This is a genomic window from Paracoccus aminovorans (genome assembly GCF_900005615.1).
GTDB lineage: Bacteria > Pseudomonadota > Alphaproteobacteria > Rhodobacterales > Rhodobacteraceae > Paracoccus > Paracoccus aminovorans.
The window spans coordinates 111,330-226,672 of the sequence record NZ_LN832562.1 but is presented as its reverse complement, the minus strand read 5'-3'; the positions used below and the strand labels follow the sequence as shown (position 1 = coordinate 226,672).

The window sequence follows — 115,343 nt, the reverse complement described above, 5'->3', positions numbered from 1 at the left end:
CCACCCGGAATCCGACGACACCATGCGGGTTTCCGCCCGGATCTGGGACGCGGGCGACGTGCGCAACCTGCGCGCCATGTGCGACGAGGTGCACAAATACGGCGCCCTTGCCGGCATCGAGATGTGGTACGGCGGCGGTCACGCCCCGAACATGGAATCGCGCCAGACGCCGCGCGGCCCCAGCCAGTATGCGTCGGAATTCGAAACGCTGACCTATTGCAAGGAGATGGACGAGGACGACATCCGGCAGGTGCAGCAGTTCTATGTGGACGCCGCGCTGCGTGCCCGCGATGCGGGTTTCGACATCGTCAACGTCTATGGCGGCCACGCCTACGGCCCGATGCAGTGGCTGAGCCCCTATTTCAACAAGCGCACCGACGGCTACGGCGGCTCGGTCGAGAACCGCGCCCGTTTCTGGATCGAGACGCTGGAAAAGGTCAGGAGGGCGGTCGGCGACGATTGCGCCATCGCCTCGCGCTGCGCCATCGACACGCTCTACGGCCCCGGCGGGCTTGAGGTCGAGGTGGACGGCGTGCGGCTGATCGAGATGGCCGACGACCTGGTCGACGTCTGGGACATCAACGTCGGCGACATCGCCCAATGGGGCGAGGACGCGGCGCCGTCGCGCTTCCAGCGTCAGGGCCACGCGATCCCCTGGCAGCGCTTCGTCAAGATGCACTCGAAAAAGCCCGTGCTGGGCATCGGCCGCTTCACCGATCCCGAGAAGATGGCCGAGGTCATCCGCAACGGCGAACTGGACATCATCAGCTGCGCGCGGCCCTCGATCGCCGACCCCTTCCTGCCCGAGAAGATCGAGCAGGGCCGGCTTGACGACATCCGCACCTGCATCGGCTGCAACGTCTGCATCTCGCGCTGGGAAATCGGCGGCCCGCCGATGATCTGCACCCAGAACGCCACCGCCGGCGAGGAATACCGCCGCAGCTGGCACCCCGAGAAGTTCGAGAAGGCGAAATCCGACGATACCGTGCTGGTGGTCGGCGCCGGTCCGTCCGGCTCGGAGGCGGCGCGGGTGCTGCTGGAGCGCGGCTACGTCACCCATCTCGTGGACAGCGCCGAAAAGGTCGGCGGCCACCTGAACGACGTCGCCACCCTGCCGGGTCTGGGCGAGTGGGGCTTTCACCGCGACTATCGCGAGGTCCAGCTCAACAAGCTCGTCAAGCGGGTCAAGGGATCGCAGCTGGCGCTCGGCCAGAAGCGGCTGACGGCGGACGACGTGCTGGACTATGGCGCCGAGAAGGTCATCATCGCCACCGGTTCGTCCTGGAACACCGACGGCACCAACTGCCTCAGCCACGACCCCATTCCGGGCGTCGATGCCAGCAAGCCGAACCAGGTCACGCCCGAGCAGATCTTCCGCGGCGAGAAGCCGATCGGCAAGCGCGTCGTGATCCTGAACGCCGACACCTATTTCATGGCCCCCTCGCTTGCCGAACAGCTGGCGGCCAAGGGTCATGAGGTGACGGTGATCAGCGGCGTCGACTTCGGCCATTACATGCACTTCTCGCTGGAATACCCGAACATGCGCCGCCGCATGATCGAGCTGAACGTCAACATCATCGGCGAAGCCTGGGCATCGCGGGTCGAGGACGGGCGGATCGAGTATTACGACATCTGGGCCGAAGGCTCGCGGCGCGAATACCGCGGCCCCGGCAAGCTGCCGCGGGACGAGAACAAGAGCCATCAGTGGCTTGAGTTCGACACGCTGGTCCTGACCACCGGCCGCCATTCCGACTCGTCGCTGTTCAACGAACTCAAGGCGCGGCGCGGCGAATGGGAAGAGAAGGGCATCAAGGACGTCTATGTGATCGGCGACGCCTGGGCGCCCAAGCTGATCGCCGACGCCACATTCGACGGCCACCGCATCGCCCGCGAGATCGAGGACGCCGATCCGCAGCACCCGCTGCCCTACAAGCGCGAGGTCATCTCCTGGGGCACGGCCTATCAGCCCGGCGGCGAATACAAGCTGGAATGGCGGCTCTGAGCCAGGAACGGCGGTCGCGGCGCCAGGCGCCCGCGACCGCCTGCGTCCCGCCGCGGCAACCGATGCCGCGGCGCTGAAAGAAGACAAGAGGACTGACGGCGATGCTCACCGATCACGACCCGCAAGACATTACGCGCGTCCTGTTCCAGGACTTCCCGCTGTGGATGCTGGTGTCATTCTATATCGTCGCCATCGGGGCGATGGGGGTGTTTCTCTACGGGGTCTGGGCGCAGATCCGCAAATACCGCCGCGGCAAGCGGTCGGGGGCGTGGACGCCGTTCTGGCCGCGCATGGCCACCATGGCCCGCCAGGTCGCCGAACACACCACGATCCGGCGCCGGGCCCGAGGCGCCGGCGCCGCCCACATGTTCATCTTCTACGGCTTCGCCGTGCTCTTCATCGGGACGACCACGATCACGGTCGACCACGACATCACCGGGCCGGCGGCCGGGCTGCATTTCTGGAACGGCGCCTTCTACCTGGTCTTTTCGCTGGCGATGGACCTTGCGGGACTCTCGCTGATCGGCGGCCTGCTTTACATGATGTATCGCCGGGGCTGGATGGCGCTGCCGCGGCTCGACTACCACCGCCCCGACCGCAAGCCCGAGGACCCCGACTACGACCGCTCCTCCTACCGGCGCGAGGATTGGGCCTTTCTGTGGATCCTGGTGCTCATCGGCGTGACCGGCTTCCTGCTGGAAGCGGTGCGTCTGGTCTGGCTGCAGGACAATCCCGCGGTCTGGGGCTATCGCTGGTGGTCGCCGGTCGGGGCCCTGATCGCGCAGGCGATGGCCGGGCTGGGCGTCGGCCCGCAAGGCGCCGCCACCATCCGCATGGTGCTGTGGTGGACGCATGGGATGCTGGCGCTGACCTTCATCGCGCTGATCCCCTATACCAAGATCAAGCATATCTTCACCGCGATGGGCAGCCTGGCGGCGCGCGATCCGCAGGCCAAGCAGCGGATGCCGGCGGCCGACATGGAGGCCGAGCGCATCGGCTTCTCGGTGCTCACCGATTTCAGCGACAAGTATCTGCTGAACGTCGACGCCTGCACCAAATGCGGCCGCTGCCACGAGGCCTGCCCCGCGAACGCCTCGGGCTATCCGCTGTCGCCGCGCGATCTGGTGCTGAGCCTGCGTGAACTGGCGAACGACGCCCTGTCCGGCGCCAGGATGCCCGAAGGGCCGATCCAGGTCATCGGCGACGGCGTCAACATGATCCGGCCCGAGACGCTGTGGTCCTGCCGCAGCTGCGCCGCCTGCGTGGAAATCTGCCCCGTCGGCGTCGAGCATCTGCCGATGATCGTGCAGATGCGCCGGTCGCTGGTCGAGGCGGGCGAATTCGACACCATGCTGCAGCCGACGCTGAAGAGCCTGCAGAAGTCCGGCAACTCGCTGGGCGAGTCGAAGCGCAAGCGGCCGCGCTGGACCCAGAAGCTGGACTTCGAGATCAAGGACGCCCGCACCGAGCCTGTCGACGTGCTGTGGTATGTCGGCGACTACGCCTCGTTCGACCCGCGCTCGCAGAAGGTCACCATCACCTTCGCCCGCATCCTCAAGGCGGCCGGGATCGATTTCGGCATCCTGTTCGAGGACGAGCAGACCGCCGGCAACGACGTCCGCCGCGTGGGCGAGGAAGGCCTGTTCCAGTCCCTGGCCGAGGCCAACATCGAACTGCTGAACGATTGCACGTTCAACACCATCGTGACCACGGACCCGCATACATTCAACACCATCCGCAACGAATATCCCGAATTCGGCGGCAACTACACCATCGAACACGCCAGTTCGCTGCTGGAGCGGCTGATCCGCGAAGGCCGCATCCCGCAGCCGGCGAACCTGGACTATCGCGTCACCTATCACGACCCCTGCCACCTGGGCCGCATCAACGGCTGCACCGAGGCGCCGCGCCAGGTGCTGAACAGCCTCGGCGTCGAGCTGGTGGAACTGCGGCGCAGCCGGGACAACTCGTTCTGCTGCGGCGCGGGCGGCGGCCGCATCTGGCTGCCCGATCCGCCGGAACTCAAGAAACCGGCCGAGCTGCGCGCCGCCGAGGCGGCCGAGATCCCCGATCTGGACGTGCTGGTGGTCAACTGCCCGAAATGCCTCAACATGCTTGAGGACGGCGTGAAGGGAACCGGGAACGAAGGCAATTTCCGCGTGCTCGAACTGACCGAATTGCTGGCCGAGGCCATGGGGCTCGACAAGCAGAAGGGCACCGACGAAGGCGGCGCGGACGAGGAAACCCGCCAGTCCCCGGTCCCGGCATGACGGCAGCGGCGACCGATATGCGGGCTCCGCCGGGACAGGGCGACTTCGGAGCGCTCGTCGCCCGAGTCGGTGCCGGCGGCGACCTCTACGCGGCGCTCGGCGTCTATGCCGAAGCCGGCCCGGAAGCGCGGGCCGCGCTCGAGCCGGTGATCTTCGCCACGCCGCGGCAAAGGCTGATCGTCGCCGCGGCCGCCTATGCGCCCCCCGGCCTGCTCGACCTGCTGGCGACCGATGCCGCCGAGGCGCTGGCGCTGCGGCTGGCGAAGAACCCGGCGACGCCGGTCTCGGCGCTGCGCAAGCTGCTGGGGCAGGCGGTTGACGCGCGCCTGGCCCGCTGCCTGGCCGACCACGGCCATGCCGATGCCGCGATCCTGGGCGAACTGGCGCGGCACGAGGCGGTCGAGGTGCGGCGCGCGGTCGCCGGCAACCCCGCGGTCCCCCCCGAGGTCATCGCGCGGCTTGCGGCCGAGGACGACGGGCTGATCCAGCGCGCCATCGCGGCCGCGCCCGGCGCCGATGCGGAAACGCTGACCCGCCTGTGGGCGGCGGGCGACGCCTGGGTCCAGGCCGAGATCGCGGCGCATCCGAACTGCCCCGCCGCGCTGCGGACGGCGGCGGAACAGGCGCCCGACTCGCGGCTGCGGCGCAAGCTGGCGGGGAACCCGACCCTGGATGCCGCGGCGCTGGAGCGGCTGCTGGCCGACCCCGACGACGCAGTCCGCGCCGCCGCCGTGCGCAACCCGATCGTTTCGGGCGCCGAAATCGACCCCGAAGGCGACGCCTCGGCCCGGGTCCGCCGCGTCCTCGCCCGCCGCCAGCGGCTGGGGGCGGAGCTTATCGCGCGGCTGGCCGTCGATCCCGATCCCTGGGTGCGGCGCTGGATCGCGCGCCATCCCGATCTGCCGGCGCCGCTGCTGGCGCAGCTCGCCGCCTCGGACGACCCCGAGATCCGCCGCAGCGTCGCGCGCAACCCGGCCTGCCCGCCCGCGCTGCTGACCCGGCTCACCGCCGATGCGGCGCCCTGGGTCCAGGCGGGAGTGGCGCTGCGCGAGGATGCGCCGGCCGAAGCCATCGCCGCCCTTCTGGGCAGCGGCGACCGCGACGTGCTGGGGGCGCTCGGCCGCAATCCGCGCACGCCGGCGGCGACGCTGGACGCCATCGCCGCCCATGACGATTCCGACGTGCGCCGCGCCATCGCATTCAACCGTGCGGCGCCGCAAACGGCCATCCTCCGGCTGGCCGCCGACCCCTATCCGCTCAACCGTGCGATGATCGTCGGCCACCCCGGCCTCGACGATGCGACCGTCGCGTCGCTGACGGATGATCCAGAACCGCAAGTGCGGTTTGCCGCCGCGCGCCGACTCGCCAGACAGGTGGCTTCGCTTCTCACCCCGAAATCATGATGCAAGACTTGGAGACGATGAATGAAGATACTTGTTCCAGTAAAGCAGATCGCCAGCCTCGACGACCAGTTCGAGCTGCGCGACGACGGCCGCGACGTCGATGACGACTATTTCGAGAAGGATCTGAACGAGTTCGATCACTTCTCGGTCGAAGAGGCCCTGCTCATCAAGGAGGCCGCGGGCGACGCGGTCGAGGTCGTGGTCGCCATCGTCGGCGACGACGACGCGGACGACGCGCTGCGGACCGCGCTGGCCAAGGGTGCCGACCGCGGTATCCGGGTCTGGGACGATTCCCTGGCCGATGCGGACGGGATCGCCGTCGCCAGGGTGCTGGCGAAGCTGGTCGAGCGCGAAAAGCCCGACATGGTCTTTACCGGCGCCCAGTCGAGCGACTTCGGCTCGGCGACGACGGGCATGGCGCTGGCCGGCCTGCTGGGCTGGCCCCATGCCGCCGTGGTCAGCCATCTCGACTACAAGCCCGGTTCGGCCACGGCCGGCCTGCGGCGCGAGCTGGAAGGCGGCCTCGAAGAGGTGATGACCATCCGCTGCCCGGCGGTGCTGTCGATCCAGCTGGGCATCAACCAGCCGCGCTATGCCTCGCTGCGCGGCATCAAGCAGGCCAAGCAGAAGCCGGTGGACGAGCTGTCGCTCGACGATCTCGGCCTGGGTGATGACGACGTCCGGCCCGCGTCCAACGTCCGGCGCATGTATGTGCCCGAACGCGGCAAGGCCGAGCTGATTACCGGCACCGCCGCCGAACAGGCGGCCCGGCTGGCAGAGATCATCAAAGAAATCCGGGGGATGTGATCATGGGCGAGATTATTGTCATTGCAACGCAGCGCGACGGCGAGCTGCGGCCGAGTTCGCTGGAGGCGATCACCGCGGCGCGCGGCGTCAAGCAGGCCGGCGACAGCCTGGCGGTGGTGATCGTCGCGGCCGATCCGCAGGCGCTGGCCGGCGGGCTTTCGGTCGAGGGCGTAGACGAGGTGATCGCGGTCAAGGCGTCGGACGACTTCCAGCCCGACCTGATCGAGGCCGTGGCGGCCGAGCTCGTGGCGCAGCGCAAGCCGTCGCTGGTGCTGACCGCGCATGGCGTGGACGCCTGGTCCTTTGCGCCGACCCTCGCGGCCAGGAACGGCCTGGGCTTCGCCACCGACGTCCTGGCCCTGCGCCGCGACGGCGGCGACCTGGTCGCGACCCGCGCCGGCTATGCCGAGAAGGTCCTGATGGACATCGACTTCCCGGGCAAGGAAACCGTGCTGCTGACGGTCCGGACCAACGTGTTCGAGCCGGCCTCGGGCCAGGGCTCGGCCAAGGTCACCGACATGGCGGCGCCCGCCGCCGACATCGCCACCACGCATGAAGGCTGGAAGCCGCCGGCGGATGCGGGCGGGATCGACATTCCCGGCTCGGAATTCATCCTGTCGATCGGCCGCGGCGTCGCGGATGAATCGAACGTCGAGCAGTTCCTGGAACTGGCCGACAAGGTCGGAGCGACGCTGGGCTGCTCGCGGCCCATCGCCGACAACGGCTGGCTGCCGAAGGCGCGCCAGGTCGGCCAGTCGGGCCAGCTTGCGGCAAGCTGCCGGCTTTACGTGGCGATGGGCGTGTCCGGCTCGGTCCAGCACCAGTGGGGTATGAAACACGTCGAGAACATCGTCGCGGTGAACTCGGACCCCGAGGCGTCGATCTTCAGCATCGCCCGCTACGGCATCGTCGGCGACATGTTCGAGATCGCCTCCGAACTCGAAAACCACTTCTGACCTCCCTTGGCGGCACGGCTCCGGCCGTTGCCGCCATTTTTTTACGAAAAGGAAACGACATGACCAAGCGGGTATCGGAGCTCGAAAACGAGCATAAGAAACTCGGAGCCGGCCTGGGCGACTGGAACGACATGGATGTCGCATGGAGCTATGCGACCTCGGCCGAAAAGGAACATGACGCCGTCCGCGAGGCCGCGGGCCTGTTCGACGTCTCGGCCCTGAAAAAGATCTGGATCACCGGCGCCGACGCCGCGGCCCTGGTCGATCACGTCGCGACCCGCGACATGAGCCGCATCTACCGCGGCAAGTCGGCCTACAACCCGCTGCTGACCGACGACGGCACGATCTGCGACGACAACATCATCTTCCACATCGACGACAACAAATACCTGTATGTCCACGGCGCGGGCTCCAGCCTGCAGCGGCTGCAGGACGCCGCCAAGGGCCGCGACGTCGAGGTCCGTTTCGACGACGAGCTGCACGACCTGTCCCTGCAGGGCCAGAAGGCGCTGCCCTTCCTGCAGCGCTTCTGCCCGGCCGAGCTGGACGGCCTGGCCTATTTCCACCAGGTCGAGACCGAGCTTTTCGGCCGCAAGGTGCTCCTGTCGCGCACCGGCTATTCGGGCGAGCGCGGCTATGAGATCTTCGTCGATCGCAAGGATGTCGTGGACCTGTGGAACAACATCCTGGGCGAGGGCGAAAGCGACGGCATCATGGCCTGCTCGTTCAACTGCCTCGACAAGATCCGCATCGAGGCGGGCCTGCTGTTCTATCCCTACGACATGAGCGAAGAGTTCACGCCGTGGGAAGTCGGGCTGGGCTGGACGATCTCGCGCAAGAAGCCCGGTTTCCTGGGGCGCGATGCGCTGATGGCCAAGGAAGGCAAGGAAAAGGTCCGCATCGCCGGCGTCTCGACCGGCGCGCTGACCGAGCCGATGGAAGGCGGCGCCAAGCTTTATCGCGACGGGCAAGAGGTGGGGGTGATCAACAGCCCCGGCTATTCGCACCGCATGAAGAAATCGCTGGCGCTGGTCCATGTCGACCCGACAATCGCCGACGGGACCATCCTTCGGGTCGGCGATGCCGGCACCGGGGTCGAGGTGACCGTCGATCCCCTGCCCTTCTTCGATCCGAACAAGGCCAATACCCACGCGTAAGACGCAAACCACAACCACAGCACGGCAGCCAAGGCTCTCCCGGCGCGGGCATGCGCCGGGGAACAAAAGCGGGCAAAACCGCAAGGCCGGCTGCCGCGCCCATCCAATACGGGAGGATTGAATGGCATCTGGCGTTACACTTCAGGCTCTGAGAGAGAAGAGCCGAAACTATCAGGTCCGATGGGGCTTCATCTGGGCATTCTGGTGCGCGGTCCTGTGGGCCGCCTGGTATGTGCCCGGCTATGCGATCTATTACGAACAGCCCTTCGTCCAGCTGACGCAGGGCGGCAATGCGGACAACCTTCTTGCCGCCATGGTGGTGGCGTTTCTGAACGCGATCGCGGTTCTGGTCTTCATGTTTCTCTGGGTCGGCACGCTGGGCAAGACCGGGGAATATTTCCGCACCCTGCGTCAGCCCAAGATCTCGCTCTGGTACCTGCCCGCGGGTCTGGCGGGCGGCTGCGCGATCTTCGGCACCTATGTCGCCATGGTCTATGTCGGGCCGGGCTTCGCCGCGGTGGCCGGGCTGCTCTATCCGCTGGTCGGCGCCATGCTGGCGCGCCTGTGGTATAACGAACGCATCACCGCCCGGGCGACCGTGGGGCTGCTGGTCCTGGTCACCGGGGCGGTGCTGATCTTCCTGCCCGGCCTGATCGGCGACCTGCGCGGCGAAGGCGGCAACAGCCGCTGGATCGGCTATATCGGCGGCGCGCTGGCCTTTATCGGCTGGGGGCTCGAGGGCGCCGTCGCCGGACGGGCGCTGGACGTCAGCGATCCCGACGTCGGCCTGACTCTGCGTTTCACCGCCGAACTGCTGATCTGGGTCGTGGTCGGGGTGCCGGTGACCTGGATGCTGGCCGGCGACCAGCTTTGGATCTCGATCCAGACGGCGCTTGCGCAGCCCGGGGTGTGGCACATGCTGGTGCTGATGGGGATGACCTTCGCCTTCTGCTATGTCTCCTGGTACAAGTCGTTCCCGCTGATCGGCGTCGGCCGCGGCCAGGCCATCGCGGCGCTCTATGGTCCGCTGTCGCTGGTCTACCTGTGGATCTTCGGCGGGCTCGCGCCGGACATCTGGTTCGCCATGGGGGCCGCCGTCGCGGTGACGGGCAGCTTCATCCTGTTCACGGAAGGCCGCGGCGTGCTCGAAGTCATTCGCGCGGTGGAGAAAGGTTGAACCATGGGCAAGATCCATCTGAAGGGCCGCATCCTGCAGTTGCTGGAACGCGCCGAGTCCCTGTGGGACCACGAGATCCGGGACGTGATCCTGAGGGAATACGGGCTGAGCGGCCCCTATTGGGCCGGCACCATCCGCATGACGCTGACCGATCTGCATGCGGGCGGGTTGATCCATCACATCGAGTCGCAGATCGACCCCAGCAGCACGGCCGGGGCCGAGAAACTGTTGAACCGCTATCGTCTGAACTCCTTCGGACGCGAGAGAATGCGCCAGACCGGCCTGTTGGAGGGAACAGCATGATCGAATTCTTCGCCTGGGGCATGCCCGGCGTGATCGCCGCCACCGTCGTCTGCATCGGCCTGCCGCTGCTCGCGCTTTATCATGCGCGGACCTTCGTGACGAAGATCTGACGGCCGGCGCCGAGCGGGCGCGCGGCGCCGGCTTTGCGCCAGGTTTCACGGTTTGGCGGAGGGCCGCGCCTCGCCCCCCCCCCCGCCACGGCCGAAAGGCAGCCCCTGGGCTGCCCTGTCGGTGGGCCGGATACGGCCCGCCTGTGGTGCGGGCCGCGCTTGTTCCCTGCCGGCCGCGGTCCGTACCACGCCCTTGCAGATGCGGCGGGATTGACAAGTCGCCGTGGCCGTACAGACTGCTTGCCATCGGCGGCGCCTCGGATCGCGGCTCCGCCTTCCGGTGCGACCGGGCGGTTCCAAGGAGAAGGCCGATGTTTCGCAAATTCACCCTTTCCGTCGCCTTGGCCGCGGCCCTGGCCGCTCCGGCCGCCGAGGCCTGCACCCGCGTCGTCTACCTGGGCCCCGAGGGGCGGGTGCTGACCGGCCGCTCGATGGACTGGTCGATGCCGATGGTCAGCAACCTCTGGGTGTTCCCGCGCGGCATGACCCGCGACGGGGCGGCGGGGCCGCGCTCGCTGGAATGGACCTCGAAATACGGCAGCATGATCGTCAGCGGTTACGACATCGCCACCGTGGACGGCATGAACGAACAGGGGCTGGTCGCCAACATGCTGTGGCTGGCGGATTCGCAATATCCCCAGGACGACGGCCGGACGCCGCGGATGTCGCTGTCGCTTTGGGCGCAGTTCTTTCTCGACCGTTTCGCCACGGTCGAAGAGGCCGTGGCCTGGCTGAACGAGAACCCGCTCGACGTGGTGACCAAGGACGTGCCGGTCCAGCCCGGCAAGCTGACCACGGTGCATCTGTCGCTGTCCGACGCCACGGGCGACAGCGCCATCCTGGAATGGCTGGCAGGCAAGCTGGTCATCCACCATGGCCGCGGCTATCGGGTGATGACCAACGACCCGCCCTATGACGAACAGCTTGCCATCGCCGCCTATTGGAAGGGCGTGAACCCGCGCGAGGCGATGCCCGGCACCAGCCGCGCCGCCGACCGCTTCGTGCGCGCCGGCACCTTCGTCGACATGGTGGTGCAGTCGGACGATCCGCGCACCGCCGCCGCCGCGGTGTTCAGCGTGGTGCGCAACGCCTCGGTGCCCTATGGCGTCAGCATTCCCGACGCGCCGAACCTGTCCACGACGCGCTGGCGCGTGGTGGCGGACCACAAGGACCGGCTGTTCCATGTCGAATCCGCGATCTCGCCCAATGTATTCAGCGTGGACCTGGGAAAGCTCGACTTTGCCGAGGGCAGCGGCGTGCGCAAGCTGGATCTCGGCATGGACATGGAGCGGATCCAGTCCGGCGAAGTCTCGGCAGCCTTCGTGGCGGCGGACCCCTTCGCGTTCGAGCCGGCCGACTGATCCGCCGAACGCGCAGGACCGCGGCCTGTGCCGGCAAACGCGGCCTTGCCCACGCGGAATGCCACGAGGCAAGGCCGTGATCGGCGGGACGGGCTCTGGTTCCGTTTTGGGAACGGCCCGTGCGTTCCCGACCCTGGCGGGCAGGCGCCCTGCCCTTCAATCGATCAGACGGCGAAATCCGCGAGCGATTTCCCGGCCTCCAACGCCTCGGCGATCCATTTGGGCTTGCGGCCGCGGCCGCTCCAAGTGATCTCCGGGTTTTCCGGATGGCGGTATTTCGGCGCCGAAGCCGCAGGTTTCTGCGCCGAGGCCGCTTCTGCGAGATCGCTCAGCGAGAAGCCGTGCTGGTTCGCCGCCGCTTCCGCCGCGGCACGCGCCTCGGCTTTGCGGCGGGCCTCGAACGAGGCGATCGCCTTCTCCACGTTCTTCTGCAGCTGCTTCAGCTCGGCCAGCGGCAAGGTCTTCAGGTCGAAATCGGTCATGGACGTCCCCTGTCGTTATGCCGCAGGTCTAGTTCAGCGGATGTCGAACGGCAATTCCGTTCTCTTGGTCGGTGCTCCGCGAAGGCAGGCCATGCCGCAGCCGCCTGAGCCAGCCGAACAGCCCGGACGGGTTCCCGCCCGGCGGCGTTGCCACGCGGCAGGCACGTTCGGGCGCGCGTCTTTCCGACCCTTCGGCAAGCGCGAAGGCACAAAGCCGTCCGACATAGAACAGGCCATAGGCGGCGGCCTGACGATGCTCCGGCCGGTCGGGCACAGCGAGAGAGGCGCGCATCCGGTCTATTCCATCACGAGATGCCCGTCCGCGGGCGACCAGGACAGGTGGAACGACCGCCCCACCGCCAGCGGAAGGTGGGTCAGGTCCTCATGCGATTTCTGCACCCGGATCTCCTGCCCCTCGCCGGATTCGAAATAGATGGTCGCGGTGGCGCCGACGAATTCCTCGCCGATCATGCGCGCCTCGACCGTGTTCGGCGCGTCCTGCGGCGGCTGCAGGTGGATCTGCATCCTGGTGTCCAGCACGGTCAGGCTGGCCGCTTGGCCCACCGCCGCATGCTGGTCCGGGGGCAGGACGAAATCGCCGCTGGCGGTGGCGATGGCCGGGCGACCGTGAGGATCCCGCTTCAGCTGGCCGGGGAAGATGTTCGACGAGCCCAGGAAGTCCGCGACGAAGCGCGTGCGCGGCGTGCGATAGATTTCCTGCGGCGTGCCGATCTGCTCGATCTTGCCGCGGCTCATGATGACGACGCGGTCGGCCATCGAGAAGGCCTCGGACTGGCTGTGGGTGACATAGACGAAGGTGATGCCGGTTTCGCGTTGCAGGTTCTTGAGCACCGATTGCATCCGCACCTTCAGCGCCGCGTCCAGCGCCGACAGCGGCTCGTCCAGCAGCAGGATCTCGGGCTCGACCACCAGCGAGCGGGCAAGGGCGACGCGCTGGCGCTGGCCGCCGGACAGCTGGCTGATGTTGCGGCCGGCGAATTCGGCGATCTGCATCCGCTCCAGCCATTGCTCGGCCCGCCGCTGGCGCTCGGCCCGGCTGACGCCCCGCATCTTCAGCGCGAACTCGACATTCTCGACGACGTTCAGGAAGGGAAACAGCGCCAGGCTCTGCCAGACCATCGGCGTGTCCCGGCTCCAGGTCGGCAGGTCGTTGATCGGCTTGCCCGCCAGGCGGATCACGCCCTCGCTGGGGGCCTCCAGCCCGGCCAGCATCCGCAGCGTCGTGGTCTTGCCGCAGCCGGACGAGCCCATGATGGCCAGGAACTCGCCCTTGTGGATCTGCAGGTCCATCTTTTGCACGGCGGTATAGCTGCCGAAACGCTTGGCGACGCCCTCGAAGGAAACCAGGGGTTCTTGCATCGGATTCATTCCTTGTCGGTTGCGGGGCCGCGCCCCGACAGCAGCAGTTGCGCCAGGATCACCAGGGTCATCGAGGTGACGAAGACGAAGGTGCCGATGGCGTTGATGCGCGGGCTGACCTGGCCTTGCAGGAAGCCCAGCACCTTGACCGGCAGCGTCTCGTTCAGGCCCGAGACGAACCAGGCGATGGCGAATTCGTCGAAGGACACCGCCATGGTGACGAAAAGCGCGCCCAGGATCGCCGGCCGGGTGAAGGGGACGATGACATGGCGCATCGTCGCCCATTCCGAGGCGCCGAGGTTCCAGGCCGCCGGTTCAAGCGAGGGGTCCATCTGCGACAGCCGCAGCCTGATCACCGCCATGGCGAAGGGCGAACAGATCACCACATGGGCGATGATCACCGACAGCGCATTGCCCGACAGGTCGATGCGCGACAGATAGGCCAGCATCGCCAGCCCCATGATCACCACCGGGATGGTCGGCGGCAGCAGCGCCAGCGCCAGATAGACCTGCTTGCCGAAGAAGTGGTAGCGATAGTCGGTATAAGCCGCCCCGAACCCCAGCGCGGTCGAGATCACCCCCACCGCCAGGCCGATCCCCAGCGTGTTGCGCAAACCCTCCCAGACCAGCGGGTCCGAGGCGACGGCGCGATACCACTCGGTCGAGAAATGCCCCAGCGGGATCGACGGGAACCGGTCCGAGTTGAACGAAAAGACGAAGCTGGCCAAGATCGGCGCGAAGACGAAGAGATAGGCCAGCAGGACATAGAATTTCAGCCCGGCCTCGATCAGCGGATTGCGGTTCAATTCGTTCCGTTCGTTCATTTCGCGCGTCCCTTGTAGGCGAAGCGGACGGCCAGGAAGGCCACGACCAGTAGGGTCGCGATCATCGTCAGCGCAATCACCGCCGCCCGGGGCCATTGCTGGCCGGATTTGGTGGTGTCGGTGATCAGGATCGACAGCGTGGTCGGGTCGCCTCCGCCCAGATAGATCGGGCTGACGAAATCGCCGAAGCACAGGATGAAGCTGAACAGCGCCGCGATCACCAGCCCGACCCGGGCCGAGGGGATCACCACGGCAAAGACCGTGCGCAGCCTTCCGCAGCGCATGTTGTGCGCGGCCTCGATCAGCGTGCGGTCGATGAAGACCAGGCTGAAGAGCTGCAACAGCACCACCAGCGGAAAGCTGAGCGTCATGTAGCCCAGCATGGTCGCGCCGATGGTGTTCAAGAGCCGGAAGGGACCCAGCCCGATCCAGCCCAGCATGACGTTGATGATGCCGACATCCGACAGGAACACCTGCCAGGAATAGACCCGCACCAGATAGCTGGTGAAGAAGGGGATCACCATCAGGAACACCGCCCATCGCTGCGCCTTGGGCGACAGCTTGAAGGCGATGGCATAGGCGCAGGGGAATGCCAGCGCGCTGGTCAGGGCGGCGGCCGCGGCGGCCATCGCCAGCGTGGTGCCATAGGCCTGCCAGAACACCGGGCGGCCGAACATGGTCACCCAGTTCACGGTGTCGAAACCGGCTTCCAGCCGGAAGTTGCGGACGGTCCAGAAGCTGAGGGCGATCAGGAAGACCAGCGGGAAGACGAAGAAAAGCAGCTGCCAGATCAGCAGCGGCAGCGAGAAGGTCAGTCCGTAAAGCGAGACATGGCGGCGCATGGGCGGGCTCCGGCAGGGAACGGGCGGCGCGACCGGCCGGAACCGGCCGCGCCGGGCTCAGGTTCGGGCGCTCTTGTAGTCGGACCAGAAGTCGTTCCAGTCCTCCAGCGGCTGCTGCACCGGCAGCTGGCGATACTTGATGCGGCCCGACCGGATCAGGTCCATGACGTTGCTTTCGCCCAGGACCATGCCTTGGCGCCTGGCCTCGGCAGGGTTTTCCTGGTTCAGCACCTGCCAGCCCTTCTCGTTCGGGATCAGGCAGGGATAGGCCGCCATCTGCGCCGATTTCGCCTGCCCCTTGGCCGAGGTGATGTACTGGATCCATTTCCTGGCCAGCTCGGCCTTGCTTGATCCCTTGCCGATCGAAAAGCTTTCGGTGAACTGCAACCCGCCCTGTTCCGGGATCACCGAGCGGACCTTGGCGCCGTTCTTTTCCAGCGTGCCGGTGATCCAGTCGCCGATCCCGGCGAAGGCCAGCATCTGGCCGTTGTTTAAGGACGAGAAGGTGCCGCCGTAGTCGAAGAAGCCGCCGATTTGCGGGCGCAGGGTCATGGTCTTGTCCTTGACCGCCTTCCAGGCCGTTTCGTCGATGTCATAGGGGCTGGCATTGCCGTTCAAAAGGCTCATCTGCCCCAGGTTCGGCAGGTGCCAGTCGAAATGCCCGACCTTGCCCTTCAGCGCCGGGTCCCAGAACACGTCATAGGTCGAGGCCTGCGCCTCAGTCAGCGCATCGGTGTTGTAGGCCACGCCCAGGAAGCCGAAGCGGGTGATGACGGAATACAGCGTATTGCCGTTCCAATGGCCGGGGAAATGCTGGAATTCGGGGAAGAACTCGTCGAAGGGATAGTCGGCCGGGTCCAGCGCCTCGATATAGCCGGCCGCGTTCAGCTGCTGGACATATTCGGCATCCGACAGGATCACGTCGAAGGTGCCGGGCGGGCTTTGCGAGATCAGCCCCAGCATGTTGTCGCCGCCGGTATAGTATTTCGGCACGAACTTGACGTTGTTCTCGGCCTCGAACTCGGCGACGATGTCGGGCTCGGCATGGCCGTACCAGGCCAGCATGGTCAGTTGCGTCGGGGCCGCAAAGGCGCGGCGCGACAGCATCGGCGTGGCCAGAGCCGCCGCGCCCAGCGACAGCACCGCACGGCGCGAAAAGCCGGGACGGGCGCCCCGTTCTTCCTGTGTCATCTCATCACCCTGTCTGATTGTTCTGCTTATTGGTTATTGGCTGGTATCAGGCTAGGAGAAGGGACGGGTCATGCAAAATCGGTTCTTCCAATCGTCACATTTGCGCGCGTTATGTGCCCGGAGATTCACGCCGAAACCGCCTGGATACCCGAACCGACGCTGTCCAGATCTGCCACCAGGTCGCTGACCAGCTGCAGCCCGGCGGCCGACATGCGCGGATGCTTGTAGAACAGCCCGACTCGCAACGGCTCCAGCGCCGGAAAACCCTCGGCCTCGGTCAGGGTCCGCATCCCGGGCAGCATGGTGGCGCGGGTCAGCGCGGTGACGCAAAGCCCGTTGCCGACGGCATTCTGCAGCCCCGAGATGCCCGGCCCGGTATAGACGATGCGCCAGCGCCGCTCGATGGCGTCCAGGGCCTGGATCATGCGGGCGCGATAGTCGCAGCCCTCGGGATGGGCGCCCAGCGGCACCGGCTTGTGGGCCTCGGGCCGGAAATCCTCGGCCGCGGCCCAGATCGGCTGTTCGCTCCACATCCGCGACAGATAGGGCATCCGCGCCGTCGGCATCACCGCCACGATGATGTCCAGGTCGTCCGAGCGCAGATGCTGGTGCAATTCGCGCGACAGGTCGCAATGCACCTCCAGCTCGACCTCGGCATGGTCGCGGATATAGCGGGTCAGCGTGCCTTGCAGAAAGGCCACCGCGTAATCCGTGGGCAGGCCGATGCGCAGCACGCCGGTCTTGTCCGAGCGGTGGAAATAGCCGACCGCCTCGTCGTTGATGCGCATCATCTCGCGCGCATAGCTCAGCAGCGCCTCGCCGGCAGGGGTGGGCAGGATCGTACGCCCCTCCTGCGTCAGCAGCGGCGCGCGCACGAGCTCTTCGAGCCGGCGGATCTGCAGCGAGATCGCGGGCTGGCTGCGCCCCAGCGCGGCACCGGCGCGCGAATGCCCGCCCAGTTCGACGACGGCGATGAAGCTGCGCAACAGATCGGTGGGAAGGTTGGTGATTCCGGCCATGGATTTACCCCTGCAATCCAAGGATTGCGACTATATATTTCCTTTATATTCAACGCACAACTCTAATTCCGGCATCCCCCTTGACCAGAAAGGTGCATCATGCCGGAAAAAACCGCCTTTGCTTCGGAGCTTGCCTGGCCCGACTATCATGCCGCGGTGAAGGACGGCGCCACGCCGATCCTGATTCCCATCGGCTCGATGGAGCAGCACGGCCATCACATGCCGCTGCATGTCGACGTGCTGCTGCCGACCGAGTTCGCCCGCCGCGCCGCCTTGCAGACCGGCGGGCTGGTCGCGCCGCCCTTCACCTATGGCTACAAGTCGCATCAGAAATCGGGCGGCGGCAACCACCTGCCCGGCACCACCAGCCTGGACGGCGCCACGCTGGTCGCGGCGCTGCGCGACGTGATCAAGGAATTCGCCCGCCACGGCGCCCGGCGGATCTGTCTGGTCAACGGGCATTACGAGAACTCCTGGTTCATCATCGAGGGCATCGACCTGGCCCTGCGGGAACTGCGCTGGGACGGCATCGCCGACATGAAGATCGTGGTGCTGTCCTATTGGGATTTCGTCGGCGAGGCGGATATCGCGCGCCTCTATCCCGACGGCTTTCCCGGCTGGGACCTGGAACATGGCGGCGTGCTGGAAACCTCGCTGATGCTGGCACTCTATCCGCATTTCGTGGACCTGTCGCGGGCGGTGGATGTCGCGCCGGCCAGCTTCCCGCCCTATGACGTCTATCCGGTCAAGCCGGAATGGACGCCCGAATCGGGCACGCTGTCCTCGCCGAAACAGGCCTCGGCCGAAAAGGGCGAACTGCTGCTGGATGTCTGCACCCGCGGCATCGTCGAGGCGCTGCGCGCCGAGTTCGGCTGAACGACGCGAAACGGGCCCGTGGTCGCGGGCCCGTTCTTCCTTGCTGATCGGGGTCAATTGCGGATGACGTTGTGCTCGGGTCCGAAGGGGAAGCCGGTGATGTTCTCGGCCCCGTCCTCGGTCACGATCAGGATGTCGTGCTCGCGATAGCCGCCGGCGCCGGGGGTGCCCTCGGGCAGCATCACCATTGGCTCCATGCTGACGACCATGCCGGGCTTCAATTCGGTCTCGATGTCCTCGCGCAGTTCCACCCCTGCCTCGCGGCCGTAATAATGGCAGAGCACGCCGAAGCTGTGGCCGTAGCCGAAGCTGCGGTATTTCAGCAGGTCCCATTGCCGGTACATGTTATTCAGTTCCAGCGCGATCTCGTTGCATTTCGCGCCGGGCTTGATCAGGTCCAGCCCGCGCCGGTGCACGGCCACGTTCTTTTCCCAGATGTCCAGGCTGGCATCGTCCACATGATCGCAGAACATCGTGCGCTCCAGCGCGGTGTAATAGCCGAAGATCATCGGGAAGCAGTTCAGCGACAGGATCTCGCCCGGTTTGATCTTCTTGTTGGTGACCGGGTTGTGCGCGCCGTCGGTGTTGATGCCGGACTGGAACCAGGTCCAGGTGTCCATCAGCTCGACGAAGGGAAACGAATTCGCGATCTCGCGGATCATGGCGTTGGTCGAGGCGATGGCGACCTCATGCTCGGGCACGCCGGCCTTGACCGCCGCCGCCACCGCCGCGCCGCCGACGTCGCAGATGCGCGCGCCCTCGCGGATCAGCTTGTGCTCCTCGGCCGACTTGATCGAGCGCATCCACATCGACGGCTGGCCGACATCGACGAATTCCACCCCCGGCAGCGCCGCTTCCAGCTGGCGGCGGAAATCCAGGTTGACGTGGTCGAACTCGATCCCAAGCCGCTTGACGCCGGGGGTCAGCTGCCGCACCGCGCGATAGAAATTGTCGCGGCGCCAGTCGGTATAGGTGATGTTGTCGCCGAAGCTGCGGCGCCAGGGCTGGCCGCCGTCGATGCCGGCGCTGATCGTGGTGGCGGCGTCCTGGGTGACGACCATGCCGTATTTGCGCCCGAAATAGCAGTAGAGCCAGCCCGAATAATAATTGATGCAATGATACGAGGTGAACAGCGCCGCATCGACGCTGTTCTCGGCCATCCAGTGACGCACGTCGTCCTGGCGCCGCCGCATCTCGGCGTCCGAGAAGGGGGAATAATCCTTGTCGCCATTGTGCCATTCCATGACATGAAGCATGTCGTCGGTCATGAGATCCGTCCTCCGTCTGTCTCCTGACGGCAAGGCTATCCGGCGGCCGGTCCGGACTAAAATTTGTTTTTACAATCCCAGGATTTGGACGCCGCGCCGCGCCGAAGGACGCCTGCGGCACACGCGCTTTGCGCCCGGGCGGCGTCGCCGGCCGGGCGAAATATCGCGCTGTGGGGATGGGAAGGCCTCGGCGCGCCCCTCGGGAAAGGCGGATGCAGGTCGCGGGCCGGGGGCCCGCGGCGGCATGGCCGGCCGGGGTCGACGCCCCGGCCGGCCGGCAGGTCTCAGAAGGTCATGCGCGTGGTCAGGAAGAACGACCGTCCCGGCTCGGGATAGCCTTCGACCAGCTGGTAGTTCCGGTCGAAGATGTTGCGGATGCCGAACACCACGCTGGCCTGGTCGGTCGCCTGCCATTCGGCGTCCAGGTTGGCCAGCCCGAAGCCGCCCATGCGGCTATAGGCGATCTGGTCCGGATCCTCGGGCTGGATCGCGCTTTCCGACAGCCGGGAACTGGACACCTCGACCGAGGGTGAGATGGTCAGATTGTCCAGCGCCCGCCAGTCGAGCCGCAGATAGGCGTTGTGGCGCGGCGTGTTGGTCGGGCGGTAGTCGGCGCGGATCGGGTCGGAAATGTCGCGGTCCAGGAAGGTATAATTCGCCACCAGCCCCAGCCGGTCGCCGATGTCCCAGCTCGCCGCGATCTCGAAGCCCTTGTAGGTGCCGTCGCCGACATTGCGGCTTTGCGACAGGGCCTCGCCCTCGCCGTTCAATTCGCCGGTCGGCACCGACTGGATCATGTCCTTGACCTTGCTGTAGAACAGCGCCGTCTCGATCCGCGCCGGACCCAGGTCGCCGCCATAGCCCAGTTCGGCATTCAGCGCGCGCTCGGACTTCAGGTCGGGATTGGGCACGGCCGAGCCGAACCGCGTGCTGTAGCGGTCGAACAGCGTCGGGAAGCGGGTGCGCGAGGACAGGCTGGCGTGGAATTCGCCGCCGGCGGCCGGCTGCCAGATCGCGGCCAGCTGCCAGTTCACCGCATCGGTCGATCCGGTCGGCAGGCCGGCGTCTTCGGCGGTGCGGTCGGCCTCCAGCACCTCGGCGCGGTCGTAGCTGATCCCGGCGATCACGCTCAGGTCTTCGCGCGCTTGCCAGGTGTTTTCCAGCGCCAGCGACAGGGTTTCCTCTTCGCTCACCTCGGTCGGGTCGGCGCCGCCGCCCAAGCCCGGCCGGGCATATTGGATCGACTGGTGCTTGTCGCGGCGGTAATGCAGCGCGCCGCGCAGGGTGTTCGCCGCGCCCAGGTCGGCCCCGGCCTCGAGGCTGAGCCCCCAGGCCCGGTCCTTGTAGCGGCTGTCGAAGGCGCGGCGCTCGGTCTGGGTGGAATGGCTGGAATCGTCCCAGGCCGACAACAGGTTGTCGAAACGGTTGTAATAGGCGCGCGTCTTCAGGTAGCCCGCGCCCAGCTCGGTGTGGGAATAGAAGGCCAGGCTGTCCAGATCCCATTCAGGCCAGGTCCAGTCGCGTTGCCAGCTCTGGCCCGGACCGGGGTCGCCGGTGATGCCGCGGATCGGCTGGTCGACGTTGTAGGGCGCCTTCTTCTCGCCGGTCTGGCGGGTGTAGCTGAGGACATATTCATCCGTCGCGTTCGGCGTCCAGCCGGCCTTCAGGTTCAGGCGGCTGTCGTCGCTGTCGCTGTTGTCGCGCAGGCCCGCACCCTGCTGCGGGCGCGGTTCATAGTCCCGCGACAGATAGAAGCCGTCGCTGTCCCGCCGCATGTAGCTGCCTTGCAGCCAGTAGTCCTGCTGCCGCATGCCCAGCGACAGGAAGCCGCTGCGCGCGGTCACGTCGCCGCGGTTGCCGGCCTCGACGCCCAGCCGCGCCTCGCCCTCGAAGGGCTTGGTCGGCTGGCGGGTCACCAGGTTGATCGCGCCCCCCATGCCGCCCGGCCCGCTCAGCACCGAGACATAGCCTTTCTGCACCTGGATCTCGGCTAGGTCCGGGGTCAGGAAGCGCCCGTAATCCAGCCGGTTGTCGGCGGGCAGATAGACGCGGATGCCGTCGACCGACAGCGGCACCTGGAAGCGGTCGAAGCCGCGGACATAGATCAGCCGCTCGTTGCGGCTGCCGCCGGTATTGCCGACCTGCACCCCCGGGGCGACCCGCAGCGCATCGTCCAGCGTGGCCCTGTTGCTGCGCAGGACGTCCTCGGAGGATACGCTGGTCGTGGTCCCGCCCCGGCTTTCCTCGCTTTCCGCCGTCAGCGTGATCGTGCCCAGCACGAAGACCTGCGACGGCGCCGCCTCCTGCGCCGATACCGGCGCGGCCGCCCAGCCCAATATGGTGGCGCAGAGCAATCCCGCCTTTGTCGTCACCCGCATCATGTCCCTCCTGAATCACCTCTCTGTCCGCAGAGAGAATCGTTATGTTTTAACGAACATAATGGAACGGGGATGGAAGAACAAAGGGCAACCGCCTGAAAGCGCTTCTTTTCCGGCCGCGACGATTTGTGCCGGCCGGAACTGCCGCGGGCGCTTGCCAGCAGCTGGCGATATGTTCCAATATCTACAACGACCATGCCCGGGCACCCTGCCAAGGCCCCCGACCCGCAACCGATCGAAGAAAGACCCCGCGATGCAACCCAGTGCCGGAAACCTCTTGCCCGCCGCGGTCACGGGCGGCGCCGATGACTGATCTTTCATCCGATCCCCTGCGCCCGCATGAGCAGGCCGTGCCGCTGCCGGCCGCGTTCGATGCCCAGTTGTGGTTCATCGGCCGCATCCGCACACCCTGGACCCAGCGCGGTCAATGCCCGCGCCGCGGCGACCCCGTCGAAGGCCCGGAGTGCCGGATCGAACTGTTCGAGCCCTGGACGCCGGGCCTGACCGGGATCCAGCGGCACGACCATGTGCAGGTGCTCTACTGGATGGATCGGGCCCGGCGCGACCTGGTGCAGCAGAACCCGAACTACGGCGACCGCGCCACGGGGACCTTTGCGCTGCGCTCTCCGGTGCGGCCAAACCCGGTCGCCTCGTCGGTGGTGCGGCTTCTGGCGGTCGAGGGTCCGGTGCTGATCGTGCGCGGCCTGGATTGCCTGGACGGCACGCCGCTTGTCGACATCAAGGCAGAATTCGGAAACACGCGATGATGCACCTTACCCGCCGAACCCTAGCCGGGGTCCTTCTGGCCCTTCTCGCGGCCGCGCCCGCCCTGGCCCTGGACGGCCGCACGATCACCGATGCCACCGGACGCGAGATCCGGGTTCCGGCCGACCCCGGCCGGGTCTTTGCCGCCGGTCCTCCGGCCGCCACGCTGCTTTACGCGCTCAAGCCCGAAGCGATGCTCGGCTGGGTGCGGGCGCCGAAGCCGGCGGACCTGGCCTGGCTGCGGCCCGAGGTCGCGGCGCTTCCCGAACTGGGGCGGCTGACCGGCCGCGGCGACACCCTGAACCTGGAGGTTCTGCTTTCGGCCAAGCCCGAACTGATCGTCGATTACGGCACGGTAAACCCGACCTATATCGACCTTGCGGGCCGCATCCAGGATCAGGCCGGCGTGCCCTATGTGCTGATCGACGGCCGCTTCGCGCAGATGCCCGGCTCGATCCGGCAGATGGCGGGTGTGCTCGGGGTGCCCGAGCGCGGCGAGGTCCTGGCCGCTTATGCCGAAACCACGCTGGCGGATCTGGACGCGCTGCTGGCGCGGGTGCCGGACAGCGCGCGTCCCCGGGTCTATCTGGCCCGCGGCCCGGAAGGCGTCGAGACCGCCGGTCCCGGCTCGATCAACGCCGAGATCATCGAGCGCGTGGGGGCCAAGAACGTCGTCCGGACCGAAGGCGACGGGCTTGCCGCCGTCTCGCCCGAACAGGTCCAGGCCTGGGCGCCCGACGTGATCGTCACCGTCGATCCGGATTTCGCCGCCCGCGTCGCCAAGATGCCGGAATGGCAGGGCATCCCGGCGGTGGCGAACGGGCGCGTCTATCTGGCGCCCGCCTCGCCCTTCGGCTTCATCGACGCGCCGCCCTCGGTCAATCGCCTGGCGGGGGTGATCTGGCTTGCGCACAAGCTTTACCCCCAGGCCGCGACCGGCGATCTGCATGCCGACATCGCCGGGTTCTACGCACTGTTCTATGGCCGGCGCCCGGACGATGCCGCGCTGACGGCCCTGCTGGGTGACTGAGCGCCGGTTGAACGGCTGGCTCGCCCTGGGGCTGATCGCCGCGCTGGTGATCGGCATCGCGGTCGGCCCCTATGCGATCACGCCCGCCCAGCTGATCGCGGTGCTGTCCGGGGACCGCTCGGACCCTCAGGCGGCGACGGTCTTGTGGAACATCCGCCTGCCCCGGGTGCTGGCGACGGCCGTGATCGGGGCGGCGCTGGCAGCGGCGGGGGCGGGCTATCAGACGGTGTTCCGCAACCCGCTGGTGTCGCCGGACATCCTGGGGGTCTCGGCCGGGGCGGGCTTCGGCGCGGTGCTGGGCATCCTGCTGGGCTGGCCGGTCATGGCGATCCAGATGCTGGGATTCGGCACGGGGCTTGCCACCGTGGCCCTGGTCCTGATCCTGACCATGGCGCTGCGCGGCGCCGGCCAGGTGCTGGTCATGGTGCTGTGCGGCATCGCCGTCGGCGCGCTGGCCGGGGCCGGGATCTCGCTGGTGAAGCTGCTTGCGGATCCCGAGCAGCAATTGCCCGCCATCACCTTCTGGCTGATGGGCAGCCTCGCCGGCGTCAAGCGTCCCGACGTGGCGGCGGCGCTGCCCGCGCTGCTGGCCGGGCTGGCGCCGCTCTTGGCGCTGCGCTGGCGGATCGGGCTTCTGGCGATGGGCGACGACGAAGCCCGGTCGATGGGAATCGACGCCACCCGCCTGCGGCTGCTGGTCGTCGCCTGCGCCACGCTGATGACGGCCGCGGCAGTGGCGATGGCCGGGGTGATCGGTTGGGTCGGGCTGATGGTGCCGCATATGGCGCGGCTGCTGGCCGGACCCCGCTTCGACCGGCTGCTGCCGGCGGCGGCGCTGATCGGCGCGGGCTTCATGGTGCTGGTCGATACCGCCGCCCGCAGCATCGCGCCGACCGAGGTGCCGCTGGGCATCCTGACCGCCGTGCTGGGCGCGCCGGTGTTCGTCTGGCTGCTGGCGCGGGGGGCCAGGGCATGGAGCGAATGACGCCGCTGCTGGCGGCCACCGACCTGGCCGTCGGCCATGGCGGCAAGGCGCTGATCCGGGGCATCGACCTGCGCGTCGACCCGGGCAGCGTGCTTTGCCTGCTGGGACCGAACGGCGCCGGCAAGACCACGCTGTTCCGGACCCTGCTGGGACTGATCCCGCCGGTCCGCGGCCGGATCGTGCTGGGCGGCACGCCGCTGGCGCAGCTGTCGCTGCTCCAGATCGCCGCCCGGCTGGCCCATGTGCCGCAGGCGCTGACGACGCCCTTTGCCTTCAGCGCCCTCGACATCGTGCTGATGGGGGCGGCGGCCGGGCTCGGTCCCTTCGCCCGTCCCGGCAAGGCCGAGACCGGGCGGGCGATGGCTGCGCTGGAGCGTCTGGGCATCGCCGACCTCGCCGGCGCCGAGGTCACCCGGCTGTCCGGCGGCCAGCGCCAGCTGGTGCTGATCGCGCGGGCGCTGGCGCAGGAGGCTGCGGCGGTGGTGATGGACGAGCCCACGGCCAGCCTCGACTTCGCGAACCGCCGGCTGGTCGGCCAGGCGATCCGCGGCCTTGCCGAGGCCGGCATCGGCGTCGTGCTGTCCAGCCACGATCCCGACCACGCCGCCGCGGTCGCGGACCGGGCGCTGCTCTTGAACCGCTCGGGTCTGATCGCCTCGGGCCCCGTCGCCGAGACGATGACCGCCGCGAACCTGACCCGCCTTTACGGCATCCCCGTCCGCAGCGAGTTGGGCCAGGAAGGCCGGCTGCGGTTCTATTGACGGCGCATCGCAGGCCATGGCGCCGATCCGGCCGCTCCGGGTCGCTTCACCGGCAACACGCGTCTTTCGGCGCGGCCGCACCGGCGCGATGCGTCATCCCGGGCTGACGCCGCGCAGCCGCTCGGACCGGCGGCGCAGCAGTTCGATGGTGGCCAGCAGGCCGATCGAGACCAGCACCAGGATGGTTGCCATGGCCAGGATGGCCGGGCTGATCGCCTCGCGGATGCCGTTCCACATCTGGCGGGGGATGGTTTGCTGCTCCGGCCCCGCGATCAGCAGCACCGCCACCACCTCATCGAATGAGGTGACGAAGGCGAACAGCGCCCCCGAAACGACACCGGGCAGGATCAGCGGCATGGTCACGCGGAAGAACGTGGTCCGTGGATTGCCGCCAAGGCTGGCCGCGGCGCGGCTCAGCGACTGGTCGAATCCCGACAGGGTCGCCGTCACCGTGATGATGACGAAGGGGATCCCCAGCACCGCATGGGCCAGGATCACCCCGAGATAGGTCGAGGTCAGCCGCCAGGGCGCCTCTGCCGGTCCGCAGGTGGTGCCCAGGATGCCGCAGGGGTTCGAGAAGAAGAAGAACATCCCCGTCGCCACGATGATGATCGGCACGATCATGGGCGAGATCAGCACGGCCATGATCAACCGGCGGCAGGGCATCTCCGGCCGCGTCAGCCCCAGCGCCGCCAGCGTGCCCAGCACCGTGGACAGGATCGTCGCCCAGAAGCCGATCACGATCGAATTCCTGGCCGCCTTCACCCAGACCGAATTGTGCCACAGGTCCGCCCACCAAGCGGCGCCGGCGGCGGCCGTCCCGCTCATGCCCTTGGTCGCCAGTTCGTCGTACCAGCGCAGACTGTAGCCCTGCGGGTCGAGCGTCAGCATCTTCGAGGTGAAGGTGAAATAGGGCTCGGCGTTGAAGGACAGCGGGATCACCACCAGGATCGGCGCGATCAGAAAGACGAAGACCAGCGCGCAGATCAGCAGATAGGCATAGTGCCAGCCGCGCTCCAGCGGATCGGCATAGGTCGGCAGGGCCATGGCTGTTTTCTCCTTCTCAGCCGAGCTTCAGCTTGTCGATGCCGACGAGCCGGTCGTAGAGCCAGTAGAGCAGCAGCACGCCCGCCAGCAGCATCGCCGCCAGAGCCGCGGCCTGGCTCCAGTTGGATTTGGTCATGTGGAACTGGATCTGGTTCGAGAAAAGCTGCCCGTCGGCGCCGCCGACCAGCGCGGGGGTGATGTAATAGCCCACCGCCAGGATGAACACGAGCAGCACCCCCGCCCCGATGCCGGGCAGCGTCTGCGGCAGGTAGATGCGGCGGAAGGTGGTCCAGGAGGTGGCGCCCAGCGACCGCGCGGCCCGGGCATAGCTGGGCGGAATGACCCGCATGACCGAATAGAGCGGCAGGATCATGAAGGGCAGCAGGATATGCATCATGACGATGATCGTGCCCGTCCGGTTGTAGATCAGCGCCAGCCGCCCGCCGTCGTCGACGATCCCCAGCGCCACCAGCAGCGAATTCAGCACCCCCTGCCCCTGCAGCAGCACGATCCACGAGGTCGTGCGCACCAGAAGCGAGGTCCAGAACGGCAGCAGCACCAGGATCATCAGCAGGTTGGCCCGCGCCATCGGCAGCGTCGCCAGCAGATGCGCGACGGGAAAGGCCAGGATCAGGCACAGGCCGGTGATCACCGCCGACAGGATGAAGGTCCGGGCGAACAGCCACAGATAGACGCGGTTCGACTCGGCCACCCGCTCGACCCCGCCGTCGGCGGCGCGGCGCATGTCGAAGCCGGTCAGATAGAAATCGGCGGTCCAGGGCGAGGACGCCGAGCGCATCGCCATCCATAGCAGCGGATCGCCCCATCTGACGTCCTGGGCCAGCAGCGCCGGCCGGAAGGGCGGTTTCAACGCGTCCGCATCGCGCGCGGCGGCGGTGAACAGCGAGCGCGTGCCGGGCATCGCGTAATTGATCCGGGTCCCGGCCTCGCCCGCCAGCCGGTTCCGCTTCATCGCCGCCAGATCGGCGGCCAGCGCGGCAAAGGCCGCCTCGTCGGGCTCGGTTCCGGCCGGATTGGCCTGGAACCAGACGGAGAGATGGCCGGCGGCCTTGGAAAAACCGTCGTGATAGACCGAGCGTTGCAGCATCTGCCCGATCGGCATCAGGAAGGTGATCAGGATGAACAGCAGCAGCGGCAGCACCAGCAGGAAGGCGCGGCGGCGGGCACGCGCCTGCGCCCGCGCGATGGCCTGTTTCAGCGGCACGCCCTGGGCAGAGCGGGGCATGGCGGCAAGGTCGGCGGCAAGAATATCGGCCATAGGCATCTCGTCCGGAATGGAGGGACGGGCCGGAAAGCGGCGCTTCCCGGCCCCGCGGTTCAGCTCAGCATCAGCCAGGCGTTGAAGCGCTCGTTCAGCTCGGCATCGCGGTCGACCCAGAAATCCGACGACGATTCCAGCGCGTTGCCCATGTTCTCGGGCGAGGACGGCAGGTTCGGCCGCATGACGGTGTGGCCGTCCTTGTAGATGATGTCGAGCGCGTTCGAGGACCGCCGCGCCGGCCCGTAGGAGATATAGCCCGCCTGCCGCGCCAGACCCTCGGTCGAGGTGGCAAAGCGCACGAAATCAAGTGCCTGCTCCAGGTTCTTCGCGCCCTTTGGAATGGCATAGACGTTCAGTTCGTAGATCTGGCCGTCCCAGATGATCTCGAAGGGCTTGCCCTCGTCGATCAGGGCGTTGAAGATGCGGCCGTTATAGGCGGTGGTCATCGCCACCTCGCCATCGGCCAGCAGTTGCGGCGGCTGGGCGCCCGCCTCCCACCAGACGATATCGCGCTTGATCTTGTCGAGCCGGGCAAAGGCGCGGTCCTGGCCCTCGCGGGTGGCCAGCAGCGCATAGACCTGGTCGGCGGGCACGCCGTCGCCCAGCAGCGCCAGTTCCAGAACCGCCTTGGCGCTTTTCTTCAGCCCGCGCTTGCCCGGGAACCGGTCGGTGTCAAAGAAATCCGCGGCGGCCGAGGGTTTCTCACCGGCGAATTTCGAACTGTCGAAGGCGATGACATTGGCCCACAGATCGGTGGCGACGGCGCAATCCGTGATGCCGCCATGAAAGAAGTCCTCGGCGGCGGGCGTGCCGTCGCTGCCGGCGGGCAGGATCGCGGGGTCGATCGGCTCCAGCATGCCCTCGTCGCACAGCCGGATCGCGTCCGAGAGCTCCAGCGAGGTCACATCGACGGTGACGTCCCCGGCCTGCACCATGGCCTTGATCGGCCCGGCGGCATTGTCGGTATCGACCATCACCGTGCGGATGCCGGTCTTTTCGGCAAAGGGCTTCAGATGCGCCTCGTTCTGGGCAAAGCCGTAGGCGCCGCCCCAGGACATCACCGTGACATCGGCCTGTGCGGCGCCGGCCAAGCAGCCAAGGGCGGCGGAAAGCAGGATCTTCTTCATTGTCGGACTCCCTGTTGTTGATTGTCTTGGTTGTTGTTTTATCTTGATTTTTATCCCGGCGTCGGGGTCTTCCGGATCGACGAGGGGCATCACGTCCCGTCAAGCGCCCGCGCATCCTGCGGATGCCAGCCGATCCTCAGCCGCTGCCCTGGATCGAGCCGGGTCTGATCCAGCGTATTGCGGCACTTCACCACGAAATCGTCCTGGCCGGCGACGCGCATCCGGGTGCGCAGGATGTCGCCCATATAGATGACCTCCAGCACCTCGGCCTGCAGCGTCAGCGCCCCGGCGGGGATCTGGTCGGGCTTGAACTCGACCCGCTCGGGCCGGATCGAGATCAGCGTCCTCTGCCCCGGGACGCCGACATTGGCCGGCGTGGCCTCGATCAGCTCGCCGGTGCTCAGCCGCACGCGGGCCCGGCCGCCCTGCATCTCCTCGACGGTGCCGGGCAGCTTGTTGTTCTCGCCGATGAAGCCGGCGACGAAGCTGTTTTCCGGCCGCTCGTAAAGATCGGCGGGCGGCGCCAGCTGCTGGATGCGCCCGTCGTTGAAGACGGCGATGCGGTCCGACATGGTCAGCGCCTCGCCCTGGTCGTGGGTGACATAGACCACGGTGATGCCCAGCCGGTCGTGCAGCGCCTTGATCTCGAACTGCATATGTTCGCGTAGCTGCTTGTCGAGCGCGCCCAGCGGTTCGTCCATCAGCACCAGCTCCGGATCAAAGACCAGCGCCCGCGCCAGCGCGATGCGCTGCTGCTGGCCGCCAGACAGCTGCGCCGGCCGGCGGCTGCCGAACCGTCCCATCTGCACCATGTCCAGCGCGCGGGCCACGCGCCGCTCGCGCTCGGCCCTGGCCATGCCGCGCACCTGCAGCGGAAAGGCCAGGTTTTCCGCAATGGTCATGTGCGGAAACAGGGCGTAGTTCTGGAACACCATGCCGATGCCGCGCTTGTGCGGCGGCACGTCGTTGATGTTGCGGCCTGCCAGCAGGATCCGGCCGCTGGTCGCGGTCTCGAACCCCGCCAGCATCATCAGCGACGTCGTCTTGCCCGAGCCCGAGGGGCCGAGCATGGTCAGGAATTCGCCCCGCCCGATCGAAAGATTCAAATCCTTTACCACAAGCGTTTGACCGTCATAGCTTTTCTGCACGTGGTCAAAGACGACGTAATCGTCGTTCTCAAGCGCCGATCGCATTCGTTGCCTCCCTGATGCCCGTCTGCGCGGGTCTGTTCTCGTCGTGTCAGCCGTCGCGGCCCGCATGGTCCCGCGCCGCGTCGTCGGACAGGTCCGGCCGGCGGGCGGCGGGCAGCAGGCTTTCGGCCCAAAGCGCATGGGCCAGCAGCGCCTCGTCCGCGTCCATGGCCGCCAGAAGCTGGATGCCGACCGGCAGGCCCGTCGGGCCGGTCAGCCCCGGCAGCGTGATCGACGGCAGTCGAAGCAGGCTCCACAGCCGGCTGAAGATCGGGTCCCCGGTCGCCGCAAGGCCCAGAGGCGCCTCGCCCGGTGCGGCCGGGGCCAGCAGCAGGTCCAGCCCGCCGAACAGGTCGGCCACGCGCCGGCGCAGATCCCGCGCCCGGCCAAGGTTGCGGCGGTGCTGGTCCCGGTCGATCCCGACGCCGGCGCGCAGCATGTCGCGCAGCACCGGGCTCAGGCCATCGGGCCGGGTCAACCGCTCGGCCGCCAGGGTCTGCGCCGCCTCGTAGGCCATGATCCGGGCTTGCAGGTCTGCGCCCTCGGCAAAGGCCGCGAGGTCCAGGTCGATCACCTCGGCCCCGGTCGCGAACGCCTTTTGCGCCAGGTGCATCGCCTGCCGGGTCGCGGGCTCTGCCCGGTCCCACCACGGCGTCCGGCACAGGCCGATGCGCCGCGGCGGGCACGCCGCCCGGACCGGCGCCGCCGGCGCGGGACCCGCCAGCACGGCATGCACCGCCGCCGCGCCGGCCACGTCTCGGGCCAGCACCCCGGGGGTGTCGAACGAGGGCGCAAGACCGCCGATGCCGGTCAGGGCATAGCTGCCGTGGCTGGGCTTGAACCCGACCACGCCGCAATAGGACGCCGGCCGGGTGATCGACGCCGCGGTCTGCGATCCCAGCGCCGCATCGACGAAGCCGCAGGCCACCGCCGCCGCCGAGCCGCTGGACGAGCCTCCGGGGGTTCGGGCGCGGTCATGCGGATTGCGGGTGGGTCCGGGCGAAAAGAATGCGAATTCGGTGGTGACCGTCTTGCCCATGACCACGGCCCCGGCCGCGCGCAGCTGCGCCACCACGGCGGCATCGGCGGCCGGCTGCCGCCCGGCGTGCAGGACCGAGCCGCTGGCGGTCGGATAGGGCAGCGCGTCGATGATGTCCTTGACCCCCAGCGCCATCCCCGCCAGCGGCGCGCCGGGTGCCGCCGGCTGCGCCAGCTGCGCGCGCACCGCCTGCGGATCATGGGCGACAAAGGCGCGGATGCCGGGTTCGTGGCGCGCGATGCGCGCAAGGCAGTCCTCGATATGGCGGGCGGGCGATTGCATGCTTTGATCCATTCTATCTGCCGGTCGAAGGGTTTGGGCCGTGGCCCGGAGGGCCGCGCCTACCAGCTGCCGCTGTTCGGCAACGAGGCCCAGGGTTCCTGCGGCGGGCGCCGGTCGCCGGCTTGCAGAAGCTCGACCGAGATGCCGTCGGGCGAGCGGATGAAGGCCATGTAGCCGTCGCGGGGCGGACGGTTGATCGTCACCCCGGCGGCGGCGAGGCGGGCGCAGGTCTGGTAGATGTCCTCGACTTCGAAGGCGAGATGGCCGAAGTTGCGACCGCCGCCATAGGTCTCGGGATCCCAGTTCCAGGTCAGCTCCAGGATCGGCGCATGGTTCTGCCGGGCCGCCTCTAGATCCGCGGGCGCGGCCAGATAGACCAGGGTGAAGCGTCCCTCGGTCGAGGACCGGCGCCGCAATTCGCGCAGCCCCAGGATGCCGCACCAGAACTGCATCGCCGTCTCCAGGTCCGCGACCCGGACCATCGTGTGCAAATACCGCATTCGCTCTTCTCCTCTGCCTTCATGCCGCCGGCGCGCCGTCCCGGCCGGGCGTGAACTCCGCCGCCGAGGTCACCACGCAGCCGCCGCCCACCCGGCCGTGCCGGCCGTCCGCGTCGATCATCCCCAGCAGGATCACCGGCCCCTTGCCGCCGGCACGGACCTTGGCGGCATCGGTGGCGGCGGGGGCCGCGAACCCGTCCAGCACGCCATGCAGAAACCCGGCGGGGCGGGTCAGCACGTCGTCGGGCAGATGCGCGGCCATGGCCTCGCGCACCGGGGTCGCGGTGGCCAGCGCCTGTCCGCCCAGCCCCATCAGGTCGACGATGGCGCTGTCGCCCAGGGCCGGTAGCGGCGCGCTGTCGGCGAAGCGCGGCTCGACGTCGCCGCGCAGCCGGCTTGCCGGCACGCAATGCCAATGTTTCGGTTCGCCGGCCAGGCAGAAGCCGAAGCGCCGGCCGTTGCCGCCGGCGCGGGTGACAAGGGTCGCGCCCGGGACACCTTCGGCGGCGGCGGCGATCAGGCCGCACATCGCCATCCAGACGTTCAGCGCAAAGGCCGGAGCGTCGCGCAGAAAGTCCAGCACCGCCGCGTCGCCGGGCGCCGCCGGACGGCGCTGCAGCAGCGCCGCGACCAGCAGCTCGGATCCGGCGACGGTGCGCGAATGGCAATCGTCCTGCCGCGCCATGGCGGCGCGCAGCACCGCGAACAGCGGCAGCGGCGCCTGGGCCAGCCGCTCGGCGATCCAGGGGGCCAGCACCTGATCCAGCCAGCGCAGATGCGCCACCAGGCCTGGGTCCCGGATGCCCAGCCGGGTGCAAAGCCGCATGCCCTCGTTCAGCGGGCTATAGGCCGCCCCGCCGCCCGCCTGGTCCGAGACCTCGACGAGCATGGTCGAAGGTCCCGCAGCCCCGGCCAGCGGCACGAAGACCCGATGGTCCTGCGCCGGCTCGACCGCAACGGCGCCGGTCCGCAGCAGGTCCAGCGCCGCGGGTTCGTCCGCCGCCCAGGCCTCGCGCAGCACGACATTGACCAGCGAGTTGCACACCGCGGCCGGAATGTCGGCAAGGGGACCATGCGCCGGCCCGGCGTGCAGCACGACGCGGCGATCCAGCCCGGGCAGGCTGCCCAGCGGGCGCATGGCGCTCCACACCGGATCGACCCGGTTCATCCGGCGAAACGCCCGTTCGTTCGGTGTTGGCTGTGACATCGGATGTCCCTTGCTGTTCTGGCGGCGGGCGGCCGGAAACCCGGCCGCGGGGCGTTCATGGGGATGTCAGGCGCAGATCCAGGATTCGCTATGCGCCAGGGCCGCGGACTGGGCGCGGCGGTCGAAGAAGTCGCGCTCGACCGTGGCGCCGGGCAGTTGCCGGCCGTCGAGCGTGATGCTGGCCGAGGCCGCGGGCTGGAAGACGCTGAACATCTCGTGCCGGCCGGTCTGGCTGTCGCCGGGCGGCTGCGCCACCGCGAACATCGCCTGCAAGCCGTTCCAGCGCAGTTCGACCCGGTGACCGTCGAATTCGGCCAGTTCGGTGACGTGACGGGGATAATCCGCCTGGACCCCGAACCGCGCGCCGTCGACGATGTCCAGCGCATCCAGCGCCGCGGCCGCCGGGCGGAAGAGGCCGAACTTGCGGACGAAATCGTCCAGCAGCCAGCGCGCCAGCGGCGGGTTGTCGGTGCAGCACAGCCGCACCGGATCGGCGACGCCGGTGCCATAGGGATCCTCGATCACCAGGATCATGTGGCCGCGTCCCAGGTCCGAGCCGTTGATGCGAAAGAACAGCGCCAGCGTCGACCAGTCCCCCTGCGGATCGGTCTTCAGATAGATCGGCGGGTTGTCCCCCGTCCATTCGACCTTGCCGCTTCTGACGTAATCCATGTTCAGGCCCTTTCCATGTCGCTTTGCCGGGTTTCGGCGTGGCGCCGGCGCAGCAGCGCGAAATCCGAGACAGGGCGCCAGCCCAGCAGCCGCCGGGCCTTGGCATTGCTGAAGACCGAGGCGCGCGGATTGGCGCGGTAATGCGCCGCGTCGACCACCTTTGGCAGCCCGCCCAGCAGCGCGGCCGCCCAGTCCAGCGTCGCCGCGGGGTGGGAGCTGTCGTCGGCGCCGATATAGAAGCTTTCGCCGCCGATGCCCGGCACCTCGGCCGCCAGGCGAAAGGCCTGGGCCAGATCCTCGGCGGTGACGTAGTAGAACAGCCAGTGCCGGTCGGGCGCATCGACGAATTCCAGATACTGGCCCAGCGTCTCGGGCAGGATCACCGCCAGCGGCCGCAGGCTGACCACCTCGACGGTGCCGCGCCGGGCGAAGCTTTCCCCCATCACCTCGGCCAGCTGCTTGCTGACGCCATAGGGATAGACCGGCCGGTTCTCATGCGTCTCGTCCACGGGCAGGGTCTGCGGCTTCCAATCGGGCCGCATCTCCTGCAACCCGCAGATCGAGATCGACGAACACAGCACCACCCGGCGGACGCCGGCCTCTTCGGCGATCTGCAGCACGTGCCAGCTGCCACGGGCGTTGACGTTGATATAGGCCTCGCTGGGGCAGCCCCAGTCGTAGTCTAGCCCCGCCAGGTGAATGACCACGTCGGCGCCGGCAAAGGCCTTGCGCAGGTCGTCCATCTGCATGACGTCGGCGCGAACGTAGTCGACGCCGGCGGCCTCGGGCGCATCGGGAACGGCGGGGGCCAGATCGGCATTCACCACCTGGTGGCGGCCGGCCAGGGCTGCGACGACATGGCGCCCGACCCGGCCCGAGCCGCCGGTCACAACGATCTTCAGTCTTTCCATCTGCGGTCTTTCTATATGTCCAGTTCAAGCACATCGCCGACGGCGCGCGAGACGCAGACCATCATATGCGTTCCCTCGGCGCGTTCCTCGGCGGTCAGCACGCTGTCGCGGTGATCGGGGGTCCCGGCCAGAACCCGCAATTCGCAGGTGCCGCAGACCCCGTCGCGGCACGAGCTTTCGACCCGCAGCCCGGCCTCGCGCAGCACCTGCAGCACGCTCTTGTCGGCCGGCACCCGAAGCCGCTTGCCGCTGGCGCGGCAGACCACCTCGAAGGGCCGGTCGCTGCGCCCCGCCGGTGCCGGCTGCGCCGAGAAGCGTTCGATCCGCAACTGCCAGGGCGCGTCCTCGGCCAGGCTTTGCAGTGCGTCCAGCAGCGGCGCCGGCCCGCAGGAATAGACCGTGGTCCCGGCCCCTTCCCCGGCCAGCAAGCCGGCGAGGTCCAGAAGCCCGGCTTCGTCGTCGCAATGCAGCCGCAGCCGGTGCGCCGGCAGGGCCGCGAGCTCGGCCCGGAACGGCAGGCGGGCGCGGCTGCGCGCCGCCGCCACCAGCCGCCAGTCGCGGTCCTCGGCCATGGCCTGGCGCAGCATGGGCAGGATCGGCGTGATGCCGATGCCGCCGGCGATGAACAGGGTCCGCGCCGCCGGGGCCGCGACCGGGGCAAAGGGAAAATGGTTGCGCGGCGCCCCCACCGCGATCTCGTCCCCCACGCGCAGCCGGTCATGCACCCAGGTCGAGCCGCCACGGCCGTCCGCTTCGCGCAGGATGCCGAAGTGATACTCGGACAGGTCCGCCGGATCGCCGCATAGCGAATATTGCCGAACCAGCGGTTCGCCCGCGGCGTCGCCGCCGGGCAGCACCAGGTCGGCATGCGCCCCGGGTTGCCAGGCGGGAAAGCCGGGGGCACCGACCGGGGCCAGCACCAGCCGCAGCACCCCTTCGCCCGCCGGCTCGCGCCGCAGCACCCGGGCGGGAATATGCCCCGCGCCGCCCATCATCCGGCCGTTTGCAGCGCGGCGCGGGCGCGCGCCTCTTCGGCGGCGTATTTGCGCACCAGCCAGGTCTGCAGCCGCTTGATCACCTCTTCCTCGGGTGCCAGCGGGCCGCGGGCGGCGAAAGAGGAATTGTAGCCCTGCTGGCAGCTGCGCCAGGCATAGAGGTCCTCTTCCATCACCGGGCGCAGATCGTGCATCTCGCGCTCGTAGGTCTCGCGGAAATCCTCGCGCGCCAGGGTGGTTTCGGGATACATCCAGCTGACGGCGTAAAGCGACTTCTGCGCCCCGACCGGCAGCCACAGGAAATATTTCACCTTGTCCGGCATGGCCACGATCAGCAGGTTCGGCGCCACCGTCACATAGCTCAGCTGGGTGCGCTCCTGATCGGTCAGCCCCTCGATCGGCGGCTGCAGGATGGTCTTGGTATGGGTCGGCGCCGCGTCCCGATGCGGGCTGCACAGGTTGTAGGAGATGACTCCCTTGTCGAGGTCGTTGAACTCGACCGCCTCGTCCAGCGTCCGGCCGCGGTTCAGCTCATACATGTCCCCCCAAGAGCTGGAGTGGAGATACATGCAGTGATAGCATTCGTCGTTGAAGATCTTCCAGTTCCAGTCGAGCTCTTCCATCATCAGCGGGTCGGCGCCGCGCAGCGCGGCCATGTCGTAATTCGCCAGCTGCCCGCCCAGCTTGCCCAGCCGCTCGCCCAGCGGCGGCAGGCTTTCGTCGAAGGTGATGAAGACGAAGCCTTCCCAGATCTCGCTGCGGATGCGCGGGATGCAGATGCCGGCGATCGCCTCCTTGTCGCCGTCGCCGTCGCTCAGCCCCGGGGCCGCGATCAGCTTGCCGCCCAGGTCATAGGTCCAGGCATGCAGTGGGCAGCGCAGACGGCGCAGGTTGCCGCGGCCCTCGACCAGGATCATGCCGCGATGCTGGCAGACATTGGCCAGCACCGCCACCTCGCCGCCGCGGTCGCGCAGCACCACCAGCGGATCCTTCCCGACCCGGATCGTGTAATAGTCTCCGGCCTTGGGGATCTCGCCGACATGGCCGACGCAGAACCATTCGTGGCGCCAGACCGCGTTCATCTCGAACTCAAAAAACTCACCACTGGAAAAGACGGCGGCCGGCAGAGCCACGACTTTCCCGGCGTCCAGCGTGCTGGAATGAAGGTCTTCGAGCGGAACCGGAGAGGTAAGAAGGGGCTTGTTCATCGGGAAACCCTGCTGGCTGTGCCGCTGGCGCGACGTTTCGCTTGTCCTTTGACTATCCCGGCGGGGGCCGGGATGGGAAACATCGTTTCTTCAGCCATGGATGAGAAAATCTCACCCGAAGCCCCTTGCCAGCACGGCAGCTAAACGCGCAGGATGGGCGCGCCGACGGCCGGCACGGACGGGGCTAGGAGAGCGCGATGGCGTCGGGAAATCTTACCCATCTGAACGGGCTGCGGGTCTTTACCGTCGCGGCCACGCATCTGAACTTCGCCCTGGCCGCGAAAGAGCTGAACGTGTCGCCCTCGGCGGTCAGCCACCAGATCCGCACGCTCGAAGAGCACCTGGGGTCCCGGCTGTTCCTGCGCCAGCCCAAGCAGCTGCAGCTGACGCAAGAGGGCGAGCACCTGTATCAGCGCCTGACCGGCCCGTTCCGCGAGATCGAGACGGTGATCGGGCAGATCCGCCACCAGACCGGAACGCATCAGGTGAACCTGATCTGCCGACCGTTCTTTTCCAGCTTCTGGCTGGCGGGGCGGCTACAAGGCTTCTGGGCGACGCATCCGCGGATCTCGCTGAACCTGATCCACCAGAACTCGTTTTCGCCGCATGATTTCGAGCGCGCCGATCTTGCGGTCGTCTGGGGCAAGGCGCCGCCTGCCCATGTCACCGCCATGCCGCTGGTCGCGGCCGGGCTGTCGCCGATCCTGCACGTTTCGCTGGCCGGTCGGCTGGGGGTGCCGCACACGCCCGCGGCGCTGAAGGGCTATCCGCTGCTGCACGAGGACAGCCGGCTGGGCTGGACGGAGTGGTTCGAGCATGCCGGCGCGCCCAATGCCGAGGGCAGCCCGGCCTATCTGATCGACGACACCAACGTGCGCTATCGCAGCATGTGCAACGGCCAGGGGGTGATGCTGGGCAGCGCGGCGCTGCTGCGCCCGCAGATCGAATCGGGCGAGCTGATCCAGCCTTTCGACATCGTCCTGTCGCAATACCGCTATTGGCTGGTGCTGCCGCAGGGCCGGCGGCTGTCGTCGCGCTGCGAACAGCTGGTCGACTGGCTGCGGCACGAGGCGGCGCAATCGGCCAGGACCCCGGTCGCGGCCGGCCCGAACGGCGGATAGCCGGCCCGCCGATGCGCGCGGCCGGCGCACCCGCACGGCTGGCATTGTCCCTCGCCGCGCCGGCCGATCCTCTGGCATATGGCATCGCGATCCGCTAACCGTCGCGCATCTTCAGTGACGATGGGCGCCTGTTTCCAGATGGCTGCGAGGAACGACGAGTTCGCCGAGCTTTACGCCGCCGAGCATGAGCGGCTGGAACGGCAGATCGCGCGCCGCGTCGGATGCCGCAGCACCGCCCGCGACCTGGTGCATGACGTGTTTCTGCGCCTTTGGGAACGCGCCGTCGATTGGCGGGGCGATTCCGCGGCCTATCTGACGCGATGCGCGCGCAACGCCACCATCGACCATATCCGCGCCGAAAGAAGGCATGCCCATATCCTGGCCGGGGTCCTGCCCGAACAGCAGGCCGCCGCCGCGCCCTCGGCGGCCGAAAGGCTGGGCAGCCGCGAGCAGCTGGGCCGGGTCGAGACGGCCATCGCCGCCCTGCCGCAGCCGACGCAGGACATATTTCTGCTGAACCGCGTTCACGGCAAAAGCTTCAGCGAGATCGCGCATGCCATGGACATCTCGCGGCGTACGGTCGCGTCGCATATGGCCCGCGCCCTGGCGGCCTGCGAAAAATCGCGCGAGGCGGGGGAATGACCGGCGACCCGCACCAGAGACCCGACGACGACGCGATGCGCGAAACCGCCCGCGCCCTGTTCCTGGAGTTGGCGGACCGTCCGACCGCGCGGCGCCAAGCCCGGGCCCTGGCCTGGCGCCGCGCGGACCCGGCGCATGAGGCCGCCTGGCAGCGGGTGGCCGCAGCCTGGCAGTCCGGCGGCCAGGTCTCGGATCTGGCGCAGGCGCGCGGGCCGGCGCTCTCGGCCCATCTGGACCGGATCGGCCGGATGCACGGGCGAAGGCGGCGGCGAAGAAGGCAGGCGCTGGCCGGCGCGGTCGCGGCCTGCCTGGCCGTGGCGGCGCTTTGGGTCGAACGGCCGCATCTTCTGCAGGACATGGCCGCCGATCACGTCGCCGCCCGCGCCCGGCCGCTGTCGGTGACCCTGTATGACGGCTCGACCGTGCTGCTGGACGCCGACAGCGCCCTGGCAGAAGCCGACACCCCGACCCAGCGCCGCGTTCGCCTGTTGCGCGGCGGCGCCTATTTCGAGGTGCGGCCGGGCAGCCTGCCCTTCGTCGTCGAAACGCCCGAGGGCGAGGTCCGGGTCCTGGGCACCGGTTTCGATGTCCAGCTTCTGCAAGGCGCCGTCACCGTGACCCTGGCCCATGGCCGGGTCGAGGTCAGCGGTGCGGCCGGCTCGGCCGTGCTGGGGCCCGGCCAGACGGTGCGGCTGACGGCCGGCGGCGTCGGTCCGGTCGAACAGGCGAGCCTGGAAAGCGCGCTTGCCTGGCGGGACGGGCGCTTCGTCTTTTACGACGCCCGGCTGGCGGATGTGCTGGGCCAGATCGAACGCTATCGCCGGGGCCGGATCGTGGTCGCGACGCCCGGACTGGCGGAAGAGCGAGTCTCGGGCAGCTTCGCGCTCGCCGACCCCGATGCGGCGCTGGCATCGTTGCAGGCCAGCTTCGGCTTCCGCGTCCTGGATCTGGGCCATCTGACCATCATCGGGCCCTGAGGCACGTTTTTTCTGCACCGATGCCCCGTTCCGGTCGTGAAGGATTCGAGAGCACGCAAGGGACATCGGGTTCGAGTAGCCGCTCGTCAGAACAGGAACGAGAGGGCTATGAACTTCAGTCGAAAATCGGCCGCCGGGATCGGCCGCACCCTGCTGGTCGTCTTGCTGTGCAGCCCCGCTCCGGCGACGCTGGCGCAGGCGCAGGACCGGCGGCAGGAGCAGGTCTATCGCTTCGACATTCCGGCGCGTCCCGTCGCCGAGGCCGCGAACCGGATCGGCGCGGTGACCGGCCTGTCGGTGGTCATCCGCGAAAACCGCCGGACCGCGGTGCAGGCCAACCCGGTGCACGGCATCATGTCCGCGCAGCAGGCGCTGACGCGTTTGCTGGCGGGCACCGGGCTGAGCCATCGCATAGACGGCACCGGGACGGTGGTGATCGAACCCGCCGCCGCCCCCGCCGCTGCGGCCGAGTCCGGGGCCGTGGTGCTGGAAACCGTGACCCTGGCGACCTCGGCCCCCGGCACGACCGAGGGCACCCATTCCTACACCACCGATGTCGCCACCGGCGCGACCGGCCTGCCGCTGACGCTGAAGGAAACGCCGCAATCGGTCAGCGTGGTGACCAGCCAGCGCATGGCCGACCAGGGGTTGCAGACCACGCAACAGGTGCTGGCCTATACCACCGGCGTCAATTCCTCGACCTACGAGACCGACCGCGACAACACCTGGGCGCGCGGGCAATGGGTGTCGAGCTATATCATCGACGGCGTGCTGGTCGATGCCGGCTGGGGCTTCTTCGCCGGCACCGGGGTGCAATCCTCGACCGCGGCCTACGACCATGTCGAGGTGATCCGCGGCGCGAGCGGGCTGCTGACCGGCACCGGCGATCCGGCCGCCGCCGTGCGCATCACCCGCAAGCAAGCCGATGCCCGGGAACTGACCGGCAGCGTCGAGACCCGCTACGGCACCTGGAACCGCTTCGGCGCCACGCTGGACGTGCAGAGCCCGCTGAACGCCCAGGGCAGCCTGCGCGGTCGGCTGGTCGCCGATCTTTACAGCGGCGACTGGTTCCGCGACCGCTATCACGTCGACAAGCAGACGGTTTACGGCACGCTGGCCTGGGACGTGACGCCCGACACCATGCTGACCTTCAGCCTCGAGCACCGCAACCACGATCCCAGCGGCTCGGAATGGGCGGGGTGGCCGTCGATGTTCAGCGACGGCTCGCTGACGCATTTCCCGCGCGGCTTTTCCAGCGCGCCCTGGTGGACCAGTTGGAGCGGCAAGCAGGACCTGGCCACCGCCCGCATCGACCATGACTTCGGCAACGGCTGGACCGCCGATGCCACGCTGAGCCTGATGCGCAAGACCTATACCGCCGAGCACATGCGCTTTTACGGCCAGCCCGATCCGGTGACCGGCGAGGGGCTGCAGCCCTTTGCGCAAAAGGACAAGGTCGATGGCCGCCAGATCGCGCTGGATGCGCAGGTCGGCGGACCCCTGCGGGCCTTCGGCCGCGAGCATGCGCTGAACTTCGGTTTCCACGGCGGCCGCGAGTGGAGCCGGCAGACCATCTATACCCCCGCCGCCCAGCCGGTGATCGGCAGCGTCTTCGACTGGATCGGCGACATGGCGCGGCCGGACTGGGTGCTCGACAGCCGCGGCGGCTGGGACCTCGGCGCCACGCAATACGCGGTCTATGGCTCGGCCAGGGTCTCGCTCGCCGATCCGCTGACCGCTATCCTGGGGCTGCGCTATACCGACTGGAAATCAGACGACCGCCATTTCACCGAGCCGACGCCCTATGTCGGGCTGGTCTATGCGGTGACGCCGGACCTGTCGGTCTATGCCAGCTACACCTCGATCTTCAACCCGCAGCAGCTCAAGGACCGCAACGGCGACTATCTGGACCCCGTGCAGGGCAAGAACAAGGAGATCGGCGTCAAGGGTGCCTGGATGGACGACCGGCTGAACGCCTCGCTGTCCTGGTATCACACCTATCAGGACAATGTCGCGGAAATCGACGAGGGCCATTTCCTGCCGGGCGGCGAACAGGCCTATATCGGCCGGGACGGGGTCAGCGCCAAGGGTGTTGAATTCGAGATCTCGGGCGAGATCCGCCCCGGGCTGAACCTGTTCTTCGGCGCGGCGACGATGAAGCAGCGCAATCCCGACGGCAGCCAGGCCATGACCAGCCTGCCCACGCGCAGCGCCAAGGTCTTCGCCACCTGGAACCTGCCCGGCCGCTGGGAGAAATGGACCGTCGGCGGCGGCGCGCGCTGGCAGAACCGGACCTGGACCGATGTCTATGTCGGCGGCAACCCGATCCGGTTGGACCGTGCCGGCTATACCGTCGCCGATGCGATGGTGCGCTACGATATCGACGAGCGCTGGTCGGCGCAGCTGAACCTGAACAACGTCTTCGACAAGACTTATTTCACCGGCGCCGCGAACATCGCCACCTATGGAGAGCCGCGCAACGCCATGCTGACGCTGGTGTCCCGCTTCTGAAGCGCCTGCGGTGCCTTCGCGGAGCCAGCCTGCGGAGGCATGGCGGCGCGTCGGGCGCGGCTCGGCGGGGTGCTGCCGCAGGACGACAAGAGGTCGCTGCGGTTTCGTCGGCGACGGCCGTCGATCCCCCTCCGGCGAAGGCCGTTCGGGTCTGCGCCTGCATCTCGTGGCCCGCTGTCTGGCGGTGCTCGGCAGGCCGCCGCGGGCCGGCGAATCCCGCCCATCCTGTCGGGCAAAGCGGGTCCTCGGAAGCCGCCGCGGGCGCGCAGCCATATTGCGTATCCGCCTTAGCCGGCCGTCCTTGCATCCCATTCTCAAACCACGAAAACCCCCGCCTCGGTTCCACGAGGCGGGGGCGCTTTCCGGTTTCAACCCTTGCCGGTCAGCGGCGATAGGACAGGCCACCCCAGACGCGGCCGTTGTCGCGGTCGCGACCGCCGTTGACAGCGCCGATACAGGCGGCCGCCGCAGCGACCAGCGCGGAAGCGGCAAGAAGGAACGCGGTCAGGATACCGGTCACGCGCGCCTTCTCGGCGGCATCCGCGGCCTGCTGCTTCGCCTCTTCCAGGCGTTGCTCGGCCTCGACCTTCAACTGCTCGGCCTGGGCCTTGGCCTCTTCGACTTTCTTCTCGGCCTCTTGCCGGATGGCCTGGGCCCTGTTCACCGCCTCATCGACGCGGGCATCGACCTCCTGCTCGCTGAGCCCCGTGCGGACGGCGACCTGCTGGCGCAGATAGGCCCGGTCCTGGTCCGAGATCTCGCCGGTGCGGATCAGGTTGGCAAAGATGCCGACCATCTGGCGCTGGGTCTCGGTAGCGTTGGCCTCGGCGTCCTGCTGCAGCGTGGTCATGGGGTTCTGGCCATCGGGCCGCAAGAGCGTGTCGGTGATGTAATCCAGCGGGTTCGATTGCATTCCCGCCGGCATGGCGTCCTCCAGCGCGGGGGCCGCAGCCTGGCCGACACCTTGCACCACGCCGCCCACCGCCTGCCCGGCGCCCGAGATGACACCGCCGGCCAGCTGTCCGGCGCCCTGGGCGATCCCGCCCACGGCCGCACCTGTCGCCTGCACCGCGGTTTCGGCGGCGGCACCCGCCGCACGCAGGCCGCCGGTCACCGCGGTCGTCGCCAGAACGGCGCTGACGACGATGCCTAGGCCCCACACGGCCAGACCGTTGATGCCGTCGCGCACCGCGACCTCGTCGCTGGTTGCGGCCTCTACGGGACGGCGCATCCGGCCGGCGATATAGCCGCCCAGAAGGTTGGCCGCGACCAGGGAAACGACGGCGAAAAAGGCGGTGACGATCAGCCATCCCAGGCTGATTCCGCCATCCGTCCCCACGGAAATCGAGCCGAGCCCCAACCCCGCCGCAAATGTCGCGAACACGACCGCCACCCCCGCCGAGACGACGGTGCCGGCAAAGACGGCCGCCCAGTCGACATAGCTGCGATCCGAGCCGCGCGGAATATCCAGATCAGCCATCAGCGCAACCCCAGCAAAGACAGGACAAACAGGACAACCACGACAAGGCCAACCAAATAGATTATCGAATGCATGCTAATTTCGTCCTTCCCAGTTGGAGCGGTGTTATCGCATCACAACGTGCATCCGGGACCGCTGGTTGCATGGCCATCCCGCGGCTTAATCTTAGTTAAGCCGTTCAACGGGATTTGTCGGCTTGCGATCCGCGGGGCTTCGGCAAAGGTGTCGCGGTCGGGCGTGGTTTGGGATAGGCTGGGGCGGCAAGAAGGAGTCTTTCCGATGAACCGCATCCCGCTCGCCATCGCCTGCGCCGCCCTGGCCGGGCTGACCTCCTGCGGCACGCCGACCGAGCGCTGCGAGGCGCGCGTCTCGGCCGAACAGCGGAACGTCGCGCGGCTTCTGCAAGAGGTCGAGGCGAATATCGCCCGCGGTTATGCCTGGGAAACCAACGTGGCGGGCGACACCGGATTCCGCCTCTGTGCGGGCGGCTTCCGGGGCGGTTACGGTCGTTTGGGACTGGGCTATTCCAGCTGCTACGGCGGCCCCGAGACGGTGCGCAAGCAGGTGCCCATCGACCCCGCCGCGGAAATGCGCAAGCGCGAGGCCCTGCAAAAGCGCCTGGCCGCGCTGTCCTCGCAAGGGACATCGCAATGCATCGCGCGTGAAAGCGGAACGAGGTGAACCTGGGCGCAGGCTGCTTCAGCCCGCATGTCCGGCATTGAAGGGCACCGAGGATCGGCCCAACCGGGAGGCAGCCATTTCCCCGGCTCATCTGCGCCTTTGCGCGCGGATTCGACGCCGCGCGATGCGCTTTCAGGTCTCGTCCAGCATGACGGCTTTCTCTTGCCCAGTGTTGGAGGCCAGCCCCTTCATCATCCTGGCGAACACCCCCCCATACAAATGCTCTCGGGGTTCCTTTTCAGCAGCCTGTCGGAAATGAACCGCCACCATGACCTGACAGAAAGGCGGCCAATCGGCTGGAAAAAGCGTTTGCACAGTGTATCGCGGCGAGAAAGCCATCCTGGGTTCGGTGCCCCGAGCGACAGGCACTCCGGTCCAATTGAGCGGATTTTCAGGTTTCCAGCCCCGGCTCTACCACCGCACGGAGGTTTCAGGCGCTCAAGCTACGGCCGGCCGCGGGGCGAGCCGTGCCCGTTGAGTTGCCTGCCCCGGACCGACGGCGGAGGCTTCGCGCCTCGGCCCCATGCGAAGGCGCCGCGGTCTCAATAGGTCACGCTGACCACCACCGTATCGGAATAGGCGCCGGGCCTTGGGGTCGCCTGCGGCGGGACGCGGCCGTGGACGGTGAAGCTCTGCGCCGTGCCCGAGCCGGCCGAGGTCGTCGCCAGCCCATCGGCGAGCAGGCCCCAGCTCAGCGTCCGGCCGCTGTCGCGATACAGCTGATAGCCGATCCGGTCACCCGTCAGGTCCTGCATGTGCCGGTCGTTCACGCCGCTGCCATACAGGCCGTAGCCCAGGCCGACGTCGAAGCTGGACCCGGCCGTGCAGGTGACGCGGATCTGGCTGGTGGCATCCACCGGCCGGTCCAGCAGGCCGACGGTGCCGAAATCCAGGTCGTCCGCCTGCACCCGGCAATCGGGCACCACCTGCGCCCGCACGGTGAAGCTGAAGGTCGCCGTCCGGTCGGTGCAGAGCAGCAGGATGTTGCAGGTCCGGTAGTCCACCCGCACGTCCAGCGGGTTGCGCGAGAAGGCCGAGGCATAGTTGCCCGGGGCGACCGCATTCTGCCCGGCGGGCACCCGGGCATAGACGGGCACGTTCATGCCCGATCCGGTCAGCAGGTTCAGGATGCTGGACCCGGTCAGCCGCAGGTTCTGCCCGCCGTGGCCGCCGTAGCTGCCGCCGAAGACCACGCTGCGGGCGGCGTCCTGGTAAAGCTCGTAGCCGAGTCCGGTCGAGGTCCCGGCGCTGGTCATCCGCCGCAATCCGCCGCCGAGCCCGCCCGCCCCCTCGCCCAAATGGATGCGCATGTCGATCGAGGACAGAAGCCCCAGGAAGGCCGAGCAGCTGACGGCGATGTTGCCCACCGCGTCGGTCGGGCCGGTGCCCAGCACGTCCACCTGCCCCAGCACCACGTCGCTGGCGGTGAAGCTGCAGCTTTGCGCCCGCACCAGCCCCGCCGAGACGAGCAGGAACAGCAGCACGGCGGCGGGCAGGCGCAGCAGGCGCGCGGATCGGGTCACAGGCAGGGCACTCCTCGGATTTCGGTCAGGGTTCCGGGTTCGTCGGCATAGTCGAACCGCGCCGTGCAGGCGCGGCCGTCGGGATAGGAGACCAGGATCTCGTTGCGGTCCTTGAGATCCAGCGCGAAGACCTCGCCGTCGAAGCCGACGAGCAGCTCGTCGTCGATGCCGTTCAGCACCACCTTGCCGCCGACCTGCAGGGCCGCGCCATCGGGGCCGACCAGGGCGACCAGCGCCTCGCGCGCGCTGGCCTGAACGCCGAAATCGACCCGCGCGCCGGCGTGATGGGCGGGACGCACCGACTGTCTGGTGACCCCCACCGCCGCATCCAGCGGCAAGCCGGCCGGGTCGATCGAGACGCTGTTCGCCTCGTAGGCGCGCAGGTCGGGGACCAGGATCTTGCCCGAGCGGCCGGTGCGGCCGACGGGGCGGTTCTCGGCGCTGACCTCGACCCCGGGCGCACCGACGTCGACCACGGCGAAGGCGTCGTCGATGCGCCGCGACAGGAACACGCCGCCGCCCGCCGCGACCACCGAGCCGTCCAGCCGCAGGCCCAGGCCGCGACTGCCCTGCGAGACCCGGGCGGCAAGCTCGGCCCGGCCCAGCCGGCCCTCGCGCGCGGCACTGCCCTGCAAGGCCAAATGCTCGCCCCGGTCGGCTTGCAGGCGCCAGCTCCAGCCCGGCACGCGGTCCTTGCTACGGCCGCTGGCGGTGGCGTACTGGCGCCAGCCGGCGCGGCGGCGCTCGACCATCAGGCCGGCGTCGTGCCGCGCGCCCAGCGGGACATGCAGCTGCGCACCGATCATCCGGTCCGATTGCGTGCCGCGCTGTGCCAGGGCGGTCAGGGTCAGGCTGGCATCGCCCAGGACCTGCCGGTTGTAGGACAGGCCGATGCTGGTTTCCGTCCGCGCGTCGGCATGGCGCAGGTCGGACAGGAACAGGCTGGCGGCGCTGCCCCGGTCGGCCAGGGGCAGCGAAAAGGCCAGCTGCGCCAGATGCCGGGGAAACCCGGCCAGGTCCGGCTCGACCAGCTCGGGATCGGCGGTCAGCGCCGCGATGTCGGTGAAGCGGCCGCCGGTGCGGGTAAGCCGGCCCGAGACCTGCGCCCGCCCCAGCGCAATCTGGGTCGAGAAGTCCAGCAGGTGCCCCTCGCCCCAGTCGGCGCGGCTTCGGGCCATGCTCAGGCTGGCGGTGCCCAGATGCGCGATGCGGAAGGTGGCGCCCAGCCCCGCCATGGCCAGATCCTCGCCGCCCTCGGCATGGGCCATCAGGGTCAGCGCGTCGGTCAGACCATAGCGCAGCGTCGCCACGCCGAAGGTGCCCTCGGCATAGCGGTCGCTGTCCGAGCCGATGCCCAGCCGCGGCCGCCCCGCCGCCAGCGCGAAATCCGCCACGCCCCGGCGCAGCAGCTCGCCCGAGACCAGGAAAGGCAGGTCCATCTGCGTCTCGCGTCCGGTCACGTCGCGCACCACCACCCGCGCCATCCCCGAGCCCCCGGCCAGCGGCAGGTCGTCGATGCGGAACGGGCCGGCGGGGACGTCGGCGGCATAGGTGCGGATCGAATCGGCAAAGACCTCGACGGTCGAGGGCAAGGCGGCGCTGCCCTCGAATCCCGGCAGCGGCAGGGTGACCAAGTCGGGGCGCAGGCCGAAGTTGCGCTCGACCATCAGCCCGCCCAGCCGCACCGGCCGCGACCAGCCGGGCCCGCGCGTGGCGATGTCGCCCAGCTGCACCTGCACGGCGCGGCCGGGAAAGGAACTGCGCCAATAGGTGTCGAGCCGACGATAGCGCAGCACGTCCCTGTCGTCCTCGGCCAGGACGAAACCGTGGGTCAGCGTGCCCAGCGGCATGAACAGCCGGCTGTCGAAGCTGGCGCCCAGGCTGCGATCCGTCGCGCCGTCGGCGCCCTGCCAGCCGTCGAGCGTCACGCCATAATTCAGCACCAGCCCATAGCCGTGGTCGACCGCTGGAACCGCCTCGCCTTCCTCGGCCGCGGCAACGTTGTCCGGGGCGGCGTTCAGCACATGCGGCGCCAGCAATGCGTCGGGCACCACGAGGCGGATGGTCTGTTCGGGTTCGATCAGGCGCCACCCAAGCCCCGGGATCTGGTCCAGACGCACCTCGCCCCGCGCCGCCGCCGCATCGGGCAGCACACCGCTGTTGCGCAATTCCCCGGCATCGGCCGAAAGCGTGCCGTCGCCGAGGTCGGTGAAGCGGGTGATCAGGTTCATCGGCCGGCCGTTGACGAAGACCTCGAGATAGAGGTCCCGCCCCTCCTGCCGGCCGGCCTCCTGCTGCGCCGCCAGCGGGCCGGCCAGGGCGCCGCAGAACAGCAGCGCCAGCAGGCTGGGTATCGAGAAATGCCGCAGGCCCCGGCTACCTTGCCGGCACGCGGGCATCCAGCGCCCCGAAGTTGGTCGCCGCCTTCAGGCTGGCGCCGCCGCCCAGCCGCCCGGCGGGCGCGACCGGCCATTGCATGGTCGCCCCGCCCAGCACATAGCCCATCAGGCCGGGCCGCTTGACCGAGGCGCCGCTGGCGCCGCTGAGCCGCAGGTCGGCCAGCCGCAGGCGGGTGTCGCCGCGGTTCTGCCCGACCAGATAGGTCGCGCCGCCGGCATTGCGCAGCGACCAGGCGACCTCGGGGTTGCGGGCGCCGCGCGCGGTGAAGAAGACCGGGATGCGCAGCTCGGTCGCCAGCGCGACCGAACCGTTGCGGCGGCGGCCCTGATCGGGAACCTCGTTGATGACGACGCGATAGGCCTCCTCGCCCCTGACGGGCGATTTGGCGGTGCGGACCACGCGGATGGTCTGGGTGGCGCCGGGCGGCAGCCGGGTGGCCGGCGGGCTGATCACCACATCGCCGCTGCGGCGCAACTGCTCCTGCCCGCCGGACTGGGTCCAGCGGAAGCTGCGGGCCTGCACGGTGATGGGCTGACGCCCCTCGTTGCGCAGGGTCAGGGTGGCGGCGGCGCCGGGTGCGGGGATGTCCAGCGTGACCGGCGACACCCGCAACCCCTCGGCCACGGCCGCTCCCGGCAGGGCAAGCGCCACCGCTGCGGCCAGCAGGCCGCGACGAAACAGGTCGAACATGCTGAAGTCCCGCTCAGTAGGTGACGGTCACCGTCACGGTGTCGGTATAGGTCCCGGGCGCCGGCGTGGTCTGGGCCAGCACCCGGCCATAGACCGTGAAGGACTGCGCCGAGCCGGTGCCGGTCGAGGCAAGGGTGTCGGTGCCGACGGTGTCGCCCCAGTTCGTGGTGCGGCCGCTGTCGCGGAACAGCTGATAGCCGACCGTCGCGCCGGCCGCGGTCATCTGCCGCGTGGTGATGGTCGCGCCCGAGCCGGTGCCCTCGTCCAGGCCGATGTCATAGGGCGTCGAATTGGTGCAGGCGACCTGCAGCGTGGCCGTGGCATCGACGTCGCTGGTCAGCACGCCGGCATTGCCGAAGTCCAGCGTCTCGGTCGAGATGATCTGGCATTCCTCGGCAATGGTGATACGGACATCGAAATTGTCCGTCGCGGTCTGGGCATGGGCCGTCAAAGGCAACAAGAATGCAAACCCTGCCAGCGCGGGGCGAATTTTAGCTGTCATCATGATCGTTCTCGGGTTGGGTCGGGATATTCGGCGCGGTTATTTTGAACTTAACCGTTCAGTTTTGTTTTATCAACCAGGAGTTGTTGTCAATATGCATTTGAGAGGCGCCTTCTTTTGCCAGCCGGCAGAGCGTATCGGCGCCGGGTGACCGCGCTGATGCCTGACAAAGGCCGGCCGACGAGCGCGAAGCACTAATGCTGGACCAAAACGGCGGTCGGACCATGATACCGCCGCCGGCGGTATTGCCGATCCTCTGGACTCGTCATCGGACATCACGCTTTTGCGGCTGACATATCCATATTCACCATGAGTTGCGCAGGCGGGGCACGGAAGGCAGGCCTAAGCCCTCGGCCATCGCGGCATCATGCCCGCCGAAAAAGTCCGGCCGGCAGATCGGACTGCCGGCCGGTTCCAGGGCATTTGTTGATGCGGTTTGCCGGGATGCGCCCGCACGCTATTACTGCGGCGCCTCGACCAGGATCTTCACATGGGATTTCTCGGCCACCAGCGCCTCGAAACCCTCGGCCACGATGTCGTCCAGCGCGATGCGCTTGGTCACCAGCTGCTCGGCGTTGAAATAGCCTTGCGTCATCAACTCCATCACCGCCGGATAGACGTTGCGATAGGCGATGGTGCCCTGCAACTGCCGTTCCTTCAGCACGACGGTATTGGGATGGAAGGACGCCTCGCCCTCCCAGATCGAGACGATCAGCACCTGTCCCTCATGCCGGGTGGCGTCGATGCATTGCGGCAGCACGCGCGGCACGCCCGTCACCTCGAAGGCGACATGCACGCCGCCGGTCGCCTCGCGGATCGCGGCGACGGCATCGCCGGCCATGGGGTCGATGGCCGCGGTCGCGCCCAGGTCCAGCGCCCTTTGCCGCCGCACCTCGGAGGGCTCGACGACATGGATTTGGGCCGCGCCGGCGACGCGCAGCGCCTCGACCACCAGCAGGCCGATGGGGCCGGCGCCGAAGACCGCCGCGCTGTCGCCGGCCTTGATCTTCGACAGGCGGACGGCGTGCAGCGCCACCGCCGCCGGCTCGACCAGGGCGCCCTGCTCCATCGACAGGCCCTCGGGGATCTTGTGCACCATGCGGGCGGGCACCACCGAATAGCCCGCGAATCCCCCATGGCCACCCGACAGGCCGACGAAGCCCAGCTTGTCGCACAGGTTGTATTTGCCCTCGTGGCAGGCCGGGCAGGTGCCGCAGGCGAAGATCGGCTCGATGGCCACGCGGTCGCCGACGGCAAGGCCGGTGACGCCCTGCCCCAGTTCGGTGATGGTGCCGCAATATTCGTGGCCCATGGTGATCGGCGCCTGGTCGTGGCTCAGCGGATGGTCCTGCCCGACCGGCACGAAGATCGGCCCGGCCAGGTATTCGTGCAGGTCGCTGCCGCAGATCCCGGTCCAGGCGACCTTGACCTTGACCTCGCCCGGCCCGGCCTGGGGTTCGGGGACGTCCTCGACGCGAATGTCCCGGGCGCCGTGCCAACGTGCTGCTTTCATCTGCATTTCTCCGATTCTGGATGAAAAGGCCCGGCCGCGAGCCGGCCGGGCCAAGGGGCGTCAGGACAGGTGATGCACCTCTTGCAGGCCGTAGACGGGGGTGTCCAAGCCCTCCAGCCGCGCCTTCAGCTGCAGCGCCAGATACAGCGAATAATGCCGCGACTGGTGCAGGTTGCCGCCGTGGAACCACAAGTTCTGCGCTTGCGTCGGCTTCCACATGTTGCGCTGCTCGCCCTCCCAGGGCCCCGGGTCCTTGGTGGTGGCCGAGCCGAGGCCCCAGACCTTGCCCACCCTGTCGGCGACCTCCTGGCTGATCAGGTCGGCCGCCCAGCCGTTCATCGAGCCGAAGCCGGTGGCCAGCACCACCAGGTCCGCCGGCAGGCGGGTGCCGTCGGTCAGCACCACGGCGTCCGCCTCGAAGTGATCGACCTGGCCCGAGACCAGCTTGACCTCGCCGTCGATGATCAGCTGGCTCGCGCCCACGTCGATGTAATAGCCCGAGCCGCGGCGCAGGTATTTCATGAACAGGCCCGAGCCGTCGTCGCCCCAGTCGAGCTGGAAGCCGGCCTTTTCCAGCCCGGCATAGAATTCGGCGTCGCGTTCCCGCATCTTGTCGTAAAGCGGGATCTGGAACTCGTGCATGATCTTGTAGGGCAGCGAGGCGAAGATCATGTCGGCCTTTTCGGTCGTCACCCCGTTCGCCACCGCCTCCTCGGAATAAAGCGCGCCGAGACCAATCTCCATCAGGCTGTCCGAGCGCACGATATGAGTCGAAGAGCGCTGGACCATGGTCACGTCCGCGTCCGCCTCCCACAGCGCCGCGCAGATGTCATGGGCCGAGTTGTTCGAGCCGATGACAACGACCTTTTTCCCCGTCCATTCGTCCGGGCCCTTGTGCTGCGAGGAATGCTGGATCGTGCCCTTGAAGCTTTCCATACCCGGGAATTTCGGCATGTTCGGCTTGCCCGACATGCCGGTCGCCAGCACCAGCTGCGTCGGGCGCAGCACGACCTTTTCGCCGTCTCGGTCCACCTCGACGGTCCAGGTGCCCGAGGCCTCGTCGAAGGCGGCGCGCTCGACGGTCGAGCGGGTCCAGTAGTTCAGCTCCATGACCTTGGTATACATTTCCAGCCAGTCGCCCACCTTGTCCTTGGGCGTGAACACCGGCCAGTTGTCGGGAAACTTGATATAGGGCAGGTGGTCGTACCAGATCGGGTCGTGCAGGCACAAAGACTTGTAGCGGCTGCGCCATTGGTCGCCGGGGCGGTCGTGCTTGTCCAGTATGATGGTCGGCACGCCCAGTTGCCGTAGCCGCGCCCCCAGCGCGATGCCGCCCTGGCCGCCGCCGACGATCACCGTATAGGGCTGGGTGTCGTAGCCCAGCGAAGCCGCCTCGGTCTCGCGGCGTTCCTTCCAGGTGGTGCGGTTCTTCTTCGCGCCATGTTCGGCGCCCATCGGGCGGCGCTTGCCGCGGTTTTCCTCGAAGCCCTTCAGCTCTTGCAGGGCGGTGAGCAGGGTCCAGATCCGGTCCTCCTTCAGCCGGATCAGGCCCCAGCCGCGCCCGGCGGCGGTCTCGAAGGTGATCCAGGCGGTGATGACGCCGCCCTCCTCGGCGGGGATCTCTCCGGGCTGGAGTTGGAAATTGCCGGGGCGGGTCTGGGCCAGCTGCCGGTCCAGCATGTCGGCGACGCCGGCCGGGCCCTCGACGGTCTTCAGGTTCCAGCTGACGGCCACCAGGTCGCGCCAATAGCTGTCGGCGGCAAAAAGCCTGGCGGCGGCGTCCACGTCACTCTGTTCGAGCGCGGTATTGAGCTGGTCCAGCACCGCCTGCGTGCGGCTCGTGACGGTAGAATCGAGCATCGCGTCTCCTCCTCTGCGCGTTGTTCGAGGGGGAGTATCGCGGGCGCCTGCCCTTCCGATCCATCGCGGCATGCGCGCGGCGGCCGGAAAAACGAGTGCTGCGGTGCAGCGTGTTGCAGGCGCAACGGCGCGCAACGGCTCAGGCCGGGGGCTGCAACCCTGCATTGCGCAGCCGGCGCAGGACGGTCGAGCGGTTCACGCCCAGCCGGCGCGCGGCGCGGGCCATGTTCCAGCCGCAGGCCTCCATGACCTGCTCCAGCGTCTCGCCGGGGCCCAGCGGCTCGGCCGCGCGATCCACGGGCGGCGGCAGGTCCGGCAGGTCGATGACGCGCCCCTCGCACAGCGCGATGGCCACGTCCAGCACCTGTTCCAGCTCGCGCAGGTTGCCGGGCCAGCGGCGCCCCAGCAGCGCGGCCCGGGCCGAGGGCGACAGGCGCATGTCCTCGGGCGTGCGCCGGCGCAGGATCCGGTCCAGCAGCCAGCCGATGTCCTGGCGCTGGCGCAGCGGCGGCAGGTCCAGCACCGCGCCGGCCAGGCGGTGGAACAGCGGACGCGGCAGGTCCAGCACACCGGGCACCGCGCAGGTGGTCGAAAGCGGACGCAAGACATCGCAGCGGTCCAGCAGGGCGACCAGCGCCGGCGCGGTCTCGGCCGGCAGATCCTCGATCCGGCGCAGCAGCAGCGTCGTCGGGCCGCCGATCTCGCCGCAGGCCTGCCGCACCGCCTGGGCGGTCAGCCCGGCACAGTCCAGCGCCAGGAAGCCGCCTGCGGATCCGGCCATGTGGATCGCCCGCGCCAGCTTGGTCTTGCCGGTCCCGGTCTCGCCTGCGATCAGCAGCGGCACCGAGGTCGGCGCCAGCCTGGCCGCCTGGGCCAGCAGCCGCGTCATCGCCGGATCGCCGCCCGAGAGCCCGGCCAGCGGCCCGCCGCGCCGGTCGCCGCGCAAGGGCGCGCGCGGAGCCTGCGGCGCGATGGCATGGCCGAACAGCGCGCCGCCGTCGCGCATCTCGACGATGCGCTCCTCGGTCGGGCGGTCGCGCATCAGGTCGGGCAGATCGTCGACGGTCAGGCCCAGCACCTCGTCGATGCGGCGGCCGATCACCTCGCCCCCGTCCGGGAACAGCCGCGCCGCCCCGCGGGTATAGCCCAGCACCCGCCCCGACCCGTCCAGCCGCACCGCGGCCTCGGGATCGACGTCGAGGAATTCGGGACTGTCCGAAAGGCGCAGCACCCAGTCGCGGCGGCTTTCGGCCATCAGGTTCGCCATCTCGACCCGCCTTGCGGCATTGGTCACCAGGCTCATGGCCAGGTTCTGGCTGCGCTTCGGCGTGGGCGAGCGCAGCAGCGAGATGTCCAGAATCGCCGCCAGCCCGCCCAGGCTGTCGAAGATCGGCGCCGCCGTGCAGCTGAGCGGGGTATGGGCATTGCCGAAATGGTCGTCCTGATGGACGGTCACCGGCTGTTTCGTGACGATGCAGGCGCCGACGCCGCAGGTGCCGGCCAGATCCTCGGACCAGTTCGACCCCAGATACAGCCCCGCCGTCCGCAAGTCGTCGAGGAACAGATCGTCGCCGAAGAAGTCGACGCAGACGCCCTTGGCGTCGGTCAGCAGCAGCACATAGTTCTGCCCGGCGATCTGCCGGAACAGGCTTTGCAGGCTCGAGCGTGCCGCTCCGATCATCCGCTCCGCCTGCTTGCGATGGTCCCGCAATTCGGTCTCGGTGACGATATGGGCCGGGTCGCGGCGCATCGGGTCCATGCCGTAAAGCTCGACGCAGCGCCGCCAGGACGCCGAGACGAACCCGTCCCGCCCGGTCTGGGTGCCGCCCAGCACCCGCTCGATCTCTTCGACGTGCCGACGATCGCTCATGCCGCCTCCTTGCGCGCCAGATTATCACGGCGGCCGCGCCCTGAGAACGCCCATGGCGGATCTGGCGCTGCCCGAGGCCCTTTGGCGGTGCGCCGGCCGGGTTGCAAGGCGTGCACGCCGCTCGTGCGCGGGCATCGACCCTCGTCCCCGCGGTCAAGGGGCAGCAGGCATGCCCTTCATGGTCTTGGCGTCACCGTTCAGGCAATCATGCTCCCGCGCAGTCTCCATTTCCCGCCCGTGGCCTTTTCATGCACGCCTCCTGATCCTCGAACCGCTATGCGTTGAAGCCGCGTCCCGTGCCTTGACCGCCGCCGCTGGCCATGGAGCCGCCATGCCGCTGGCCATGCTGCGTGTCAGGCGGACCCGTCTTTCGCAACCGTGCGCCCTTCTTCCGATCTGCTTCAGCCGGCTTTCGGGCTCGGCTCCGCGACGATCCCTTTCGCCGAAACCGGTCGCTGCCTGCGGCAGAACGGCCCGCATGTCGCCAGCATCGGAGGCCCCTGCCGCGCGACGCGCAACCGGCTTCCAGCACCCTGGCCCAGGCGGGGCCGGTGTCAGTGCCGCAGCCGGCGCGTGCCGGCCCTGATGTTTTTCGAGGTTTTGACCTCCGGCCTTGCACAGGTATAGTCCGACGGCCAGCTTCGGATTCATCGAACGCGGCGGCCAGCGTCAAACGTCCATTTCAAGGCAGAGCATTCATGACATTCACAACGCAGCCCATTCCGTCCGTCGCCCGGGCGTGGCTCTGGCTTCTCGGCGCCGTCCTGCTGGCCGCAGGTCTGTTCTTCGTCGTCGGCGGCGGCAGGCTGCTGTCGCTGGGCGGCAGCTGGTATTTCGTGATCGCCGGCATCGTGCTGATGCTGTCGGCGATCCAGATCTTCCGCGCCCGCCCGGCCGGGGCCTGGCTTTACCTGGCGGCTTTCGCGGGCACCATCCTGTGGGCGCTGTTCGAGGTGGGGCTGGACTACTGGGGCCTGGTGTCGCGCCTGCTGGCGATGACCTTCGGCGCGGCTGTCGTGACCGCTTCGCTGCCGATCCTGAACCGGGCCGCCGGGCGCGCGGCACGGCCAGCGCCGCCGCTGGTCGCGGCGCTGGTGCTGCTGGCGGCAGGCGCCGCCGGCTTCGGCTCGATGTTCCGCATCCATCCCGAGGTCGCGGCCGCCGCTCCGGCCGCGCAGCCCGTGGCGGTGGCGCCGGACGCCCCCGCCGACTGGGCGCATTACGGCAACGGCACCGCCAACACCCGCTTCGCCGCGCTGGATCAGATCACCCCCGCGAACATCGACAGGCTCGAGGTCGCCTGGACCTATCGGACGGGCGACGTGCCGCTCTCGACCGGCTCGGGGGCCGAGGACCAGTCGACGCCGCTGCAGGTGGGCGACAAGCTGTTCCTCTGCACGCCCAAGAACAACGTCATCGCGCTGGATGCCGACACCGGGGCCGAGATCTGGCGCCGCGACATCAACGCCAATGTCGGCGGCGTCTGGGAACGCTGCCGGGGTCTGGCCTATTTCGACGCTGCCGCGCCGCTGGAACAGCCGACCGCGCCGGGCGCGACCCCGGTGCCCGTGGCGACCCTGCCCGAGGGCGCGGGTTGCCAGCGCCGCATCATCATGAACTCGATCGACGCGCGGCTCTTCGCCATCGACGCCGACACCGGCGCGCTGTGCGAAGGCTTCGGCAAGGGCGGCGCGGTCGACCTCAAGGAAGGCATCGGCGATGTCGCGAATATCGCCTATTACACGCTGACCTCGGCCCCGACCGTCGCCGGGACAACCGTGGTGATCGGCGGCCGCGTCGCCGACAACGTGCAGGTGGACATGCCGGGCGGCGTGATCCGGGGCTTCGACGTCATCACCGGCGCGCAGCGTTGGGCCTTCGACACCGGCTCGGCCACGCCGAATCGCGAATTGCAGCCGGGCGAGACCTATACCCGGTCCTCGGCCAACGTCTGGGCGGGCTCGACCTACGACCCGGCCTCGAACACGGTCTTCCTGCCGCTGGGCTCGCCCTCGGTCGATCTCTACGGCGCCACCCGGACCGAGGAGGACCACCGCTACGGCGCCTCGATCATGGCGCTGGACGCCACCACTGGCCGGCTGAAATGGGACTACCAAACGGTCCACAACGACCTGTGGGACTTCGACCTGCCGATGGCGCCGACGCTGATCGACTTCTCGGCCGAAGGCGGCGCGCGCGTGCCGGCGCTGGTGATCGCCACCAAGGCCGGGCAGATCTACGTGCTCGACCGCCAGACCGGCAAGCCGCTGACCGAGGTGCAGGAGATCCCCGTCAAGCCCGCGACCATCCCCGACGAGCCCTATGCGCTGACCCAGCCCCTGTCGGTCGGCATGCCGCAGATCGGCACCCGGACGCTGACCGAGGCCGACATGTGGGGCGCCACCCCCTTCGACCAGCTCATCTGCCGCATCGGCTTCAAGTCGATGCGCTACGAGGGGCTCTACACTGCGCCGGATACCGACCTGTCGCTGGCCTTCCCGGGTTCTCTGGGTGGCATGAACTGGGGCGGGGTATCGGTCGATCCGAACAACGACCTGCTGTTCGTCAACGACATGCGGCTGGGTCTGTGGGTGCAGATGGTGCCGCAACAGGCCGAAGCCGCGCTGTCCGACGGCGGCGAATCGCCCAATGTCGGCATGGGCCAGGTTCCGCTGGGCGGCACGCCCTATGCGGTGGTCAAGAACCGCTTTCTGTCGCCGCTGGGCATTCCCTGCCAGAAGCCGCCCTATGGCACGCTGACGGCGGTGGACCTGAAGACGCGAAGCGTCGCCTGGCAGGTGCCGGTCGGCACGGTTCGGGATACCGGCCCGCTGGGCATCAAGATGCGCCTGCCGATCCCGGTCGGCCTGCCCACGCTGGGCGGCACGCTGGCGACGCAGGGCGGGCTGGTGTTCATGGCCGGGACGCAGGACTATTACCTGCGGGCCTGGGACGCCGCCACCGGCCAGGAGATCTGGAAGTCCCGCCTGCCCGTCGGCAGCCAGGGCGGCCCGATGAGCTATCGCTCGCCCAAGACCGGCCGGCAATATGTCGTGATCTCGGCCGGCGGTGCGCGGCAGTCGATGGACCGGGGCGATTACGTCATCGCCTACGCCCTGCCCGAGACGAACTGAGCGTCGCCGCCCCCGTCGCGGGGCGGCCCACCGCGAGGCCCGCCATGTCCCCACCCGAAGAACCGCCCCGGCTGCCGCAGCGCCTGCGGGCCGAGGCGCTGGACCTGGTCCGGGGCGTCGCCGAGGCGCTGCGCTGGCTCGGCCGCCGCCCGACGCATGTCTGGCTGCGGCTCTTGGTGCTGCTCCTGGTCCTCGGGCTGTGGTCCTGGGGCGCAGAGGTGCTGCCGCGCGGCTTCTTCGCCTCGCCCTCCGAGACGCTGCAGGCCTTCGGCGAGATGCTGCACGACTACCGCAACGACTACGGCCGCGCGCTTGGCGATACGCTGGCGGTGTTTCTGGGCGGGCTGGCGCTGGCGGCGCTGATCGGCATCCCGGCGGGCCTGCTGCTGGGGGCGGTGCCGCTGCTGGGGCGCAGCCTGAACCCCTATCTGAACGCGCTGGCGGCGGTGCCGCTGATCGCGCTGATGCCGCTGGCGATCCTGTGGCTGGGGCTGGGGCCGGGTGCCAAGCTGGCGATGGTGGCGCTTGGCGCGGTGATGCCGATCCTGATCAACAGCTATACCGGCATGCGCGGCACCGATCCCGCGCTGGTCGAGATGGCCCGCGCCCATGGCGTCGGATCCTGGCGGCGGCTGATCCGCATCGCCCTGCCCTCGGCCCTGCATCCGGTCATGGCCGGGCTGCGGCTCGGGGCCGCGACGGGTCTGGTGACGGCGGTGATCGCCGATATCTATATGTCGATGACCGGGCTGGGCGCGCTGCTGATCTCTTACGGCAACAGCTTCCGCATGGGGCCTTACCTGGTCGTCGTGCTGACGCTGGCCGGCATCGGCATCGGCACCACCGGCCTGCTGGCGCTGGCCGAACTGCTTCTGACCCCGCGCCCGGCCCGCCGGCGCCTGTTTCCCTGAGGTCCCATGCTGCGCATCCTCGCCCTTCTCGCCCTGCTGGCCGGCGCCGCCGCGGCCGATCCCTTTCGCATTATCGTCACCGACCTGGAAACGCCGCTGGTGCCGAACGCGGTCCTGAACCTTGCCGCGCAAGAGGACTATTTCGACCGCGCCGGGGTCGAGGTCGAACTGGTCCATGTCCGCCAGACGCCCATGGCGGTCGCCGCCCTGCAGGCCGGCCAGGGCGAGATGGCGAATATCTCGGTCGAGGCGCTGCTGTCGCTGCATGCCGAGGGCGCGAACGACATCGTCGCGGTGCATTCCTCGGACAAGGCGCTGCCCTTCGTGATCGCGGCGCGCAAGGGGGTGACGCTGGGGACCATGGCCGGGACGCGCTTCGGCATCGGCCAGCCGGGCAGCCTGGACCAGACGCTGTCCGCCGCGGTGCTGGGCGCGAAAGGCGTCAGCCTGGGCGCGCTGGTGCAGGTGCCGCTGGGCCAGCCCGCCGTGCGCGGCCAGGCGCTGATGGCGGGACGGATCGACGCCACCACCCTGTCGATCGGCAGCTACCTGTCGCTGCCCGACCGCGACGGGCTGCAGCTGCTGGTCGGGGTCGAGGATTATTTCAGGGCGGCCGCCGTGGTCTCCAAGGTCAACGTGGTGGCGCGGGCGACCCTGGCCGGGCGCGCGCAGGATCTCGACCGGGTGCTGGAGGCACTGACGCTGGCCGCGCGCGACTATGCCGGCGATCCGGCGCTGTGGGTGGCGGCGATGGAACGCGCCCGCCCGGACGTCGCGCCCGCCACCCTGACCGAGCTTGCCGGCTATTACCGCGCAAGCTGGACCGTGAACGGCGGGCTGCAACGCGACGAGCTGCTGCATGCCCAGACCTGGTATTCCCACGGGATGGAGCGGAACACCCGCTGGATCGTCGATCCCGCCAAATGGATGGATTTCGCGCCGATGGACCGGGTGCTGGCGCGGATCGGGGTCTCGGACCTCGGCGATCCGGTCTCGCGCTGAAATGGCCGGACCGCTGCTACAGGTCGAGGACCTGCGCCACCGCTACGCCGGCGGCCCCGAGGTGCTGCGCGGCCTGTCCTTCGCGCTGGAAGCGGGGCGGATCTGCGTCGTGCTTGGCCCCTCGGGCTGCGGCAAGACCACGCTTCTGCGCCTGGTGGCGGGGCTGATGGCGCCCACCGCCGGGCGGGTGCTGGTGGACGGCCGACCGCCGCGCCCGGGCCGCGATACCGCGATGATCTTTCAGCAGCCGCGGCTGCTGCCCTGGCACACGGTGGCGCAGAACCTTGCCTTGGTGCTGCCGCGGCGGGGTCGTGCCGACCGCATCGCCGCGCTGTTGTCCCGCGTCGGGCTGTCCGATACCGCAGACCTCTATCCCGAGGAGCTTTCTTCGGGGATGCAGCAGCGCATCGCCCTGGTCCGCAGCCTGGCGGTCCCCGCGCCGCTACTGCTGATGGACGAACCCTTCGCCAATCTGGACGACGCCGCGCGGGCGCGGATGCAGCACGAAGTGCGCCGGGCCGTCGCGACCGAGCCGCGGCGCGGCGTCCTGTTCGTGACCCATTCGACCGCCGAGGCCGAGGCGCTCGCCGACGAGGTGATCCGCCTGGGAACGCCCCCGGCCGGATCATCGCAACAGGGCTGACGGCGGAAGAGGCCGCCGGCCCTTCCGTTGAAGCGGCCACTTCACGAGCCCTCCCCCGGATGCCTCGCCTCAATGAGACAATCGTATCTCCATGCGATTCAAAGAACCATTTGTTGCAATTCTTCGTGGGAATGCTATTTCTTCCTGAGCACGGCACCGCATTCACCAGGAACGCACCATGACCCGCATTCTTCATCGCAGCATCGGCCCCGACTTGCCCCGAGCGGTTTCGGGCCAGGGCGTTTATATCACCGACGCCGCCGGCCGGCGCTATATCGACGGCTCGGGCGGCGCCGCGGTGACCAGCATCGGCCATGGCAATGCCGAGGTGCTGGAGGCAATGCGCGCGCAGATGGATCGCATCGCCTATGCCCATACCTCGTTCTTCACCACCGATGCGGCGGAAAGCCTGGCCGACCGGCTGGTCGAGCTGGCGCCCGAGGGGCTGGACTACGTCTATCTGGTCTCGGGCGGCTCTGAGGCGGTCGAGGCGGCGCTGAAGATGGCGCGGCAGTATTGCGTCGAGATCGGCCAGCCGCAGCGCCGCCACATCATCGCCCGGCGGCAAAGCTATCACGGCAATACCATCGGCGCGCTGGCGACCGGCGGCAATGCCTGGCGGCGGGCGCAGTTCCAGCCGATCCTGCCGGAAACGCATCATGTCTCGCCCTGCTACGCCTGGCGCGACCAGCGCCCGGACGAGACCGCGCAGGATTACGCCGCGCGGCTGGCGCAGGAGCTCGAGGACAAGATCCTCGAACTCGGCGCGGACCAGGTCATCGCCTTCGTGGCCGAGCCGGTGGTCGGCGCGACCCTGGGCGCGGTGCCGGCGGTCGAGGGCTATTTCCGCCGCATCCGCGAGGTCTGCGACCGATACGGCGTGCTGCTGATCCTGGACGAGGTGATGTGCGGCATGGGCCGCACCGGCACCATCTTCGCCCATGAGCAGGAGGGGGTCGTTCCCGACATCGTCACCGTCGCCAAGGGGCTGGGCGGCGGCTACCAGCCCATCGGCGCGGTGCTGCTGTCGGCAAAGATCTACGACGCCTTCCGCGACGGCTCGGGGCTGTTCCAGCACGGCCACACCTATATCGGCCACCCGGTCGCCGCCGCCGCCGCCGGCAAGGTGGTCGAGATCATGACCCGGCCCGGCATGATGGACAACGTGCAGGCCATGGGCCTGCGCCTGCGCGAGGGCCTGAAGGCCGCGCTCGGCGAGCATCCGAACATCGGCGACATCCGGGGGCGCGGGCTGTTCTGCGGCGTCGAGCTGGTCGCCGACCGCGACAGCAAGCAGCCGCTGGATCCCGGGCTGAAAACCCACGCAAAAATCAAGCGCGAGGCGATGGCGCGCGGCCTGATGTGCTATCCGATGGGCGGCACCATCGACGGCATCCGCGGCGACCATGTCCTGCTGGCGCCGCCCTATATCATCCAGCCGGACGAGGTCGACCAGATCGTCGACCGTCTCGCCGCCGCGATCCGCGCGGCGGTCGGCTGATGCGCCTGCCCCGGATCATGCTGGCCCCGAACGGGGCGCGCCGGACCAAGGCCGACCACCCGCGCCTGCCGATGACCGTCGCCGAACTGATCGAGGAAACCCGGATGGCGGTCGCGGCCGGGGCGGACGGGCTGCATGCCCATGTCCGCGACGCCGAAGGCCGGCACAGCCTCGACGCCGGGCTCTATCGCGAATTGCTGGCCGAGACCGACCGCGCCTTTCCGGGCCTTTTCGTCCAGGTCACCACCGAGTCGGCCGGCATCTATCCGGCCGCGCGGCAGCGGGCGCTGGTTCGCGACCTGAAGCCGCGCCACGTCTCGATCGCCCTGCGCGAAATGCTTGCAGACGGCGAGACCGGGCAGACCGCCGATCTGTTCGCCTTCTGCGCGGACGAAGGGATCGACGTCCAGCATATCCTGTATGACGAGAACGACTGCCGCGACTTCCTGCGTCTGCGCGACCAGGGCGTCGTCCCTGGGGGGCCCGCGCAGGTCCTTCACGTGCTGGGCCGCTATTCCGAAGCCCAGGTCTCGGACCCTGCCGAGGTCCCGCGCCGGGCGGCGATGCTTGCGGGTCAGGCCCTGGACTGGGGCCTGTGCGCTTTCGGCCGGAACGAGACCGCATGCCTGCTGGAGACGCTTCGCCAGGGCGGCAAGGCAAGGATCGGATTCGAGAACAACCTCCAGCAGCCGGACGGAAGCATTGCCGAAAGCAATGCCGCACGGGTGCGGGACCTGGCGGCGCGCCTCTAGCAGGTTGTCGAAAACCGGCGTGCGAGGACAGGGCCTGGGGCTCCAGCCCCATTGATGGCCGTAGCAAGTCGGCACGGTTGCGGTCAGGCGTCGGCGCAAGGCGGTGTGCTAGTAGCGCGGGACAGGAATTTATCGGAACGCCGGATGCGACGCCGTATAAGCGGCGAGGTGTTCAATCCCGGTATTCGGCGGAGCCGGCTGACGTTGAAGCCGTCTGGTTCTGAAGTCCAGATTTTGCAATCTGTGTTCCTAAGGCATGAGGCCGTCAAAGGTCTTGAGCCTGGGGGCGAATTTATAGGCCGCCATGAAATCGGCAAGGCGTTTGCGCAACTGGACATGGCTGTCGTCGTGGAAGCGTTTGACAGCGGCATCCTTGATGGTGCTGGTTCATGCGCTAGACCGGGCCGGTCCATGGAGGACGACCGCCCGGTAACCACGCCGCTCGCGCCGGTTTCGTCTGCGACTGCCGCCTTGACGGCCGCGCGGTTCAGCGCATCCGCGACACGGCCGTTCTGCATCCATCTCGGCAACTGTCGCGTGATGATCGGGAAAGCCTATTGCCGACAGCCATGCGTTCAGCGTTTCGGCCACGGCCCGCGCAAGATCCTCAAGGACGGCGCTGTTGAGGGCATCGTGCGGCGATCCAGCCGAGGTGCTGATTGCCGTATTCCATCGCAGCTTTCTGCCTGTGCCGCAGCGTGGCCAAGGGCGGGCAGGACCCGCTCTGATCCCGAGCGTTGGCGGAAGAGATCGCACTGACGCCGAAAACCGATGGCGCGGGTCCGGCTATCGCGCTGCAAGGCGCCCTGGCTGGCCTCTGCCTCTGATCATCGGCTGGCCTTTGCCTCTGGCCATCGGCAGGCCGGCCGGCGCATGACCGCCAAGGAGGGGCATACAAAAGCGGCCTCGGGCGTGAACCGCGAGGCCGCCGATATGATTGGAGACTGATCATCGATTGCGACGAGGCAGTGCCAGAACGCTTACCTTTGTATCAAGGTCATTGGCGGCCGGCCGCAACCTTGGCCGCAGGAGCAATCCGGTTCGGAAAATCCATCCTCCCCGGAGAGCACCCGACTCCGACCGGCTCGCCCATCCCTTCAGCGATCCGCAGCCGCTTCCAGATCGGCTGCGTCACGGCTCGCACGCCTCGGACGCTATTTCAGCAAGGCTGCAAGGACCCTGCGGCCAGCGGGATCTCGGACTGCGCGCTGCGGCAGACCAGCCGACCCTTGGCGAAGACCGACGCAGCGACCGGCCCTCCGGCGACCAGCGTGTCGATGTCATCCGCCTGCATCACGTTGAGATTGGCGGGATTGCCCTTTTCGATCCCGTAGCCGTCCAGCCCCATCAGCCTGGCCGGAATCGCCGTGATCATGTCATAGGTGGCCGCAAGCTCATCGCCCTTCAGATGACCGGCCAGCAACGTCCAGCGCGCCATTTCCAGCATGTCGCCGCTGCCCGTCGGCACGAAGGGATCCTCGATATTGTCCGAGGCCGTGGCCAGCGGCACGCCCGCCCGCAAAAGCTGGGCCACCCGCGTCAGGCCGCGCGGCGGAAGCTGCTCCGCGTCGCGGCCCTGCAGATAAAGGTTCGCCGCCGGAAGCGTGACGAGCCCGATCTCCAGCTCCAGGATCTCTGCCATGATGCGCTGAAACTGCGCGGACGGCAGGGCGCTCAGCACCGAGGTATGGCCCAGCACCGTCCTGCCCTGCATGCCGAAACGCCGGACGCGCTCGAACACCTTGTCGAAATGCAGCCGCGTCGGGTCGAGATGCTCGTCCATGTGCAGGTCGACCGGCAGGCCGCGATCGGCCGCCGCCTGGAAGATCAGGTCGAGATAGCGGTCCGGATCCTCGGCGACGGCGGGCGTCCCGCCCACCGCATCCGCCGATGCCGCCGCGCGGTCGATATTCGCTGCCAGCCAGTCGAGGTCCTGCCCTGGATGCGGGGTCATGAAGGCGACCAGTTGCAGCGCCATGCGGTCGGCCCAATCGGCGCGCAGCTGGGCCAATGCCTCGATGCCGTTGAAGCCCGCGTCCTTGTCCACGTTGACATGACTGCGGATCGCGGTCGTGCCGTGCGCCATGCAGCGGCCGATGGTTTTCGATGCGCGGCGGAAGATATCCTCGGGCGGGGCCTGCCGCGCATAGGTGGCGAAGGCCTCGCGCGCGCCTTGCAGCGTGCCCGACGGGTTCGGGGCAAAGCGCAGGACGCCGGTCTTGTCCAGATGCTGGTGGCAATCGACGAAACCGGGCACGACCAGACTGTCGCTAGCGTCGACCAACGCGGCCTGTGCCGGCGGCACGATCCCAGGGGCGACTTCGGCGATCAGGCCCGCGGCGTCGATCAGCACGTCGGCCCGGATCAGCCTTCCGTCCGGGGCCGCGACACGGCCGCCCTGGATCAGGACATGCCGTTTTTCGGAAGATATGCGTTCGGTCTGGTTCATCTTCATTCCTCGTTATCAGGGTCATCCGGATCATGCGGCCCAGGCAGGAAGCCTGCCCGCACCCGCCGCAGGAGGCCGGGACAGGCCGGGGCGGCGCGTGCCCCGGCCCGGGTTTCAGACGCTGGGCCGCATTTTCAGTTGGCCGAGCTCTGCCTGATCCGGCTTGTGCCCGGGATCGCGCGGGGTCGGGTGATGGGCATCGTCGCAGTCCCCGCCCGTCCCGTTGAGCACCAGATTGAGCACGACCGAGACCACGCAAGCGACCACCACCGAACTGTGCAGCACCGATTGCGTCCAGGTCGGCAATTGCTCGAACAGGGTCGGCGACAGGATCGGAATGAAGGCCATGGCCAGCGTCAGCGCCACGATCAGCATGTTGTAGCGGTTGTTGGCGTAATCGACCTTGGCCAGCGACTGGATCCCGGCCGCGGCCACGATCCCGAACATCGCGATGCCCGCACCGCCAAGGGCCGGCGGCGGAACCGCTGCCAGAAGCGCGCCGAACTTGGGAAAGAAGGCGACGATGCAGAAGATCAGCCCGCACAGCGCGACCACCCAGCGGCTGCGCACGCCGCTGAGGATGACGAGCCCGACGTTCTCCATATGGGCGATAAAGGGGAAACCCGCGAAGACCCCGGCGACCGTGCTGGCAAGCCCGTTGGCACGGATGCCGTCGGCGACCTGCTCGGGCGTCACCTCGCGCTCGACGATGTCGCCGATCGAGATGAACAGGCCCATCGATTCCACCGTCTGCACCAGCATGACGATGAAGATCGTCGCAAAGGGCAGGAAGGCGAAGGTGGGCAGGCCGAATTCGAAGGGCCGCGGCGCGATCAGCCAGGGCGCCTCGCGCACCGGGGTCAGGTCGCCCATCCCGAACAGCACCGCCACCAGCGCCCCGACCGCCAGGCCGCCGAGCACGGCCAGGTTGCGCACCAGCGGTCCGCCGTAGCGGTTGAACAGCAGGATGGTGATCAGGACCAGCAAGGCGATGGCAAGATAGCCGGGATTGCCGAAGTTCTTGTTGCCGTGGCCGCCGCCGGCCCATTGATAGGCCACGGGCAACAGCTGCACGCCGATGGCGGTCACGATGCAGCCGGTGACGACCGGCGGAAAGAAGCGCCGCAACCTGCCGGCGATGGGTGCGATCAGCATGATCAGCACGCCGCCCAGCATCACCGCCCCGCAGACGCCCGCGATGCCGACGCCGGGCATGGTGCCGATGGCGATGATGGCCGAGACGCTGCTGAAGGCCACGCCGTTCATGATCGGCAGCCGCACGCCGAAGCGCCAGAAGCCGATGGTCTGCAACAGCGTGGCGACGCCCGAGCAGAAGAAGGTCGCGCTGATCAGCAGGATGGTTTCGTGCTGGCTGAAGCCAAGGGCGCCGGCGATGATCAGCGGCACGGCCACCGAACCGACATAGGACACGGCAAGGTGCTGGAGTGCCAGGGCGAGCATGGGCCGCGCCGGCAAGACTTCGTCAACCGGGTGTATTCCTCTTGTCATTTTCCCCTCCCAGAGATTTTTTGGCTTAGTCTGGTCCGACCTTCTCTGCCAGCGGCCCCCGCCCCTCCTCAGGCGGCTGCCAGGCACTCGGCCAGACGCGCCTGCAGGGCGGTGCGGTCGAGGTTCCGGCCGATGAAGATCATCTTGTTGCAACGCGTTTCGTTCGCCCACGGATGGTTCGGCCGAAACTCGATCTCGTTATGCACGCCGTGCAGGACATAGCAGTAATCGTCGTCCTTGACCGAGAAGATCCCTTTCATGCGAAAGAGATTGTCCAGGTTCTGGGCGCGCATCTCCTGGACCCAGGCCTGCATCGCCGCCGGGTTCATGTGGCCCGGCAATTCGATCCCGACCGAGCCGACCGAGGCGTCGTGGTCGTGGCTCGCATCGCCCAGCCAGGGCGCCTGGTGATGGTGGTGGTCGTGGCTGTCGTCGACCTCGGCCGCGATCTTGCGGCTCTGGTCGAAGGCGGCAAGGCCCAGGATCTTCTTCAGGTCGATCTGGGCAAAGCTGGACCGCACCTGCTCGGCGGTCTCGTTCAGGCTGGCGACGCGGGCCGAGACGGCGGCGATCTCGTCCTCGAACGCCAGATCGACCTTGTTCAGCACGATGCGGTCGGCGCAGACGATCTGGTCCACGGCCTGGTTGTCATGGGCCTCGATCTGGCTGTCGTCGAGATGGCGCAGGACATGCTTCACATCGACCAGCGCGATGACGCCGTCGAGGTTGGTCTCGTCCCGGATCGGATCGTCCAGGAAAAAGGTCTGCGCGATCGGATAGGGATCGGCCAGGCCGCTGGTCTCGATGATGATGTGGTCCAGCCGCTCGGGCCGGTCCAGAAGCTGGCGGATGACACGCAACAGGTCGTCGCGGGCCTCGGCCACGCAGCAGACGCAGCCGTTGGTCATCTCGAAGATTTCCTCGGTGCTGCCGACGACCAGCCCGCCGTCGATGCCGATCTCGCCGAACTCGTTCTCGATCACGGCGATCTTCATGCCGTGGTTCTCGCGCAGGATGTAGTTCAAGAGCGTGGTCTTGCCCGAACCCAGAAACCCGGTCAGCACAGTGACGGGGATCTTGTCCTTGATGGTCTTCTGCATGGTTCTTACCCTCCCAAGGTTTTGAAAAATCAGGGCGCCTTGACCCAGCGCCGCACGCCGGCGCAATCCAGATCGAACAGGTCGAGGACGCGGCCCAGCGTCTGGTCCACCATCGCGTCGATGCTGGCCGGCCGGGCGTAGAAGGCCGGGACCGGGGGTGCGACGATGCCCCCCATGCGCGTCACGGCCAGCATGTTTTGCAGATGGCTTTCGGTCAGCGGCGTCTCGCGCGCCAGCAGCACCAGCCGGCGGCGCTCCTTCAGCGTGACCTCGGCCGCGCGGCTGATCAGGCCCGAGGTGACGCCCTGCGCGATCTCGGCCAGGGTCTTCATCGAACAGGGCGCGACGATCATGCCCATGGTGCGGAACGAGCCGCTGGAGATCGAGGCCGCCACATCGTCCGAGCGGTAAAGCACATCCGCCCGCGCCTCGATGTCCGAAAGCTTGAACTCGGTTTCATGCACCATGGTCAGCAGCGCGGCGCGGCTGACGGTGACATGCGTCTCGACCCCAAGGTCGCGCAGCAGTTCCAGCAGGCGCAATCCGTAGACCACGCCCGAGGCGCCGCTGATCCCCACCGCCATCCGGGGGCGGCTGGGCCCACGCGGGATGGCAAAGGCGTTCACGCGCCCGCCCCCGAAAGGATGGCCGCGGCCCGCGCCCGCGCCTCGGGCGACAGCGTGGCGCGGATGCCGTGGAAATCGGGTCCGCGGGTCGCGTCCAGCGCCAGCCGCGAGGTGGTGCCGTCGGCGGTCGAGGACGGGTCCAGCGGGCTGCCGGGCAGGCCGTCGATGCTGAACATGTCGCGATGCGGCTGGAAATGCGTCGCCAAGGCCCAAAGCACCTGGCTGTCCTGCGCCACGTCCACGTCCTCGTCGACCGCGATCACGGTCTTCAGATAGGGGTCCCAGCCCAGCAGCCCCAGCATGACCTGGCGCGCCTCGCCCGGGCGGCTTTGCTTCAGCGCGACATAGGCGTGGAAATGCGTTCCCGAGGTCGGGTAATGCAGCCGCGTCACCGCCGGGAAGCGGGCCTTGATCTTCTCGAACATCTCGGCCTCGCGCGGCAGGCGAGCCAGGTTCAGGTGTTCGTCGGTCGCGCCGCCGACCACGTCGACCAACCAGGGGTCGCGCTTGCGCATTACGGTGTGGACATGGAACAGCGTGTTGGTCGAGCGGTCCGAACTGTAGCCCGAGAACTCGCCGAAGGGGCCTTCGGCCACATGCGCCTCGGGATCGAGAACGCCTTCCAGCACGAATTCGGCCGCGGCCGGCACGCCGATGCCGTGGCCGGGCGTGCGCACCACCTGCAAGGCTTCGCCCATCAGCGCGCCGGCGATGGCGCGTTCATCGACGCCGAAGGCCACGCGGGCCGAGGCGGCCATCATGAACAGCGGATGCGCGCCGATGACCATGGCGACGGGCAGCGGCCGGCCTGCCTCGCGCGCGGCCTGATACATGCGCCACAGGTGGCCGCGCGAATGCAGGCTGGTCGCCAGCGCATTGCGGGCATGGCGCATCGAGCGGTGGTAGCTGAGGTTCGCCACCCCGGTTTCCGGGTCCTCGGCGACGATGATCGCATTGGTGACATAGGGGCCCCGGTCGCTGTCGAAATGCCGGATCATGGGGATCTGTTCCAGATCGACGGCATCGCCCTCGGCCACCACCTCGGTCACCGGGCCGCTTTCGACCGGGGCGGGCGGGATCGGCGCATTGGCGCGGCGCTGGTATTCGGCATGCAGGTTTGTCAATCGGCATTCAAACGGGCCCCCTGATCGGCGTCCAAAAGTGACCCCTTTGGCGCGCGGGTGAGCAGGCCCGTGGCGGCGTAGCTTTCCAGCTGGCGCAGCCGACGCGGGCCTGCGTTTTGGAGGGTGTTCAGGCTCGGGTTTTGATGCGCCAGCTGTCGTTGCCGGTCTCGACGATGTCGCAGTGGTGGGTGAGCCGGTCGAGCAGCGCGGTGGTCATCTTTGCGTCTCCGAAGACGGTCGGCCACTCCCCGAATGCGAGGTTGGTGGTGACGATGACGGAAGTCTGCTCATAGAGCTTGCTGATCAGATGGAACAGCAGCTGGCCGCCGGACTGCGCGAATGGCAGGTATCCGAGTTCATCGAGGATGACGAAGTCGAGCCGCATCAGATGTTCTGCAAGCCGGCCTGCCCGTCCGGCACGGGCCTCGGCCTCCAGCCTGTTCACCAGATCGACGACATTGAAGAACCTGCCCCGGGCACCATTGCGGATGACCGCGCGCGCTATGGCCACAGAGATATGGGTCTTGCCGGTCCCGGTGCCGCCAACCAGCACGACATTGCGCTGTTGGCTGAGGAACTCCCCGCTGGCCAGATCTCGCACCAGGGTCTCGTTGATTGGGGTGTCATCGAAGGTGAACTCCTCGATCTCCCGGGCATAGGGCAGCTTGGCGGTGGTGATCTGGTATTTGACCGACCGCGCTTTCTTCTCGTTGATCTCGGCGGCCAGAAGATCTCCAACGATCTGGCGGGGTTCGTGCTGGCGGCGCACAGCCACCGCCATGAGTTCGTCATAAGCGGCGCGCATCCCGTAGAGCTTCAACTCGCCCATTGCAGCCATGATGTCAGCACGATCCATCAGCAGGCCCTCCGCAGCAGATCATAACGGGCGCAGTCCGCCACAGGCTCATGGGTCAACTGCAAGGCCGGAGAGGTCAGCAGAAGCGGTGGTGGTTCCGGATCTCGCCTGCGGGATAGAATATTGAGGATTACATCGGCAGAATGGACGCCTTGCGAGAGAGCTTCGGCACATGCCTTTTGAACCACAGGCATCCCTTCCGTCAGCACAGCGCCGAGGACCTTCACCATCTGGCGGTCGCCATCTGAGGAGCCCTGCAGCTTGCGGCGGATCTGTTCAAGAGCTCCGGGAAGAACCCAGTCCTTGAACGGTGCGCCGTTACGCAGCGCCCCGGGTTTGCGAAGCAGAACAGGCACATAATGCCAGGGATTGTAAACCGTTCGGTCCCGGCCGAAGTGACGCGGGTGGTCTCCGACCAGTCGGCCCTCCTGCCGGATCTCGATCCGCTCAGCATAGGCCCTGATCTCGACCTGCCGCCCGACAGCCGTTGCCGCGACGGAGTATTTGTTGTTGTCGAAGCGCACGAGACAGGTCTTTGACACCGCCGCAGGCAGTGAATGGAATCCGTCGAAGCGCCCGGCATAGGGGACAAGGTGCGGGCGCTCTTCCTGGAAGACCTGCCAGACGGTTTTGTCCGTCAGCTCCGGATGCTTGCTGGTTCTGGCCGAGGCGATGCACTTGTCCAGCAGCCAGGCATTCAGTTCCTCGTAGCTCTTGACCCTGACGCGGGGCGCGAAAAACCGCTGACGGACAGTGCCGACCTGGCTCTCCACCTGGCCTTTCTCCCAACCCGCAGCAGGGGTGCAGGCAACGGGTTCGACCAGATAATGGCTGGCCATCTGCAGGAACCGACGATTGTAGAGGCGTTCCTTGCCGGTGAAGATGGTCTCCACCGCCGTCTTCATGTTGTCGTAGATCCCGCGGGTGCAGGTGCCCTTGAAGAAGGCGAAAGCCCTGTCGTGGGCATCGAACACCATCTCCTGCGTCTCGCGCGGATAGGCCCGCACAAAGAACATCCGGCTGTGGCACAGGCGAACATGGGCCACTTTGATGGTGGTGGTCGCCCCATCGATCACCACAACCTCGTGGCTCCAGTCGAACTGATAGGCTTCACCGGGCGCAAAGCTCAGGGGCACGAAGGCGGCAGAAGCGCCTGAACTCTGAGTGCGTGCCCAGTTCGAGGCGTAGCGGCGCACCGCGTCATACCCACCTTCATAACCGAGACCGCTCAGTTCTTCGTAGATCTGTATCAGAGACTGACGTTCCCGGCTGGACCGCGCGGCGTTGACCTCCAGCAGCCGGTTGAGTTCCCCCAGCCAGGCACCCAGCTTCGGGCGCGGCTGCACCGTCCGGGTATAGGTGAACTCGGTAATCCCGGTGCGGATCACCTTCCGCACCACCTTCTTCGACAGCTTCAGGTCACGGCAGATCGTCTTGATCCCCTTGCCCTCGGTGAAATGTAGCCGCCTGATTTTTGCGATTGTCTCCACGATCAGCATCCCGTGCTCGGCCTCCGATAATCATCGAAGGCACAATGGACCCAACCCCCGGTCGGTGGGGTCCATTTTGGACGCCGATCACCCCAGAAGCGGGGTCCTTATTGCAAGCCGTTCAACAGCTCTTGTTGTTGCTGCGGCTGTCATTTGACCGGGTGGTGCGAGCGACCATCGAGGAGGTCGAACATTGAAGGAGTGAACAGACTGCCGGCGATGCTGTCAACCACCTGCCGCAGCGCATGGTTTCCTTCCAGTGCCCGGGCCCGGGGCCCGGGGCAGAGACAGTGCGAAGCGGGATCTCACCGCCGAGCAGCTTTCGCTTGACACAACCCGCTGATCGGCTGGCAGACTTCAGCGGGGCCAGCAGCTCGTTCCGGACATGAGGGAATCTCGTTCAGCAGGGATTGACGGCGTTCGGCGGATTGATGGCGACGCCGAGCGGCCGAACCATCGCCGGGGCGGCCTGAGCAGAAATGCCGCCTTGTTGCCAGCGGACTGAAGGCCGGGCGAACGTGCAACCGATTGGCATATTTTCGGCCGACAGGATAATCTACTGATCCCTCCGAAGATATACCCTGATCGGCGGAGCCATCCTGCTGTCAGCGATCCTGCTTAACACCGTCACGGGTGCTGCAAGGCGGCTGGTGCCGGCCTGAGTGCGACTCACGGCAAGGCGTTCTTGAGTTCGCGACTGTGGGCGCAGGTGCTCTTCGAAGCGGGGCTGCTCTTTCCTGGGACATCGACCGGCATGGCGCTCGTGCCCGGGCCGAACGGGTTGCTCGCCCTTGCGTATGGTGTGATTGTCGCTGCCGAAAGTCGGTGGTAACGATCAGCGGCGGTGTCTTGGGGTTTGTCGTCCTGCTAGCCCCTTTGCATGATCGGCGTCGATGCCATCGTCCAATCCTCGTAAACCGCCTTCGCGATCCTCAAACTTGTGGGCGGGGGCCGGGTCGCGGCGTTTCCCGCCCCTTGGGCTGGCGGGGACACGATCACCCTCACGGCTCCGGCAAGGACGCGGTCTCGGGCTTCCTCTCCGTCGCCACCAATCTGCGCGCCATTCTTGGAGCGCGGCAAGCCGATCCGCCCCGTTCTCGGTCTTTCGCTACGCGCTTCAGTCACGGGTTGACTTGTCGGCACCGACTCGCCGCGGAAGTCAGCGGTGTCCTAACGGCGTTTCCTTTCATCCTCGGCATCCTCGGCCACCCTCGCGACGGCAGTCAGGCGGCCACGCAGATCATGGGGGGCATGGTCGCGGGTCTATCTGCTTTTACGGTGCTCTTCCATGGGCTTTGCTGGTTGCTGACATGGGTGAACAGACCGACCGCATAGCTTTCCGCCGCCCTGCTGACTCTTTTCAGCCAGGTTCTCGCCCATCATGCAACCGCAGCCAGAAGGGGACAATGCTTCGTTGATGTTTCTGATCACCAAAGCTCAGTCGAGACGCGCCAGAACTGCCTCGACATCGTCGAGCAATTCCATCCAGGTGCCGTCTTCGGCGATGCCGTTGATCCGCATCAGGAACAGGCCCTCGACCGCCATGAAGGCAACGCGCGCGATCTGGTCCGCGGGCCGGGCGCCGCCCATCCGGGCAAAGATCCCGCGATACCATTCGCGCGTCTCGCGCAGGTTTGCGGGATTTTCGAGATAGCTGACCATCAGCCCGGCCATCTTCGCGTTCATCGCCTGCTGCGACGCCCGCATCGCCGCGATGTAGCGCCGGACAAAGCCCACCGGGTCGTCATGCTCATCGGCTTGCAGCATGGCGTCGAACTGGCTGGTCCAGCGGTCGATCAGGCTGCGCACGATCTCATCCTTCGATGCAAAGGAGTATTGAACGCCGCCCTTCGACAGGCCCGCCGCCTGCGCCAACGCACCGATGGTCAGCGCAGCGCCGCCGCCGTTGCGCACGAGATCTTCGGCCAGATCCAGCAGCCTGTCGCGCGAGATCGTCGGTTTTCTGCCCATCGCTCCTTCCATCCCTGAACCGGGGCGTTGAAAACCATACGTATGTATTTATATCGGCGTCTGCAACAGAATCCCGGGTGAACCATGTCTGTCCGTCCTTCCGATCCCAGGCGCTGGCTGGTGCTGTTGGCCGTCATGCTGGCCTTTCTGCCGGTGGTGCTGGACATGACGATCCTGCATGTGGCCGTGCCGACCTTGACCCAGGCCCTGGGCGCGACCAGCACCCAGGTCCTGTGGATCATCGACATCTATCCGCTGCTGATGGCCGGGCTTCTGGTGCCGATGGGCACGCTGGCCGACCGGGTCGGCAACCGCCGCATCCTGCTGACCGGGCTGACGATCTTCGGCATCGCCTCGGCGCTGGCGGCCTTTGCCCCCGACGCGCCCCTGCTCATCGCGTCGCGGATGCTGCTGGCGCTCGGCGGCTCGATGATCATGCCCTGCGTGCTGGGCATCATCCGCCGAACCTTCGAGGAGGAAAAGGAGCGCGGCCTGGCGCTTGGCCTGTGGGGAACGGTGGGAGCCGCAGGTGCCGCGGTCGGCCCCCTGATCGGGGGCGGGCTGCTGGGACATTTCTGGTGGGGATCGGTGTTTCTCATCAACGTTCCGGTGATGCTGATCGTCGCGCCAGCCTGCTGGTTCCTGTTGCCCCGGCACGAGAAGACCAGCCCCGGCCACTGGGCCATCGGGCAAGCCTTGCTACTGATTTTCGGCATGATCTCGGTCGTCTATGCGATCAAGGCGGGTTTCGGCGCCAAGCAGCCTCTGGCGGTGGTGCTGCTGGTCCTGGCTTTCGGCACCGCGCTGCTGGGCGCCTTCGCCCGCGCGCAGCTGCGCGCGGCGCAGCCGATGCTGGACCTGTCGCTGTTCGCGCATCCCGCGATCCTGGCCGGGATGATCATGGCCATGGTCGCCAGCGGCGCGCTGGCGGGGGTCGAGCTGACGCTGGCGCAGGAGCTGCAATACGTGCTGGACAAGACGCCGCTGCAGGCCGGGATCTTCATGATCCCGATCATGGCCGCGGCCGCAACCGGAGGGCCGGTCGCGGGCTGGCTGTCGGGCCGCTTCGGGCTGCGGCCGGTGGCCTGCCTGTCGCTGGCCGTCTCGGCGCTGGCGCTGACCTGGCTGGCCTTCAGCGACTTCCATCAGCCGGGGCTGATGGTGCCGGCGCTGCTGGCGGGCCTTGGCCTTGCGCTCAGCATCGGCCTGACCGCCTCGTCCATCGCGATCATGGGCGCGGTGGAGGCCAGCGAGGGCGGCGCGGCGGGCTCGCTTGAGGCCACCGGCTATGAGCTGGGCACTGGCTTGGGCATCACCCTGTTCGGCGTCTTCATGTCGGCGGTTTACGGGCGCCATTTCGACGGTCCTGCGGGGCTGTCGGCCGATCTGGCGGAACAGGCGGCACGCTCGATCGGGGACAGCTATCTGGTGGCCCGTCAGCTTGCGGCGGATCAGGGCGCGGCCGTGATCGCCGCAGGCAGGGCCGCGTTTTCCGCCACCCATTCGGTCCTGCTGCTGACCGCCGCGGCGCTGATCGGCGCGCTGGCCGCGCTGGTGTTCCTCTTGCTCGCCAAGGCGAAAAGCGGCGGCGCCAGCCATCATTGAGGCGCGGCGACGATCAGCCGTCGCGCAGCAGGGCGGCATAAAGCCCGCCCTGCGCCAGCAGCGCCTCGTGGCTGCCGGCCTCGACCATGCGGCCGTGCTGCATGACCACGATCAGGTCGGCATTGCGGATGGTCGACAGCCGATGCGCGATGGTGATCGTGGTCCGGCCCCGCGACATCGCCGCCAGCGCCAGGGACATCGCGCGCTCGGTCCTGGTGTCGAGCGCGCTGGTCGCCTCGTCCAGCAGCAGGATCGGCGGATCGCGCAGGATGGTGCGCGCCAGCGCCAGCCGCTGCTTTTCCCCGCCCGAAAAGCGATGGCCACCTTCGCCGACCAGCGTGTCATAGCCCGCAGGCAAGGCGGCGATGTGATCATGGATCTGCGCCACCTTCGCCGCAGCGATCAGTTCGGCCTCCGTGGCATCCGGTGGGGCAAAGCGCAGGTTTTCGGCCACCGAGGCATGCAGCAGATAAGGTTCCTGCGACACTACCTCCAGCATCTGCGACAGCGACTCGAAGCTGAGATCGCGCAGGTCCACCCCGTCAAGGTGGATCGCCCCGTCCTGCACGTCGTAAAGCCGCGCCAGCGGATAGCCCGGCGTCGTCTTGCCCGATGCGGTCGGGCCGACGATGGCGGCATGGATGCCGGGCGGAATGGTCAGGCTGACGTCATGGACCGCGGACCGGCCGCCGTCGGGATAGGCGAAACTGACATGGTCGATCTGCACCTCGCCGCGCATTTCGGCGTGGGGGATGGTGACGGGGTTGGCGGCTTCGGTGATCTCGACCGGTTCGTCCAGATATTCGAAGATGCGGGCGAACAGCGCGCGGGTCTTGCGGCTGTCGCGGCCGATCTCCAGCAACTGCTCGAAGGACCAGAGCAGCTGTTCCTGCAAGGCGATCATCGCGACCAGCGTGCCGATGCTGGCCGGGTTGTCGGTGTGCATGAGAAATCCCCCCGCCAGCAGCGTCAGCGCGGGCAGTGCCGCCAGCGCGAAACCGATCAGCGACCATTGCCATTCGCCCGCCTTGTGCAAGCGGACCTCAAGCCGCGACAGATCGTGCGAGATGCGGTCGAAGCGCCGCGTCAGATGCGGGCCGCCCCCCATGGTGCGCGCCAGGATGATGCCCCAGACCGACAGCGTTTCCCGCACCGCCGCAGACAGATCGGCGGCACGGGCGCGTTGCCGATAGGCCAGCGCTTCGCGCATCCGGGCGACACGGGCGCTGATCAGCACGGTGCCGGGGACCATCAGCAGCACGAACAGCGCCAGCCGCCAGTCGAGCAGGACGATGGCCACACCGCCGTCGCCGCCTGCGACAGCGGCACCATGTCGCCCTCGGCATTGCGCAGTTCGAGCTTCAGCACGTCCTCGACCCGCATCCGCGCCGGGGCACCCGCATGTAGCCGATGCCCAGCACTGCCAGAAGCAGCGCATAGAGGACCAGCATCCGCCCGCCGCGGCGCAGGGCCACGGTATAGCGTGCGGTCAGCGCGTCGAAGCGGCGATTGAAGCCGCCGAAGAAACCGCCGAGGCATGGCCGGCCGCTAGCTTCAGGATCGTCGCGCAAAGCGCGGGAACAGCACGTCCCCCGCGGCGACACGGGCGCCTTCGTCGACCGGCCGTTCCAGGATCAGTCCGCCGACCTGCGGGCGGATCTCGACCCGGCGAAAGGCGGCGACGCGGCCGGGGACCTCGTCCCGCAGCACCACGCGTTCCGGCACCAGGGTCGAGACGGTGACGGAAACCGGCGCGCCGGCCTCTGCTGCGCCGCCGCCGGGCCGCCTGGAGGCAGGGCCAGAGCAAGGGAAACCGCCGGCGCGGATAGCAACAGCGGATTCGAGGCGTAGCGGATCGTCATCCCGGGCTCCATCGTCGGACATCGACCAGCCTCATGCCAGTCCGTCGTCGAAGAACTGCTCAGGATATGTGGAGATTGCGGGGAGATCGCAGTGGCGGAGTCGATGGTGTCGGCTTTCTGGGAGCCGAAAAGCACCTAGGGCACGATCCCGGCCCCGGCGGCTGCAATCTGGTCTTGGCGGACAGATCTGCCGCAACCTGCCGATCTGGTGGCCGACAGAGGCTGGACGCGACCAACCCGTGAAATATGACAAGCGCCGCTACAAACGCCGCAACCGGACCGCAATCATGTTCGGCCGCGTTAAGGACTGGCGCGGGGACGCTGCCTGCTGTGACAGATTCCCCAAGGTCTTTCTCTCGCCCTTGCCGAAACCGTCTTGCTCTCGCTATGAAAAGACCGAGGCCTCACCCTGAGAAAGCCTGCTCCGCGCGTCCCTCGGGCTTCTCGACATCGCCTGCATCAGGTTTTGGCGGCGCGATCTGTAGACGCGCCCTGGGCGCCCGCAGAGGATATGGCGAAGCATTTGCGGATGTAGCGCGGCACGTGCCATTCCATCTCCATGCCGATCTCCATCACGAAGGACTGTCCCGCCTGCACGGTCCAGCGGCGGCCGTCGCTCAGGTCGATGATCTCGGCCTCGCCTTCGAGGATGTGGCAGAACTCGGTATAGCCGTCCATGCGGATGCGAAAGCGGCTGGCCCGGGCCTCCCACAGCCCGAATCTGGCGTTGGTCCGGGTATCGTCGCAGTAAAGCCAGAGGCCCTGCTCGGGATCGCCCGAGAGGGTTGCCGCGGCATTTTCCTTGGCCGCGCGCGGAATTTCCGGCGCGCCGAACAGGATCAGCCGGGGCTTGGTCGCCGCTTCGGCGGTGGGGATGCTGTCCATTCCTGTCTCCGTGATGCGGCGCCGGGCGGGCCTGCCACCCTGCCCGGCCGTTTGATGAACCCGGTCAGCCTTGCAGATAGACCACATGCGACTGTGTATAGTCGTAAAGCCCGTGCTTGCCGTCCGCCCCGCCGATGCCGGATTTCCGCGCCCCGGCGTGATAGCCCTGCATGGCCTCGAAATTCTCGCGGTTGATGTAGGTCTCGCCGAACTTCAACTCGCGGCAGGCCCGCATCGCGTTCGAGATGTCGCGGGTGTAGATCGACGAGGTCAGGCCGTATTCGCTGTCATTGGCACGCCCGATCGCCTGGTCGAGATCGTCCACGACATTGACCGGGATCACCGGGCCGAAGACCTCTTTCTGCATGATCTCGCTGTCCTGCGCGCAGCCGGTCAGCACCGTCGGCACGTAGAAGCTGCCCCGGCCCAGGTCGGCGGCCGCGCCGCCGGTGACCAGCTCGGCCCCCGCCGCGCGGGCCCGGTCCACCATGCCGGCGACCTTTTCCAGCGCGGCGCGGTTGATCAGCGGGCCGTAATCCACGTCCGGCTGCGCGCCCGGATCGCCGAAGCGGCGCGCGGACATGGCGGCGGTCAGCCGGGCGGTGAATTCGTCGGCGACCGCGCGCTCGACATAGACGCGTTCCGCGCAGTTGCAGACCTGCCCCGAGTTGATGACGCGGCTGTCGGTGATCGCCCGGGCCGCCAGGTCCAGATCGGCGTCGGCGCAGACGATAGCCGGGGCCTTGCCGCCCAGTTCCAGGTTGACCTTGGTGATGTTCCTGGCCGCCGCCGCCATGATCCGCGATCCCGTCGCGACCGAGCCGGTAAAGCTGATCAGCCCGACATCGGGATCGTCGCACAGCGCCGCGCCGGTGGTCGCGCCCCGGCCGTAGACGATATTGGCGACGCCGGCGGGCAGGTCGGCCTGCGCCAGCACCTCGGCGAACATCGCGGCGTTGTTCGGGGTTTCCTCGGACGGCTTGATGACGATGGTATTTCCGGTCAGCAGTGCCGGCGCCAGCTTGCGGGCGATCAGGAAGAACGGGAAGTTCCAGGGCAGGATGCCGCCCACGACCCCGATCGCCTGGCGGAACAGCAGGATCGTCTCGCCCGGCCGGTCCGAGGCGATGATCTCGCCCTCCAGCCGGCGCGCCCATTCCGCCATGTAATCCAGGTAGTCGGCGGTGAAGGCGACCTCGACCTGGGCCAAGGGCTGGATCTTGCCCTGTTCGGCGACGATGGCCCGGGCGATCCCGTCCGCGTTGGCGCGGATGCCCTGGGCCAGCTTGCGCAGGTAGCCGGCGCGCTCGATGGCCGGGCGGGCCTCCCAGCCCTTCTGGGCCTTGCGGGCAGCGGCGACGGCCTCGGCCACGCGGTCCGGCCCGTCGTCGGGAATGCGCGACAGCAGCTCGTCGGTGGCGGGGTTGAAGACCGGGATCTCGTCGCCCGGCCGGCTGTCGACGAACCGGCCGTCGACGAAACTCTGGTGCAGAACGGTCATGGTTTCCTCCTCATTGACGTTTTGGCGGTGCGGCGATCAGGACTTGCCCTTCCACGGCACCAGCATCCGCTCGGCCCATCGCATCAGCAGGTCGATCCCGAAGCCGATCAGACCGATCAGGATGATGCCCATGATGACGATGTCGGTGTTCTGGAACCGCGACGCGACCATGATCATCATGCCGGCGCCCTTTTCGGCCGCTACCAGTTCGGCGGCGACGACGGTGCCCCAGCACACGCCCATGGCGACGCGGGCGCCGGTAAAGATCTCGGGCAGCGAGTTCGGGATGATGACATGGCGCATGAGCTGCCATTTCCCCGCGCCCAGGCTGTAGGCGGCATGAACCTTGGTCAGGTTGATCCGCGACACGCCCGAGCGCGCGGCGATGGCCATGATCCACAGCGCGGCCAGGAACAGCAGGATGATCTTGCCGGCCTCGCCGATCCCCGCCCAGATGATGACCAGCGGGATCAGCGCCAGCGGCGGCACGGGGCGCATGAACTCGACGATGGGCTCGAACCAGCCGCGCACCCAGCCCGACAGCCCCATGGCATAGCCCAGCGGGATGCCGACCAGCGCGCCCAGGCCAAAGCCGGTCAGCACCCGCAGCATCGACCAGCCCAGATGTTCGAGCAGGGTGTAGTTGCGGAAACCGTGCTGGGCGATGTCGACCAGCCGGCTCCACACCGCTTCCGGCGACGGCAGCCAGATCGGCTCCATCTGCAGGCCGGGATAGGGGCGGATGTTCAGCGCCCCGCGCTGCGACATGGTGACCGAGCCGAAATCGGTGTCGACCTCGGCGCCCGGCGCGATGGGCTTGCCGTCGATGGCGACGATCTTGGCGCCGTCGGCGCGCTTCGCCTCGTCGTTCGCGTCGGGCTGGATCAGGGTGCTGCGCTGCGCGGGCACCACCACCACGTCGTCGCGGGCAAGGCCGGCGCTTTCGGGCGCGGCCGGCGCGGCGGGCAGCGCGTTCGCCGGGCGCACGATCACGGTGACGCGGGCATCGCCCTGGCGCCCGTCCGGCGTTTCCAGCGTATAGGTGAAGGCCGCGTCGCCGACGAAGGGCCCCGGCGCGTGCAGAAACGACGGCACCAGCTTCGAGCCGGTGAAGGCGCCCCACAGCAGGAATACGGTCAGGATCGAGAACACCGAGGCGAGGCGGTTCGCCGTGACCGCGCTTTCATCGCCGAAGGTCACCGTCTTGCGCATGCCGACGAGCTTGCGTCCGACCCCGCGCGAGACCAGCGAGGCCAGAACGAAGCAAAGCGCGAATATCGCGGCATAGATCAGGATGGCGATCATCGCGCGGCCTCCGAACGTCCCATGATTTCCTCTTCCATGTCCCAGATCATGTTGAGCAGTTCCTCGCGCCGGACGGCGAAATCGGGATGCTTCTTGACCTGGCGCAGGTCCTGGGCAACGCCCAGGTCGGCGAAGGGCAGCCGGAATTCGCGGTGGATGCGGCCGGGGCGCGGCGCCATGACGATCACCCGCTCGCCCAGCAGCAGCGCCTCCTCGACCGAATGGGTGATGAGGATGATGGTCTTGCCGGTTTCCTTCCACAGCTTCAGGACCAGGCTCTGCATCTTCTCGCGCATCAGCGCGTCCAGCGCGCCCAGCGGCTCGTCCATCAGGATCACGCCAGGGTCGTTGGCCAGGCAGCGGGCCAGCGCCACGCGCTGCTGCATCCCGCCCGAAAGCTCATAGACCGACTTGGTGTGGAAGTCGCGCAGGCCCACCACTTCAAGCAGGTGATCGACGGCGGGGCCGTATTCCGCCTCGCGCTGGCCGCGCAGCCGGGGGCCGAAGCTGACGTTGTCGCGCACGTTCATCCATTCGAACAGCGCGCCCTTCTGGAAGACCATGCCGCGCTCGGCGCCGGGGCCGGTCACGACATGGCCGTTCATCCGCACCTCGCCCGAGGTCGGGGCGAGGAAGCCGGCGACGATGTTCAGAAGCGTGGTCTTGCCGCAGCCGGAAGGGCCGAGAATGCTGACCATCTCGCCCTGCCGGATATCCAGCGATACGTTTTCGAGCGCGTTGACGGATTCTCCGCCCGGCAAGTCGAAGCGCATCGAGAGGTTCTCGACGGTCAGTCCGGTCATGGTTTCCCCGTTCGGATAAGAATGGCCTGGCATCGCGCCCCGCAGTGGCGGCGGGGCGCGACGGCGATCTTATTGCGCGCCGTTGGCGATGCGCATCGGTTCGGCGTTGACGGCGCCGTCGTAGCTGTCCATCGCGGCCCCGATGCTGCCCGCCGCCGCGAAGGTATCGGCGACGCCCTTCATGAAGGTCTGCACCCCGCCGCCCAGCCATTTCTCGGACAGCTTTTCATCGAGCGTCGGGAATTCCATCGTCGAGATCGCGGCGCGGGCCGGTTCCAAGTCCATCCCGGCTTCCTTGGCCAGCACCTCCAGCATGGCGTCCCCACCCTCGCCCGAGCGCCATTTGGCGTTCTCTTCCTCGGTGACCTTGATGAAGGCGGCAAGCAGATCGGGATATTCGGCGGCGAATTGGGACGGGGTCGAGACGACGTCGAAGACGAGGATGCCCAGGTCCTCCTTCTCCTTGCCGGTCAGCAGAACGTGGCCGTGCTCCTTCATCCGGGTCAGGCCGCCGCCATAGCCGCAGGCCATGTCCACCGCGCCCTGCGCCAGCGCGGCGGCGCCCTCGGGCGGGGCCATGTCCACGACGGCCATCGCCGAGGGGTCCACGCCGAAATGCTGCATCTGCCGCAGGAAGCCGTAATGGGCCGCGGTCCCCACCGGCACCGCCACCCGCTTGCCCGCCAGTTCCCCGGCGTTGGTCTTGTCGATCTCGAGGTTGTTCGAGACGACGCAATTGTCGTTCTCGGAATAGCTGACGGCGATGTCGATCACCTGGATCGGCTGGCCGGCCGAGGCCGCCACGACAAAGGGCGGCAGGCCCTGGCTGACGGCCAGCTGCACGTCGCCCGAAGCCAGCGCGGCGCTCATCGCGGTGCCGGTCTCGAAGCTGACCCAGTTCACCTTGGCGCCGAGCGCCTTTTCGAAACCGCCGTCGGCCTTGGCGGCCAGCATCGGCAGCGGCCATTCCAGGAAATAGGCCACGTTGATTTCCGCCGGCCCGTCGGCGGCCTGGGCAGCGGGGCCGGCCAGCGTCAGGGCAGAACCGGCAGCGAGAATCGCGATTAGTCTTGTCATCTCCTAACTCTCTCCTGTTGGCGGGCTGGCGCTGCGTCTCTGAAGGCGGACACTTTGGTGGTCGACAGCCAGTTTACTATCGTATTACGGAACATTAGTTCCTTATTAAGAGGTTATTTCCGTCGATGGCCGCCGTCAACGCTTTTCTTGCCGGTCGCCGGGGGGCTGGGTTTCGGAACGGCTTCTATCGCCCCGGAATGAGGGTTATGGGTTCCGTAATGCAATAGCGAAGGGAGGGCCCCATGAGCCGCACCGCGGAAAGCTCGATCGTGACCAAATGCGCGCAAATCATCGACCTGTTGACCAAGGCGAGGAGGCCTATGGGCTTTTCCGAGATCGTCTCCGGGACCGGCTTCGTGAAAAGCTCGTGCCACCGGCTGCTTGCCGTGCTGCAGGGGGAACGGCTGGTGGCCTATGACACCGAGAACCGCGTCTACAAATGCGGCCCGCGCTTGCAGGAATGGACGCGCGCGGTCTGGCGGCGGGCCGATTTGCAGGATGCCGCCGTCGAGCCGATGGGCCAGTTGCGCGAGCGCACCGGCATGAACGTCGCCCTGTCGATCCTCGACGAGGACGCGGTGCTTTACCTGCGCACCTCGGATCACGTGCCGGTGCGTTATGCCGCCCATCCCGGCGACCGCGCGCCGCTGCATTGCACCGCGGCGGGCAAGCTGTTCCTGACCCATATGTCCAGCGCGAACCGCCAGAAGATCCTGCTGGGCAAAGACCTTGAGCGGTTCACCGAGTTCACCCGCACCGACGCCGCCGCGCTGGAGCGCGAGTTGGAGCAGATCCGGGCCCAGGGCTATGCCAGCGCCATCAGCGAGGAATTTCTTCAGGTCATGGGCATCTCGGCCCCGATCCGCAACGAACAGGACCAAGTGATCGCGGCGCTGTCGCTCTGGACCCTGACGGTGATGGCCAAGCCCGAGGAGCTCATCGCGCTTGCGCCCGAACTGCAAGCCGCCGCCGGGCGGATCTCGGCGGGGGTGGCGCTGGGGGGCGGCGCATAATCCGATTGACGCAAAGCCATGTGATCCGCATTATAGAATGAAAGTTCCATAATGCGGTAGATACATGCCAGCCGATCCCATTGCCACCCTGTCGTCTCCGCAATCCCTGTGGAGCGATACCGCCCCGCCCTGGCCCGAAAGCGGACCGCTGGCCGAATCGCTGCAATGCGACGTGGTCGTGGTCGGGGGCGGCTTCACCGGGATGCGCGCGGCCTCGGTCCTGGCCGAGGCGGGCGCTTCGGTCGCGGTTCTGGATGCAGGCGATACCGGCTGGGGCGCCTCGGGCCGCAACGGCGGCCAGGTCAACCCGATGCTGCCCTTCAATTCGCCCGAGCGGTTGCGGGGGATGCTGGGCACCCGCTATTTCGAGCGGCTGACCCAGGCCTCGCTGAACTCGGCCGACGAGCTTTTCGCGATGATCCGCGCCTATGGGATCGACTGCGGGGCGCGGCAGAACGGCTGGCTGAAGGTCAATCACAACGAGGCCGCGCTGCGCCGCGCGGAAAGCGACGTGAAAAGCTGGAACGCCTTCGGGGCGGGCATGGAGGTGCTGCACGGCGACGAGGTCCGCGCCATGTCGGGCAGCCGGGCCTATGCCAGCGGCGTCCTGACCCCGCGCGGCGGGGCGGTGCATCCGCTGCGGCTGGCGCAGGGGCTGGCCGCCCATTGCCAGCGGCTGGGCGTGCGCATCTTCGGGCGCAGCCCGGCCCTGGCGCATCGGCGCGACGGGACGAAATGGGTCGTGACCACGTCCTCGGGCACGGTCCGGGCCGGATGGATCCTGATCGCGACCAACGGCTATACCGGCGGCTTCTACCCGGGCCTCGCGCGCAGCATCATCCCGCTGGCCCCGATCCAGATCGCCACCCGGCCGCTGGACGCCTCGGTCGTGGGCGACATCCTGCCCGGCGGCCAGACCATATCCGACACCCGCCGCGTCATCATGTTCGCCCGCCGCGAACCGGACAACCGCATGGTCTATGGCGGGCTGGGCCGGATGCGCCCGGACGGCGGCATCGACGGCTTCGACTGGCTGCGCAAGGATGCGGAACGCGTCTATCCGCAATTGCGCGGGGTGGAATGGACCTATCGCTGGGGCGGCCGCATCGCGCTGACCGAGGACCACCTGCCCCACCTTCACGAGCCGGAAAAGGGCGTGCTGATCGGCCTGGGCTACAACGGCCGCGGTGTGGCCATGTCGCATCTGATGGGCCGGGTCATGGCCGAGCGCGTGCTCGGCACCGCCCCCGAGGCGCTGACCTTTCCAACCACGGCGCTGAAGGGCTTCTCGTTGCGCCCGTTCAAGATGGCGGGTCTGAACCTGGCGCTGAAAGCGATGCGCCTGGCCGACGCGCTGGAAGTCCGGCGCAGGAACTGATCTGAACGGAGGAATTGTCATGGATCCTTGTCTTTCCGGCCGGACCGCGCTGGTCACCGGCGCTTCGGGCGCCATCGGCGCCGCCACGGCCCGGATGCTGGCCGAAGGCGGTGCGAGGGTGGCGCTGCACTACAACCGCTCGCGCGACAGCGTCGAGGCGCTGGCCGCCGAGCCGGTCTTCCAGAAAGCCGGCTGCTACCCGGTCCAGGCCGACCTGACCCGGCCCGAGGACGTCGAGACCATGTTCGACCGCATGGAGCGCGACCTCGGCCCGGCCGACGTGCTGATCTGCAACGCCGGAATGCTGGTCGAAACCCCGGTGCCGATGGCCCGGATGACGCTGGAGCAATGGAACGGCACGCTGACCGCCAACCTGACGGCCTCGTTCCTGACGCTGCGGCGGTTTTTGCAGGGGCTCGAGGTTTCGGGCGTCTCCGACCCGTCGGTGGTGCTGATCGGGTCGATGTCCGGGGTCTGGGGCCAGCCCGGCCATGCCGACTATGCCGCCGCCAAGGCCGCAATGGTGCAGGGCCTGACGCCCACGCTCAAGGACGAGATCGTGCGCATCGCCCCGCGCGGCCGCGTCAACGCCATCGCGCCGGGCTTCGTGGTCACGCCGATGATCCGGAACAAGCTGCAGGATGCCGAGGCGATGCGCCGGGTGCTTCAGACCGCCTCGCTGCGCCGGTTCGGGCAGCCCGAGGACATCGCCGCCATGGCGACCTTCCTCGCCTCGAACCGGCTCAGCGGCCATGTCACTGGAGAGGTGATCCGCATGGCCGGCGGCAAGGAGGGGCGCGTGCTTTTCGACCTGGACGAAATCGACCTGACGGTGGCGGGGTGACGGGATGCGCATGACGGGAAAGACCGTATTTCTGACCGGCGGGGCCTCGGGGCTTGGTGCAGCCACGGCGCGGCGCATGGCGCGCGAAGGCGCCAGCGTGGCGCTGGCCGACCTGGACCTGGCGGCGGCGCAGCGGGTGGCGGCGGAAATCGCCGGCGCCGGCGGCAGCGCCATCGCGCTTCAGGCCGATGTCACGCAAAGCGACAGCCTCGCCGCCGCGGTGGCCGGGACGGTGGCGCGCTTCGGCCGGCTGGACACCGTGGTCGCGGCGGCGGGCATCACCATCAACGGCGACCCGGTCTCGATGGCCGAGGCGGACTGGGACCGGCTGATGGACATCAACCTCAAGGGCGTGTTCCTGACCTGCAAGCACGCCCTGCCGGAAATCGAGCGGGCCGGCGGCGGCGCGGTGGTGCTGTTCGGCTCGATCACCAGCTTCACCGGGCGGTCGCTGAGCTGCGCCTATGCGGCATCGAAATCCGCGCTGCTGTCGTTTTCGCGCAACGTGGCACTGAAATACGCCCGGCTGCCGATCCGGGTGAATGTGCTCTGCCCCGGCCACTGCGAAACGCCCCTGGTGGCGCGGCTGTTCGAGCAAACGCCGGGGACGCGCGAGCGGCTGCTGGACCTCTATCCGATGGGTCGGTTCGCGCGCGAGGACGAGATCGCGAATGCCGCGCTGTTCCTGGCCTCGGACGAGGCTTCCTACATCACCGGCACCGAGCTGGTGATCGACGGCGGCTTTCTGGCCCAATAGCTGGTCCCGGTTCCCGCGCGCCCCTTGCGCCGGTCCGCAGGCCGGACCGGCGATCGGCCCCGATGATGCGTGTCCCGGGCCCGGCATCCATCTGCAACACCATCGCGTCCTGGGATGCCCTGAAAAAGGGCTTGCGCAAAGCAGGGTATCGAGCCTGAGGGAGGAGGTCGAAACGCCTCGGAAGCGCAAGCCGGTCCATACGACCGACGCCATCGACAGCCTGAGCCGCGGGTTCCGTCCGTCAAGACGCACGGCTCGTTCCCAGCGGACGAGGCTGCGGCCAAGCCGATCCATCTGGCGATCCGCGGCTTCGGGCAGGCTAGCCGCAACCTGCGGGAACGGTTTGCGGCCCGCGACCAGTTCGCCATGGGTGCTTGGCGCGCGCCGCGTTTTGAACGTCCGAAACCGCATGGGAGCGGCCCGATAGCCAGCATTCACTCCCTCCTGGCGGACGGTGGACCAAGCAGCCCTTTGCCGAACGCCCCCGGTCCGTATGGGCGCGTCCTTGAGCCTGCGACGGCCCACCTCGCCGCAGAACATTCCGGGCGCGCCAGCGGTCAGAAAGCTTGCACGCGTTCGGATGCCGGGCCGTCCGGTCGAGGCCTGCAGGAAAACGGCCAAGGCGGAGTCAAACCTCGGAATCCTCAGGCCTGACGAAAGGCATTTCCGCCGAACGACGCTCCGGAAAACCTGAGTGGAGCTGTCGCAGGTTAATTCGGCGCCAAGATGTTCTGTGGCCGCCTGACCGCGTTTCGACACCGCCTCGTCCCGGCGTTGTCGGGCGTCACGCTGCGCACCGCCCATGCAGAGATGCTGCTGGATCGCCGCTGGTCGCGAAGGGAATTGCTGTTGTCAAAAACGATGCGTGGCCTTCATTGCACGCGCGACGGCCCGCCGCAGGACGAACCGGATCGCCCTGCTTCTCGGCGCCCGAGTGAACCGCGGGGTTTGCATCCGGCGGCATTCCTCCCTAAGTTCCGCCCCATGACGACAAACGACCGAAACACGGCCTTGCAGGCCGATGGCGGCCCGTCGCCCTGCGCTTCGCATGACATGGCCCCCCGCCCGCCCTTCCGCGGCGCCGGAGACGCCCCGCCCCCCCTGCCCGCGCCCGCCACCTGGGCCTTCTTTCTCGACCTCGACGGCACGCTGCTCGACCTTGCCGCGCGGCCCGACGCGGTCAGCCCCGAAGGCGGGCTGGCCGGGATGCTGGTCCGGCTCGAACGCATGGTCTCGGGCGCGCTGGCGCTGGTCACCGGGCGTGCGGTCGAGTTCGTGGACGAGCTTTTCCCCGAACAGCGCTTCACCGTCGCCGGGCTGCACGGGGCCGAGCTGCGCCCGTCGCCCAGCCTGGCCGGACACTTGTTGCCGCCGCCGCCGGGCACGGGCGATGCGGCGGCGTTCCGCGCAGCGCAGGACCTGGCCCGGGACCGGGCGCTGCCACTGCCGGGGGTGCTGTTCGAGGACAAGGGCCGCGCCTTCGCGCTGCATTACCGTCAAGCCCCGGAACAGCGCGACGCCGTGGCCCGGATCATGGCCGAGGCCCTGGCTCTGGCCGGGACCGGCCATCGCCTGCGCGACGGCAAATGCGTGGTCGAACTGGGCCCGGCCGGCCAGGATAAGGGCATGATCGTCAGGAACCTTATGGGCTCTGCGCCGTTTCAGGGCCGCTACCCCGTCGCTGCGGGGGACGATCTGACCGACGAGGCGATGTTCCGGGCCGTCAACGCCTTGGGCGGGCTGTCCGTGCGCGTCGGCCCCGAAGAGGCGCTGGCCCGCAGCGCGGCCTCGACGGGAATTGAAACGCCCGGGGCCTTCCGGTCCTGGCTGAGAGGAATGACCGGATGACAGCGCAGGCACCCGCCGCGACACCGAACCTTGACCGTGGCATCATCGGCAATGCCGGCCTTGCCGCGCTGATCGACGACCAGGGCGGGCTGGACTGGATGTGCGCGCCGCGCATGGACGGCGACCCGGTCTTCTGCGGCCTTCTGGGCGCCGGCGAGGGCGAGGGCGATGGCGACGGCTGCTGGCGGTTCCGGCTGTCCGGGCAGCGCGACAGCAGCCAGAGCTACCAGCGCAACACCGCCGTGCTGGAAACCATCCTGACCGACGACGAGGGCAACCGGGCGCGGATCATCGACTTCGCCCCGCGCTTTGTCATGGCGGGCCGCATCTTTCGCGGCCATTCCGTGGTGCGCATCGTCGAGCCGCTGTCGGGGACGCCGCGGCTGACCGTGTCGTTGCGGCCGCGCTTCGACTACGGGCTGCAGCGGCCCGAGGTGACGCGCGGGACCAATCATGTCCGCTATGTGCTGGGTCCGCAGTTGATGCGGCTGACCACCGACGCGCCGGTGGAATACGTGCTGTCCGAAACGCCCTTCCTGCTGGAGCATCCGCTGGCCTTCATCCTGGGGCCCGACGAAAGCCTGTCGGACCACCCCATGGCCATCGCGCGCAGATTCCTGCGCGACACAAGGCGCTATTGGCTGGATTGGGTGCGCAGCCTGGCGCTGCCGGCCGATTTCCAGGAGGTGGTGATCCGGGCCGCGATCACGCTGAAACTGTGCTCGAACGAGGAAACCGGGGCCATCGTCGCGGCGCTGACCACCTCGATCCCGGAATACGGCGCCAGCGGCCGGACCTGGGACTATCGCTGCTGCTGGCTGCGGGATTCCTATTTCACCGTGCAGGCGCTCAACAGCCTGAACGCGACCCGGACGATGGAGAACTATCTGGTCTATGTCTCGAACCTGGCGGCGGGTTCGGAGAGCGGCTATATGCAGCCGCTGTTCGGGCTGGGGCTGGAACGCAGCCTGGACGAGCATATCGTGCCGGGCCTGCCCGGCTATCGCGGCCTCGGCCCGGTGCGGCGCGGCAACGCCGCCTGGACGCAGGTGCAGAACGACGGCTACGGCTCGGTGATCTTGGCCGCGATCCAGTGCTTCTTCGACGAGCGGCTGCCGGACATGGGCGACGAGGGACTGTTCCGCCGCCTGGAACGGCTGGGGGCCGAGGCCGAGGCCCGCTGGAACCAGCCCGATGCCGGGCTGTGGGAGTTCCGCACCCGGGCCGAGATCCATACCCATTCCGCGCTGATGTGCTGGGCGGCCTGCGACCGGCTGGCGCGCATCGCCCGCAAGCTGGGGCTGACCCCGGACGAGGCGCGCTGGCGGGCCAGCGCCGAGCGGATCCGCTCCGCGATCCTGGAGCAGGGCTGGAACCACGACCGCGGCTGCTTCGTCGCCACGTTCGGCGGCGACGAGGTCGACGCGAGCCTGCTTCTGATGGCGCAGACCGGCTTCATCGCCGCCGAGGACCCGCGTTTCCTGGCCACCGTCGCCGCTTGCGAAGCCGACCTGCGCTTCGGCAACCATCTTTACCGCTATCGCCGCCCCGACGATTTCGGCGCCCCGGAAACCGCCTTCACCGCCTGCACCTTCTGGCTGATCGACGCGCTGGTCCGCACCGGCCGCGGCGACGAGGCGCGCGGCATCTTCGACGACATCCTGTCGCGCCGCAACCACCTGGGCCTGCTCTCCGAGGGGGTGCATGTCGAAAGCGGCGAGCTGTGGGGCAATTTTCCGCAGACCTATTCCATGGTCGGGCTGATCAACACCGCCATGGCGCTGTCGCGGCGGTGGGAGGACGTGCTGTGAGCCGGCTCATCGTGGTGTCGAACCGGGTGCCCTCGCCCGACCGCCCGCCGCAGGGCGGGCTTGCGGTGGCGGTCCATGCCGCGCTGCGCGACCGCGGCGGCGTCTGGATGGGCTGGTCGGGGAATTCCTCGGGCGACCGCGAGCCCGGCCCGCTGATCCGGCGCGAAGAGGGCCCGATCACCTATGCGCTGACCGATCTCATGCAGCGCGACCTGGCGGAATACTACCAGGGCCTCGCCAACAGCGTGCTCTGGCCGCTGTGCCATTACCGCATCGATCTGACCGACTACAGCCGCCGCGACGCCGCCGGCTATTTCCGGGTCAACCGCTTCTTCGCCGAGCGTCTGGCGCCGCTGGTGCGGCCGGACGACCTGATCTGGATCCACGACTATCACATGATCCCGCTGGCGGCCGAGCTGCGGCGCATGGGGCTGAAGAACCGCATCGGCTTCTTCATGCACATCCCCTGGCCGGCACCCGACGTCTATCTGACGCTGCCGGTGGGCGAGCAGCTGCTGCACGAGATGACCGCCTACGACCTGCTGGGCTTCCAGACCGAGGCGGATGTCGAGAACTTCAGCCTGTGCCTGCGCCGCAGCGGCATCGCGCGCCCCGTCCCCGGCGGCGAGGGACTGCACGAAGCGGGCGGGCGGCGCTTCCGGCTGGGTCATTTCCCGATCAGCATCGACGCCGAGGGCTTTGCCCGCACCGCCCGCAACGCGGTGCGCAACGTCGCCATGCGCAAGTTCCGCGACTCGCTCGAAGGCCGGACCCTGATCGTGGGCGTGGACCGGCTGGACTATACCAAGGGCCTGCCGCAGCGCATGGCCGCCTATCGCCGCTTCCTCGAAGGGAACCCGGCCTGGCTGGGGCGCACCACCTATCTGCAGGTGACGCCGCAGTCCCGCGCCGGCGTCGCCGAATACGAGGCGCTGGGGCGCGAGGTCGCCGAGCTTGCCGGCAATATCAACGGCCAGCTGGGGCGTCTGGACTGGTCGCCGGTGCGCTATGTGAACCGGGCGTTTTCGCAGCAGATCCTGGCGGCGCTCTATCGCATGGCGCGGCTGGCGCTGGTCACGCCGATGCGCGACGGCATGAACCTGGTCGCCAAGGAATATGTCGCGGCGCAGGACCCCGAGGACCCGGGCGTGCTGGTGCTGTCGCGCTTTGCGGGCGCCGCCGCCGAACTGGGCGAAGGCGCGGTGCTGGTCAATCCCTATGACGAGGAGATGATCGCCAACGCCATCGCCCGCGCCGTGTCGATGCCGCTGGACGAGCGGCGCGAGATGCACGGGTTGCTGGCCGACGTCCTGCGGCGCTACGACGTGTTCGACTGGTCGGACGACTATCTGGCGCAGCTCGAACGAACGGGCGGGCCGACGGGATAGGGCCTGGCAGGCTGCCGAAAACTTGGTGCGCGACCGGACGGAGCGGGCAAGGAATCCGGAAAGCCCGCCTCAAGCCGACCGCAGCACCCGGTTTCCATCGGCTCCGGAACGGTCTGGGCGACGATGCCCCTTTCAGATCCTTGTCCCGCAGCCAGCCAAGGACCGCGCAGGAACGGCCCGGCCCGCAGCAGCCGCCACCGAGCGGCGCGGTGGCGCAGTCCTTCTTAGCGAAGGATACCGCCGGCCGGCGGCGGGGAAACGGTTTGCCGGCACGGCCCGCTTGCCGCACCGACTGGGCCAAGGCCGGGCCGCTTCGGCGCCTGTTCGCGTTTGCGCACCCATCGCCGGCGCGACGGTCAGGACGTCCCGGTCCCATCCGCCTCGATCTCTTCGGCCACGAGCTGTTGCAAGGTCCAGATATAGTCGTCGTGGATGCCGAATTCCGCCAGGCCCTGGACCGTGCGCAGCAGATATTCCGCGCCCGAACCCGCGGCCCCCGCGGCCCGTGCCAGCCGCCGGGCCTGTTCCTCGACCGTCAGTTCGGCCAGTTCGGTGCCCACCGGATCGGCGTAGAAGGTCAGCGCCGGCTCGCGGCCGCGGTCGGTCTCGATCTCGATCCAGCAGGCATTGGCCGCCAGCTCATGCGCGACCAGTTCGCGCCGCAGGATGGCGCGCAGCGATTCGGGTTCGGTGCCGGCGGCGACCTCCAGCACCACCCCCTCGCAGCGGCCGCCCGAGGCCAGCGCCAGCATCAGCCCGGGCCGCCCGGGCGAGCCGCGGAAATGTTCGAGCGAGATTGAGAAGTCGCGATGCCAGCCGATCGCCGTGGCGCGGCGTCGCGCACCGACGGCAAAGCCCGGGTTCCAGATCAGCGAGCCATAGGCGAAGACCGCGATCGGCCGCGGCCGGTCCCGCGTCAGCCGGTCGGCCAGAAGGTCCAGGTCGGGGTCCGAAAGCATGCGCCAGCGCGGATCGTGCAGCGGCCCCTCGGCCGCGGCGACCCGGGCGACATGGCCGGGGGACAGCATGATGGGACGGGAACGGGTCATCGGGCTTCCTGCAGGCGGTGGTTGCCGCCAGAGGTCCTCTCGCAGCGGCCGCGGGTCAAGCCCCAATCGGGCCGCCGCCCGCCGCCAGCCGGTCAGCCCGCCGCGGCAAAGCCCGCGCGCAGACCGTCCAGCAGGTCGCGCGGATCCTCGAGCCCGACCGACAGCCGCAGCAGCCCGTCGCCGATCCCGGCCCGCTGCCGGCCCTCGGCGCCCATGCTGACATGGGTCATGGTCGCGGGATGCGCGATCAGGCTTTCGACGCCGCCCAGCGAATCCGCCAGGGTAAAGACCCGGACCGCCTCGACGAAACGCTGCACCGCGGGCTGACCGCCGCGCAGCTCGAAGCTGAGCATGGCGCCGAACCCGCGCTGCTGGCGGGCGGCCAGCGCATGGCCGGGGTCGTCGGGCAGGCCCGGGTAATGCACCGCCGCCACCGCGGGATGGTCGTGCAGGAACTGCGCCACCCCCATGGCATTGTCCTGCTGCTGGGCGATGCGGGCAAACAGCGTGCGGACACCGCGCAGGGTCAGGAAGGCGTCGAAGGGCGAACCGACGCTGCCGGTGATGTTCGCCCATTCCGTCAGCGCAGCGGCGTCCTCGGCCCGCGCGGCGACGACGGCGCCGCCCAGCACGTCCGAGTGGCCGTTCAGGTATTTGGTGGTGGAATGCACCACGAAATCCGCCCCCAGCAGCAGGGGCTGCTGCAAGGCGGGCGACAGGAAGGTGTTGTCCACCGCGACCTTCGCCCCCGCCTCATGCGCCTGCGCCGCCAGCGCGGCGATGTCGGTCACCCGCATCAGCGGGTTGCTGGGCGTCTCGATCAGCAGCAGCGCCGGCCGCTCGGCCAGCGCCGCGGCCATGGCGGCCGCGTCGGCCGGATCGACCAGCGCCAGGCGGAAGGCGCCGCGGTCGCGCTGGGCGTTCAGCAGCCGCTGGGTGCCGCCGTAGCAGTCGTGCGGCGCCACGATCAGCCCACCGGCCGGCACCAGCGACAGCAGCAGGTCCAGCGCCGCCATGCCCGAAGAGGTCACCACCGCCCCGGCACCATGTTCCAGCCCGGCCAGGGTCTCGGCCAGAAGGTCGCGGCTGGGGTTGCCGGCGCGGGTATAGTCGTAGCCATGCGTGCGGTCGAAGCCGGCAAAGGCGTAGCTGGTGCTCAGATAGATCGGCGGCACGATGGCGCCGAAGCGGTCGCGCCCGCCGACGCCATGGGCGGCCGCGATGGTGCGGTCCTGCGGTTCGTTCTCTGCCATCGCGGCCTCCTTGCGGGTTGGGCCATGCCGCCGGATCGGGGCGCAGGCCGGGGGCGGGGTCTGCCGGCCCCGCGGATCATGCGGCTCGGACCCGGTCCGCCCGGGAGAGTCGGCTTGCAGGTTACCAGAAAGGCCGGTTTTGCCGCATCGTCAATAAGGCTGTGGCGGGCGGCGGCGATCCGGCGCAGCCCGAACGCAGGAAGCGGGCGCGGCGCCGGCCATCCCGGGGCGAGAGGGGGCCTTGTCAGATCAGAGCGTGGACAGTGCCCAAGGCTTGTTCCCAGAAGGTATCGAAGAACGCCCGGCACCTGCTTCCCATCCGCCGCCGTGACGACGGCGGGCGAACAAGGCCAAGGGTGCGGCGGCTGGCCCGCAGCTCGCGTCCGGTCGCGCCGAACCCCGCCACGAGGCGACCCGGCGGCTCCCGGACGATCTCGATGCCGGGATCGCGGATTTGTCCGCATCCGGCGCCGGCCCGGCACGCCACTTCGGCGGCGCCGTTGTAGACGATGCCGGTGCCCGCCCGGCTTTTGCCAGACTGCTCACAGATTTCGGTCGAGTTGGCGCAAGATTGCGCACCGGCCCATTTCGTCACGGGCCGCTTCCCACCTCGACATGAATCGGCCAGGATTTCATCCAGGAGCAATGCTTCTGAGCCCGTGACGCCCATCGCATCCCGAACCAGCGGCCACCAGCCTCCATCACATGGAACGCCCGTCGGTTGCTTGGCCGCAGGGCGGGAACGGCGGCCGCCACGCTGATCCGGATGCGGTGCCGGGCGTCGCGGCTGGCCGATGTGCCAAGCTGCGGGGTGGTGGGCATGGGTCGGCGGGTTTCGTCCGTCCCAAACCGGCTTATCCCGGTCGTCCCGACCGCCGCCGCGTCCGCTTCCGCCGAGGCGCGGCGAAAGCGGCCGGCCCGGACGCTGGCCCGGACCGGGATCGGTTCGTCAGTCCCGCGCGGCCGGTGCGACCAGCCCGGCGGCTTCCAGCAGGTTCTTCTGCTTCAGGATGCTCGCCGCCAGCAACCCGCGGTAGCGGGTGACGATGCGCGCCCGGTGACCCACGTCGCTGACCGAATCGAGCGCGCCGATCACCGCCGCGATCGCTTCGCTGGCCGCGCGCAGCTCGTCCAGCAGCCTGGCGTTCTCGGCCACCCGGGCCAGGTCGTCCTGCGTCACCGGCGCGATGCCCAGCGGCGACTTGGACCCGCGCGAGACATAGCCGGCCGGCAGGTCGCCCTTGAGGTTGGTGACCGCGCGGTTGCGGATCGCGTCCAGCAGCTGATCCACCGCCTGCTTGGCACCGGCGACCCGGGTCGGGTGGTCGGTGTCCGCGGCCGCATGCGGCAGCAGCTCCAGCCTGCCCTCGTGCTTGGGCAGCAGCGACAGATAGGGCTTCATCGGACCGGTCACGCCCTCGGCCGACTGGAAGATGTCGGCGTCGATGGCGGCATGGCGCACCTTGCCCGCGGTCAGCGCCTTGTCCAGCGCCGCGACATCGACCAGTTCGCCGCGGTCGTAGTTCAGCAGCACCGCGCCGTCGTTCAGCGCCGACAGCACCGCATCGTCCACCAGCCCGGCATTGGCATAGCGGCCGGTGGCGGGGTCCTGCCGGCCCAGGCCCAGATGCACCGACAGCGCATCCGCGCCGCGCGCCGCGGCGACCGGGGATTCGGCATATTCATAGCCCTCGGCCAGGATGTTGTCGCGGTGGCCCGGGCGGGCATAGACCACGACGTCCATGTGGAAGGCCTTGGCGATGCGCGCCAGCTCCCGGCCGATGTTGCCATAGCCCAGGATCGCGATCCGCTTCCCTTCCAGTTTCGAGGTCGGGTATTCGGCCAGGTTCTTGCCGGTGTCGAAATCCCCGGCGGCGGTGCGGGCGTGCAGCGCATCGACCGGCAGGTCGGGCAACACCTTGAGCATCGCCTTGGCCGCCATCTGCGCCGTGGCGCGGCTGTTGATGCCGGGCGTGTTCATCAGCGGCGCCTCGCCGCCCTCGCCGTTCGGCCCGCCCCAGGAGGCCGAGCCCATATTGCCGGTGCCGGCGCCGATGCGCACGCCGCCCATGCGGAACTTCGCATCGGCGGGGATGAAGGTCGCCGCCGCGATCACGGCGTCGTATTGGCCCTCGCCGGCCTCGGCCAGCAGTTCCTCGGCGGTGCTCAGATGCGGCTGATAGAAGAAATGCACCTTGCCGTCGTCGGCGGGCGCACCGGCCTGGATCGAGGCCTCGTGGAAGACGCCGCCCTTTTCGGCGATATAGGCGGCCAGTTCGCTGTGGTCCAGCTTGCCGTCCGCGCCGAAGCGCAGGCCGATGGCATCGGCGATCAGTACCTTGACGGTGCCCTCGCGGGTGCCTTCGGCGGCGGCTCCGGCGGTTTCGGCATATTCGACCTTGACGCCGCGCCGCTCCAGCTCTTCCTCGATCACCACGGCCTTGGCGCGCAGATAGGCGTATTTCAGGTTTTCCAGCAGCGCGGTGACGTCCTCGGGCACGCGGATGCCGCCGACCCAGGCGCGATAGTCGCCGGGCGTGCCGGGGAAGGCGTTGACATAGCGGGCCGAGTCCAGCCCCGGCTCGTGTTCGCCGTTCGGATGGGTGATGCCTTCATAGCCTAGAAGCTGCTTCGAGCGGGCAATGATGCGGGGGTGCAGGTCCGACGCCGAGATCGCGCCGTCGTTCACCTGCAGCAGCGTGACCGCCGCGCCGCGCCGGTCGGCCTCGGCCACGGCAAGGCCCAGCAGCGGGTTGCGGGCGACCCATTCGTTCACCAGTTCGCGGTTCGCGGCCGAGCGGCGGTTCAGCTCGGTCACCGAGCCGACGCGCTCTTCGGTCTTGAGCAGGCCAAAGGTGGTCTCGGCAAAGGCCAGAACGCTGTAGGTGTTGATGACGCCGCCCAGCATCCGGTCCTCGGCCGCGTCGTAGAACGGGCCCTGGTCGACGGAGCGCTTGCTGCTGAAGGGCTGGCGCGGGTCCAGCGGCGGCGCGATCTTCAGCTGGCGCGGGATCGCCCAGGAGGGGTTCTGCTGGTTGCGTTCGATCAGCGCCAGCGCCTGGGGCGTGAACGATGCGGTGAAATAGCCCGAAACGCCGCCGACCGCCTTCTGGAACGGCATGAACATGCAGCATTTCGCCATGACGGCGCGGACGGTCTCGGGCGGCCAGGGCATGGCGCCCAGCATCGAGGTGGCGTCGAAGATCGCGTGCCGGTTGTCCGGGTCGGCGTCGAGCCAGGCCAGCAGCTCGTGGATTTCCGCGTCGGTATAGGAGTTCGCACCGGTCGTCTCGTGCCCCACGCCGATGAAGACCGAAACCCCCATCTCCGCCAGTTCCCTGGCCGTGGGGATCGCGCCCTCTTTCTGCGCGAAATGGATGCGGCTTTCGTCGCCGTTCTCGGCGAAGCGGTGCATCTCGATCAGCTGCGTGGCCCAGGACTGGCGGAAGAAGCCGGCGGGGCCGGCGTCGCTGCTTTCGGGGCGCGGCGTATCGACATAGACGCGCTGGCCGGCGTCGTTGGCGTTCAAGAGGTGCTGGACGCAGACGGTATAGCCGCTGTGGCCGCCGCCCAGACCGACGGCGATGCGGTTCGACTTCGGGAACTCGAAATAGCGGTGGATCGCCCGCATCATGTCCAGAAGGATCGCGTCGGCCGGATAGCCGCGATGCATGCTGCGCGACAGCTCGCCCGTGGTGAAGCCGCCGATGTCGTTGCCCTGGTCGTCGCGCTTGCGATAGGTGCGTTCGATCCAGCGGTCGAATTCCTGGCGCCGCAGGCGGCTGTCGACCTCGTCCGTGGTGGCGTCGGTGATCGGGCCCACGCCGAAGAAAGGATTCGATGGCACCGGAGGCACGCCGCCCCGGGTTTCATCGAGCGCAGACTTGCGATGCGCAAGCAGTTCGCCATCCGTAAGCATCAGATCGTCCTTTCGTTGATTGGGCGGCGGCAGGGGCGGCCGGGCCTTGGGATTATATGGTCAGAAAAGGGGCGGCCCACAGAACGCGCGCGAAGCATTTGCATCTGTTTTGCGACATGATCTCTCCCCCGCCGAAAGCCGCCCGATCCGCGTCCGGGCGGACCGCGGGGGCCATCGGCCGCAAGACTTAGCCGCCAAGCCGCCGTGCTGTCGAGACCTGCGGCGCAGAATTGTCCAGAATGAAGGAGAACCGGGGAATTTTCCGCCCGGTGGCCCGCCGGCCGGATGGCCGCGCTGCGGGCGCCGCAAGCCCGGGGCGCGCCAGCCTGCCGGCCCGGGCCCCCGCACTTGCGGAAGCCGGCGGCAGAGACTGCCGCCGGCGATTGCGTTCGACCTGCCTCAGCTCTTGGGCTTGGCGTTCTGCGGGTCGTAGAGCGGCTTGTAGCCGATCCCCGCCACTTCGACCGGGAAGGTTTCGCCCATGTATTCGACGTTGAACTTGCGGCCTTCCTGGCAATGCGACCAGGGCAGATAGGCCAGCGCGATGTTCTTGCCGATGGTCGGGCCATAGGCGATCGAGCTGGTGTAGGAGCGGCGGCCCAGCTCGTCGACCAGGGTCTCGCCGGTCTCGGGGTCCATCACCGGCAGGATGCCGACCGGGTAACGGGCGATGCCGTTGCTGTCGACATTGTCGGTCATCACCAGCGTGCACAGCATCGCGGGCTGATGCTCGCGGGCACGGTGTTCGAGATGCTTGGCCTTGCCGCGGAAATCCGCCTCCTTGACCTTCGGGCGGGCCAGGTCGGCCTCCAGCAGGTTGTAGTGGGTCAGCAGGTCGGCGTTCTGCAGCCGCAGGCTCTTTTCCAGCCGGCGCGAGTTGGCGTAGGTCTCGACGCCCACCGCCGTCGCCCCGGTCGAGCGCAGCGCGTCCCAGACGGCCAGGCCGTCCTCATAGGCCATGTGCAGTTCCCAGCCCTGCTCGCCCACATAGGAGATGCGGAAGGCCGCGACCGACTTGCCGGCGATCTTGATCGGCCGGATGGCGGCGAAGGGGAAGTTCTCGGGCAGCAGCGCGTCCGGGTCCTCGACCACCTTCTGCAGGTTGACGCGGGCGTTCGGACCCCAGATCCCGATGGTGATGTATTTCTCGGTCACATCGGTGATGGTGACGTCCAGTCCGCGATCCTGCGCCACGCGGCGCATGTATTGGAAGTCGCGCGGGCCCGCGTCGGCGCCGTTGATCAGCCGGCAGCGGTCCTCCATGCGGATGACGGTGAAGTCGGCGCGGACATTGCCCTCGTCGTCGAGGAAGTGGGTGTAGATGCCCTTGCCGATGTTGCCGTCGCCGCCGATCTTGGCCGCGCAGAGCCATTCCAGCAGGGCGACGTGATCCGGACCCTCGATGTCGGTCATGTGGAAGTGCGACAGGTTGATGACGCCGCAATCCTCGCTCAGCTGCAGATGCTCGGCATTCGAGACGCGCCAGAAGTGGCGGTTGTCCCATTCATGTTCGCGCACCGGCACGCGGTCGGCGAATTTCTCCAGCAGGGGCTCGTTCGCGGCATAGCCATGCGCGCGTTCCCAGCCGCCCAACTCCATGAAATGGCCGCCCAGTTCGACCTCGCGCTCGTAGAAGGGCGAGCGGCGGACACCGCGGCCGCCGGCGAAGGGCTCGCGCGGGTGGACCGGGGGGTTGTAGATCTTGGAGGCCGTTTCGGTGCAGCGCTCCTCGATGAACTTCTCGGTCAGCTGGAAGTCGTTGAAGCGCGAATAGTCGATGCTGGCGTGGTCGATATGGGTGCGGCCGTCGGTCATCCAGTCGGCGATCAGCTTGCCCATGCCGGGCCCGTCCTTGACCCAGATGCCCACGGCATACCACAGGCCGCGCACCTTGCGGCTTTCGCCCATCGAGGGGCCGCCGTCGGTGGTGGTCTGCAGCAGGCCGTTGAAGGAATGGCTTTCGTTATAGCCCAGCTCGGCCAGGATCGGCGTCAGTTCCATCGCCCGTTCCAGCGGCTCGATGACCTCGTCCATCTCCAGGTCGCGCTGCGAGGGCGACAGGCGGGCGAATTCCTTTTCCAGGATGTCGCGCGGGTGGCACAGGCGCGGGTTGTGCTCTTCGTAATAGCCCCATTCGATCTGGCCGCCCTCGGTGGTCTTCGGGTCGCCCGTGTCGCGCATATAGGCCGAGTTGCCCTGGTCGCGCATCAGCGGGAAGCCGATGTCCTTGCCGGTGTTCTCGAATTCATTGTAGGGCCCGAAGAAGGTCAGCGGGTGATCGACCGGGAAGACCGGCAGGTCCTCGCCCGCCATCTCGGCGATCAGACGGCCCCAGAGGCCGGTGCAGACGACGACATGGTCGGCCATGATCTTGCCGCGGGTGGTCTCGACACCGACGATGCGGCCGTTCTCGATGATCAGCGACAGGGCCGAGGTGTTGGCATAGGCTTCCAGCTTGCCGGCGGCCACGGCCTGGTCGACCAGCTTGCCGGCGACGGTCTGCGAGCGCGGAATGACCAGGCCGGCGTCGGGGTCCCAAAGACCGCCCTGCACCAGGTCTTCCTCGATCAGGGGGAATTTCTCCTTGATCTCGGCGGTATCCATCAGGCGCGCGCGGGTGCCGAATGCCTTGCCCGAGGCGACCTTGCGCTTGATCTCGTTCATGCGGGCGTCGTCGCCGACGCGGGCGACCTCGATGCCGCCGATGCGCGCGTAATGGCCCATCTTCTCGAAGAAGTCGATCGAGTAGAGCGTGGTCCAGGTCGTCAGCAGGTCGTGGCTGGTCGCGTAGCAGAAGTCCGACGCATGCGCGGTCGAGCCGATGTCGGTCGGGATGCCGGACTTGTCGATGCCGACGATGTTGTCCCAGCCCCGCTCGACGAGGTGATGCGCGACCGAGGCCCCGACGATACCGCCAAGGCCGACGATCACCACCCTTGCCTTATCTGGAAAAGCCATTTCTGTTCCTCTTGGTGTTTTAGGATTGAGCTCGTAAGGAAAGGCACCGCCCGACCTCTCGGGCGTGGCCGGCGGGTGCTGCGGCAAGGGCTTGGGCCCTGCCGGCCGCTTTCCGGGGGCCCGCTTCGGCGGCAGCCGGGCCAGGACGGTTCATCGCCATCCGCCGCACCCGGCAGATCGCATGCTGCGCATGGAACCGCGGGACGGCATTCCGGTCGATGGCAACCGGCCCGTTCATGGTCTTGTCCCGCAGCGACGCCGAAAGCCCGGGCCTGCCCCGGGCTCGTCCTTGCCGACTGCGCGCGTGGATCCGCGCCGGAACTGCATGTGGCCCTGTCCTCCGCCCTCATCAACGCCTGCTCGTCCGGGTCGTCCGTCCCGGCGCCGCGCCTCCCATCAGCCAGCCGCGGCAGCCAAGGCGGCGGCATCGGCCGCGGCTTGTCTGCCTACGGATGAATGGACCGGCAAGACCGCACCCCGAACCGCAAGCCCTGGCAGTATTGCGATGTTTGCGCGATTTGAAAAAGGAGAATAGCGACAATCGGGATTACTGCGGCGACATTTTCGGAAAACTGCCCGCTGCGGGTCCGCGCCCCGGCCCAGGGTCCATGGCCGTAGCACCGACCCCGCACCGCGCGCCGACTTGCGTGACCCGCCGCCTGCGCGCGGATTTGGGCGCGTCGAGGCACCCTTGGCATCGACCCGGACGGATTGGGCGAAAGGTCGACCCCACCGGAAGGCGCCGCAGACCTTGAAGATCGCGCCACGCCCCCCAAGAGACACCCTGCGCGGCCCGGTCAGACGAAATGCGGCGGATGCGCAGAGCCTGCCGACCCGGGAAAGCGCGCTCTGCCTTGGCGTCCGGGCGGGATGATCACCCACTGGGCAAGACTCTCGTTGGCCGGAGCGGCCAGCTTTTGTCATCGTGGCCACCTGCAGGCGATGCGCCGAATCTCGGCGAGATTGCCGACGGCGTCGGGCGGATCGGACAGGGCCAGCCGGTTCTCCTGTCCGAGTCGATGATACCGACGGCGCCGCCAGCACGGCACCGCTTTCCAGAGCGATCATGTCGCAAAGCCGCGCCACTGGCCGCCGGCCGCGGCAAATTCACCCAATGGCCCTGAACCGGGCTTCTTCTTGCCCGTCCTTGCGTTGCGGCCAGCCCATGCCGGTTCCGGGCAAGGCGGTGCCCTGGCATACCGCAGGAAAACTCATTATATTCCCAATTTCGGCAATAAACTTGCGTCTATCGGATGGACATCAACCAGGCCCGCACCTTTCTGGAGGTGGTGCATTCCGGCAGCTTCATCGCCGCCGCCGAGCGGTTGAACATCACCCAGACGGCTGTCAGCGCGCGCATCCGCACGCTCGAGGACAGCCTGGGCCGGCGCCTGTTCATCCGCAACAAGGCCGGGGCAAGGCTGACCCCCGCGGGCGAGCGGCTGCTGCGCCACGCCACCGCCATGCTGCAATTGTGGGAACGCGCCCGCCAGCAGGTCGCCCTGCCCCCGGGCAGCAGCGCCGGCGTGCACCTGGGCGGAGAGCCGAGCCTGTGGCATCCGCTGCTGGCCGACTGGCTGGTCTGGATGCGCCGCGAATGCCCCGACGTCGCGCTGCGGGCCGAGGTGGACAACCCCGCCAACCTGCTGGCGCGGGTGCAGGAGGGATTGGTGGATGTGGCGGTGCTCTACAACCCGCCGCATATGCCGAACCTGGTGAACGAATTGCTGGTCGAGGAAAAGCTGGTGCTGGTCAGCAGCGCCCCGGACGGGCGCGTCGCGGCCGAGGATTTCGTCCATGTCGACTGGGGCCCGAATTTCGCCGCCAGCTTCGCGGCCTCGTTTCCCGAGCTCGCCAATCCGTCCATCTCGATCTCGCTGGGTCCGCTGGCGCTGACCTATCTGCTGACGATGGGCGGCAGCGGCTATTTCCGTCAGGGAATCGTCGCGCCCTTCCTGCGCGCCGGCCGGCTGTTCGCCGTCCCCGGCGCCCCGGAATTCTCGCATTCCACCCATGTCGTCTATGGCGAGCACGCGGACCGCGAGGTGCTGGACCGGGTACGGGCCGGGCTGAAACACGCCGCCGCCGCCCCGGTCGGGCTGGAGCGATACGCGACCATCGCCCCGCGGCAGCGCGAGGACGATTCCGCCTGATCCTGCGGCGGTCAGCAGGGTCAGGAGGACAGCTGTCGATCGCGCAGCAGCCTTTGCAGGCCGCTGACGATTTCGTCCTCGCCCTCCTCGGCGATGACGGTGATGAAGCCTTCCAGCGCCAGGATCTCGCCGCTGCTGGAAAACACGCCCTTGCCCTGTTCCCAGACCCACCGGACCTGTCCCGGGCGGCTGACGATGCGATAGACCAACTGGAACTTGCGGCGCAGGACCACCTGCCGGCGCACGAATTCCCAGGCCGCGGCCCGGTCGTCGGGATGCACGATCTCGATATAGGACAGCCCGGAATCGCCGACGATCTCATAGGGCTCGTAGCCGGTCACGTCCACGCAGCCGTCGCTGGCGAAGTCGAAGCTCCAGTTGCGGTCGTGGCGGCAGCGATAGACCATGCCCGGCACATTGCTGAGCAGCATGCTGAGCGAGCGCCGGTTGGCGCGCAGGCTGGCCTCGGTGCGCTTCATGCGGCTGATGTCGGTCAGGGTGCCGACGGCACTGTGCGGCCCATCCCCGGCCGGGGCCATCGGGCGGGCGCGCAGGACCATCCAGCAGGCGGCGCCGTTCTTGGCGGTGATGCGGGCCTCGACATGGCAGCTGTCGCGCTTGCCGCGGGCCAGGGCCGTCAGCTGGGCCTCGGCCACCGGCCGGTACTCGGGATGGACGAAGCCGATGAGCGGCCGGCCCAGGCTGTCGGGCAGCGCGTGGTCCAGCAGACGTTCCCAAGACGCGTTCAGGAAGATCAGCCGGCCTTCGGCGTCGATGCTGAAGACGATCTCCTCGATGCAGTCGATCAGCATCCGGCTGTCGCATTCGGCCGCTGGGGCCTCGGCCGGCGCGCCTGGCGGCGCCGTTGCCTGGAGCAGGCAAAACCCGCCCCCGCCTCTCACAGGCGTCAGCGACATCCGGACGGTCGCATCGCCCTGCAACCGCAACGGGACGTCGGAAAGCGAACTCCGCCCGGTCAGCGCCGCGGCAAGCGCCGCGTGGCCGTCGGCGTCGAGGCGGTCCCACACCGGCAAGCCGATCCCCTGTCCGGCGGGCTCGACCCCGGCAAGAAACGCGGCATTCGCGGCCACGACGGCGCCCCCCGGATCCAGAATGGCGGCGGGCGCAGCCAGGTCGCGCAGCACCGCGTCCGCCCATCCGTCGACGCAGCGGCCCGGTGGCGGCTCTGGCGGCGGGCCGGTCGCAGCGGCAAAGGGCCGCGTCACGATCATCAGCGCCACGGCGGCGAAACCCGCCGCGATGGCGGCAAGGCCCGCAAGCTGAACCCCGAGCAGGCCGCTGCCGCCCCAGACTCCCAGAACGACCAGGAACGCCATGCCCAGAACCGTCGTGCAGAGAAGCTCAAGACGCATCGCATTGGCTCGCCGTTTGCGCGGCCCGACTGGAGGCTTTCACACCCCTGTCGTCCACCGCGCCGCTTGCTGGTGCCGGGCGCGCGCTTGCCGCGCGCCCGCCTGTTCCAACCGATCCGTAGCACGCCGATCTTGGCCATGTCGCCGAGGATTGTCGCGCGCCAGCCTGCCATTGCCCTGCATTCCGCAGGCGCGAACGTCGCAGACCGCATCCGCCATCAGCGCGGCTCAAGCGATTGATCGACCCGTTTCGTGCTGACGGGCGGGCAATGCATGGAATGGCCTCGCTGCGAAAAATGCGGAAGGCACAGCGCCAAACGGCCCGCTTGGGCCCGGCATTCTGGATCCGCCAGTTGCAGGGTCAGCATCCGAAATATCTGGAGAGAGCAAATGACGCCGATGCGGGAAACCACGGTTTTTCCGAAATGCATTCTCACGTCGCTCGGCGATCCGCGGCTGCCTTGACTTCTAATGCGCGATCAGTTTCAGCATGGCATCTCCTCCCAGAATAACTGAAATCGGCTCTCCTCCGATCTTGGCGCGGTTCCTCAAAGAGTAGCAAAGCCAAGACGCCGGTCCATTCCCCAAAGAGATTACTTCCTTTGGAGTAGATGGGCGACATACCTCGCGAGGATTCCATATTATAAATATGAAAATCAATGATTTATTAAGGATTCGGGGAGGATGGAAATTTGCCGCCACCGCACCTCCTCCAAGCGCGCCGATCTGAACACGCCCCTGTCCGCGGCGGAGAAGCTCCATTCGGACCGCCCATCCGTAGGGCTTACCTCGAAGGAAGTAATCTCTTTGAGGAATGGACGGCTGTTTCCGCTTTGATACGGTTTCCGGCGGAGGCGGAGAATAAAAACCGCAGCGCACCCAATCAACCGATCGGAGGAGACGGCCATGACCAGGGACCCAAGATTCGACATTCTTTTCACGCCGCTCAAGCTGGGCCCGAAAACGATACGAAACAGGTTCTACCAGGTTCCGCATTGCAACGGCGCCGGCACCAATGCGCCCGGCATGAACATGGCCCATCGCGGCGTCAAGGCCGAAGGCGGCTGGGGCGCGGTCAATACCGAGCAATGCTCGATCCACCCCGAATGCGACGACACGCTGCGGATCACCGCCCGGATCTGGGACCAGGGCGACATGCGCAACCTGCGCGCCATGGTCGATCACGTCCACAGCCACGGCTCGCTTGCGGGCTGCGAACTGTTCTATGGCGGCCCGCATGCCCCGGGGCTGGAATCGCGCACCATCTCGCGCGGGCCCAGCCAATATGCCTCGGAATTCGGCACGGTGCCGGGCTGCCCGGGCTTCACCTACAACCACGCAGCCGACAAGGACGAGTTGCACCGGCTTCAGCAGCAATATGTCGATGCGGCGCTGCGGGCCCGCGACACCGGCTTCGACCTGGTCAACGTCTATGGCGCCCATGCCTATGGGCCGATGCAATGGCTGAACCCGTTCTACAACCGCCGCACCGACGAATACGGCGGCAGTTTCGAGAACCGGGCCCGGTTCTGGATCGAGACGCTGGAAAAGATCCGCCGGGCCGTCGATGACGACGTCGCGCTGGTGACGCGCTGCGCGGTCGATACGCTTTACGGCGGCAAGGGGGTCGAGCTGGGCGAGGACGGGCTGAAGTTCATCGAACTGGCCTCGCCCTATCTGGACCTGTGGGACGTCAATATCGGCGACATCGCCGAATGGGGCGAGGATGCGGGCCCGTCGCGCTTCTACCAGATCGCGCATGAGAACGACTGGATCCGCCACATCAAGCAGGCGACCAACAAGCCCGTCGTCGGCGTCGGCCGCTATTACGACCCCGAGAAGATGCTCCAGGTCGTCAACGCCGGCATCGTCGACATCATCGGCGCCGCGCGGCCCTCGATCGCCGATCCCTGGCTGCCGCGCAAGATCGACGAGGGCCGCGTGGACGACATCCGCACCTGCATCGGCTGCAACGTCTGCATCTCGCGCTGGGAAATGGGCGGGGTGCCGTTCATCTGCACCCAGAACGCCACCGCGGGCGAGGAATACCGCCGCGGCTGGCACCCCGAGAAGTTCGAGAAGGCGAAGTCGGACCACGACGTGCTGATCGTCGGCGCCGGGCCCGCCGGCTCGGAATGCGCGCGGGTGCTGATGGAGCGCGGCTATACCGTGCACCTGGTGGACAAGGCCGAAAAGATCGGCGGCTATGTCAACGACGTCGCCACGTTGCCCGGCCTGGCCGAATGGAGCTTTCACCGCGACTATCGCGAGAACCAGCTGCAAAAGCTGGTCAAGAAGAACAAGGCCAGCCAGATCGCCCTTGGCGGCAAGCCGATGACCGCGGACGACGTGCTGACCTATGGCGCCTCGCGGGTGATCATCGCCACCGGCGCGCGCTGGAGCGAAACCGGCGTGAACTACAAGACCCATGCCCCGATCCCGGGCGCGGACGCCAGCCTGCCCCATGTCCTGACCCCCGAACAGGCGTTCCAGGGCAAGGCGGTCGGCAAGCGGGTGATGATCGTCAACTACGACCCCTATTACATGGCGCCCAGCCTGGCCGAGAAATTCGCCCGCGCCGGCCATGAGGTCACCGTCGCCACCACCTGCGGCCTGGGCGCCTATATGGAATACACGCTGGAAGGCGCGAACATGCAGCGACTGATCCACGAGCTGGGGATCAACGTGATCGGCGAGACCGGCTGTTCCCGGATCGAGCCGGGCCGGGTCGAGCTCTTCAACCTGTGGGGCGAAGGCTACAAGCGCCAGTTCAACGGCACCGGGAAACTGCCGCGCCGGGAAAACGACAGCCACGGCTGGCACGAATGCGACAGCGTGATCCTGGTCACCGGCCGCGTGTCGCAGGACGGCCTGTATCGCGAGCTGAAGGCGCGCAAGGACGAGTGGGAGAAGAATGGCATCGCCGAAGTCTTCGTCATCGGCGATGCCGAATCGCCGCGGCTGATCGCCGACGCGACCTTCGACGGCCACCGGCTGGCGCGCGAGATCGAGGACGAGGACCCGCAGCACCAGACCCCTTACAAGCGCGAACAGCGCGCTTGGGGAACCCCCTATCTGCCGGGCGAAAATCCCGATCTGGAATGGCGGCTCTGACGGCCGTTGGCCGGCCCGGCCCCGCCGATGGGTGCCGCCGGCCAGGTTCCGGCGGCGTCCGGGCCGTGCAGCGCGACGGCAGGCGGCCCCGCGCCGCCCGCCGCAACCGCCGGACGGGGCGGCAAGGTGCCCCCGTCGCGGCTGAAAAACCCTGCAACCACGAGGTATACCATGTCTGTAACGCTGTTCGGCACCTACAAGGCGCCCAAATCCGACCCGATCACCACGGATCTGGACGGCTGGAAGCCGGTCGAGGGCTCGCCCACGATGAAGACCTGGATCGAGAACAAGACCGAGGACGGCAAGTTTCTGACCGGTTTCTGGGAAGCCACACCCGGCACCTATCACGTCACCTACAAGGCCGACGAGCTGATCCATTTCTTCGAGGGCCGGCTGACCCTGACCGAGGACGGCGGCGCGCCGCGCAGCTTCAAGGCGGGCGACAGCGTCCATATCGCCGCCGGCTTTACCGGGACCTGGAAGACCGAGGAGACGATCCGCAAGATCTTCGCGATCCGGATCGCGTGACCGGCAAACCGTCCGGCTGCAAATCGCCTGCAAAGCCGCGCCCCCGGGGTGCGGCTTTCGGCGCGCGGCCGGGCGCGGGCTATTTCCGCCCCTGCGGACTGTCGGCATCCGCCCCGGCGCGGCAGTCCCGGACGCCCGGACCCGACAGCGAATTCGCCTCGCCCCTGAACGGCTCGTAGGGGCAGCGCCCCGACAGGTCGCAGCGCGGCATGTGCTGATGCTTCCAGACCGCCGCCTCAAGGCGGCTTGCCAGGTGCAGTTTGCGCATCACGTTCTTCACATGCACCTTGACCGTGGTGCTGGTGATGCCCAGGTCGCGCGCGATCGCCTTGTTGCTCAACCCGTCGGCCAGGCATTGCAGGATCTGCTGCTCGCGCTCGGTCAGTTCCTCTTCGCCCGCGGGCCGCTGCGGCGGGGCGGCGGGTTCCAGCGCCGCGTGTTTCAGCGCCTCGGTCATGCGATCGTGGATAACGGTGGTCCCGGTCGCGACCTTCAGCAGGCTGGCGCACAGGTCCTCGGGCTCCATGTCCTTCAGCAGATAGCCGTCGGCGCCGGCGCGGAGCGCCTCCAGCAGGTCCTCCCCCGCATCCGAGACGGTCAGCATGATGTGGCGCGCGCCCAGCCCGGCGTCCTTGAAGCGGCGCAGCGTCTCGAGCCCGTCCATGCCCTTCATGTGCAGGTCGATCAGGATCATGTCCGGCCGCAGGGTGCGGGCGCTCGCCAGCCCCTCGGCGCCGGATGCCGCCTCGCCGACGATCTCGAAATGCGAATCGTCCGACATGATCTGCCGCACCCCGCGCCGAAAGAGAGCGTGGTCGTCGATGAGCATCACTCTTATCATGTCCTCCTCCCCCTTCCCGGCTACTGCGCCGCCTTCGGCGTGAACGTCAGCCTGACCCGCGTGCCCCCCTGCGGCCTGGCCTCGACCTCCAGCGTGCCGCCCAGGCTGCAGGCGCGTTCCGTCATGATAGCATGACCGTGGTGATCGCGCCCCTCCGTTGCGGGCTCGTATCCGATGCCGTCGTCCTCGATCACGATCCGCACCCGGCGGTCGGCGCCGGCGGAAAGCGCGATGGCGGCGTTTTCGGCATCGGCGTGGTGCAGGATGTTCGACAGCGCCTCGCGCACGATCTGCAGGATATGGAACTCTTCGTTCACCGTCAGCTGGACGGTGTCGAGCTGGTTGTCCAGGCTGATCGCCAGGTCGGAGCGCTGCGAGAATTCGTCGATCGCCGATTGCAGCGCATAGCGCAGCCCGCGCACGTCCATATGCACCCGAAAGGTGGCCAGCAATTCGCGCAGCTCGCGATAGGCGGTGTCGAGCCCGGTCCGCAATTCGGCGATAACCGCCCGGCTGTCCGCGGCGCCGGCATGGCTGCCCGACTGCAGCCGGGCAAGCTGGATCTTCATGAAGGACAGCGATTGCGCCAGGGAATCGTGCAGCTCGCGCGCGATGGCCGCCCGTTCCTCGAGCACGGCAAGACGCCGGCCTTCGCGGTCGTGGTTCTGGAACCGGGCGGTGATCGACAGCAACCCGGCGGCGATGGCCAGCATCTGCATCCCGGCGGCATCGGGAAGGCGCTCGGCATCCGTTTCCACCAGCAGCACACCCGTCTCTCCCGAAGGTTCGACGAAGGCGGCGGCGACGGTGCGGACACGGCTGTCCTCGGGATCGGTCTCGACCAGGGTTGAGGCGTCGGATCGGCGCAGCGCGTTCATGGTCTCGTCGCCCGGCGCCAGCGGCTCGCGGCTGGAATGGAGCGAGCGCCCGTGGGAAAGCACCGGCCCGTCCTCGGTATAGAGGATCGCGGCATTGTCGGCGTCGAGCGCGCGTTCCAGCGCGTAAAGCACCTTGCGCAGCATCGCCTCGTCCAGGGCCCAGGTGTTGATCAGCTCGACGAAGCGAGCCAGGAAGTCCTGCGCGCCGGCCATGCGCCGCAGCGCGTCGCGGGTCTCGCCGGCCGAGGCGGCTTCCGCGGCCAGCCGTTCGACCAGACCCGTCACCCGCCCTTCGAGCCTTGCCATCTCGTCGGCCGCGACCGATGGCGGTGCGGCGGCGCCGGGAACCGCCGCGCCGATCCGGTCCAGCCGCTCGACCAGCGTGCGCCGCAGGTCCAGCGCGATCCGGGCGATGCAGAACAGCAGGAACAGCAGCCCGGCGAGTTGCAGCACCGAAACCGCCGTCCGCCGGATGTCCAGTTCGCGCTGCAGCAGGGTGCCGATGCGCAGATAGGATGCGGCCAGGTCCCGCGCCATCGGCCGCCAGCTTGCCGGCGGCGCGCCCTCGGCCAGGGCGCGGGCGATCTCGCGCTCGGCCGCCGCGGCTCGGGCCAGTTCCGCGGCGAGCGCGCGGTTGCCGCGGACGGGCGTCCAGCCCACGCTTCCGATCGGCGCAGCCGGCCGCGCCGCCTCGGACTGCGCGCGCCAGAACAGCTCGTGCTGCCGGGCCTGGGCCGCCTCGGCGCGGTTTGCGGGAATATAGTCGCCCAGGAACAGCGAGCCGGCCAGGATCAGGATCGCGGTGACGGCGATGCAGCAGAGCAGCACTAGCAGCCGGGCATAGATCGGGCGCCGCCGCAGGTCGTGCAGCCCGGCGGGATGCCCCGGCAGCCACCGCGAGGGCCGCGCCGCAACGCCGCGCAAAGGCCCGCGGCCCGGCATCATGCGTCCCGAACTCTTCTGCACGGCGGTTCTCGGCATCGCCCTCCTGGTCGTCCTGACACCGGGGTCCGGCATGCGACGAACCCGGCCATGATGAAGCGATCCGGGGGCCAAGTCCACCGGCAGGACCGGCGCCTGGGACCGATGGCTGATGTGTCGCAGCCTGCGGCAGCGCCCGTGCCGCGGGGCCGCTCAGGCGCCGCCCATGCGGTCCATCAGCCCGGTGCGTTGGAAGAACGCCTTCTCGACCTCCAGGATCGCGAACGTGGCGACGCCGGCCAGAAGGATGATCAGCCCCTCGGCCAGCGGCACCGGCCCGGTGGCGAAAAGCGCCTGCATCCAAGGCGCATAGGTAAAGGCCAGCTGCGCGATCACCACCAGGGCGACCGCCGCCAGCACCATGGGCGTCCCCAGAGCGCCCTGCCAGGTGAAGGAACGGCCGTGCAGATAGCGGACGTTGAACAGATAGAAAATCTCCATCACCACCAGCGTGTTGACCACCATGGTCCGCGCCGTTTCTTCGGAAAGCTGGCGGATCTCGGCCCAGAAGAAGATGCCGAAACTGCCCAGCGTGAACAGCAGCGACACGAACAGGATGCGCCAGACCAGGAAGGGCGTCAGCAGCGGGCTGTCGGGCGCGCGGGGGCGGCGCGTCATCGTGCCGGGCTCGGCCGGCTCGAAGGCCAGCACCAGGCCCAGCGTGACCGTCAGCACCAGGTTCAGCCACAGGATCTGCACCGCCGTCATCGGCAGCGCCAGCCCCAAGGCGATGGCGGCGACGATCATCAGCGCCTCGCCGCCATTGGTCGGCACGGTCCAGGCGATCACCTTGCGGATATTGTCATAGACCGTGCGGCCTTCGTGCACGGCGCGGACGATGGTGGCGAAATCGTCGTCGGTCAGCACCATCTGCGCCGCCTGCTTGGCGGCCTCGGTGCCCTTGCGGCCCATGGCGATGCCAACGTCCGCCTGCTTGAGCGCGGGCGCGTCATTGACGCCGTCGCCGGTCATGGCGACCACCGCGCCGGTCGATTGCAAGGCCCGGACGATGCGCAGCTTGTGCTCGGGGTTGGCGCGGGCGAAGACATGCGTCGCCAGCGCCAGCCGCGGCAGGTCGGCGTCCGGGACCGCGTCGAGATCGGCGCCGGCGACGACCTTCGGCGCCTCGGCCAGCCCCAGCTGCCGGGCGATGGCCGCGGCGGTCGCGCCGTGGTCGCCGGTGATCATCTTGACCCCGATCCCGGCCGAGCGGCATTCGGCGACCGCCGCCACCGCCTCGTCGCGCGGCGGGTCGATGAAGCCGACGAGCCCCAGGAACACGAGGCCCCGGTCCAGCGTGCCGGGGTCGATCCGGTCGGTCTCGGCGGGTTTGCAGGCAAAACCCAGCACCCGCTCGCCTCCCGAGGCGGCCTCGGCGATCCGCGCCGCCCAATAGGCCGGGTCCAGCGGCCGACCGCCGGCCTGCTCGGCGCACATGGCCAGCAGCCGCTCGGGCGCACCCTTGACGAAGATGGTCCCGCCGCCATCGGCCGCGCGGTGCAGCGTCGCCATATAGCGATATTCGGCATCGAAGGGGATTTCGTCCATCCGGGGCCATGCCCGCCGAACCTGCGCGGTGTCGAGCCCGCCCTTGGCGGCCAGGGTGACCAGCGCCCCCTCCATCGGGTCGCCCTCGACGCGCCAATCGCCGTCGTGCTGGTGCAGCCGGGAATCGTTGCACAAAAGCCCGCAGGCGATCAGATCGGCGACGGCGCCCTGCGCCAGTTCCCCGGCCGGCAGGGGGGCGCCGTCCGGCCCGCGCAATCCGCCCACCGGCGCATAGCCGACACCCTCGGCCACAAGCTGGCGCTCGGCCAGCACGATCCGGCGGGCCGTCATCTCGTTGCGGGTCAGGGTGCCGGTCTTGTCCGAGCAGATGATCGAGGTCGCGCCCAGGGTCTCGACAGCCGGCAGCCGGCGAATGATGGCATGACGGGCCGCCATGCGCCGGACACCGATGGCGAGCGTGATGGTGATCACCGCCGGCAGCCCCTCGGGCACCACGCCCACGGCCAGCGCCACCACGACGATCAAGGCCTCGTCCCAGGGATAGCCGCGCAGCAGCGTCGCGACGGCAAAGACCAGGGCCGCACCCAGGATCGCGATCCAGGTGAAGCGCCGGCCAAAGCCGTCGATCTGGCGCAGAAGCGGCGTGACCAGCGGCTGCGCGCTGCCCATCAGCCGGCTGATGCGGCCCAGTTCGCTGTCCTCGCCCGTCGCCACCGCCACGCCGGCGCCCTGCCCCGCCGCGACCAAGCTGCCGGAATAGGCCATCGAGCCGCGGTCGCCCAGGTCCGACGCGGCGGCAACCGGCGGCTCCTGCTTCTCGGCCGCGACGGACTCGCCGGTCAGCAGCGCCTCGTCGATCAGCAGGTTGCGCACCTTGATCAGCCGCAGATCCGCCGGCACGCGGTCGCCGGGCTCCAGCAGCACGATGTCGCCCGGCACGATCTCCTCGGCCGGGACCGAGACGCGATGGCCGTCGCGCAGCACCGGCGCCCGGGGCGCGATCATCTGCCGGATCGCATCCAGCGCCTGCTCGGCCCGACCCTCCTGGATGAAGCCAATGACGGCATTGGCCGCCACGACGAAGGCGATCACCACGGCATCGACCATATGGCCCAGCACCGCCGCCGCGACGGCCGCGGACAGCAGGAAATAGATCAGCGCGCTGTGGAAATGACGCAGGAAACGCAACAACGGGTTGCCGCGCGGTGGCTCGGGCAGGCGGTTGAGGCCATTGCGCGCCAATCGGGCGGCGGCCTCGGCCGCGGTCAGGCCATGGGGCGTGCTGCCGGCGCGGTCCAGGGCGGCACCGATCTCCTGCGCGTGCCAGGGCGTGCCGCCTGCAGCCCCGGCGGGGGCCGATGCCTGCATCCTGTCGCCCATGCCGCGTTCTTCCGTCTCCGATCTGGAAAGGCCGTCCATTCCCCGCATCCCTTAGCTAGGCTAGCCGAGGGGCCCGCCGCATTGATCCATGTCAACGCCCGTTGCCCGGACCGGGCCAAGGTGCGGAAGTTCTTGAAAAGCATGTTGTGAAACCGCCACCTCTCGGCCGACCGGATGGCCGGGCCGTCCGGCTGCGCCCGAAACCAACCGATCCGGTCACGGCTTGTCGGCGACGATCTGACGGGGACGGCGCCGTTTTTTGACCTGATACCCGCGACCGCCTGTCCTATCGGATGCATGCCGAATATCTGGGCGGCTCTATCGGGCGGATGCTTCATGGCAGCGCGATCCGGGCCGCTCACGAACATCTGTCTACAGATTTTTGCCATCGGCACCGGCAGGACCATGTCGTGCCCTGGCGTTCTATTCACGAGCTGCCTGCTGGCCGAATGCGGCCACAGCGCCGGCATCATCAGCCTGTCCGCAACCCACCCGAGGCCGGCCAAAGGTCTTTTCGATCACGGTCAGCATGCCGGCGACTGATCGGTGGGCCCGAGGGAATGGCGGGCCGTGACCAAAAGGCGTGAGCACTCGTGGGGGTTGACCCGGGCGGTCCGGCTTGACGCGCAGTCGGACAAGCGCGCACCTCCGCCCGTCATGGACCAGGCGCCCAAGGCCAACGCCCCGGCAGCTATATCCTGCCATGCTGTCGCCGCAGGTTCGAGAGCCGGCGCCGCGGAGCGGAGGCGAAGGGTGTCCTGCCTTTTCGGTTCTCGATGGAGATGCGCCGGGTCGGCCTTCCGCTTCCTGCGAGGGCGACGGCCGGCGGGCGGGCGTGCCTCATTCGTGATCGCAAGCAGGGCGCCGCCGCGGCCGCGAAGGATCCCGGATGTCCTGATGCCGCCGCCTCGTTCATGGACGAAATCCCGCTAAGCGCCAGGTGCGGCCAGCCTGCGGGTCCCGACCCGCTGCTGCGCGGGCGATCCCGATCCTGTGCGGCGGTGGCTCCTGCCTCGCTGCGATGGGCAATAGACCACCCTACAAGCGGTCTCGGCTGGAACACGCTGCCGAATGGCCCAATCGGCCAGGCCTTGGTGCCGCTCTTCGTGCTCTCCCGACATCCGGCCCGCCGCCATCAGGTCGGTCCGTTCTTGGTCACCGGCTCGCTCAGTCCGAGAGCCGTCAGCCCTCAGTGCCTGAATCTGCGTTGCAAAAGCAGGAACCTGCGGTCCTGCGTCTCGGGCGGCGCCGCCTCGTCGTCCTGCGGCCGCGGCCGTTCCTCGATGGCCGGGCTGCTGGCCTGCAACACGTCCAGCATGTCGGGAAAGCCGCAGGCCACGTCAGGCATTCCCGCGATCTCATAGGCGGCCTGCCCCAACCCGGCATAATGGACGATGGTCCCGCCTTGCCGCGTGAGCCGCGCCGCAAAGAAGGCGCATGAGATCAGGCAGTCGTCGCCGATCTGCCGCGACTCGCCCTGCCGCGCGCGCCGGTGGACCGCATCCATCAGCCGGATCGTCAGCCGGTCGGGCACGATGGGATGATGCATGTAGCGGGCCAGGGTCGCGGCCAGGTGGAACTCAAGCTCCGACGTCAGCGCGACCTGGCTTTCGCGCATCCCCTGGACCACGAGGTCGCGGGCCGCAGAGAGATATGTGTCCATCATGAAACCCTCGGCATCAGGC

At 68.2% G+C, this 115,343-nt stretch carries 91 protein-coding genes and 1 pseudogene (1 of these 92 only partly in view); 39 read left to right on the top strand and 53 right to left on the bottom strand.

What is annotated here, in order from left to right; genetic code table 11:
- From JCM7685_RS17160 to JCM7685_RS17120, 9 genes are all read left to right on the top strand, one after another.
- Window positions 1–2,002, top strand: the 3' portion of a protein-coding gene (locus JCM7685_RS17160) for an oxidoreductase (protein ID WP_074966974.1). 197 nt of this gene lie to the left of the window's left edge; only the last 2,002 of its 2,199 coding nucleotides appear in the window; the start codon falls outside the window, past its left edge; its stop codon occupies window positions 2,000–2,002.
- Window positions 2,003–2,103: 101 nt separating this feature from the next.
- Window positions 2,104–4,272, top strand: coding sequence for a heterodisulfide reductase-related iron-sulfur binding cluster (locus tag JCM7685_RS17155; protein ID WP_074966976.1), 2,169 nt, complete (start codon window positions 2,104–2,106; stop codon window positions 4,270–4,272).
- 17 nt (window positions 4,273–4,289) lie between these two features.
- Window positions 4,290–5,675, top strand: coding sequence for a hypothetical protein (locus JCM7685_RS17150; RefSeq protein WP_074966978.1), 1,386 nt, complete (start codon window positions 4,290–4,292; stop codon window positions 5,673–5,675).
- Window positions 5,676–5,696: 21 nt separating this feature from the next.
- Window positions 5,697–6,482: an electron transfer flavoprotein subunit beta/FixA family protein gene (locus tag JCM7685_RS17145; RefSeq protein WP_074966980.1), complete on the top strand. Its 786-nt coding sequence runs from the start codon at window positions 5,697–5,699 to the stop codon at window positions 6,480–6,482.
- A gap of 2 nt (window positions 6,483–6,484) precedes the next feature.
- Window positions 6,485–7,438, top strand: a complete 954-nt coding sequence (locus JCM7685_RS17140) for an electron transfer flavoprotein subunit alpha/FixB family protein (RefSeq protein ID WP_074966981.1) — start codon at window positions 6,485–6,487, stop codon at window positions 7,436–7,438.
- A gap of 59 nt (window positions 7,439–7,497) precedes the next feature.
- On the top strand, window positions 7,498–8,595 hold the full coding sequence (locus JCM7685_RS17135; RefSeq protein ID WP_074966983.1) for an aminomethyltransferase family protein: 1,098 nt from the start codon (window positions 7,498–7,500) through the stop codon (window positions 8,593–8,595).
- 121 nt (window positions 8,596–8,716) lie between these two features.
- Window positions 8,717–9,772 carry a DMT family transporter gene (locus tag JCM7685_RS17130; protein WP_074966985.1) on the top strand — a complete coding sequence of 352 codons (1,056 nt, stop codon included), beginning with the start codon at window positions 8,717–8,719 and terminating at the stop codon, window positions 9,770–9,772.
- A 3-nt stretch (window positions 9,773–9,775) separates the two neighbouring features.
- Window positions 9,776–10,075 (top strand): hypothetical protein, encoded by a 300-nt coding sequence (locus tag JCM7685_RS17125; protein WP_074966987.1) that lies wholly within the window; start codon window positions 9,776–9,778, stop codon window positions 10,073–10,075.
- Window positions 10,076–10,496: 421 nt separating this feature from the next.
- Window positions 10,497–11,546, top strand: coding sequence for a linear amide C-N hydrolase (locus tag JCM7685_RS17120; protein WP_074966988.1), 1,050 nt, complete (start codon window positions 10,497–10,499; stop codon window positions 11,544–11,546).
- 164 nt (window positions 11,547–11,710) lie between these two features.
- Here JCM7685_RS17120 and JCM7685_RS17115 read toward each other — a convergent pair whose 3' ends face one another.
- The 6 genes from JCM7685_RS17115 to JCM7685_RS17085 form a co-directional block, all read right to left on the bottom strand.
- Complete coding sequence (locus tag JCM7685_RS17115; RefSeq protein WP_074966990.1) at window positions 11,711–12,028, bottom strand: H-NS histone family protein; 318 nt, start codon at window positions 12,026–12,028, stop codon at window positions 11,711–11,713.
- A gap of 297 nt (window positions 12,029–12,325) precedes the next feature.
- Window positions 12,326–13,408: an ABC transporter ATP-binding protein gene (locus JCM7685_RS17105; RefSeq protein ID WP_074966992.1), complete on the bottom strand. Its 1,083-nt coding sequence runs from the start codon at window positions 13,406–13,408 to the stop codon at window positions 12,326–12,328.
- A 5-nt stretch (window positions 13,409–13,413) separates the two neighbouring features.
- The gene (locus JCM7685_RS17100; protein WP_074966994.1) at window positions 13,414–14,232 is read right to left on the bottom strand and encodes an ABC transporter permease; all 819 of its coding nucleotides are present in this window, start codon (window positions 14,230–14,232) and stop codon (window positions 13,414–13,416) included.
- A complete protein-coding gene (locus JCM7685_RS17095; protein ID WP_074966996.1) occupies window positions 14,229–15,074 on the bottom strand; it encodes an ABC transporter permease in 846 nt (281 codons plus the stop codon). Before JCM7685_RS17095 ends, JCM7685_RS17100 begins: the two co-directional genes overlap by 4 nt.
- A gap of 57 nt (window positions 15,075–15,131) precedes the next feature.
- A complete protein-coding gene (locus JCM7685_RS17090; RefSeq protein ID WP_074966998.1) occupies window positions 15,132–16,265 on the bottom strand; it encodes a polyamine ABC transporter substrate-binding protein in 1,134 nt (377 codons plus the stop codon).
- A 125-nt stretch (window positions 16,266–16,390) separates the two neighbouring features.
- Entirely contained in the window at window positions 16,391–17,284 is an 894-nt protein-coding gene (locus tag JCM7685_RS17085; RefSeq protein WP_074966999.1) for a LysR substrate-binding domain-containing protein, read from the bottom strand.
- Window positions 17,285–17,383: 99 nt separating this feature from the next.
- Between JCM7685_RS17085 and JCM7685_RS17080 the strand changes: the two genes are divergently transcribed.
- Window positions 17,384–18,160: a creatininase gene (locus JCM7685_RS17080; protein ID WP_074967001.1), complete on the top strand. Its 777-nt coding sequence runs from the start codon at window positions 17,384–17,386 to the stop codon at window positions 18,158–18,160.
- 53 nt (window positions 18,161–18,213) lie between these two features.
- Here JCM7685_RS17080 and JCM7685_RS17075 read toward each other — a convergent pair whose 3' ends face one another.
- A complete protein-coding gene (locus JCM7685_RS17075; RefSeq protein ID WP_074967003.1) occupies window positions 18,214–19,428 on the bottom strand; it encodes a M24 family metallopeptidase in 1,215 nt (404 codons plus the stop codon).
- Window positions 19,429–19,712: 284 nt separating this feature from the next.
- Window positions 19,713–21,806 (bottom strand): TonB-dependent receptor plug domain-containing protein, encoded by a 2,094-nt coding sequence (locus tag JCM7685_RS17070; RefSeq protein ID WP_074967074.1) that lies wholly within the window; start codon window positions 21,804–21,806, stop codon window positions 19,713–19,715.
- Between the two features lie 305 nt (window positions 21,807–22,111).
- On the opposite strand from JCM7685_RS17070, the gene tsaA reads away from it, so the two are divergent.
- From tsaA to JCM7685_RS17050, 4 genes are read left to right on the top strand one after another with little or no spacing between them, the layout of a single operon-like run.
- On the top strand, window positions 22,112–22,573 hold the full coding sequence (gene tsaA / locus JCM7685_RS17065) for a tRNA (N6-threonylcarbamoyladenosine(37)-N6)-methyltransferase TrmO (RefSeq protein ID WP_074967005.1): 462 nt from the start codon (window positions 22,112–22,114) through the stop codon (window positions 22,571–22,573).
- Window positions 22,570–23,601, top strand: coding sequence for an iron ABC transporter substrate-binding protein (locus JCM7685_RS17060; RefSeq protein WP_074967007.1), 1,032 nt, complete (start codon window positions 22,570–22,572; stop codon window positions 23,599–23,601). The genes tsaA and JCM7685_RS17060 overlap by 4 nt, the downstream gene beginning before the upstream one ends.
- A 7-nt stretch (window positions 23,602–23,608) precedes the next feature.
- Window positions 23,609–24,586, top strand: a complete 978-nt coding sequence (locus tag JCM7685_RS17055; RefSeq protein WP_231964750.1) for a FecCD family ABC transporter permease — start codon at window positions 23,609–23,611, stop codon at window positions 24,584–24,586.
- Complete coding sequence (locus JCM7685_RS17050) at window positions 24,574–25,347, top strand: ABC transporter ATP-binding protein (RefSeq protein WP_074967011.1); 774 nt, start codon at window positions 24,574–24,576, stop codon at window positions 25,345–25,347. Before JCM7685_RS17055 ends, JCM7685_RS17050 begins: the two co-directional genes overlap by 13 nt.
- Before the next feature lie 93 nt (window positions 25,348–25,440).
- Here JCM7685_RS17050 and JCM7685_RS17045 read toward each other — a convergent pair whose 3' ends face one another.
- The 11 genes from JCM7685_RS17045 to JCM7685_RS16995 all read right to left on the bottom strand — a co-directional run bounded on the left by JCM7685_RS17045 (window position 25,441) and on the right by JCM7685_RS16995 (window position 36,807).
- Window positions 25,441–26,394: an ABC transporter permease gene (locus tag JCM7685_RS17045; protein WP_074967014.1), complete on the bottom strand. Its 954-nt coding sequence runs from the start codon at window positions 26,392–26,394 to the stop codon at window positions 25,441–25,443.
- 16 nt (window positions 26,395–26,410) lie between these two features.
- Window positions 26,411–27,673 (bottom strand): ABC transporter permease, encoded by a 1,263-nt coding sequence (locus JCM7685_RS17040; RefSeq protein WP_074967016.1) that lies wholly within the window; start codon window positions 27,671–27,673, stop codon window positions 26,411–26,413.
- 59 nt (window positions 27,674–27,732) lie between these two features.
- Window positions 27,733–28,803, bottom strand: coding sequence for an ABC transporter substrate-binding protein (locus tag JCM7685_RS17035; RefSeq protein WP_074967018.1), 1,071 nt, complete (start codon window positions 28,801–28,803; stop codon window positions 27,733–27,735).
- Window positions 28,804–28,892: 89 nt separating this feature from the next.
- Entirely contained in the window at window positions 28,893–29,996 is a 1,104-nt protein-coding gene (locus JCM7685_RS17030; protein ID WP_074967020.1) for an ABC transporter ATP-binding protein, read from the bottom strand.
- A gap of 46 nt (window positions 29,997–30,042) precedes the next feature.
- On the bottom strand, window positions 30,043–31,314 hold the full coding sequence (locus tag JCM7685_RS17025) for an amidase (RefSeq protein ID WP_074967022.1): 1,272 nt from the start codon (window positions 31,312–31,314) through the stop codon (window positions 30,043–30,045).
- A 59-nt stretch (window positions 31,315–31,373) separates the two neighbouring features.
- Window positions 31,374–31,814 (bottom strand): VOC family protein, encoded by a 441-nt coding sequence (locus JCM7685_RS17020; protein WP_074967024.1) that lies wholly within the window; start codon window positions 31,812–31,814, stop codon window positions 31,374–31,376.
- Between the two features lie 19 nt (window positions 31,815–31,833).
- The gene (locus JCM7685_RS17015) at window positions 31,834–33,021 is read right to left on the bottom strand and encodes an oxamate carbamoyltransferase subunit AllG family protein (protein WP_083412651.1); all 1,188 of its coding nucleotides are present in this window, start codon (window positions 33,019–33,021) and stop codon (window positions 31,834–31,836) included.
- Window positions 33,022–33,087: 66 nt separating this feature from the next.
- Window positions 33,088–33,693 (bottom strand): NAD-dependent dehydratase, encoded by a 606-nt coding sequence (locus JCM7685_RS17010; protein WP_074967029.1) that lies wholly within the window; start codon window positions 33,691–33,693, stop codon window positions 33,088–33,090.
- 2 nt (window positions 33,694–33,695) lie between these two features.
- Entirely contained in the window at window positions 33,696–34,604 is a 909-nt protein-coding gene (locus JCM7685_RS17005; RefSeq protein ID WP_074967031.1) for an NAD-dependent epimerase/dehydratase family protein, read from the bottom strand.
- 11 nt (window positions 34,605–34,615) lie between these two features.
- On the bottom strand, window positions 34,616–35,596 hold the full coding sequence (locus JCM7685_RS17000) for a PDR/VanB family oxidoreductase (protein ID WP_074967076.1): 981 nt from the start codon (window positions 35,594–35,596) through the stop codon (window positions 34,616–34,618).
- Complete coding sequence (locus JCM7685_RS16995; protein ID WP_074967033.1) at window positions 35,596–36,807, bottom strand: aromatic ring-hydroxylating oxygenase subunit alpha; 1,212 nt, start codon at window positions 36,805–36,807, stop codon at window positions 35,596–35,598. The genes JCM7685_RS17000 and JCM7685_RS16995 overlap by 1 nt, the downstream gene beginning before the upstream one ends.
- A gap of 197 nt (window positions 36,808–37,004) precedes the next feature.
- On the opposite strand from JCM7685_RS16995, the gene JCM7685_RS16990 reads away from it, so the two are divergent.
- The 4 genes from JCM7685_RS16990 (at window position 37,005) to JCM7685_RS16975 (ending at window position 42,058) form a co-directional block, all read left to right on the top strand.
- Window positions 37,005–37,928 carry a LysR substrate-binding domain-containing protein gene (locus tag JCM7685_RS16990; RefSeq protein WP_074967035.1) on the top strand — a complete coding sequence of 308 codons (924 nt, stop codon included), beginning with the start codon at window positions 37,005–37,007 and terminating at the stop codon, window positions 37,926–37,928.
- Between the two features lie 138 nt (window positions 37,929–38,066).
- Window positions 38,067–38,570 carry an RNA polymerase sigma factor gene (locus tag JCM7685_RS16985; RefSeq protein ID WP_074967078.1) on the top strand — a complete coding sequence of 168 codons (504 nt, stop codon included), beginning with the start codon at window positions 38,067–38,069 and terminating at the stop codon, window positions 38,568–38,570.
- Window positions 38,567–39,547, top strand: a complete 981-nt coding sequence (locus JCM7685_RS16980; protein WP_074967037.1) for a FecR family protein — start codon at window positions 38,567–38,569, stop codon at window positions 39,545–39,547. Before JCM7685_RS16985 ends, JCM7685_RS16980 begins: the two co-directional genes overlap by 4 nt.
- A gap of 108 nt (window positions 39,548–39,655) precedes the next feature.
- Window positions 39,656–42,058 (top strand): TonB-dependent siderophore receptor, encoded by a 2,403-nt coding sequence (locus JCM7685_RS16975; RefSeq protein WP_074967038.1) that lies wholly within the window; start codon window positions 39,656–39,658, stop codon window positions 42,056–42,058.
- Between the two features lie 382 nt (window positions 42,059–42,440).
- Here the strand turns inward: JCM7685_RS16975 and JCM7685_RS16970 are convergent, their stop codons facing one another.
- Window positions 42,441–43,541 (bottom strand): hypothetical protein, encoded by a 1,101-nt coding sequence (locus tag JCM7685_RS16970; RefSeq protein WP_408634338.1) that lies wholly within the window; start codon window positions 43,539–43,541, stop codon window positions 42,441–42,443.
- Between the two features lie 276 nt (window positions 43,542–43,817).
- Here JCM7685_RS16970 and JCM7685_RS16965 point away from each other — a divergent pair, with 276 nt between their 5' ends.
- Window positions 43,818–44,219 (top strand): hypothetical protein, encoded by a 402-nt coding sequence (locus JCM7685_RS16965; RefSeq protein ID WP_074967042.1) that lies wholly within the window; start codon window positions 43,818–43,820, stop codon window positions 44,217–44,219.
- 542 nt (window positions 44,220–44,761) lie between these two features.
- Here JCM7685_RS16965 and JCM7685_RS16960 read toward each other — a convergent pair.
- The 7 genes from JCM7685_RS16960 to JCM7685_RS16930 all read right to left on the bottom strand — a co-directional run bounded on the left by JCM7685_RS16960 (window position 44,762) and on the right by JCM7685_RS16930 (window position 54,577).
- On the bottom strand, window positions 44,762–45,742 hold the full coding sequence (locus tag JCM7685_RS16960) for a Csu type fimbrial protein (protein ID WP_074967044.1): 981 nt from the start codon (window positions 45,740–45,742) through the stop codon (window positions 44,762–44,764).
- Entirely contained in the window at window positions 45,739–48,141 is a 2,403-nt protein-coding gene (locus JCM7685_RS16955) for a fimbria/pilus outer membrane usher protein (RefSeq protein WP_074967045.1), read from the bottom strand. The genes JCM7685_RS16960 and JCM7685_RS16955 overlap by 4 nt, the downstream gene beginning before the upstream one ends.
- Complete coding sequence (locus tag JCM7685_RS16950; protein ID WP_074967047.1) at window positions 48,119–48,832, bottom strand: fimbrial biogenesis chaperone; 714 nt, start codon at window positions 48,830–48,832, stop codon at window positions 48,119–48,121. The genes JCM7685_RS16955 and JCM7685_RS16950 overlap by 23 nt, the downstream gene beginning before the upstream one ends.
- A 13-nt stretch (window positions 48,833–48,845) precedes the next feature.
- Entirely contained in the window at window positions 48,846–49,337 is a 492-nt protein-coding gene (locus tag JCM7685_RS16945; protein ID WP_083412653.1) for a Csu type fimbrial protein, read from the bottom strand.
- Window positions 49,338–49,794: 457 nt separating this feature from the next.
- A complete protein-coding gene (locus JCM7685_RS16940) occupies window positions 49,795–50,847 on the bottom strand; it encodes a 2,3-butanediol dehydrogenase (RefSeq protein WP_074967082.1) in 1,053 nt (350 codons plus the stop codon).
- 60 nt (window positions 50,848–50,907) lie between these two features.
- Complete coding sequence (locus tag JCM7685_RS16935; RefSeq protein ID WP_074967048.1) at window positions 50,908–52,707, bottom strand: NAD(P)/FAD-dependent oxidoreductase; 1,800 nt, start codon at window positions 52,705–52,707, stop codon at window positions 50,908–50,910.
- Window positions 52,708–52,846: 139 nt separating this feature from the next.
- A complete protein-coding gene (locus JCM7685_RS16930) occupies window positions 52,847–54,577 on the bottom strand; it encodes a sigma-54-dependent Fis family transcriptional regulator (protein ID WP_074967050.1) in 1,731 nt (576 codons plus the stop codon).
- 698 nt (window positions 54,578–55,275) lie between these two features.
- Between JCM7685_RS16930 and JCM7685_RS16925 the strand changes: the two genes are divergently transcribed.
- From JCM7685_RS16925 to JCM7685_RS20845, 7 genes are all read left to right on the top strand, one after another.
- Window positions 55,276–57,711, top strand: a complete 2,436-nt coding sequence (locus tag JCM7685_RS16925) for a membrane-bound PQQ-dependent dehydrogenase, glucose/quinate/shikimate family (protein ID WP_074967052.1) — start codon at window positions 55,276–55,278, stop codon at window positions 57,709–57,711.
- A gap of 44 nt (window positions 57,712–57,755) precedes the next feature.
- On the top strand, window positions 57,756–58,622 hold the full coding sequence (locus JCM7685_RS16920; RefSeq protein ID WP_083412655.1) for an ABC transporter permease: 867 nt from the start codon (window positions 57,756–57,758) through the stop codon (window positions 58,620–58,622).
- A 6-nt stretch (window positions 58,623–58,628) separates the two neighbouring features.
- On the top strand, window positions 58,629–59,624 hold the full coding sequence (locus JCM7685_RS16915; protein WP_074967054.1) for an ABC transporter substrate-binding protein: 996 nt from the start codon (window positions 58,629–58,631) through the stop codon (window positions 59,622–59,624).
- Window position 59,625: 1 nt separating this feature from the next.
- Window positions 59,626–60,267: an ABC transporter ATP-binding protein gene (locus JCM7685_RS16910; protein ID WP_074967056.1), complete on the top strand. Its 642-nt coding sequence runs from the start codon at window positions 59,626–59,628 to the stop codon at window positions 60,265–60,267.
- A gap of 178 nt (window positions 60,268–60,445) precedes the next feature.
- Window positions 60,446–61,768, top strand: coding sequence for an aspartate aminotransferase family protein (locus JCM7685_RS16905; protein ID WP_074967058.1), 1,323 nt, complete (start codon window positions 60,446–60,448; stop codon window positions 61,766–61,768).
- Window positions 61,765–62,520: a BKACE family enzyme gene (locus JCM7685_RS16900; protein WP_100526171.1), complete on the top strand. Its 756-nt coding sequence runs from the start codon at window positions 61,765–61,767 to the stop codon at window positions 62,518–62,520. Before JCM7685_RS16905 ends, JCM7685_RS16900 begins: the two co-directional genes overlap by 4 nt.
- A 144-nt stretch (window positions 62,521–62,664) precedes the next feature.
- Window positions 62,665–63,279, top strand: coding sequence for a hypothetical protein (locus tag JCM7685_RS20845; protein ID WP_170848912.1), 615 nt, complete (start codon window positions 62,665–62,667; stop codon window positions 63,277–63,279).
- A gap of 400 nt (window positions 63,280–63,679) precedes the next feature.
- On the opposite strand, the gene JCM7685_RS16890 is transcribed toward JCM7685_RS20845, so the two are convergent.
- The 8 genes from JCM7685_RS16890 to JCM7685_RS16855 all read right to left on the bottom strand — a co-directional run bounded on the left by JCM7685_RS16890 (window position 63,680) and on the right by JCM7685_RS16855 (window position 73,645).
- Window positions 63,680–64,969, bottom strand: a complete 1,290-nt coding sequence (locus tag JCM7685_RS16890) for an amidohydrolase family protein (RefSeq protein ID WP_074967086.1) — start codon at window positions 64,967–64,969, stop codon at window positions 63,680–63,682.
- Between the two features lie 114 nt (window positions 64,970–65,083).
- Window positions 65,084–66,478 carry a nucleobase:cation symporter-2 family protein gene (locus JCM7685_RS16885; protein WP_083412657.1) on the bottom strand — a complete coding sequence of 465 codons (1,395 nt, stop codon included), beginning with the start codon at window positions 66,476–66,478 and terminating at the stop codon, window positions 65,084–65,086.
- Between the two features lie 68 nt (window positions 66,479–66,546).
- Entirely contained in the window at window positions 66,547–67,578 is a 1,032-nt protein-coding gene (locus JCM7685_RS16880) for a CobW family GTP-binding protein (RefSeq protein ID WP_074967062.1), read from the bottom strand.
- Window positions 67,579–67,607: 29 nt separating this feature from the next.
- Complete coding sequence (locus JCM7685_RS16875) at window positions 67,608–68,162, bottom strand: UbiX family flavin prenyltransferase (protein ID WP_074967064.1); 555 nt, start codon at window positions 68,160–68,162, stop codon at window positions 67,608–67,610.
- Window positions 68,163–68,200: 38 nt separating this feature from the next.
- Complete coding sequence (locus JCM7685_RS16870; protein WP_231964749.1) at window positions 68,201–69,328, bottom strand: UbiD family decarboxylase; 1,128 nt, start codon at window positions 69,326–69,328, stop codon at window positions 68,201–68,203.
- A 127-nt stretch (window positions 69,329–69,455) separates the two neighbouring features.
- Window positions 69,456–70,184 (bottom strand): IS21-like element helper ATPase IstB, encoded by a 729-nt coding sequence (gene istB / locus JCM7685_RS16865; protein WP_028030902.1) that lies wholly within the window; start codon window positions 70,182–70,184, stop codon window positions 69,456–69,458.
- The gene (gene istA / locus JCM7685_RS16860) at window positions 70,184–71,683 is read right to left on the bottom strand and encodes an IS21 family transposase (RefSeq protein ID WP_090271472.1); all 1,500 of its coding nucleotides are present in this window, start codon (window positions 71,681–71,683) and stop codon (window positions 70,184–70,186) included. The genes istB and istA overlap by 1 nt, the downstream gene beginning before the upstream one ends.
- A 1,428-nt stretch (window positions 71,684–73,111) precedes the next feature.
- Window positions 73,112–73,645, bottom strand: a complete 534-nt coding sequence (locus JCM7685_RS16855; RefSeq protein ID WP_074970025.1) for a TetR/AcrR family transcriptional regulator — start codon at window positions 73,643–73,645, stop codon at window positions 73,112–73,114.
- A gap of 84 nt (window positions 73,646–73,729) precedes the next feature.
- Between JCM7685_RS16855 and JCM7685_RS16850 the strand changes: the two genes are divergently transcribed.
- On the top strand, window positions 73,730–75,250 hold the full coding sequence (locus JCM7685_RS16850) for an MFS transporter (protein WP_074970023.1): 1,521 nt from the start codon (window positions 73,730–73,732) through the stop codon (window positions 75,248–75,250).
- Between the two features lie 13 nt (window positions 75,251–75,263).
- Here the strand turns inward: JCM7685_RS16850 and JCM7685_RS16845 are convergent, their stop codons facing one another.
- The 3 genes from JCM7685_RS16845 to JCM7685_RS20420 form a co-directional block, all read right to left on the bottom strand.
- Window positions 75,264–76,550: an ABC transporter ATP-binding protein gene (locus tag JCM7685_RS16845; RefSeq protein ID WP_244532134.1), complete on the bottom strand. Its 1,287-nt coding sequence runs from the start codon at window positions 76,548–76,550 to the stop codon at window positions 75,264–75,266.
- Window positions 76,502–76,633: a hypothetical protein gene (locus JCM7685_RS20575; RefSeq protein WP_269458839.1), complete on the bottom strand. Its 132-nt coding sequence runs from the start codon at window positions 76,631–76,633 to the stop codon at window positions 76,502–76,504. The genes JCM7685_RS16845 and JCM7685_RS20575 overlap by 49 nt, the downstream gene beginning before the upstream one ends.
- A 171-nt stretch (window positions 76,634–76,804) precedes the next feature.
- A complete protein-coding gene (locus JCM7685_RS20420) occupies window positions 76,805–77,134 on the bottom strand; it encodes a hypothetical protein (RefSeq protein WP_074970021.1) in 330 nt (109 codons plus the stop codon).
- Window positions 77,135–77,345: 211 nt separating this feature from the next.
- Between JCM7685_RS20420 and JCM7685_RS16830 the strand changes: the two are divergent.
- A pseudogene (locus JCM7685_RS16830) lies at window positions 77,346–77,525 on the top strand (hypothetical protein); the annotation flags it as partial.
- A 46-nt stretch (window positions 77,526–77,571) separates the two neighbouring features.
- On the opposite strand, the gene JCM7685_RS16825 reads toward JCM7685_RS16830, so the two are convergent.
- From JCM7685_RS16825 to JCM7685_RS16805, 5 genes are all read right to left on the bottom strand, one after another.
- Entirely contained in the window at window positions 77,572–77,997 is a 426-nt protein-coding gene (locus JCM7685_RS16825; RefSeq protein ID WP_074970017.1) for a cupin domain-containing protein, read from the bottom strand.
- A gap of 64 nt (window positions 77,998–78,061) precedes the next feature.
- Complete coding sequence (gene aldA, locus JCM7685_RS16820) at window positions 78,062–79,498, bottom strand: aldehyde dehydrogenase (protein WP_074970015.1); 1,437 nt, start codon at window positions 79,496–79,498, stop codon at window positions 78,062–78,064.
- A 36-nt stretch (window positions 79,499–79,534) separates the two neighbouring features.
- Window positions 79,535–80,803 carry an ABC transporter permease gene (locus JCM7685_RS16815; RefSeq protein WP_074970014.1) on the bottom strand — a complete coding sequence of 423 codons (1,269 nt, stop codon included), beginning with the start codon at window positions 80,801–80,803 and terminating at the stop codon, window positions 79,535–79,537.
- Window positions 80,800–81,606 (bottom strand): taurine ABC transporter ATP-binding protein, encoded by an 807-nt coding sequence (locus JCM7685_RS16810; protein ID WP_074970013.1) that lies wholly within the window; start codon window positions 81,604–81,606, stop codon window positions 80,800–80,802. The genes JCM7685_RS16815 and JCM7685_RS16810 overlap by 4 nt, the downstream gene beginning before the upstream one ends.
- 69 nt (window positions 81,607–81,675) lie before the next feature.
- Entirely contained in the window at window positions 81,676–82,683 is a 1,008-nt protein-coding gene (locus JCM7685_RS16805; protein ID WP_074970012.1) for a taurine ABC transporter substrate-binding protein, read from the bottom strand.
- A 242-nt stretch (window positions 82,684–82,925) separates the two neighbouring features.
- Between JCM7685_RS16805 and JCM7685_RS16800 the strand changes: the two genes are divergently transcribed.
- The 7 genes from JCM7685_RS16800 (at window position 82,926) to JCM7685_RS16770 (ending at window position 91,722) form a co-directional block, all read left to right on the top strand.
- On the top strand, window positions 82,926–83,696 hold the full coding sequence (locus JCM7685_RS16800) for an IclR family transcriptional regulator (protein WP_074970011.1): 771 nt from the start codon (window positions 82,926–82,928) through the stop codon (window positions 83,694–83,696).
- 64 nt (window positions 83,697–83,760) lie between these two features.
- Complete coding sequence (locus JCM7685_RS16795) at window positions 83,761–85,074, top strand: NAD(P)/FAD-dependent oxidoreductase (RefSeq protein ID WP_074970009.1); 1,314 nt, start codon at window positions 83,761–83,763, stop codon at window positions 85,072–85,074.
- Window positions 85,075–85,093: 19 nt separating this feature from the next.
- On the top strand, window positions 85,094–85,918 hold the full coding sequence (locus JCM7685_RS16790; protein ID WP_074970007.1) for an SDR family NAD(P)-dependent oxidoreductase: 825 nt from the start codon (window positions 85,094–85,096) through the stop codon (window positions 85,916–85,918).
- 10 nt (window positions 85,919–85,928) lie between these two features.
- Entirely contained in the window at window positions 85,929–86,675 is a 747-nt protein-coding gene (locus JCM7685_RS16785) for an SDR family NAD(P)-dependent oxidoreductase (protein ID WP_170848965.1), read from the top strand.
- Window positions 86,676–87,659: 984 nt separating this feature from the next.
- Complete coding sequence (otsB, locus tag JCM7685_RS16780) at window positions 87,660–88,523, top strand: trehalose-phosphatase (protein WP_170848964.1); 864 nt, start codon at window positions 87,660–87,662, stop codon at window positions 88,521–88,523.
- Entirely contained in the window at window positions 88,520–90,334 is a 1,815-nt protein-coding gene (locus JCM7685_RS16775) for a glycoside hydrolase family 15 protein (RefSeq protein ID WP_074970001.1), read from the top strand. The genes otsB and JCM7685_RS16775 overlap by 4 nt, the downstream gene beginning before the upstream one ends.
- A complete protein-coding gene (locus tag JCM7685_RS16770) occupies window positions 90,331–91,722 on the top strand; it encodes an alpha,alpha-trehalose-phosphate synthase (UDP-forming) (protein ID WP_074969999.1) in 1,392 nt (463 codons plus the stop codon). The genes JCM7685_RS16775 and JCM7685_RS16770 overlap by 4 nt, the downstream gene beginning before the upstream one ends.
- A gap of 356 nt (window positions 91,723–92,078) precedes the next feature.
- On the opposite strand, the gene JCM7685_RS16765 is transcribed toward JCM7685_RS16770, so the two are convergent.
- The 5 genes from JCM7685_RS16765 to JCM7685_RS16745 all read right to left on the bottom strand — a co-directional run bounded on the left by JCM7685_RS16765 (window position 92,079) and on the right by JCM7685_RS16745 (window position 100,901).
- Window positions 92,079–92,771 carry a gamma-glutamylcyclotransferase gene (locus tag JCM7685_RS16765; RefSeq protein WP_074969997.1) on the bottom strand — a complete coding sequence of 231 codons (693 nt, stop codon included), beginning with the start codon at window positions 92,769–92,771 and terminating at the stop codon, window positions 92,079–92,081.
- A gap of 92 nt (window positions 92,772–92,863) precedes the next feature.
- The gene (metB, locus tag JCM7685_RS16760) at window positions 92,864–94,024 is read right to left on the bottom strand and encodes a cystathionine gamma-synthase (RefSeq protein WP_074969995.1); all 1,161 of its coding nucleotides are present in this window, start codon (window positions 94,022–94,024) and stop codon (window positions 92,864–92,866) included.
- Window positions 94,025–94,268: 244 nt separating this feature from the next.
- Window positions 94,269–94,619: a hypothetical protein gene (locus JCM7685_RS16755; protein WP_145981083.1), complete on the bottom strand. Its 351-nt coding sequence runs from the start codon at window positions 94,617–94,619 to the stop codon at window positions 94,269–94,271.
- 354 nt (window positions 94,620–94,973) lie between these two features.
- Complete coding sequence (locus JCM7685_RS16750; protein WP_074969993.1) at window positions 94,974–97,943, bottom strand: NAD(P)-dependent oxidoreductase; 2,970 nt, start codon at window positions 97,941–97,943, stop codon at window positions 94,974–94,976.
- 399 nt (window positions 97,944–98,342) lie between these two features.
- Window positions 98,343–100,901: a GcvT family protein gene (locus tag JCM7685_RS16745; RefSeq protein WP_074969991.1), complete on the bottom strand. Its 2,559-nt coding sequence runs from the start codon at window positions 100,899–100,901 to the stop codon at window positions 98,343–98,345.
- Window positions 100,902–102,154: 1,253 nt separating this feature from the next.
- Between JCM7685_RS16745 and JCM7685_RS16740 the strand changes: the two genes are divergently transcribed.
- Window positions 102,155–103,054, top strand: coding sequence for a LysR family transcriptional regulator (locus JCM7685_RS16740; protein WP_074969990.1), 900 nt, complete (start codon window positions 102,155–102,157; stop codon window positions 103,052–103,054).
- A gap of 20 nt (window positions 103,055–103,074) precedes the next feature.
- Here JCM7685_RS16740 and JCM7685_RS16735 read toward each other — a convergent pair whose 3' ends face one another.
- Entirely contained in the window at window positions 103,075–104,427 is a 1,353-nt protein-coding gene (locus JCM7685_RS16735) for a PAS domain-containing protein (protein WP_074969988.1), read from the bottom strand.
- 906 nt (window positions 104,428–105,333) lie between these two features.
- On the opposite strand from JCM7685_RS16735, the gene JCM7685_RS16730 reads away from it, so the two are divergent.
- Window positions 105,334–107,541 carry an oxidoreductase gene (locus JCM7685_RS16730; RefSeq protein ID WP_074969986.1) on the top strand — a complete coding sequence of 736 codons (2,208 nt, stop codon included), beginning with the start codon at window positions 105,334–105,336 and terminating at the stop codon, window positions 107,539–107,541.
- A gap of 171 nt (window positions 107,542–107,712) precedes the next feature.
- Window positions 107,713–108,069 carry a cupin domain-containing protein gene (locus JCM7685_RS16725; protein WP_074969984.1) on the top strand — a complete coding sequence of 119 codons (357 nt, stop codon included), beginning with the start codon at window positions 107,713–107,715 and terminating at the stop codon, window positions 108,067–108,069.
- 79 nt (window positions 108,070–108,148) lie between these two features.
- On the opposite strand, the gene narL is transcribed toward JCM7685_RS16725, so the two are convergent.
- The 3 genes from narL to JCM7685_RS16710 all read right to left on the bottom strand — a co-directional run bounded on the left by narL (window position 108,149) and on the right by JCM7685_RS16710 (window position 113,658).
- Complete coding sequence (narL, locus tag JCM7685_RS16720; protein WP_074969982.1) at window positions 108,149–108,910, bottom strand: two-component system response regulator NarL; 762 nt, start codon at window positions 108,908–108,910, stop codon at window positions 108,149–108,151.
- Between the two features lie 20 nt (window positions 108,911–108,930).
- Entirely contained in the window at window positions 108,931–110,769 is a 1,839-nt protein-coding gene (locus tag JCM7685_RS16715; protein ID WP_170848963.1) for a histidine kinase, read from the bottom strand.
- A 153-nt stretch (window positions 110,770–110,922) separates the two neighbouring features.
- Entirely contained in the window at window positions 110,923–113,658 is a 2,736-nt protein-coding gene (locus JCM7685_RS16710; protein WP_074969980.1) for an HAD-IC family P-type ATPase, read from the bottom strand.
- 336 nt (window positions 113,659–113,994) lie between these two features.
- Here JCM7685_RS16710 and JCM7685_RS19695 point away from each other — a divergent pair, with 336 nt between their 5' ends.
- Window positions 113,995–114,201: a hypothetical protein gene (locus JCM7685_RS19695; RefSeq protein ID WP_139218126.1), complete on the top strand. Its 207-nt coding sequence runs from the start codon at window positions 113,995–113,997 to the stop codon at window positions 114,199–114,201.
- 646 nt (window positions 114,202–114,847) lie between these two features.
- Here JCM7685_RS19695 and JCM7685_RS16705 read toward each other — a convergent pair.
- On the bottom strand, window positions 114,848–115,321 hold the full coding sequence (locus JCM7685_RS16705; protein WP_197701087.1) for a hypothetical protein: 474 nt from the start codon (window positions 115,319–115,321) through the stop codon (window positions 114,848–114,850).
- Window positions 115,322–115,343: the final 22 nt, after the last annotated feature.

Bases quoted from the DNA above. Each gene is read 5' to 3' on its own strand.
- tsaA (WP_074967005.1), top strand. From the start codon at position 22,112: ATGACTGATCTTTCATCCGATCCCCTGCGCCCGCATGAGCAGGCCGTG.
- JCM7685_RS17050 (WP_074967011.1), top strand. From the start codon at position 24,574: ATGGAGCGAATGACGCCGCTGCTGGCGGCCACCGACCTGGCCGTCGGC.
- JCM7685_RS16905 (WP_074967058.1), top strand. From the start codon at position 60,446: ATGACCCGCATTCTTCATCGCAGCATCGGCCCCGACTTGCCCCGAGCG.
- JCM7685_RS19695 (WP_139218126.1), top strand. From the start codon at position 113,995: ATGGCAGCGCGATCCGGGCCGCTCACGAACATCTGTCTACAGATTTTT.
- JCM7685_RS17145 (WP_074966980.1), top strand. From the start codon at position 5,697: ATGAAGATACTTGTTCCAGTAAAGCAGATCGCCAGCCTCGACGACCAG.
- JCM7685_RS16920 (WP_083412655.1), top strand. From the start codon at position 57,756: ATGTCCCCACCCGAAGAACCGCCCCGGCTGCCGCAGCGCCTGCGGGCC.
- JCM7685_RS16885 (WP_083412657.1), bottom strand. From the start codon at position 66,478: ATGACAAGAGGAATACACCCGGTTGACGAAGTCTTGCCGGCGCGGCCC.
- JCM7685_RS16800 (WP_074970011.1), top strand. From the start codon at position 82,926: ATGAGCCGCACCGCGGAAAGCTCGATCGTGACCAAATGCGCGCAAATC.
- JCM7685_RS17020 (WP_074967024.1), bottom strand. From the start codon at position 31,814: ATGCGGTATTTGCACACGATGGTCCGGGTCGCGGACCTGGAGACGGCG.
- aldA (WP_074970015.1), bottom strand. From the start codon at position 79,498: ATGACCGTTCTGCACCAGAGTTTCGTCGACGGCCGGTTCGTCGACAGC.
- JCM7685_RS16910 (WP_074967056.1), top strand. From the start codon at position 59,626: ATGGCCGGACCGCTGCTACAGGTCGAGGACCTGCGCCACCGCTACGCC.
- JCM7685_RS17000 (WP_074967076.1), bottom strand. From the start codon at position 35,596: ATGGGCGGCGCGGGGCATATTCCCGCCCGGGTGCTGCGGCGCGAGCCG.
- JCM7685_RS16935 (WP_074967048.1), bottom strand. From the start codon at position 52,707: ATGCTCGATTCTACCGTCACGAGCCGCACGCAGGCGGTGCTGGACCAG.
- JCM7685_RS16875 (WP_074967064.1), bottom strand. From the start codon at position 68,162: ATGGCGGTGGGGATCAGCGGCGCCTCGGGCGTGGTCTACGGATTGCGC.
- JCM7685_RS17155 (WP_074966976.1), top strand. From the start codon at position 2,104: ATGCTCACCGATCACGACCCGCAAGACATTACGCGCGTCCTGTTCCAG.
- JCM7685_RS16985 (WP_074967078.1), top strand. From the start codon at position 38,067: ATGGCTGCGAGGAACGACGAGTTCGCCGAGCTTTACGCCGCCGAGCAT.
- JCM7685_RS20575 (WP_269458839.1), bottom strand. From the start codon at position 76,633: ATGCGGGTCGAGGACGTGCTGAAGCTCGAACTGCGCAATGCCGAGGGC.
- JCM7685_RS16850 (WP_074970023.1), top strand. From the start codon at position 73,730: ATGTCTGTCCGTCCTTCCGATCCCAGGCGCTGGCTGGTGCTGTTGGCC.
- JCM7685_RS16730 (WP_074969986.1), top strand. From the start codon at position 105,334: ATGACCAGGGACCCAAGATTCGACATTCTTTTCACGCCGCTCAAGCTG.
- JCM7685_RS16745 (WP_074969991.1), bottom strand. From the start codon at position 100,901: ATGGCTTTTCCAGATAAGGCAAGGGTGGTGATCGTCGGCCTTGGCGGT.
- JCM7685_RS16740 (WP_074969990.1), top strand. From the start codon at position 102,155: ATGGACATCAACCAGGCCCGCACCTTTCTGGAGGTGGTGCATTCCGGC.
- JCM7685_RS17095 (WP_074966996.1), bottom strand. From the start codon at position 15,074: ATGCGCCGCCATGTCTCGCTTTACGGACTGACCTTCTCGCTGCCGCTG.
- narL (WP_074969982.1), bottom strand. From the start codon at position 108,910: ATGATAAGAGTGATGCTCATCGACGACCACGCTCTCTTTCGGCGCGGG.
- JCM7685_RS16990 (WP_074967035.1), top strand. From the start codon at position 37,005: ATGGCGTCGGGAAATCTTACCCATCTGAACGGGCTGCGGGTCTTTACC.
- JCM7685_RS17015 (WP_083412651.1), bottom strand. From the start codon at position 33,021: ATGTCACAGCCAACACCGAACGAACGGGCGTTTCGCCGGATGAACCGG.
- istB (WP_028030902.1), bottom strand. From the start codon at position 70,184: ATGGATCGTGCTGACATCATGGCTGCAATGGGCGAGTTGAAGCTCTAC.
- JCM7685_RS17085 (WP_074966999.1), bottom strand. From the start codon at position 17,284: ATGGCCGGAATCACCAACCTTCCCACCGATCTGTTGCGCAGCTTCATC.
- JCM7685_RS17080 (WP_074967001.1), top strand. From the start codon at position 17,384: ATGCCGGAAAAAACCGCCTTTGCTTCGGAGCTTGCCTGGCCCGACTAT.
- JCM7685_RS16925 (WP_074967052.1), top strand. From the start codon at position 55,276: ATGACATTCACAACGCAGCCCATTCCGTCCGTCGCCCGGGCGTGGCTC.
- JCM7685_RS17070 (WP_074967074.1), bottom strand. From the start codon at position 21,806: ATGCGGGTGACGACAAAGGCGGGATTGCTCTGCGCCACCATATTGGGC.
- JCM7685_RS20845 (WP_170848912.1), top strand. From the start codon at position 62,665: ATGCGACGCCGTATAAGCGGCGAGGTGTTCAATCCCGGTATTCGGCGG.
- JCM7685_RS16815 (WP_074970014.1), bottom strand. From the start codon at position 80,803: ATGATCGCCATCCTGATCTATGCCGCGATATTCGCGCTTTGCTTCGTT.
- JCM7685_RS16950 (WP_074967047.1), bottom strand. From the start codon at position 48,832: ATGTTCGACCTGTTTCGTCGCGGCCTGCTGGCCGCAGCGGTGGCGCTT.
- JCM7685_RS17035 (WP_074967018.1), bottom strand. From the start codon at position 28,803: ATGAAGAAGATCCTGCTTTCCGCCGCCCTTGGCTGCTTGGCCGGCGCC.
- JCM7685_RS16795 (WP_074970009.1), top strand. From the start codon at position 83,761: ATGCCAGCCGATCCCATTGCCACCCTGTCGTCTCCGCAATCCCTGTGG.
- JCM7685_RS17130 (WP_074966985.1), top strand. From the start codon at position 8,717: ATGGCATCTGGCGTTACACTTCAGGCTCTGAGAGAGAAGAGCCGAAAC.
- JCM7685_RS16785 (WP_170848965.1), top strand. From the start codon at position 85,929: ATGACGGGAAAGACCGTATTTCTGACCGGCGGGGCCTCGGGGCTTGGT.
- JCM7685_RS16750 (WP_074969993.1), bottom strand. From the start codon at position 97,943: ATGCTTACGGATGGCGAACTGCTTGCGCATCGCAAGTCTGCGCTCGAT.
- istA (WP_090271472.1), bottom strand. From the start codon at position 71,683: ATGCTGATCGTGGAGACAATCGCAAAAATCAGGCGGCTACATTTCACC.
- JCM7685_RS17100 (WP_074966994.1), bottom strand. From the start codon at position 14,232: ATGAACGAACGGAACGAATTGAACCGCAATCCGCTGATCGAGGCCGGG.
- JCM7685_RS16715 (WP_170848963.1), bottom strand. From the start codon at position 110,769: ATGCCGAGAACCGCCGTGCAGAAGAGTTCGGGACGCATGATGCCGGGC.
- JCM7685_RS17060 (WP_074967007.1), top strand. From the start codon at position 22,570: ATGATGCACCTTACCCGCCGAACCCTAGCCGGGGTCCTTCTGGCCCTT.
- JCM7685_RS16930 (WP_074967050.1), bottom strand. From the start codon at position 54,577: ATGAGCGATCGTCGGCACGTCGAAGAGATCGAGCGGGTGCTGGGCGGC.
- JCM7685_RS16965 (WP_074967042.1), top strand. From the start codon at position 43,818: ATGAACCGCATCCCGCTCGCCATCGCCTGCGCCGCCCTGGCCGGGCTG.
- JCM7685_RS16855 (WP_074970025.1), bottom strand. From the start codon at position 73,645: ATGGGCAGAAAACCGACGATCTCGCGCGACAGGCTGCTGGATCTGGCC.
- JCM7685_RS16725 (WP_074969984.1), top strand. From the start codon at position 107,713: ATGTCTGTAACGCTGTTCGGCACCTACAAGGCGCCCAAATCCGACCCG.
- JCM7685_RS16980 (WP_074967037.1), top strand. From the start codon at position 38,567: ATGACCGGCGACCCGCACCAGAGACCCGACGACGACGCGATGCGCGAA.
- JCM7685_RS16915 (WP_074967054.1), top strand. From the start codon at position 58,629: ATGCTGCGCATCCTCGCCCTTCTCGCCCTGCTGGCCGGCGCCGCCGCG.
- JCM7685_RS17010 (WP_074967029.1), bottom strand. From the start codon at position 33,693: ATGGATTACGTCAGAAGCGGCAAGGTCGAATGGACGGGGGACAACCCG.
- JCM7685_RS16805 (WP_074970012.1), bottom strand. From the start codon at position 82,683: ATGACAAGACTAATCGCGATTCTCGCTGCCGGTTCTGCCCTGACGCTG.
- JCM7685_RS17125 (WP_074966987.1), top strand. From the start codon at position 9,776: ATGGGCAAGATCCATCTGAAGGGCCGCATCCTGCAGTTGCTGGAACGC.
- JCM7685_RS17115 (WP_074966990.1), bottom strand. From the start codon at position 12,028: ATGACCGATTTCGACCTGAAGACCTTGCCGCTGGCCGAGCTGAAGCAG.
- JCM7685_RS17005 (WP_074967031.1), bottom strand. From the start codon at position 34,604: ATGGAAAGACTGAAGATCGTTGTGACCGGCGGCTCGGGCCGGGTCGGG.
- JCM7685_RS17090 (WP_074966998.1), bottom strand. From the start codon at position 16,265: ATGACACAGGAAGAACGGGGCGCCCGTCCCGGCTTTTCGCGCCGTGCG.
- JCM7685_RS16975 (WP_074967038.1), top strand. From the start codon at position 39,656: ATGAACTTCAGTCGAAAATCGGCCGCCGGGATCGGCCGCACCCTGCTG.
- JCM7685_RS17120 (WP_074966988.1), top strand. From the start codon at position 10,497: ATGTTTCGCAAATTCACCCTTTCCGTCGCCTTGGCCGCGGCCCTGGCC.
- JCM7685_RS16710 (WP_074969980.1), bottom strand. From the start codon at position 113,658: ATGGGCGACAGGATGCAGGCATCGGCCCCCGCCGGGGCTGCAGGCGGC.
- JCM7685_RS17025 (WP_074967022.1), bottom strand. From the start codon at position 31,314: ATGCAATCGCCCGCCCGCCATATCGAGGACTGCCTTGCGCGCATCGCG.
- JCM7685_RS16790 (WP_074970007.1), top strand. From the start codon at position 85,094: ATGGATCCTTGTCTTTCCGGCCGGACCGCGCTGGTCACCGGCGCTTCG.
- JCM7685_RS16765 (WP_074969997.1), bottom strand. From the start codon at position 92,771: ATGACCCGTTCCCGTCCCATCATGCTGTCCCCCGGCCATGTCGCCCGG.
- JCM7685_RS17150 (WP_074966978.1), top strand. From the start codon at position 4,290: ATGCGGGCTCCGCCGGGACAGGGCGACTTCGGAGCGCTCGTCGCCCGA.
- JCM7685_RS17140 (WP_074966981.1), top strand. From the start codon at position 6,485: ATGGGCGAGATTATTGTCATTGCAACGCAGCGCGACGGCGAGCTGCGG.
- otsB (WP_170848964.1), top strand. From the start codon at position 87,660: ATGACGACAAACGACCGAAACACGGCCTTGCAGGCCGATGGCGGCCCG.
- JCM7685_RS16940 (WP_074967082.1), bottom strand. From the start codon at position 50,847: ATGAAAGCAGCACGTTGGCACGGCGCCCGGGACATTCGCGTCGAGGAC.
- JCM7685_RS16810 (WP_074970013.1), bottom strand. From the start codon at position 81,606: ATGACCGGACTGACCGTCGAGAACCTCTCGATGCGCTTCGACTTGCCG.
- JCM7685_RS16735 (WP_074969988.1), bottom strand. From the start codon at position 104,427: ATGCGTCTTGAGCTTCTCTGCACGACGGTTCTGGGCATGGCGTTCCTG.
- metB (WP_074969995.1), bottom strand. From the start codon at position 94,024: ATGGCAGAGAACGAACCGCAGGACCGCACCATCGCGGCCGCCCATGGC.
- JCM7685_RS20420 (WP_074970021.1), bottom strand. From the start codon at position 77,134: ATGTCCGACGATGGAGCCCGGGATGACGATCCGCTACGCCTCGAATCC.
- JCM7685_RS16880 (WP_074967062.1), bottom strand. From the start codon at position 67,578: ATGCAGAAGACCATCAAGGACAAGATCCCCGTCACTGTGCTGACCGGG.
- JCM7685_RS16825 (WP_074970017.1), bottom strand. From the start codon at position 77,997: ATGGACAGCATCCCCACCGCCGAAGCGGCGACCAAGCCCCGGCTGATC.
- JCM7685_RS16955 (WP_074967045.1), bottom strand. From the start codon at position 48,141: ATGCCCGCGTGCCGGCAAGGTAGCCGGGGCCTGCGGCATTTCTCGATA.
- JCM7685_RS17045 (WP_074967014.1), bottom strand. From the start codon at position 26,394: ATGGCCCTGCCGACCTATGCCGATCCGCTGGAGCGCGGCTGGCACTAT.
- JCM7685_RS17105 (WP_074966992.1), bottom strand. From the start codon at position 13,408: ATGCAAGAACCCCTGGTTTCCTTCGAGGGCGTCGCCAAGCGTTTCGGC.
- JCM7685_RS17040 (WP_074967016.1), bottom strand. From the start codon at position 27,673: ATGGCCGATATTCTTGCCGCCGACCTTGCCGCCATGCCCCGCTCTGCC.
- JCM7685_RS16995 (WP_074967033.1), bottom strand. From the start codon at position 36,807: ATGAACAAGCCCCTTCTTACCTCTCCGGTTCCGCTCGAAGACCTTCAT.
- JCM7685_RS16705 (WP_197701087.1), bottom strand. From the start codon at position 115,321: ATGGACACATATCTCTCTGCGGCCCGCGACCTCGTGGTCCAGGGGATG.
- JCM7685_RS17135 (WP_074966983.1), top strand. From the start codon at position 7,498: ATGACCAAGCGGGTATCGGAGCTCGAAAACGAGCATAAGAAACTCGGA.
- JCM7685_RS17030 (WP_074967020.1), bottom strand. From the start codon at position 29,996: ATGCGATCGGCGCTTGAGAACGACGATTACGTCGTCTTTGACCACGTG.
- JCM7685_RS16890 (WP_074967086.1), bottom strand. From the start codon at position 64,969: ATGAACCAGACCGAACGCATATCTTCCGAAAAACGGCATGTCCTGATC.
- JCM7685_RS16775 (WP_074970001.1), top strand. From the start codon at position 88,520: ATGACAGCGCAGGCACCCGCCGCGACACCGAACCTTGACCGTGGCATC.
- JCM7685_RS17075 (WP_074967003.1), bottom strand. From the start codon at position 19,428: ATGACCGACGACATGCTTCATGTCATGGAATGGCACAATGGCGACAAG.
- JCM7685_RS16945 (WP_083412653.1), bottom strand. From the start codon at position 49,337: ATGATGACAGCTAAAATTCGCCCCGCGCTGGCAGGGTTTGCATTCTTG.